102 protein-coding genes, 1 tRNA gene and 3 pseudogenes (2 of these 106 cut by a window edge) are annotated in these 111,780 nt (G+C 71.9%); 44 read left to right on the top strand and 62 right to left on the bottom strand.

The genetic code is table 11. The features are described from left to right. The 3 genes in view from ACIA8N_RS20650 to ACIA8N_RS20660 are tightly spaced (at most 47 nt apart) and all read right to left on the bottom strand, a layout consistent with a single transcriptional unit that may run on beyond the window. A protein-coding gene (locus ACIA8N_RS20650) for an SseB family protein (RefSeq protein ID WP_365787786.1) crosses the window boundary here: on the bottom strand, positions 1-462 show its 5' portion. Its footprint begins 270 nt before the window's first position; the window shows 462 of its 732 coding nt (coding positions 1-462); the start codon lies at positions 460-462; its stop codon lies beyond the left edge, outside the window. A 47-nt stretch (positions 463-509) separates the two neighbouring features. Further along, the gene (gene mycP / locus ACIA8N_RS20655) at positions 510-1,676 is read right to left on the bottom strand and encodes a type VII secretion-associated serine protease mycosin (RefSeq protein WP_365787784.1); all 1,167 of its coding nucleotides are present in this window, start codon (positions 1,674-1,676) and stop codon (positions 510-512) included. Further along, positions 1,673-2,953 carry a hypothetical protein gene (locus tag ACIA8N_RS20660; RefSeq protein ID WP_365787782.1) on the bottom strand — a complete coding sequence of 427 codons (1,281 nt, stop codon included), beginning with the start codon at positions 2,951-2,953 and terminating at the stop codon, positions 1,673-1,675. The genes mycP and ACIA8N_RS20660 overlap by 4 nt, the downstream gene beginning before the upstream one ends. Positions 2,954-3,063: 110 nt before the next feature. Here ACIA8N_RS20660 and ACIA8N_RS20665 point away from each other — a divergent pair, with 110 nt between their 5' ends. Beyond that, positions 3,064-4,266 carry an amino acid deaminase/aldolase gene (locus tag ACIA8N_RS20665; protein WP_365787780.1) on the top strand — a complete coding sequence of 401 codons (1,203 nt, stop codon included), beginning with the start codon at positions 3,064-3,066 and terminating at the stop codon, positions 4,264-4,266. 10 nt (positions 4,267-4,276) lie between these two features. On the opposite strand, the gene ACIA8N_RS20670 is transcribed toward ACIA8N_RS20665, so the two are convergent. From ACIA8N_RS20670 to ACIA8N_RS20685, 4 genes are all read right to left on the bottom strand, one after another. Then, positions 4,277-5,524, bottom strand: coding sequence for a haloacid dehalogenase-like hydrolase (locus ACIA8N_RS20670; protein WP_365787778.1), 1,248 nt, complete (start codon positions 5,522-5,524; stop codon positions 4,277-4,279). 85 nt (positions 5,525-5,609) lie between these two features. Then, a complete protein-coding gene (locus ACIA8N_RS20675) occupies positions 5,610-6,395 on the bottom strand; it encodes a 3-oxoacyl-ACP reductase (RefSeq protein WP_365787776.1) in 786 nt (261 codons plus the stop codon). A 5-nt stretch (positions 6,396-6,400) separates the two neighbouring features. Continuing rightward, positions 6,401-7,756, bottom strand: a complete 1,356-nt coding sequence (locus tag ACIA8N_RS20680; protein WP_399416741.1) for an aldehyde dehydrogenase family protein — start codon at positions 7,754-7,756, stop codon at positions 6,401-6,403. A gap of 17 nt (positions 7,757-7,773) precedes the next feature. Further along, complete coding sequence (locus ACIA8N_RS20685; protein WP_365786544.1) at positions 7,774-9,138, bottom strand: glutamine synthetase family protein; 1,365 nt, start codon at positions 9,136-9,138, stop codon at positions 7,774-7,776. An 89-nt stretch (positions 9,139-9,227) separates the two neighbouring features. Between ACIA8N_RS20685 and ACIA8N_RS20690 the strand changes: the two genes are divergently transcribed. The 3 genes from ACIA8N_RS20690 to ACIA8N_RS20700 all read left to right on the top strand — a co-directional run bounded on the left by ACIA8N_RS20690 (position 9,228) and on the right by ACIA8N_RS20700 (position 12,261). Then, positions 9,228-9,956, top strand: a complete 729-nt coding sequence (locus ACIA8N_RS20690; RefSeq protein WP_365786542.1) for an FCD domain-containing protein — start codon at positions 9,228-9,230, stop codon at positions 9,954-9,956. Positions 9,957-10,074: 118 nt separating this feature from the next. Continuing rightward, positions 10,075-11,520, top strand: coding sequence for an ethanolamine permease (gene eat / locus ACIA8N_RS20695; protein ID WP_365786540.1), 1,446 nt, complete (start codon positions 10,075-10,077; stop codon positions 11,518-11,520). Between the two features lie 48 nt (positions 11,521-11,568). Beyond that, complete coding sequence (locus ACIA8N_RS20700; RefSeq protein ID WP_365786538.1) at positions 11,569-12,261, top strand: gamma-glutamyl-gamma-aminobutyrate hydrolase family protein; 693 nt, start codon at positions 11,569-11,571, stop codon at positions 12,259-12,261. A 15-nt stretch (positions 12,262-12,276) separates the two neighbouring features. Here ACIA8N_RS20700 and ACIA8N_RS20705 read toward each other — a convergent pair. Then, positions 12,277-13,361 (bottom strand): annotated as a pseudogene (locus ACIA8N_RS20705) (C45 family autoproteolytic acyltransferase/hydolase). Then, complete coding sequence (locus ACIA8N_RS20710) at positions 13,358-14,812, bottom strand: cytosine permease (RefSeq protein ID WP_365786536.1); 1,455 nt, start codon at positions 14,810-14,812, stop codon at positions 13,358-13,360. Before ACIA8N_RS20710 ends, ACIA8N_RS20705 begins: the two are co-directional and overlap by 4 nt. Before the next feature lie 69 nt (positions 14,813-14,881). Here ACIA8N_RS20710 and ACIA8N_RS20715 point away from each other — a divergent pair. Beyond that, positions 14,882-15,499: pseudogene (locus ACIA8N_RS20715) on the top strand (TetR/AcrR family transcriptional regulator); the annotation flags it as partial. 205 nt (positions 15,500-15,704) lie between these two features. Further along, positions 15,705-17,333: an amidohydrolase gene (locus tag ACIA8N_RS20720; protein WP_365786534.1), complete on the top strand. Its 1,629-nt coding sequence runs from the start codon at positions 15,705-15,707 to the stop codon at positions 17,331-17,333. Between the two features lie 688 nt (positions 17,334-18,021). Here the strand turns inward: ACIA8N_RS20720 and ACIA8N_RS20725 are convergent. Then, positions 18,022-18,969 (bottom strand): LysR family transcriptional regulator, encoded by a 948-nt coding sequence (locus ACIA8N_RS20725; RefSeq protein ID WP_365786532.1) that lies wholly within the window; start codon positions 18,967-18,969, stop codon positions 18,022-18,024. Between the two features lie 70 nt (positions 18,970-19,039). On the opposite strand from ACIA8N_RS20725, the gene ACIA8N_RS20730 reads away from it, so the two are divergent. Next, positions 19,040-20,212, top strand: a complete 1,173-nt coding sequence (locus ACIA8N_RS20730; protein ID WP_365786530.1) for a TDT family transporter — start codon at positions 19,040-19,042, stop codon at positions 20,210-20,212. On the opposite strand, the gene ACIA8N_RS20735 is transcribed toward ACIA8N_RS20730, so the two are convergent. The 4 genes from ACIA8N_RS20735 to ACIA8N_RS20750 all read right to left on the bottom strand — a co-directional run bounded on the left by ACIA8N_RS20735 (position 20,139) and on the right by ACIA8N_RS20750 (position 24,495). Beyond that, complete coding sequence (locus tag ACIA8N_RS20735) at positions 20,139-20,855, bottom strand: helical backbone metal receptor (RefSeq protein ID WP_365786528.1); 717 nt, start codon at positions 20,853-20,855, stop codon at positions 20,139-20,141. The two genes, ACIA8N_RS20730 and ACIA8N_RS20735, sit on opposite strands and share 74 nt — an antisense overlap. Positions 20,856-20,885: 30 nt before the next feature. Next, positions 20,886-21,437 carry a cupin domain-containing protein gene (locus ACIA8N_RS20740; RefSeq protein ID WP_365786526.1) on the bottom strand — a complete coding sequence of 184 codons (552 nt, stop codon included), beginning with the start codon at positions 21,435-21,437 and terminating at the stop codon, positions 20,886-20,888. A 165-nt stretch (positions 21,438-21,602) separates the two neighbouring features. Then, positions 21,603-23,417 (bottom strand): ABC transporter permease/substrate binding protein, encoded by a 1,815-nt coding sequence (locus tag ACIA8N_RS20745; RefSeq protein WP_365786524.1) that lies wholly within the window; start codon positions 23,415-23,417, stop codon positions 21,603-21,605. Further along, complete coding sequence (locus ACIA8N_RS20750; RefSeq protein ID WP_365786522.1) at positions 23,410-24,495, bottom strand: glycine betaine/L-proline ABC transporter ATP-binding protein; 1,086 nt, start codon at positions 24,493-24,495, stop codon at positions 23,410-23,412. The genes ACIA8N_RS20745 and ACIA8N_RS20750 overlap by 8 nt, the downstream gene beginning before the upstream one ends. A gap of 277 nt (positions 24,496-24,772) precedes the next feature. Between ACIA8N_RS20750 and ACIA8N_RS20755 the strand changes: the two genes are divergently transcribed. Together ACIA8N_RS20755 and ACIA8N_RS20760 are read left to right on the top strand one after the other, a co-directional pair. Beyond that, on the top strand, positions 24,773-25,678 hold the full coding sequence (locus ACIA8N_RS20755) for a 5'-3' exonuclease (protein WP_365786554.1): 906 nt from the start codon (positions 24,773-24,775) through the stop codon (positions 25,676-25,678). Positions 25,679-25,759: 81 nt separating this feature from the next. Beyond that, positions 25,760-26,596, top strand: a complete 837-nt coding sequence (locus ACIA8N_RS20760; protein ID WP_365786520.1) for a siderophore-interacting protein — start codon at positions 25,760-25,762, stop codon at positions 26,594-26,596. 174 nt (positions 26,597-26,770) lie between these two features. On the opposite strand, the gene ACIA8N_RS20765 is transcribed toward ACIA8N_RS20760, so the two are convergent. Then, positions 26,771-27,364: a MerR family transcriptional regulator gene (locus ACIA8N_RS20765; protein WP_399416742.1), complete on the bottom strand. Its 594-nt coding sequence runs from the start codon at positions 27,362-27,364 to the stop codon at positions 26,771-26,773. A 153-nt stretch (positions 27,365-27,517) separates the two neighbouring features. Between ACIA8N_RS20765 and ACIA8N_RS20770 the strand changes: the two genes are divergently transcribed. The 3 genes and pseudogenes from ACIA8N_RS20770 to ACIA8N_RS20780 all read left to right on the top strand — a co-directional run bounded on the left by ACIA8N_RS20770 (position 27,518) and on the right by ACIA8N_RS20780 (position 29,864). Continuing rightward, positions 27,518-28,474 (top strand): hypothetical protein, encoded by a 957-nt coding sequence (locus ACIA8N_RS20770; RefSeq protein WP_399416743.1) that lies wholly within the window; start codon positions 27,518-27,520, stop codon positions 28,472-28,474. Continuing rightward, a complete protein-coding gene (locus ACIA8N_RS20775) occupies positions 28,474-28,926 on the top strand; it encodes an ABA4-like family protein (RefSeq protein WP_365786516.1) in 453 nt (150 codons plus the stop codon). Before ACIA8N_RS20770 ends, ACIA8N_RS20775 begins: the two co-directional genes overlap by 1 nt. Before the next feature lie 4 nt (positions 28,927-28,930). After that, positions 28,931-29,864 (top strand): annotated as a pseudogene (locus ACIA8N_RS20780) (ADP-ribosylglycohydrolase family protein). Positions 29,865-29,908: 44 nt separating this feature from the next. On the opposite strand, the gene ACIA8N_RS20785 reads toward ACIA8N_RS20780, so the two are convergent. The 13 genes from ACIA8N_RS20785 to ACIA8N_RS20845 all read right to left on the bottom strand — a co-directional run bounded on the left by ACIA8N_RS20785 (position 29,909) and on the right by ACIA8N_RS20845 (position 43,767). Then, a complete protein-coding gene (locus ACIA8N_RS20785) occupies positions 29,909-31,318 on the bottom strand; it encodes a cytochrome P450 (protein ID WP_399416745.1) in 1,410 nt (469 codons plus the stop codon). Between the two features lie 236 nt (positions 31,319-31,554). Continuing rightward, positions 31,555-34,383: a DEAD/DEAH box helicase gene (locus ACIA8N_RS20790; RefSeq protein ID WP_365786514.1), complete on the bottom strand. Its 2,829-nt coding sequence runs from the start codon at positions 34,381-34,383 to the stop codon at positions 31,555-31,557. Positions 34,384-34,427: 44 nt separating this feature from the next. Beyond that, positions 34,428-35,420 carry a diacylglycerol kinase gene (locus ACIA8N_RS20795; RefSeq protein ID WP_365786512.1) on the bottom strand — a complete coding sequence of 331 codons (993 nt, stop codon included), beginning with the start codon at positions 35,418-35,420 and terminating at the stop codon, positions 34,428-34,430. A gap of 41 nt (positions 35,421-35,461) precedes the next feature. Further along, positions 35,462-36,364, bottom strand: coding sequence for a twin-arginine translocase subunit TatC (gene tatC, locus ACIA8N_RS20800; protein ID WP_365786548.1), 903 nt, complete (start codon positions 36,362-36,364; stop codon positions 35,462-35,464). A 105-nt stretch (positions 36,365-36,469) separates the two neighbouring features. Next, positions 36,470-36,772: a Sec-independent protein translocase subunit TatA gene (tatA, locus tag ACIA8N_RS20805; RefSeq protein ID WP_030220367.1), complete on the bottom strand. Its 303-nt coding sequence runs from the start codon at positions 36,770-36,772 to the stop codon at positions 36,470-36,472. 185 nt (positions 36,773-36,957) lie between these two features. After that, complete coding sequence (locus ACIA8N_RS20810) at positions 36,958-37,155, bottom strand: hypothetical protein (RefSeq protein ID WP_030220370.1); 198 nt, start codon at positions 37,153-37,155, stop codon at positions 36,958-36,960. Between the two features lie 31 nt (positions 37,156-37,186). Then, positions 37,187-37,450: a hypothetical protein gene (locus ACIA8N_RS20815; protein ID WP_365786510.1), complete on the bottom strand. Its 264-nt coding sequence runs from the start codon at positions 37,448-37,450 to the stop codon at positions 37,187-37,189. 57 nt (positions 37,451-37,507) lie between these two features. Then, the gene (locus ACIA8N_RS20820) at positions 37,508-38,461 is read right to left on the bottom strand and encodes a YafY family protein (protein WP_030551664.1); all 954 of its coding nucleotides are present in this window, start codon (positions 38,459-38,461) and stop codon (positions 37,508-37,510) included. 16 nt (positions 38,462-38,477) lie between these two features. Beyond that, a complete protein-coding gene (locus ACIA8N_RS20825; RefSeq protein ID WP_359214516.1) occupies positions 38,478-39,434 on the bottom strand; it encodes a WYL domain-containing protein in 957 nt (318 codons plus the stop codon). Positions 39,435-39,576: 142 nt separating this feature from the next. Next, positions 39,577-39,957 (bottom strand): FKBP-type peptidyl-prolyl cis-trans isomerase, encoded by a 381-nt coding sequence (locus ACIA8N_RS20830; protein WP_365786507.1) that lies wholly within the window; start codon positions 39,955-39,957, stop codon positions 39,577-39,579. 43 nt (positions 39,958-40,000) lie between these two features. Then, on the bottom strand, positions 40,001-40,939 hold the full coding sequence (locus tag ACIA8N_RS20835) for an FKBP-type peptidyl-prolyl cis-trans isomerase (RefSeq protein WP_365786505.1): 939 nt from the start codon (positions 40,937-40,939) through the stop codon (positions 40,001-40,003). Between the two features lie 116 nt (positions 40,940-41,055). Further along, complete coding sequence (pafA, locus tag ACIA8N_RS20840) at positions 41,056-42,417, bottom strand: Pup--protein ligase (protein ID WP_359214521.1); 1,362 nt, start codon at positions 42,415-42,417, stop codon at positions 41,056-41,058. A 69-nt stretch (positions 42,418-42,486) separates the two neighbouring features. Next, a complete protein-coding gene (locus tag ACIA8N_RS20845; protein WP_365786501.1) occupies positions 42,487-43,767 on the bottom strand; it encodes an MFS transporter in 1,281 nt (426 codons plus the stop codon). Between the two features lie 121 nt (positions 43,768-43,888). On the opposite strand from ACIA8N_RS20845, the gene ACIA8N_RS20850 reads away from it, so the two are divergent. Then, positions 43,889-44,908 carry a LacI family DNA-binding transcriptional regulator gene (locus ACIA8N_RS20850; protein WP_365786499.1) on the top strand — a complete coding sequence of 340 codons (1,020 nt, stop codon included), beginning with the start codon at positions 43,889-43,891 and terminating at the stop codon, positions 44,906-44,908. Positions 44,909-44,975: 67 nt separating this feature from the next. Here ACIA8N_RS20850 and prcA read toward each other — a convergent pair whose 3' ends face one another. The 5 genes from prcA to arc form a co-directional block, all read right to left on the bottom strand. Continuing rightward, complete coding sequence (gene prcA, locus ACIA8N_RS20855) at positions 44,976-45,728, bottom strand: proteasome subunit alpha (protein ID WP_365786497.1); 753 nt, start codon at positions 45,726-45,728, stop codon at positions 44,976-44,978. Between the two features lie 46 nt (positions 45,729-45,774). Further along, positions 45,775-46,614: a proteasome subunit beta gene (gene prcB, locus ACIA8N_RS20860; protein ID WP_030220395.1), complete on the bottom strand. Its 840-nt coding sequence runs from the start codon at positions 46,612-46,614 to the stop codon at positions 45,775-45,777. Between the two features lie 162 nt (positions 46,615-46,776). Beyond that, complete coding sequence (locus tag ACIA8N_RS20865; protein WP_030213091.1) at positions 46,777-46,989, bottom strand: ubiquitin-like protein Pup; 213 nt, start codon at positions 46,987-46,989, stop codon at positions 46,777-46,779. Between the two features lie 160 nt (positions 46,990-47,149). Next, entirely contained in the window at positions 47,150-48,661 is a 1,512-nt protein-coding gene (gene dop / locus ACIA8N_RS20870; protein WP_365786494.1) for a depupylase/deamidase Dop, read from the bottom strand. A 181-nt stretch (positions 48,662-48,842) separates the two neighbouring features. Further along, on the bottom strand, positions 48,843-50,609 hold the full coding sequence (gene arc / locus ACIA8N_RS20875; RefSeq protein WP_365786492.1) for a proteasome ATPase: 1,767 nt from the start codon (positions 50,607-50,609) through the stop codon (positions 48,843-48,845). Between the two features lie 253 nt (positions 50,610-50,862). Between arc and ACIA8N_RS20880 the strand changes: the two genes are divergently transcribed. After that, positions 50,863-51,174 (top strand): ferredoxin, encoded by a 312-nt coding sequence (locus ACIA8N_RS20880; RefSeq protein ID WP_365786490.1) that lies wholly within the window; start codon positions 50,863-50,865, stop codon positions 51,172-51,174. A 24-nt stretch (positions 51,175-51,198) separates the two neighbouring features. On the opposite strand, the gene ACIA8N_RS20885 is transcribed toward ACIA8N_RS20880, so the two are convergent. The 3 genes from ACIA8N_RS20885 to ACIA8N_RS20895 form a co-directional block, all read right to left on the bottom strand. After that, on the bottom strand, positions 51,199-51,777 hold the full coding sequence (locus ACIA8N_RS20885) for a hypothetical protein (protein WP_365786488.1): 579 nt from the start codon (positions 51,775-51,777) through the stop codon (positions 51,199-51,201). Positions 51,778-51,952: 175 nt separating this feature from the next. Further along, entirely contained in the window at positions 51,953-52,840 is an 888-nt protein-coding gene (locus ACIA8N_RS20890; protein ID WP_015032448.1) for a tRNA (adenine-N1)-methyltransferase, read from the bottom strand. A gap of 18 nt (positions 52,841-52,858) precedes the next feature. Further along, positions 52,859-53,992: a site-2 protease family protein gene (locus ACIA8N_RS20895; protein WP_365786546.1), complete on the bottom strand. Its 1,134-nt coding sequence runs from the start codon at positions 53,990-53,992 to the stop codon at positions 52,859-52,861. A gap of 181 nt (positions 53,993-54,173) precedes the next feature. On the opposite strand from ACIA8N_RS20895, the gene ACIA8N_RS20900 reads away from it, so the two are divergent. Continuing rightward, complete coding sequence (locus ACIA8N_RS20900; protein WP_365786485.1) at positions 54,174-55,076, top strand: PD-(D/E)XK nuclease family protein; 903 nt, start codon at positions 54,174-54,176, stop codon at positions 55,074-55,076. Between the two features lie 43 nt (positions 55,077-55,119). Next, complete coding sequence (locus tag ACIA8N_RS20905) at positions 55,120-55,794, top strand: response regulator transcription factor (protein ID WP_030220416.1); 675 nt, start codon at positions 55,120-55,122, stop codon at positions 55,792-55,794. Positions 55,795-55,895: 101 nt separating this feature from the next. On the opposite strand, the gene ACIA8N_RS20910 is transcribed toward ACIA8N_RS20905, so the two are convergent. The 4 genes from ACIA8N_RS20910 to metH form a co-directional block, all read right to left on the bottom strand. Beyond that, complete coding sequence (locus tag ACIA8N_RS20910; protein WP_365786482.1) at positions 55,896-57,476, bottom strand: ABC transporter substrate-binding protein; 1,581 nt, start codon at positions 57,474-57,476, stop codon at positions 55,896-55,898. Positions 57,477-57,562: 86 nt separating this feature from the next. Continuing rightward, positions 57,563-59,152: an ABC transporter substrate-binding protein gene (locus ACIA8N_RS20915; RefSeq protein ID WP_365786480.1), complete on the bottom strand. Its 1,590-nt coding sequence runs from the start codon at positions 59,150-59,152 to the stop codon at positions 57,563-57,565. A 474-nt stretch (positions 59,153-59,626) separates the two neighbouring features. After that, a complete protein-coding gene (locus ACIA8N_RS20920) occupies positions 59,627-60,325 on the bottom strand; it encodes an HAD family phosphatase (protein ID WP_365786478.1) in 699 nt (232 codons plus the stop codon). A 128-nt stretch (positions 60,326-60,453) separates the two neighbouring features. Continuing rightward, the gene (gene metH, locus ACIA8N_RS20925; protein ID WP_365787674.1) at positions 60,454-63,966 is read right to left on the bottom strand and encodes a methionine synthase; all 3,513 of its coding nucleotides are present in this window, start codon (positions 63,964-63,966) and stop codon (positions 60,454-60,456) included. Positions 63,967-64,209: 243 nt separating this feature from the next. Here metH and ACIA8N_RS20930 point away from each other — a divergent pair, with 243 nt between their 5' ends. The 5 genes from ACIA8N_RS20930 to ACIA8N_RS20950 all read left to right on the top strand — a co-directional run bounded on the left by ACIA8N_RS20930 (position 64,210) and on the right by ACIA8N_RS20950 (position 70,452). After that, positions 64,210-64,974, top strand: coding sequence for an IclR family transcriptional regulator (locus ACIA8N_RS20930; RefSeq protein WP_030218268.1), 765 nt, complete (start codon positions 64,210-64,212; stop codon positions 64,972-64,974). 255 nt (positions 64,975-65,229) lie between these two features. Beyond that, complete coding sequence (locus ACIA8N_RS20935) at positions 65,230-65,988, top strand: MIP/aquaporin family protein (RefSeq protein ID WP_365787677.1); 759 nt, start codon at positions 65,230-65,232, stop codon at positions 65,986-65,988. A gap of 35 nt (positions 65,989-66,023) precedes the next feature. After that, on the top strand, positions 66,024-67,556 hold the full coding sequence (gene glpK / locus ACIA8N_RS20940) for a glycerol kinase GlpK (protein WP_365787679.1): 1,533 nt from the start codon (positions 66,024-66,026) through the stop codon (positions 67,554-67,556). A gap of 5 nt (positions 67,557-67,561) precedes the next feature. Beyond that, complete coding sequence (locus ACIA8N_RS20945) at positions 67,562-69,166, top strand: glycerol-3-phosphate dehydrogenase/oxidase (RefSeq protein WP_030551634.1); 1,605 nt, start codon at positions 67,562-67,564, stop codon at positions 69,164-69,166. A 188-nt stretch (positions 69,167-69,354) separates the two neighbouring features. Continuing rightward, complete coding sequence (locus tag ACIA8N_RS20950) at positions 69,355-70,452, top strand: PAC2 family protein (protein WP_365787682.1); 1,098 nt, start codon at positions 69,355-69,357, stop codon at positions 70,450-70,452. Between the two features lie 140 nt (positions 70,453-70,592). Here ACIA8N_RS20950 and mshC read toward each other — a convergent pair whose 3' ends face one another. The 4 genes from mshC to ACIA8N_RS20970 all read right to left on the bottom strand — a co-directional run bounded on the left by mshC (position 70,593) and on the right by ACIA8N_RS20970 (position 74,120). After that, positions 70,593-71,822, bottom strand: a complete 1,230-nt coding sequence (mshC, locus tag ACIA8N_RS20955; protein ID WP_365787684.1) for a cysteine--1-D-myo-inosityl 2-amino-2-deoxy-alpha-D-glucopyranoside ligase — start codon at positions 71,820-71,822, stop codon at positions 70,593-70,595. A gap of 149 nt (positions 71,823-71,971) precedes the next feature. Continuing rightward, the gene (locus ACIA8N_RS20960) at positions 71,972-72,775 is read right to left on the bottom strand and encodes an SCO1664 family protein (protein WP_365787686.1); all 804 of its coding nucleotides are present in this window, start codon (positions 72,773-72,775) and stop codon (positions 71,972-71,974) included. Continuing rightward, complete coding sequence (locus tag ACIA8N_RS20965) at positions 72,772-73,362, bottom strand: DUF3090 domain-containing protein (protein ID WP_365787688.1); 591 nt, start codon at positions 73,360-73,362, stop codon at positions 72,772-72,774. The genes ACIA8N_RS20960 and ACIA8N_RS20965 overlap by 4 nt, the downstream gene beginning before the upstream one ends. Before the next feature lie 68 nt (positions 73,363-73,430). Beyond that, entirely contained in the window at positions 73,431-74,120 is a 690-nt protein-coding gene (locus ACIA8N_RS20970; protein ID WP_365787690.1) for a histidine phosphatase family protein, read from the bottom strand. Between the two features lie 95 nt (positions 74,121-74,215). Between ACIA8N_RS20970 and ACIA8N_RS20975 the strand changes: the two genes are divergently transcribed. Then, positions 74,216-75,208: a magnesium and cobalt transport protein CorA gene (locus ACIA8N_RS20975; RefSeq protein ID WP_365787692.1), complete on the top strand. Its 993-nt coding sequence runs from the start codon at positions 74,216-74,218 to the stop codon at positions 75,206-75,208. A gap of 53 nt (positions 75,209-75,261) precedes the next feature. Here ACIA8N_RS20975 and ACIA8N_RS20980 read toward each other — a convergent pair whose 3' ends face one another. Next, complete coding sequence (locus ACIA8N_RS20980; protein ID WP_365787694.1) at positions 75,262-76,047, bottom strand: ferritin-like domain-containing protein; 786 nt, start codon at positions 76,045-76,047, stop codon at positions 75,262-75,264. A 255-nt stretch (positions 76,048-76,302) separates the two neighbouring features. Next, positions 76,303-77,352 carry an LLM class F420-dependent oxidoreductase gene (locus ACIA8N_RS20985; protein ID WP_365787700.1) on the bottom strand — a complete coding sequence of 350 codons (1,050 nt, stop codon included), beginning with the start codon at positions 77,350-77,352 and terminating at the stop codon, positions 76,303-76,305. 130 nt (positions 77,353-77,482) lie between these two features. Here ACIA8N_RS20985 and ACIA8N_RS20990 point away from each other — a divergent pair, with 130 nt between their 5' ends. Together ACIA8N_RS20990 and ACIA8N_RS20995 are read left to right on the top strand one after the other, a co-directional pair. Continuing rightward, the gene (locus ACIA8N_RS20990; RefSeq protein WP_365787696.1) at positions 77,483-78,460 is read left to right on the top strand and encodes an aldo/keto reductase; all 978 of its coding nucleotides are present in this window, start codon (positions 77,483-77,485) and stop codon (positions 78,458-78,460) included. After that, positions 78,457-80,667 carry a helix-hairpin-helix domain-containing protein gene (locus ACIA8N_RS20995; RefSeq protein WP_365787698.1) on the top strand — a complete coding sequence of 737 codons (2,211 nt, stop codon included), beginning with the start codon at positions 78,457-78,459 and terminating at the stop codon, positions 80,665-80,667. Before ACIA8N_RS20990 ends, ACIA8N_RS20995 begins: the two co-directional genes overlap by 4 nt. 176 nt (positions 80,668-80,843) lie before the next feature. Here the strand turns inward: ACIA8N_RS20995 and ACIA8N_RS21000 are convergent, their stop codons facing one another. Continuing rightward, positions 80,844-81,512 carry a hypothetical protein gene (locus ACIA8N_RS21000; RefSeq protein ID WP_365787740.1) on the bottom strand — a complete coding sequence of 223 codons (669 nt, stop codon included), beginning with the start codon at positions 81,510-81,512 and terminating at the stop codon, positions 80,844-80,846. A gap of 47 nt (positions 81,513-81,559) precedes the next feature. Here ACIA8N_RS21000 and ACIA8N_RS21005 point away from each other — a divergent pair, with 47 nt between their 5' ends. Continuing rightward, complete coding sequence (locus ACIA8N_RS21005; protein ID WP_030218240.1) at positions 81,560-81,748, top strand: DUF5703 family protein; 189 nt, start codon at positions 81,560-81,562, stop codon at positions 81,746-81,748. A gap of 63 nt (positions 81,749-81,811) precedes the next feature. Here the strand turns inward: ACIA8N_RS21005 and ACIA8N_RS21010 are convergent, their stop codons facing one another. The 3 genes from ACIA8N_RS21010 to ACIA8N_RS21020 all read right to left on the bottom strand — a co-directional run bounded on the left by ACIA8N_RS21010 (position 81,812) and on the right by ACIA8N_RS21020 (position 84,486). Continuing rightward, a complete protein-coding gene (locus ACIA8N_RS21010; RefSeq protein WP_365787742.1) occupies positions 81,812-82,660 on the bottom strand; it encodes a chaplin in 849 nt (282 codons plus the stop codon). Positions 82,661-82,799: 139 nt separating this feature from the next. Beyond that, the gene (chpH, locus tag ACIA8N_RS21015; RefSeq protein WP_030218232.1) at positions 82,800-83,033 is read right to left on the bottom strand and encodes a chaplin ChpH; all 234 of its coding nucleotides are present in this window, start codon (positions 83,031-83,033) and stop codon (positions 82,800-82,802) included. A 127-nt stretch (positions 83,034-83,160) separates the two neighbouring features. After that, entirely contained in the window at positions 83,161-84,486 is a 1,326-nt protein-coding gene (locus ACIA8N_RS21020; RefSeq protein WP_365787744.1) for a M20/M25/M40 family metallo-hydrolase, read from the bottom strand. A gap of 207 nt (positions 84,487-84,693) precedes the next feature. Here ACIA8N_RS21020 and ACIA8N_RS21025 point away from each other — a divergent pair. Both ACIA8N_RS21025 and ACIA8N_RS21030 read left to right on the top strand, forming a co-directional pair. Continuing rightward, positions 84,694-84,781: transfer RNA gene (locus tag ACIA8N_RS21025), tRNA-Leu, on the top strand. A 52-nt stretch (positions 84,782-84,833) separates the two neighbouring features. Further along, positions 84,834-85,760, top strand: coding sequence for a pseudouridine synthase (locus ACIA8N_RS21030; RefSeq protein ID WP_365787746.1), 927 nt, complete (start codon positions 84,834-84,836; stop codon positions 85,758-85,760). Here the strand turns inward: ACIA8N_RS21030 and ACIA8N_RS21035 are convergent. The 4 genes from ACIA8N_RS21035 to ACIA8N_RS21050 form a co-directional block, all read right to left on the bottom strand. After that, the gene (locus ACIA8N_RS21035) at positions 85,744-86,373 is read right to left on the bottom strand and encodes an MBL fold metallo-hydrolase (RefSeq protein ID WP_365787748.1); all 630 of its coding nucleotides are present in this window, start codon (positions 86,371-86,373) and stop codon (positions 85,744-85,746) included. The two genes, ACIA8N_RS21030 and ACIA8N_RS21035, sit on opposite strands and share 17 nt — an antisense overlap. Then, positions 86,373-87,458 (bottom strand): S-(hydroxymethyl)mycothiol dehydrogenase, encoded by a 1,086-nt coding sequence (locus ACIA8N_RS21040; RefSeq protein ID WP_365787750.1) that lies wholly within the window; start codon positions 87,456-87,458, stop codon positions 86,373-86,375. The genes ACIA8N_RS21035 and ACIA8N_RS21040 overlap by 1 nt, the downstream gene beginning before the upstream one ends. 122 nt (positions 87,459-87,580) lie before the next feature. Next, positions 87,581-89,038: an amino acid permease gene (locus ACIA8N_RS21045; protein ID WP_365787752.1), complete on the bottom strand. Its 1,458-nt coding sequence runs from the start codon at positions 89,036-89,038 to the stop codon at positions 87,581-87,583. A gap of 197 nt (positions 89,039-89,235) precedes the next feature. Then, complete coding sequence (locus ACIA8N_RS21050) at positions 89,236-89,937, bottom strand: FadR/GntR family transcriptional regulator (protein ID WP_030551601.1); 702 nt, start codon at positions 89,935-89,937, stop codon at positions 89,236-89,238. A 147-nt stretch (positions 89,938-90,084) separates the two neighbouring features. Between ACIA8N_RS21050 and ACIA8N_RS21055 the strand changes: the two genes are divergently transcribed. The 3 genes from ACIA8N_RS21055 to ACIA8N_RS21065 are packed head-to-tail and all read left to right on the top strand — an operon-like array spanning position 90,085 to position 92,507. Then, on the top strand, positions 90,085-90,603 hold the full coding sequence (locus ACIA8N_RS21055) for a gluconokinase (protein ID WP_365787754.1): 519 nt from the start codon (positions 90,085-90,087) through the stop codon (positions 90,601-90,603). 15 nt (positions 90,604-90,618) lie between these two features. Beyond that, positions 90,619-92,016, top strand: coding sequence for a gluconate:H+ symporter (locus ACIA8N_RS21060; protein WP_365787756.1), 1,398 nt, complete (start codon positions 90,619-90,621; stop codon positions 92,014-92,016). 53 nt (positions 92,017-92,069) lie between these two features. Then, on the top strand, positions 92,070-92,507 hold the full coding sequence (locus ACIA8N_RS21065) for an ASCH domain-containing protein (protein ID WP_365787758.1): 438 nt from the start codon (positions 92,070-92,072) through the stop codon (positions 92,505-92,507). A gap of 58 nt (positions 92,508-92,565) precedes the next feature. Here the strand turns inward: ACIA8N_RS21065 and ACIA8N_RS21070 are convergent, their stop codons facing one another. Beyond that, positions 92,566-94,221, bottom strand: a complete 1,656-nt coding sequence (locus tag ACIA8N_RS21070) for an FAD-binding dehydrogenase (RefSeq protein ID WP_365787760.1) — start codon at positions 94,219-94,221, stop codon at positions 92,566-92,568. A gap of 93 nt (positions 94,222-94,314) precedes the next feature. On the opposite strand from ACIA8N_RS21070, the gene ACIA8N_RS21075 reads away from it, so the two are divergent. The 7 genes from ACIA8N_RS21075 to ACIA8N_RS21105 all read left to right on the top strand — a co-directional run bounded on the left by ACIA8N_RS21075 (position 94,315) and on the right by ACIA8N_RS21105 (position 98,438). Next, positions 94,315-94,971, top strand: a complete 657-nt coding sequence (locus ACIA8N_RS21075; RefSeq protein WP_365787762.1) for a TetR family transcriptional regulator — start codon at positions 94,315-94,317, stop codon at positions 94,969-94,971. Then, entirely contained in the window at positions 94,968-95,732 is a 765-nt protein-coding gene (locus ACIA8N_RS21080; RefSeq protein WP_365787764.1) for a glucose 1-dehydrogenase, read from the top strand. Before ACIA8N_RS21075 ends, ACIA8N_RS21080 begins: the two co-directional genes overlap by 4 nt. Before the next feature lie 35 nt (positions 95,733-95,767). Next, a complete protein-coding gene (locus ACIA8N_RS21085) occupies positions 95,768-96,295 on the top strand; it encodes an NUDIX domain-containing protein (protein WP_365787766.1) in 528 nt (175 codons plus the stop codon). Between the two features lie 19 nt (positions 96,296-96,314). Then, positions 96,315-96,710, top strand: coding sequence for a DUF202 domain-containing protein (locus ACIA8N_RS21090; protein ID WP_365787768.1), 396 nt, complete (start codon positions 96,315-96,317; stop codon positions 96,708-96,710). Beyond that, positions 96,707-97,015: a DUF202 domain-containing protein gene (locus tag ACIA8N_RS21095; RefSeq protein WP_365787770.1), complete on the top strand. Its 309-nt coding sequence runs from the start codon at positions 96,707-96,709 to the stop codon at positions 97,013-97,015. The genes ACIA8N_RS21090 and ACIA8N_RS21095 overlap by 4 nt, the downstream gene beginning before the upstream one ends. 95 nt (positions 97,016-97,110) lie before the next feature. Continuing rightward, the gene (locus tag ACIA8N_RS21100; protein WP_365787772.1) at positions 97,111-97,407 is read left to right on the top strand and encodes a hypothetical protein; all 297 of its coding nucleotides are present in this window, start codon (positions 97,111-97,113) and stop codon (positions 97,405-97,407) included. A gap of 77 nt (positions 97,408-97,484) precedes the next feature. Beyond that, positions 97,485-98,438 (top strand): MBL fold metallo-hydrolase, encoded by a 954-nt coding sequence (locus tag ACIA8N_RS21105; protein WP_365787774.1) that lies wholly within the window; start codon positions 97,485-97,487, stop codon positions 98,436-98,438. A 224-nt stretch (positions 98,439-98,662) separates the two neighbouring features. Here the strand turns inward: ACIA8N_RS21105 and ACIA8N_RS21110 are convergent, their stop codons facing one another. Beyond that, complete coding sequence (locus ACIA8N_RS21110) at positions 98,663-99,952, bottom strand: enolase C-terminal domain-like protein (RefSeq protein ID WP_365783518.1); 1,290 nt, start codon at positions 99,950-99,952, stop codon at positions 98,663-98,665. Positions 99,953-100,085: 133 nt separating this feature from the next. On the opposite strand from ACIA8N_RS21110, the gene ACIA8N_RS21115 reads away from it, so the two are divergent. Together ACIA8N_RS21115 and ACIA8N_RS21120 are read left to right on the top strand one after the other, a co-directional pair. After that, positions 100,086-101,108, top strand: a complete 1,023-nt coding sequence (locus ACIA8N_RS21115) for a phosphotransferase family protein (RefSeq protein WP_365783520.1) — start codon at positions 100,086-100,088, stop codon at positions 101,106-101,108. 6 nt (positions 101,109-101,114) lie between these two features. Then, a complete protein-coding gene (locus tag ACIA8N_RS21120) occupies positions 101,115-102,329 on the top strand; it encodes an acyl-CoA dehydrogenase family protein (protein ID WP_365783522.1) in 1,215 nt (404 codons plus the stop codon). Between the two features lie 60 nt (positions 102,330-102,389). On the opposite strand, the gene ACIA8N_RS21125 is transcribed toward ACIA8N_RS21120, so the two are convergent. Both ACIA8N_RS21125 and ACIA8N_RS21130 read right to left on the bottom strand, forming a co-directional pair. Beyond that, positions 102,390-102,983 carry a TetR/AcrR family transcriptional regulator gene (locus ACIA8N_RS21125; protein WP_030551576.1) on the bottom strand — a complete coding sequence of 198 codons (594 nt, stop codon included), beginning with the start codon at positions 102,981-102,983 and terminating at the stop codon, positions 102,390-102,392. Between the two features lie 83 nt (positions 102,984-103,066). Continuing rightward, positions 103,067-103,843 carry an SDR family oxidoreductase gene (locus ACIA8N_RS21130; RefSeq protein WP_365783523.1) on the bottom strand — a complete coding sequence of 259 codons (777 nt, stop codon included), beginning with the start codon at positions 103,841-103,843 and terminating at the stop codon, positions 103,067-103,069. 139 nt (positions 103,844-103,982) lie between these two features. Between ACIA8N_RS21130 and ACIA8N_RS21135 the strand changes: the two genes are divergently transcribed. The 4 genes from ACIA8N_RS21135 to ACIA8N_RS21150 all read left to right on the top strand — a co-directional run bounded on the left by ACIA8N_RS21135 (position 103,983) and on the right by ACIA8N_RS21150 (position 108,825). After that, positions 103,983-105,224, top strand: a complete 1,242-nt coding sequence (locus ACIA8N_RS21135) for a DUF1343 domain-containing protein (protein WP_365783525.1) — start codon at positions 103,983-103,985, stop codon at positions 105,222-105,224. 120 nt (positions 105,225-105,344) lie between these two features. Beyond that, positions 105,345-106,679: an erythromycin esterase family protein gene (locus tag ACIA8N_RS21140; RefSeq protein WP_365783527.1), complete on the top strand. Its 1,335-nt coding sequence runs from the start codon at positions 105,345-105,347 to the stop codon at positions 106,677-106,679. A gap of 127 nt (positions 106,680-106,806) precedes the next feature. Beyond that, positions 106,807-108,048, top strand: coding sequence for a serine-threonine protein kinase (locus ACIA8N_RS21145; RefSeq protein WP_365783680.1), 1,242 nt, complete (start codon positions 106,807-106,809; stop codon positions 108,046-108,048). A gap of 162 nt (positions 108,049-108,210) precedes the next feature. Further along, on the top strand, positions 108,211-108,825 hold the full coding sequence (locus tag ACIA8N_RS21150) for a hypothetical protein (RefSeq protein WP_365783529.1): 615 nt from the start codon (positions 108,211-108,213) through the stop codon (positions 108,823-108,825). Positions 108,826-108,837: 12 nt separating this feature from the next. On the opposite strand, the gene soxR is transcribed toward ACIA8N_RS21150, so the two are convergent. Next, positions 108,838-109,317 carry a redox-sensitive transcriptional activator SoxR gene (gene soxR, locus ACIA8N_RS21155; RefSeq protein WP_365783531.1) on the bottom strand — a complete coding sequence of 160 codons (480 nt, stop codon included), beginning with the start codon at positions 109,315-109,317 and terminating at the stop codon, positions 108,838-108,840. A gap of 123 nt (positions 109,318-109,440) precedes the next feature. On the opposite strand from soxR, the gene ACIA8N_RS21160 reads away from it, so the two are divergent. Continuing rightward, entirely contained in the window at positions 109,441-109,902 is a 462-nt protein-coding gene (locus ACIA8N_RS21160; RefSeq protein ID WP_365783533.1) for a MaoC family dehydratase, read from the top strand. On the opposite strand, the gene ACIA8N_RS21165 is transcribed toward ACIA8N_RS21160, so the two are convergent. The 3 genes from ACIA8N_RS21165 to ACIA8N_RS21175 all read right to left on the bottom strand — a co-directional run. Further along, a complete protein-coding gene (locus tag ACIA8N_RS21165; protein WP_365783535.1) occupies positions 109,893-110,519 on the bottom strand; it encodes a TetR/AcrR family transcriptional regulator in 627 nt (208 codons plus the stop codon). The two genes, ACIA8N_RS21160 and ACIA8N_RS21165, sit on opposite strands and share 10 nt — an antisense overlap. 73 nt (positions 110,520-110,592) lie before the next feature. Next, entirely contained in the window at positions 110,593-110,880 is a 288-nt protein-coding gene (locus ACIA8N_RS21170; RefSeq protein WP_030551560.1) for a YiaA/YiaB family inner membrane protein, read from the bottom strand. Between the two features lie 109 nt (positions 110,881-110,989). Next, a protein-coding gene (locus ACIA8N_RS21175; protein WP_365783537.1) for an acyl-CoA dehydrogenase family protein crosses the window boundary here: on the bottom strand, positions 110,990-111,780 show its 3' portion. 367 nt of this gene lie beyond the right edge of the window; the window shows 791 of its 1,158 coding nt (coding positions 368-1,158); its start codon lies off the right edge, out of view; it ends in the stop codon at positions 110,990-110,992.

A 111,780-nucleotide genomic window follows, 5' to 3' on the forward strand; every position in this document is an offset into this window, starting at 1 on the left:
CGGGTCGGCGCTGGTCCGGCCCTCGGCGAGGGCGAGCAGGGCCGGGCCGGTCAGCTGGTACGGCACGGGGCCGGCGAGGTCCAGGACCACCGTGTCCGCCTTCTCGTGCGCGGCAGCCTGGAGCGCCTGGTGGAGCGGGACCGCCACGGGCCGGGCCTCGGGGTCCCAGAGGGCGAGCGAGGCGATCGAGGTGAAGGCGGGCAGGGCGCGCCGGTCCCCGGCCGTGAGGGTGGGGACCGCCATGTCGCTGGTCTTCTCGCGGCGCAGGCCGTTCTCGTCGGTCTCGACCTCGCCGAGGACGGCGACCACGGGGACGAGGAGCCGGGCCTCCCGCAGCGCGTCGAGGACCGGGCCGTGGGCGGTTCTGTCCTCCGCCCAGGCCGCGAGGGCCGCGGCGAGCCGCGGGTCGGCGGTGCCGTCGTCGTCGGAGAAACCGGGGTCCGGGATGTTCTTGAGCGCCACGCACCGAGCCTAACGGGCGTGACCGGACGCTCTGCCCGCCGGGGCGGCTACGGGTTCCGCCGGGTCCGTCGCAGGGCGACGGCGGTGAGGAGCAGCAGGGCGCCGAGCCCGCCGGCGAGCGGGGCGAGCAGCCCGACGGGACGGCTCTCCTCGGGGGCGGGGAGCGGTCCGGGGCCGAAGTACCGGCCCTTGTAGCCGGAGCTGGTGTTCTTCGGGTCGCCGCCCTTGAGCTTGGCGCCCGCCTCGATCGCGGCGGCCGGGTCGACCGTCCCGTACCCCTTGGCGTCGCTGCGGCCGCCCTTGGGGCGGTTGCGGGCGGTTTCGATGAGCAGCCGCTTGACCTGGGCGGGGGTGAGGTCGGGGTGCGCGGCGCGGACGAGGGCGACGGCCCCGGAGGCGAACGCGGCGGCGGCGCTGGTGCCCCAGCCCTCGTAGTAGCGGCGGTCGGGGTCGGCGATGGCGATGTCGACCCCGGGGGCGCTGACGGTGGCGTACCAGCGGCGGGTGGAGAAGGAGGCGTGGGTGCCGTAGCGGTCGACGGCGGTGACGGCGATGACCCCGGGGTAGGCGGCGGGGTACGAGATGTGGTCGCCCTTCTCGCCGCCGTTGCCGGCGGAGGCGACGACGGAGACGCCCTTCGCGAGGGCGTACTGGACGGCGGCGTCCTCGCCCGCGTCGGGGTGGGCGGACTTGGAGTCGTCGCCCAGGGAGAGGTTGATGACGTCGGCGCCGTGGTCGGCGGCCCAGCGGATGCCTTCCGCGAGGGCGGCGCCGCGGGACTTGCGGGCTTTGTCGCGGGCCTTGTCGGTGCCTTCGAGGATGACCCGTACGGGCAGGATCTTCGCTTCGGGGGCGATGCCGAGGACGCCGTCCCGGCCGTCGTGTCCGTGACCGTGTCCGGCGATGATCCCGGCCATGGCGGTGCCGTGCCGGGCCCAGGCGCGGTCGCCCTCGGCCGCGCCGAAGCCGATGAGGTCGCGTCCCGTGAGGACCGAGCCTTCGAGGTCCGGGTGCCCGGCGTCGACGCCGGTGTCGAGGACGGCGACCGTGACGCCCTCGCCCTTGGTGGTGCGCCAGGCCTCGGTGGTGTGGAGCGCTTCGAGGCCCCACTGGCGGGCGCGGATGGTGTCGGCGTGGGCGGGTGTCGTGGTGGCGGGCAGGACGGAGAAGGCGGTGGCGAGGAGGACCGCCGCGGGGGTACGGAGGCGGGTCACCGGGCGCTCTTCTCCTTCGCCGCCGCGGCGGCGATCGTGCGCAGCAGCCGTTCGATGCGCACCGTGATGCCCTTGGCCTCGTGGCCGAGGCCGGACTGCGCGGCGGCGTCGGTACGGCCCCGGGCCATGGTCCGGTCGGCGGGCTGCGGTTCTTCGACGGCCCGGCCGTCCGCGAAGCCGGAGACGGCGGTGACGACGACGGGGAGATCGGCGGGGGCGTTCAGCCACCAGCTGGCGCGCTGGTCGGCGCCGAACCGGGCGGCGACGGTGCCGGGGCCGGCGAGGGCGGGGGGTACGTCCTGGCCGAGGCGGGTGGTGAGGCCGCCCTGGCCGAGGGTGCGCTGGGCGGTGACGTCGGCGCGGGTGAAGACGAGGCCGACGGTGATGACGCTGCTGGCGGTGGCGTCGGTGTAGGTGGCGCGCAGGACGCGCTCGCAGCCGAGCGGGCGGAGGGCGGCGAGCAGGCCCTTGGCGAGGACGGCGGGCGAGCAGGCGGCGTCCGGGGCGACGACGATCCGGGTCCAGGTGCGTGCGGCCGCGCCGGGGCCCGCCTCTGGGCCCGCGAGGGTGCGGGGGAAGAGGGTGTCGACGGGGGCGTTGTGCCAGAGCTCCATCGCCTCGGTGTAACCGGCGGGTTCGGGGCGCTCCCCGGGCTCGGCGGCGGCCAGCCACACCCCGGCGAGGGCGCCGCCGATGAGCCCGACGCCTAGGACGGCGCAGACGGCGGCGGCGATGTTCCGCCCGGTGCGCCGCTCGCGTACGGGCCGGAGCCGCGTGGTGGTCTCGACGGGCGCCTCGGGCGGGAGGGCGCCGGGAGCGGCGGCGCCGTAGGCGTAGGTGTGGCCGTAGGGCGGGACGGGGGGCCGGACGTGGGGAGGGGCGGCGGGAGCCGGGGCAGCCGCCGGCCGAGGGGGTGTGCTGTGCCCGGGGCGCGGCGGATGAGCAGCCGAGGGAGGAGCGGGCGCCGGGATGGCGGGAGCCGGGGCGGCCGCCGGACGCGGCAGCGGCGCGGGCGCCGAGGTGGACGGTCCCGACGCCGGACGCGGCGTGCCCGTTGGGTTCGTGTCTTCTGTCGACGACGCCTGGCGTGGCGCACCCGTGGGCGCCGAGGGCACCGCACCGGTGGTGGTGCGCGGCGAGACCGGTGCCGTCTCCGTCGGGCGGATCGCCCGGAGGCGGGCGGTGGTCTCCACCGCCGGCGGCTCGGGGGTGGCGGCGGGCGGGAGGAGGGCGTCGGTGATGCGCGAGGCCGTGCCGGGGCGCTGCTCGCCGGTCATCCCCGTTCCCCCCGCTCGTGTCGACAATGGCCGTCACTCTACGGGCTGTTCCCCCTGGCACGGGAACCCAGGGGCTACCCACCCGTAAACCCGTCTGGCAAGCTCGGGCCATGACTCCCCGTGCCTCCGACCGGGCCCGTTACGACCGGGCCACCGCTCATCTCGACGCGCCCGTGGCGATCGTCGATCTCGAGGCCTTCGACGCCAACGCGGCGGACCTGGTGCGCCGGGCGGGCGGCAAGCCCGTCCGGGTGGCGAGCAAGTCCGTGCGGTGCCGGGCGCTCCTGGAGCGGGTGCTCGCACGGGAGGGCTTCGTGGGGATCATGTCGTTCACGCTCGACGAGTCGCTGTGGCTGGCCCGTGCCGGGTTCGACGACGTCCTGCTCGCCTATCCCTCGGCGGACCGCAGCGGGTTCGGGGAGCTGGCGCGGGATCCGAAGCTCGCCGCCGCGGTGACCGTGATGGTCGACGACGTGGCGCAGCTGGATCTGATCGACGCGTCCCGCGCGGGCGGGACGGAGGAGGTCCGGGTCTGTCTGGAGCTGGACACGTCGCTGCGGCTGATCGGGGGCCGGATACGGGTCGGAGCGCTGCGCTCTCCGCTGCGCGAGCCCGCCCAGCTGGCCGAGCTGGCCCGCTCGGTGGTGCGTCGCCCCGGTTTCCGGCTGGTCGGGATCATGGCGTACGAGGGGCATGTCGCGGGGGTAGGGGACGCGGTCGCGGGCCGGCCGCTGCGCTCGCGGGCGATCCGGCTGATGCAGGCGGCGGCCCGCAGGGAGCTGGCGGAGCGCAGGGCGGCCGTGGTGCGTGCCGTACGGGCGGTGGCGCCGGACCTGGAGTTCGTGAACGGCGGCGGTACCGGCAGCGTGCAGCACACGGCCGCCGAGGACGCGGTGACGGAGATCGCCGCGGGCTCGGGGCTCTTCGTGCCGCGCCTCTTCGACAACTACACCTCGTTCACCGGGCGGCCCGCCGCCCTGTTCGCGCAGCCGGTCGTCCGTCGTCCCGGCGTCGGGGTGGTGACCGTGCTCGGGGGCGGCTATCCGGCGTCCGGGGCGCCCGGCCGGGACCGGCTGCCCGTGCCGTACCTGCCGGAGGGCCTGCGGTACGACCCGCAGGAGGGCCCCGGCGAGGTGCAGACCCCGCTGCTCGGCTCGCCGGCCGACGATCTGCGGATCGGCGACAAGGTGTGGTTCCGGCACGCGAAGGCCGGCGAGCTGTGCGAGCGGTTCGAGAGCCTTCGGCTGGTCGAGGGCGACCGCATCACGGCGACCGTGCCGACGTACCGGGGCGAGGGCCGGACCTTCCTCTAGCAGACACCCCCTAGTGGACGGAGTCCGTCTGGTCCGGGATCACGCTGCCGTCGGACCGCCGGACCGGCTCCGCCGTGCCGTCGGCCGCCGTGTAGCCGGTGGTGGCGCACGGGTAGGGGGCCGTCTTCGGCTTCTTCGGCTCGATGAACATGGGGTTGACGATCCAGCGGCCGTCGCCGTTCTCGTACGCCCGGCACATGAGTTCGTTCTTGTTGCGGTTGAGCACGAGGCGCAGGCCGGTGGCGTCCCGCAGGAAGGAGACGTCGGTGTCGGAGTCCCCGGCGGCGAGGACGTGGCGCCGGGAGGCGGGCTGTACGCGTTCGGCGGCGGGGCCGTGGACGCCGAGGATCTCCTGGTTGATCCAGCAGCGCTTGCCGTCGATGTAGGTGATCATCCGGTCCTCGCCGTCCCGGACGGTGCCGCAGCCCTTGAGGTGGGCGGTGAGGCGGCCGTGCTCGGTGGTGTTGCGGATGCCGATCGCGCGGGAGGGGTGGACGCCGACGCCCTTCGCCCAGACGTCGACGACGGGTTCGGGCGAGGCGGAGACGATCCAGACGTCGAAGCCGGCGTCCTGGAGGGTGCGGATCAGGTCGCGCTGCTGCGGGTAGTGACGGATCCAGCCGGTGACCTCGGACGTGCCGACGCGCTGGACGGCGCCCTGGGGGGCGGCCAGGTTCTCGGCGCGGGCGGCCGCGGCGAAGGACTCGACCTGGCGGGTGGTCCAGCCGCGCAGGAGCTGGGCGAGCCAGGCGTACTGGGGTTCCATCCTGCGGTGGTCGAACCCGGTGAACGCCGCCGCGCCGCCGGTGGTGGCGCCCGTGCCGTAGACGGAGAGGATCTCGTCGGCGCAGCGGGTGTCGGTGGCCGTGGGGAGCCTGCGCACGCCGGAGGGGCAGGCGTGGCCGAGGGCGGCGGCGGCCCCGGGGGTGAGGTGGCGGCTGGTGGTGGACCAGTCGCCGTCGCGGGGCGGGCGTATGCGGTCGTTGCGGAGGAGCCAGTAGAAGGTGGCGTCGCCGACGTCGTTCTTGATGACGGTGTTGTCCCAGTCGAAGACGGCGACGGGCTTCTTCCCCTTGTCGTGGCAGTGGTCGGCGATCAGGGCGTCGAGCCGGGCCTTGTTGTCGCCGTGCCAGCCTTCGGAGACCTTCAGGGCCGGGCAGGCGCGGGGTTCCGCCTGGGCCGGGACCGTGGCGACGAGGCCCGTCGCGGCGAGGGCGAGCGCGGCGGCGGCCGCGGACGTACGGAGTCGGCGGTTCATGGTCACTCTCCAGGTCGGTACGCGGAACAGCCGGGCGCCTTGCGACGCCCGGCTGCCGGGGGTGTGGGAGGAGGAGCGGGAGGGGTTAGAGCGGCGTCACGTACGCGCCCGCGATGCCGCCGTCGACCACGAAGTCGCTGGCGTTGACGAAGGAGGAGTCGTCGCTCGCGAGGAACGCGACGGCGGCGGCGATCTCCTCGGCCTCGGCGAAGCGGCCGACGGGGATGTGGACGAGGCGGCGGGCGGCCCGCTCGGGGTCCTTGGCGAACAGCTCCTGGAGGAGCGGGGTGTTGACCGGCCCGGGGCAGAGGGCGTTGACGCGGATGCCCTCGCGGGCGAACTGGACGCCCAGTTCGCGGGACATGGCGAGGACGCCGCCCTTGGACGCGGTGTACGAGATCTGGCTGGTGGCCGCGCCCATCAGGGCGACGAAGGAGGCGGTGTTGATGATGGAGCCCCTGCCCTGGCGGCGCATGTAGGGCAGCGCTGCCTTGCAGCAGAGGTAGACGGAAGTCAGGTTGACGTCCTGGACGCGCTTCCAGGCTTCGAGTCCGGTCTCCAGGATGGAGTCGTCGTCCGGGGGCGAGATGCCGGCGTTGTTGAAGGCGATGTCGACGGAGCCGTAGGTCTCGAAGGCGGTGCGGAACAGTGCCTCGACCTCCTCCGGGTCGGTGACGTCGACCTTCACGAAAGTGCCGCCGACCTCCTCCGCCGCGGCCTTTCCGGCCTCCTCGTCGATGTCGCCGCAGACGACGTTCGCACCCTCGGAGGCGAGACGGCGGGCGGTGGCGAGGCCGATGCCGCTGCCGGCTCCGGTGATGACGGCGGTACGGCCGACCAGGCGGCGGCAGATGATCTCTTCGGTGCTCATGCGGGTCAGGCCTCCGTGCTGATGAAGACGTTCTTGGTTTCGGTGAAGGCGGTCAGGGCGTCGGGGCCGAGTTCGCGGCCGAGGCCGGACTGCTGGTAGCCGCCGAACGGGGTCGCGTAGCGGACGCTGGAGTGGGAGTTGACCGAGAGGTTGCCGGCCCGGACGGCGCGGGAGGCGCGCAGGGCGCGGCCGACGTCCCGGGTCCAGATCGAGCCGGAGAGGCCGTACTCGGTGGCGTTGGCGAGGCGGATCGCGTCGGCCTCGTCCTCGAAGGGGAGGACGACGGCGACGGGTCCGAAGATCTCCTCGACGGCGCAGGGGGCGTCCTCGGGAACGTCGGTGAGGACGGTCGGCGGGAACCAGAAGCCGGGGCCTTCGGGCGCCTTGCCCCGGATGCCGGTGAGGTCGTCGGTGACGTAGGAGCGGACGCGGTCGAGCTGGGCGCGGGAGATGAGCGGACCCATCTGGGTGCGCTCGTCGGAGGGGTCGCCGACGACGATCTCCTCGATCGCGGGGGTGAGGAGCTCCAGGAAGCGGTCGTACGCGCTCCGCTGGACGAGGATGCGGGTACGGGCGCAGCAGTCCTGCCCGCTGTTGTCGAGGAAGGCCATCGGGGCGGCGGCGGCCGCCGCTTCCAGGTCGGCGTCGGCGAAGACGATGTTGGGGCTCTTGCCGCCGAGTTCGAGGGTGACCCGCTTCACCTGTCCGGCGCACTTCGCCATGATCGACTTGCCGACCCTGGTGGAGCCGGTGAAGACGATCTTGGCGATGCCGGGGTGTTCGACGAGGGCGTTGCCGGCGACCGGTCCCGTGCCGGGGAGGACCTGGAAGAGGCCTTCGGGCAGACCGGCTTCGAGGGCGAGCTCGGCGAGGCGGAGCGCGGTGAGCGGGGTGGTCTCGGCCGGCTTGAGGATGACGGCGTTGCCCGCCGCGAGGGCGGGTGCGGTGGCCCAGGCGGCGATCGGCATGGGGAAGTTCCAGGGCGCGATGACGCCGACGACCCCGAGCGGTTCGAGGATCGTGATGTCGAGTCCCCCGGCGACGGGAATCTGGCGCCCGTTGAGGCGCTCCACTCCCCCGGCGGCGAAGTCGAGCAGGTCACGGACGTTGCCCGCCTCCCAGCGGGCGTTGCCGATGGTGTGGCCGGCCTCGGTGACCTCCAGGCGGGCGAGCTCCTCGACGTGCCCGTCGACGACGGAGGCGAAGCGGCGGAGCAGCCGGGCCCGGTCGGCGGGTGCCGCGGCCGCCCAGCCTCGCTGGGCGGCCGCGGCCCGTGCGACGGCGGCGTCGACGTCGGCGGGGGTGGCGGCGGGGACGGTGGCGACCGGCTCCTCGGTCGCCGGGTTCAGTACCTGTAGCACCGCGTTCCTCTCTCTTGTCACAGGCGTTCGAAGGAACGACGCAGTTCCCAGTCGGTCACCGCGGCGTCGAAGGCGTCGAGTTCGACGCGGGCCATGTTGCGGTAGTGGGCGACGACCTCGGGGCCGAAGGCGGCCTTGGCGATCTCGCTGGTCTCCCAGAGTTCGGCGGCCTCGCGCAGGGTGGTGGGCACGTGCGCGTACTCGGCGGTGTAGGCGTTGCCGGTGCAGGGCGGGGGGAGTTCGAGGCGCTGCTCGATGCCGTGGAGTCCCGCGGCGACCAGGCCGGCGACGGCCAGGTACGGGTTGACGTCGCCGCCGGGGAGACGGTTCTCGAAGCGGGTGGAGCGGCCGTGGCCGACGACCCGGAGCGAACAGGTGCGGTTGTCGTGGCCCCAGGCGACGGCGGTGGGGGCGAAGGAGCCGGGCTGGAACCGCTTGTAGGAGTTGATGTTGGGGGCGTAGAGGAGGGAGAAGTCGCGGAGGGCGGCGAGCTGTCCGGCGAGGAAGTGCCGCATCGTCGCGGACATTCCGTGCTCCTCGTCGCCCGCCATCACGTTCGTCCCCTCCCGGTCCTGGAGGGAGAGGTGGATGTGGCAGGAGTTGCCCTCGCGCTCGTTGTACTTCGCCATGAAGGTGAGCGAGTAGCCCTCCTGGGCGGCGATCTCCTTGGCGCCCGTCTTGTAGACGGCGTGCCGGTCGCAGGTGACGAGGGCCTCGTCGTACTTGAAGGCGATCTCGTGCTGGCCGGGGTTGCACTCGCCCTTGGCGGACTCGACGGTGAGTCCGGCGCCGGTCATCTCGTTGCGGATGCGGCGCAGGAGGGGTTCGATGCGTCCGGTGCCGAGGACGGAGTAGTCGATGTTGTACTGGTTGACGGGGGTGAGGTCGCGGTAGTTCGCGTCCCAGGCCTGCTCGTAGCTGTCCCTGAAGACGATGAACTCGAGTTCGGTGCCGACGTGGGCGGTGAAGCCGTGCTCCGCGAGGCGCTCCAGCTGGCGGCGGAGGATCTGCCGGGGCGCGGCGACGACGGGGGTGCCGTCGCCCCAGGCGAGGTCCGCGGTCACCATGGCGGTGGCCTCGTTCCAGGGGAGGCGGCGGAGGGTGGTGAGGTCGGGGTGCATGGCGAAGTCGCCGTAGCCGCGGTCCCAGGAGGACATCTCGTAGCCGTCGACGGTGTTCATCTCGGTGTCGACGGCCAGAAGATAGTTGCAGCCCTCGGTGCCGTGGCCGAGTACCTCGTCCAGGAAGAACGGGGCGGCGAACCGCTTGCCCTGGAGCCGTCCCTGCATGTCGGGGAAGGCCAGGACTACGGTGTCGATCTCGCCGCTCGCGACGAGGGCTCGGAGCTCCTCGACGGCGAGCGGGGGTGTGCGGTCTGCCACGGGATTGCTCCTCCTTCGGCCTGCCGGAAGTCATAAGGTATTGCGGAAGACCATTACTTGGGAAGTGTTGGAGAAGGGGAAACGCGAACGTGGCCAGTACGAGTGAATCGGCGGACCGGCTGACGCCCGTGCTGCGGCCGGTGCGGGCGGGCAACGGCTTCGAGGAGGCCCTGGAGCAGATCCTCCAGGTGGTGCGGCTCGGTCTCGTGCCCGGCGGGGAGCGTCTGCCCGCCGAGCGGGAGCTGGCCGACCGGATGGGGATCAGCCGGGTGACCCTGCGCGAGGTCCTGAAGGTCCTCCAGGAGCAGGGACTCGTGGAGAGCCGGCGCGGCCGGTACGGCGGAACGTTCGTCCTGCCCCGGCCCCAGACCGCCGACGAGGACGAGCTGCGCCGCCGGATCGCCTCGGTCGACATGGAGGACACCCTGCGCTTCCGGGAGGTGCTGGAAGTGGGGGCCGCCGGTCTCTGCGCGGCCCACGGGCTCGACGCGGCGGGCGTCGAGCGGCTGCGGAGCGCCGTCGCGGCGACCCATGACGCCCCGCTGGCCGACTACCGCCGCCAGGACACCCTGCTGCACCTCACGCTCGCCGAGCTGTCCGGCTCGCCGACACTGACGGCCCAGTACGCGGCGGTCCGGGCCACGGTGAACGACCTCCTGGACTGCATCCCCCTGCTCGTACGCAACCTGGAGCACTCCCAGCACCAGCACACCGCCCTGGTGGAGGCGGTGCTCGACGGGGACGCGGACGCGGCCCGCGAGGTGATGCGGGAGCACTGCGCGGGCACGGCGGCGCTGCTGCGGGGGTTCCTGACGTGAGCGCGCCCGGCGGTCCCCCGTAACCCGAAAGTAACGCAGGGGGGTTGCGCTCCCCCGTCAGCCACCGCAAAGGTATGGCTCCAATCCATTGGGCCCGTTGCGGGGAGCTGACGCTGCCATGACGCTCGAAGACACCACCGGGGACACCACCCCGCCGAAGGACGACTATCTGGAGCGGCGCGCGCTGCGCCGCGGCAGCGCCGGCTGGCTGCTGCTCACCGGGCTCGGCGTCGCCTACGTCGTCTCCGGGGACTTCTCCGGCTGGAACATCGGCCTCTCGAAGGGCGGCTTCGGCGGCCTCGCCATCGCCACGGTCCTGATGGGCGCGATGTACGCCTGTCTGGTCTTCGCGCTCGCCGAGCTCTCCGCCATCCTGCCCACGGCGGGCGGCGGCTACGGCTTCGCCCGCCGGGCGCTCGGCACGTGGGGCGGTTTCCTCACCGGCACCGCGATCCTGATCGAGTACATCCTCGCGCCCGCCGCCATCTCGATCTTCATCGGCGACTACGTCGAGTCCCTGGGTCTCTTCGGGCTGGAGTCCGGCTGGCCGGTCTACCTCGTCTGCTTCGCGCTCTTCATCGGCATTCACCTGTGGGGCGTGGGCGAGGCACTGCGCTTCAGCCTGATCGTGACGGCCATCGCCGTCGCCGCCCTCGTCGTCTTCGCGCTCGGAGCCCTCACCGACTTCCACGTCGACGGACTGAACGACATCCCGGTCGACGGCGAGGCCTTCGGATCCAACTCCTGGCTGCCGTTCGGCCTGCTCGGGATCTGGGCCGCGTTCCCCTTCGGCATGTGGTTCTTCCTCGGCGTGGAGGGAGTGCCGCTCGCCGCCGAGGAGGCCAAGGACCCGGTGCGGTCGATGCCGAAGGCGCTCGCCATCTCCATGGGCATCCTGGTGCTGCTCGCCGTCATGACCTTCCTCGCCGCGACCGGGGCGCGCGGTTCGGCCGCCGTCCAGGAGGCGGGCAACCCCCTCGTCGTGGCGCTCCAGGGCGACGGCGACCCGACGGCGCTCAGCCGCTTCGTGAACTACGCGGGCCTCGCCGGTCTCGTCGCCTCCTTCTTCTCCCTCATCTACGCCGGATCCCGTCAGCTCTTCGCCCTCTCCCGGGCCGGCTACCTGCCGCGCTTCCTCTCCCTCACCAGCCGCCGCAAGTCGCCGTACCTGGGTCTGCTCATCCCGGGCGCGATCGGCTTCGCGCTCGCGGCCGGGACGGGGGACGGGGCCCGGATGCTGAACATCGCCGTGTTCGGCGCCACCATCTCGTACGCCCTGATGGCGCTCTCCCACATCGTGCTGCGGCGCCGCGAGCCGGGGCTCCACCGGCCGTACCGCACCCCCGGCGGGATCGTGACCTCCTCCGTGGCCTTCGTCCTGGCCCTTTCCGCCCTGGTCGCGACCTTCCTGGTGGACCGGACGGCGGCGTTCATGGCGCTGGGGGTGTACGCGATCGCCCTCGCCTACTTCGCGTTCTACAGTCGGCATCATCTGGTGGCCTCCGCGCCCGAGGAGGAGTTCGCGGCGCTCGCCGCGGCCGAGGCCGAACTCGAGCGCGGCTGATCCGACGCGACCGATCCACCGATGCTCCGCACCTCTGGAGGATGTTCCGTGACCAAGCCGCTCATCGGCGTGACCACCTACCTCGACCAGGCCCGGTGGGGGGTGTGGGACATGCGGGCCGCACTGCTGCCCGCCCCCTATCCCCGGCTCGTCCAGGAGAGCGGAGGGCTCGCGATGATGCTGCCGCCGGACGGGCCGGAGGCCGCCGCCGCGGTCGTGGCCCGGCTCGACGGGCTCGTCGTCGCGGGCGGGGCGGACGTCGAGCCCGTACGGTACGGGGCCGAGCCCGACCCCCGTACCGGCCCGCCGGCCCGGGAGCGGGACGCCTGGGAGCTCGCCCTGATCGGCGCCGCACTCGCCTCCGGTACCCCGCTGCTCGGCATCTGCCGGGGCATGCAGCTCCTCAACGTGGCGCTCGGCGGAACCCTCGTCCAGCACCTGGACGGACACGTGGAGGCGGTCGGGGTGATCGGCCGGCACGCCGTGAAGCCGGTCCCGGGAAGCCGGTACGCCTCCCTGGTGCCCGAACTCACCGAGGTCCCGACCTACCACCACCAGGCCGTGGACCGGCTCGGCGCGGGACTCGCCGCCTCGGCCCACGCGGAGGACGGCACGGTGGAGGCGGTGGAGCTGGCCGCCCCGGCCTGGGCCCTCGGCGTGCAGTGGCACCCGGAGATGGGCGAGGACCTGCGGGTGATGCGGGGGCTCGTGGAGGCGGCGAAGGCGGCGCGCCAGGGGTGAAGGCGGTGCGCCGGGTCAGCCCTCGGGGGCCGTGAGCGGTGCCCAGGTCTCCGGGCCCGCCGTACAGGGTCCGCCGTCGTGCACCATGAGGCGCCGCTCGGCCGGATCGACCGCGACCGTGGCCAGGGTCGCCCAGCGGCTGCCCGGTACCCCTTCGGCGGGGGCGTGGCAGCAGACCTCGGCACCGTCCTCCCGGTGGGCGGCGAGCAGGCTCACGAGCGCGTCGGGGCCGAGCGGGCCGGTGTGCCCGAGGACCCGTTCCGTGAGCAGCCGGTGGCGGTCGTACGTCTCCGGGTCCCGCCGGCCGCGCAGCTCGCCGCCGGTGAGGGCGGGGGCGAGGAAGTGGTTCGTACGGACCAGCCAGCCGCGGTCGTCCGGTTCGACCACGGCCGAGCCGGCCGGGGTGAGCTCCACGGAGGCGGCCCGGTCGGCGGTCACCACGGTGAGAACGGTGGAGGCCGAGACGGGAGCTCCCGTCAGCATCCCGATCGCCTCCGCGAACGACCCCGCCGCGCCGAGGACCTGACGGGCCACCAGGTGGACGGGCACCCCTCCCGCCGCGTCCTCCGGTGGCCGAGGATGTTGAAGAGCACGCCGACACCGGCCTCGTTGACGCCGATCTTCGCGAGGACGCCGTGCTCGGTGATCCCGGCGAAGCCGTGGACGTCCCCGGTGACGGTCTGGAGGTGCCAGGCGTCGGCGAGTTCGTCGTGCCAGTCCCAGCACTGACCGCCGGTGGTCCGGGCGTCGCAGCCACGCACGAGCGTGGAGCACTCCCCCGTGCGGGGCGCACCGGCCTCGGCGAGGATCTCGGTGCGAGCGTTGAGCGCGGCGACCGTCCAGAACGGCAGTCCGGCGCCCTCGGCGACCCCTTCCATCTCCTCGACGAGTTCCGGCGCCCAGGCGCGGGTCGCGTCCACGCAGCGGAGGGCGAGTGCGGGCACGTCGAGCGTCCGGGCGTTCGCGGCGGCGACGGTCGTGAAGAGCTCCTCGTACACCCGCCACGCGCGCGTGACACCGGCGCGGGCCTGCCTGCCCCGGTCCTCGCCGCGCCGCCGGGGCGTGGTGCCGGTGATCCGGAGGCTCGTACGGCTGTTCACGCGCCCGCCCGGGCGGCGCGCAGGGTGCGGTCGTTCCGCATGAGGAGGGCGTAGAGGACGGCGGAGACGATCACGCCGACGGGGAGGGAGAGGTCGACGCCGTCGAGGGCGGCGGCGATCGGGCCCGTGTAGAGGGTGTTGACGCAGAGGGCGGCCGCGGTGACGCCCGCGACGAGGGCGAGGGCACCGGCCGGGTTGACGCCCGCGGTGTACCAGAAGGGGCTGCCGGGGGTCTCGTCCGAGAGTGCGGGGCCGTCGTAGCGGCCCCGGCGCAGCAGGACGTCGGTGGCGTACACGGCCATCAGGGGACCGACCAGGACCACGATCACCTGGAGGGCGTTGCTGACGGTGTCGAGGAAGTGGGAGACGAGCAGTCCGTAGAGGGTGAGGGCGACGGCGACGGCTCCGTCGAAGAGGACGCTGACGGAGCGGCGGATGCGGAAGCCGACGGCCTGGAGCGCGAGTCCGGCGCTGTAGGCGGTCAGGGCGTTGATGGAGATCGTGCCGAGGACCAGGGCGAGCAGGAAGACCGGGACGAACCAGCCGGGCAGGATCTCCTGCAGCGCGGTCTGCGGGTCGGTCATGTCGACGGCGGTGGCCGCGAACGCGCCGAGGGAGCAGACGACGACGCTGGGCAGGAAGGCGCCCAGGGCGGTCCAGCCGATGATCGCCTTCCTGGAGGCCGTACGGGGCAGGTAGCGGGAGAAGTCGGCGCTCGTGGTGTACGAGAGCGGGCCCGAGGCGATCATCGTGGTGCCCGCGAGCAGGAGGGCCCAGAGCTCGACTCCGGTGAGCGGTGCCTCGGGGGCGTACGAGAAGTCGGCGTGCCGCAGGACGGCGAACGCGACGACCGTGAACGCGCCGGCGAGGGCCAGGGTAATCGGCAGGTACAGCTTGATGATCAGGGCGTGGCCGTAGACGCTGATGGCCAGCGTGAGGGCGGCGATGACCATGATGACGGCGACCTTGACGGGGGTGTTCGCCGTGATGCCGGCCTTCTCGACGAGCGCGAAGGCGGCGGTCGCCGCTGCGGCCAGGTTGAGGGCGAAGTAGCAGACGGAGACGAGCCAGCCGCCGATCGCGTTGTTCGCGCGGTTGCCGAGGACCCCGTACACGGCCCGGGTGATCACCTCGCTGGGCGCTCCCGCGGCCGGTCCGGAGGTGGCGAGGAGGCCGGGGAGCAGCCAGAAGAGGTTGCCGATGACGGTCACGGCGAGGGCCTGCCAGAGGCTCAGGCCCATCAGGACGAGGGCGCCGCCGATGACGAGGCTGAGGTAGTTGACGTTGGCCGCGGCCCAGACGGAGAACAGCTCACGGGGGTGTCCGTGGCGTTCGGCGTCGGGGATGTGGTCGATGCCGTGGGCCTCGATGCGGGTCGGCCGGTCGGCGGCCTGTGCGACGGCTCTGCCGCCCGGGGAGCCGGGATGCGGGTCGGGGATCGTGGAAGCCATGCGGCCCTCCGGATGCGTGTCGTGCCCACCTGCTTGCTTATTGGTCGCACACTCAATAGCATCCCCGGTATGTCGTCAAGCGTCCAGCGCAAGCGAGTTCGGAAAACCCCGGAAGCCCGGCGGGCGGAGATCGTGGAGACCGCGGCACGGGTCGCCCTGACCGAGGGGCTCGAGTGCGTCACCCTGCGGCGGATCGCCGAGGAGCTCGCCGTACGCCCCGGCCTGATCAGCCACTACTTCCCCTCGGCGGAGGACCTGGTGGGCGAGGCCTTCAGCGTGGCCGCCACCGGCGAACTCGACGCCCTGCTGCCCGCCGACCGCCCGCACGGCAGCCCCACGCAGTACCTCGCGCGCTACTTCACCCTTTCCGCGGGCGAGGCCTACGACGACATCAGCCGCCTCTGGATCAACGCCCGGCACCTCAGCCGCTACCGGCCCGTCCTGCGCGAGCGGGTCGCCGAACAGGAACGCGCCAACGACGACCGCCTGGAGCAGCTCATCCGCCAGGGCGTCGAGCGGGGCGAGTTCCGCACCGACGACCCGCGCGCCGCCGCCATCCAGATCCTGGTGGTGCTCGACGGCCTCGGCGCCCACGCCAACACCGACCGGAGCAACCGCCCGGCGGCCGTGGCCCGCATGGCCCTCACGACGGCGGAACGCGAACTCGGCCTGCGCCACGGGGCGCTCGACGACGTACCGGCACCGGCGGAGCCCGCGGACGTACCGGAACCGGAGCCCGCGGACGTACCGGCGGCGCCCGGACCCATCGACGTACCGGCGCCGGAATCCGCCGAGGCGGCGACGCCCGGACGCATCGAAGGACCGGCGTCGCCTGCCGACCCCTCCTGAAGCCACCGCCCCCTCCCCCGCCCGCCCCCTTCCTGGAGCCACCGTGCGCACCCGACTCGTCCTGCTCTCCGCCCGTCTGCTCGACCCCGGCACGGGGGCGTTCCTGCCCGAGACCGCGCTCGCCGTCTCCGACGACGGCCGGATCGGCGCCCTCGGCGACGACCGGGAGATCCGTGCGCTCGCCGGACCCGGCACCACCGTCGTCGACCTGAAGGGGGCCGTGGTCACGCCCGGTCTCGTCGACGGGCACGTGCACCCGGTGACCGGCGCCGAACTGACCCACGGCCTCGACCTCTCGTACTGCGCCGACCTCGACGACGTACGGGAGGCCCTCGCCCGTGAGGCACGGACCCTGGACCGGGGCGCCTGGCTCTTCGGCTGGGGTCTCGACCCGAACGTCTTCGGCGACCGGCCCGTCGGCATCGCGCCCTTCGACACCGTGCTCGACGGCGTACCGGCGTTCCTCCTGCTCTTCGACGCCCACTCGGCGCTCGCCAGCAGGCGCGCGCTCGAACTCGCAGGAGTGGACGGACCCCGCACCTTCGCCCAGGCCTCCGCCGAGGTCGTCTGTGACGCCGACGGGCGCCCGACCGGGCTGCTCCAGGAGGACGCCGCCTGCGAGCTGGTCGAGCGGGTCGCGCCACGACCCACGCGCGAGGAGAGCCGGGAACGGCTCGCGGCCGCGCTGCGGGCCATGGCGGCGACCGGACTCACCGGCGGCCACGCCATGGACGCCAACGGCGACAGCCTCGCGCTGTACGAGGAGCTGGACGCGGCCGGCGAGCTGCCGCTGCGGCTCCGGGTGGCACCCTGGTGCCAGCCCGGCACCGACGCGGCCGGCGTACGGGCCCTGATCGCGCGGCAGGGCACGGGCGGAGCCCTCTGGCGGGTCGCCGGGGTGAAGCTCTTCATGGACGGGACCATCGACAACGGCACCGCGTGGCTGGAACGCCCCGACTGCCACGGCGAGTCCACGCACGCGTTCTGGCCTGACCCCGAGGCGTACACCCGCATCGTCGGGGAGCTGCACCGGGCGGGGGTCCCGACGGCGACGCACGCCATCGGGGACGCGGCCGTCCGGCACGTCCTCGACTCCGTCGAGAAGGCGCGGGCCACCGGCGGGACCGAAGTTCGGCACCGGGTCGAGCACATCGAGACCGTGCCGGACGACACCCTGCGGCGCTTCGCCGACCTGGGCGTCCTCGCCTCCATGCAGCCCACGCACTGCTGCGACTTCACCCGCGCCGACCACACCGACAACTGGTCACGCCGGCTCGGCGAGGAGCGCGCCTCGCGCGCGTGGCGCTGCCGGGACCTGGTGGACGCCGGCGCCACCGTGCTCCTCGGCTCCGACTGGCCGATCGCGCCGTTCCCGCCACTCGGCGTGATGGCCGGGGCCGCGCACCGGCGCCCGAGCCGCGACCTCGGCCAGGCGCCGCACCTGCCGGAGCAGGCGCTCACGGCCCTGGAGGCGCTGCGGGGCATGACGACGGCACCGGCGTACGCGGCGGGCGAGGAGCACGAGGCGGGGCGGCTCGCACTGGGCTACCGCGCCGACCTGACGGCCCTGGCGGCGGACCCGCTGACGACCCCGCCGACGGAACTGCCGGACGTACCGGTCCGCCTGACGACGGTGGACGGCCGGGTGACGTACCGGGCGTCGGACGTCTGAGAGAGGCGGTCGCCGGGGGGGGAGGGCCGGTGAGCGAGCCCCGTCCGCCGCCGCCGGCCGCCGGGCGCACGCACGGCGCCAGCGGCGGGCGCGCACCGGCCACACGCCGCCTGGGTGCGTCCGCGCCATCGGCGGGCGCCGCCGGTCCGCGCCCGTCCGCGTGCCGTGGGCACGCACCCCGCGCCGCCGGTCCATGCGCGCCGCCCCGCCACCGGTTCAAGCGCGCCGCCCCGCACCACCGGTGGGTGCACCCCCCGCCCCGGTTCCGGTGCGCCCCACGCCCGGCGGCTTGTGGTGCGCCCCCGCCCGCCGGTTCCGGTGCGCCGCACGCCCGCCGGTTTGTGGGCAGGCGTTCCGCACGGCGGAACGGGTGGGCACAAACCGACCACCGGCCCGCACACAGGTGCGGCCCTCAGGGTCACCGGGCCCGGCAGCGGAGGCGCCCGCAGGGGCGCCGTCCGTTGTGCCCACCCGTCCCGCCCAGCGGGACGATTGCCCACAACGGCAGGGCGAGGCCCCCAGCCCCCGGCAGGGTTTCGGGAAGGGGCGGGGCGGGGGTCTACGGCATGGCCGGCATCAGGGCCTGACCGGTCTCCGCGGAGCCGGCCGGGATCTTCCGGACCAGGCCGGGATCCGCCGGACCAGGCCGTGATCCGCCGGACCAGGCCGGGATCCGCCGGACCAGGCCTCACCCCCGCGTCAGCGAGAGCAGATCGCGGGCCGGTCCCGTCGGCCGATGTCCCGTGGGCCAGACCGCGCGGAGGTCCCGGCGGAGGAGGACCCCCTCCACAGGGATGGCCACCAGGCGGCGCGAGCCCAGCTCCTCCGCGACGGCGAGCTCGCTGAGGACGGCCGGCCCCGCCCCGCTGACGGCCGCCGCCTTCACCGCCGTCGTGGAGGCGAGTTCGAGCAGCGGCTGCGCGAGGCCGCCGTGGCCGGCGAGCGCCGCGTCCAGGACCTGCCGGGTACCGGAGCCGCGTTCCCGCAGGACCAGCGGCGTCGCGGCCAGCTCCGCCGGGTCGAGCGGGCCACGCCGCCTGGCCCATGGGTGCGAGGGCGCGGCGACGATCGCGAGCCGGTCGTGGGCGACGACGACCCCGTCCAGGCCGTCGGGCACGGCGAGCCCCTCCACGAAGCCGATGTCCGCCTCGTTGGCGAGGAGCCGTTCCGCGACCACCGCCGAGTTGCCCGCCTGGAGGGACACGGCCGTGTCGGGGCGCTCGGCGCGCAGCGCGATGAGCCAGCCGGGCAGCAGGTACTCGGCGATCGTCATGGACGCGGCCACCCGCAGCCGTGAGTCCCGCCGCCCCCGCAGGGCCTGCGCGCCCGCGTCGAAGGCCTCGGCCGCCTCCACGATCCGCCGCGCCCAGTCCGTGACGAGGGCGCCGGCGTCGGTGAGCCGTGAGCCGCGCGGCGAGCGGTCGACCAGGGCCACGCCGAGCTGCCGTTCCATGGAGCGGATGCGGCTGCTGGCGGCCGGCTGGGTGATGCCGATCTCGCGGGCGGCGGCGCCGAGGCTCCCGTACCGGGCGACGGCGAGGAGCAGTTCGAGCGCGCCGAGGTCCGGGACCCGGTGGTGGAGCCGGCCCCTGACTTCGGCCCCGTACGTCTCGTCGTCCCGCGCTTCCCTGCTCATAAACCCAGCTTATGACGTCATAGCCGCAAGATCCCTGGTGGGGACCGGTGAACCGGGAGACGGTGGAGACATGGCAAGCCACGCACCTCTCCTTCCGGCCCTCCGCGCCACCACCCCCGGCGCCCGGCCGACCGCCTCACCGGCCCGTTCCGTCCGTCACCTCGGACCGAACTGGTACGCCTCCGTCATGGGTACGGCCATCGTGGCCAACGCCGGCGCCGGCCTCCCGCTGGACGTCCCCGGCCTCCGCACGTTCTGCGCGGCGGTCTGGGCCCTGTCGCTCGCGATGCTGATCGCCCTGGTCGCCGCCCGCGCGGCGCACTGGCTGCACCACCGCGACCAGGCACGCGCCCACCTCATGGACCCCGCCATGGCGCCGTTCTACGGCTGTCTCTCCATGGCACTGCTCGCGGTCGGCGGCGGGGCGATGATCGTGGGACGGGACTGGATCGGGCTCCCGGCGGCCGTGGCACTCGACGCCGTCCTGTTCACCGCCGGCACGGTCGTCGGCCTGGTGGCGGCGGTGGCCGTCCCGTACCTCATGGTGGTCCACCACCGGATCGAGAGCGCGTCCCCGGTGTGGCTGCTGCCGGTCGTGGCGCCCATGGTGTCCGCCGCGCTCGGCCCCTTGCTCGTCCCCCACCTGCCCGCCGGTCAGGCGCAGGAGACGCTGCTGATCGCCTGCTGGGCGATGTTCGGCGTCAGCCTGCTCGCGACGCTGGTCATGCTGCCGCTGGTGTTCGGGCGGCTGGTGACCGGCGGTCCGCTGCCCCTCGCGCTCACCCCCACCCTCTTCCTCGTCCTCGGCCCGCTCGGCCAGTCGACGACCGCCGCGAACACGTTCGCCGACGTGGCGCCGGGCGTCCTGCCCGCCCCGTACGCGCACGGCTTCGCCGCCTTCGCCGTTCTCTACGGTGTCCCCGTCATGGGCTTCGCGCTGCTGTGGCTGGCGCTCGCCGGGGCGATGGTGCTGCGGGCCCGCCGGCGGGGCATGGGCTTCGCGATGACCTTCTGGGCCTTCACCTTCCCGGTCGGGACCTGTGTCACCGGCGCCGAGGGGCTCGCCCGGCACACCGATCTCGCCGCGTTCCGGTGGCTCGCGATCGGCCTGTACGTGTTCCTCGTCGCGGCCTGGCTGGTGGCCGGATCCCGCACCCTGCGGGGCATGTTCAGCGGCGCGCTGCTCGCAGGGCCCGCGCCAGTGCCCGCGGCGCCTCGGTCAGGGACGGCCCGTACCAGGTGAGCAGGCGCCCGTCGACGAGCGCGGCTGCGGCCCCGGGGAACGCCTCGGGGCCGTCGTCCCGTGTGAAGCGGTACGGCTCGTCTGGCAGGACGACGAGGTCGGGCGCGGCGGCCCTGAGTTCGTCGAGCGGGAGGCGCGGATAGCGCTCCGGATGGTCCGCGTACAGGTTGCGCACCCCGAGGCGGGCGAGCAGGTCACCGGCGAAGGTGTCGTGGCCGAGGACCATCCAGGGGCGGCGCCAGATCGGCACGACGGCCGTGTACGTCCCCGCCGGGGTCAGGTCGCCCCACGCCGTCTCGGCCTCGTCGAGCCAGCGCGGCCGCCGGGGTGCGCCGCAGGCGGCGAGGACCCGTTCCAGCTCCCGGAAAGCCTGGTCGAGGGTGCGGATCTCGGTGACGAGGACGTCGAGTCCCGCGGCCCGGAGCGCGGCGATGTCGGGGGCCCGGTTCTCCTCCTCGTTCGCGAGGACGAGGTCGGGGCGGAGGGCCGTGATCGCGGGGACGTCCGGGTTCTTGGTGCCGCCGACGCGTACGACGTCGAGGTCGGCGGGGTGTGTGCACCAGTCGGTGGCGCCGACGAGGACACCAGGCGCCGTGACGGCGACGGTCTCGGTCAGGGAGGGCACGAGGGAGACGACCCTCATCGCAGTGGGGTCCTCATCGCAGTGGGGTTCTCATTCCACCTCGGCCTCGACGTGCTCGGCGACGGCGACGACGAGGAGGCGGGTGCCCGCCTCGGTGGCACGCCAGCGGTGGCGGACCCCGCCGGAGAGGTAGAGGGTGTCACCGCGACCCAGCCGGTACGCGCGCCCCTCGGCCTCGACCTCGGCGGCGCCGTCGGCGACGTACAGCAGCTCGTCGTTGCGGTGCTGGAACTCCCGGCCCGCGTCCTGCTCGCCGGTGAACTCCAGGGCGTGCAGCTGGTGGCGGCCCCTGACGAGCGCCCGGACGCCCGCCGGCAGGACCGGGGAGTGCTCGTCCGACCGTACGACGTCGACGGTACGGGAGGCCTCGGCTGCGGCCAGGAGTTCGCCGACCGTGGTCTCCAGGGCCTCGGCGAGGAGCTCCAGGGAGCGGCGGCTCGGGCGGGCCCGGTCGTTCTCGACCTGGCTGAGGAAGGGCACGGAGAGGCCGCTGCGGGACGAGACGACGGCAAGGGTGAGCTGCAGCGCTCGGCGTCGCCTCTTGACGGCCGCGCCCACGCGGGGTGCTTCCTTCTCGTCCATGTCGGCTCCCTCCCTGGTGCGTCGTGCGTACCCCCGTACCGGGCGGTTACCTGCACCTTACGCAGCTTTGGGGTGGGGTTTCGCGTCGTGACGAAAAGGGGTGGCCGCCGAACACGTTCGGCGACCACCCCTTTCCGGACAGGAGTCGACTCTCCCGCACCGGCGCTACTGCGGAGCGAGCTTCTCCGCCAGGCCGGGATTGCGGTCCAGCCAGTCGCGGACGGCCTGCTGCTCCTTGCCCTTGCCCGTCTCCTGGATGACGGCCTCCAGGTCCGTGAGCTGCTTCTCGGTCAGCTCGAAGTCCTTCAGCCAGGCTCCGACCTCGGGGTTCTCCCCGGAGAATCCCTTACGGGCGAGCGTGTGGACACCGTCGCCCTTGCCCCAGGACCCCTTGAAGTCGTCGAGCTTCTTCAGGTCGTGGGCGGCGTAGGCCCAGTGCGGGGACCAGAGGGTGACGACGACCGGTTCCTTGCGCTCGTACGCGCGCTTCAGCTCGGCGAGCATGCCGGGCGTGGAGCCGTCGACGACCTCGTACTCGCCCTCCAGGCCGTACTCCTTGAGGACCTTGTCCTTGAGGATGCCCATCATTCCGGCGCTGGGCTCGATGCCGACGATCCGGCCCTTGAACTGTCCCGCCTTGCCCTTGAGGTCGGCGAGGGAGTCGACGCCCTTCACGTACGAGGGGACGGAGAGCTCCAGGGAGGTGGGGCCGTACCAGGAGCCGAGGTCCTCCAGCTTGTTCTTGTACTTCTCCCAGTACTGGGCGTGCGTGACGGGGAGCCAGGCGTCGGTCTGGAAGTCGAGCTGGCCGCCGGCCAGGCCGGTGTAGAGCGCGCCGGCCTCCAGCTGCTTGGTCTCGACCTCGTAGCCCCGGCGCTCGAGGAGCTCCTTCCAGAGGTACGTGGAGGCGATGCCCTCGTCCCAGGGGATGTAGCCGATGCTGATCTTCTTGCCCTGACCGCCGCTCTTCCCGGAGGCGGCGGCGGAGGTCGCGCCGCCGGAGCCGCCGAGGAAGCCCGTGCCGCCGGCGACGAGCGCGAGGACGACGACGCCGACGAGCGCGGTGACGGGCTGCGGGCGGTGGGCCCAGAGCTTCGCCCCGGACCGCTTGGCGCTCAGCGCCGCGCGGGCCTTGGCGGCGGCGCGGCGGCCCAGCGGGGAGACCTGGCGGCCGAGGGCGCCGGTCATCCGGTCCAGGTACATGGCGAGGACGACGATGGACACGCCCGCCTCGAAGCCGAGGCCGATGTCGACGTTGCCGATGGCGCGGTAGACGGCTCCGCCGAGTCCGCCGCCGCCGACCATGCCGGCGATGACGACCATGGAGAGGCCCAGCATGATGACCTGGTTGACGCCGGCCATGATCGTGGGCAGGGCGAGCGGGAGCTGCACGCGGAGCAGCGTGTTCCGGGGGGTGGTGCCGAAGGCCTCGGCCGCCTCCACGAGTTCGCCGTCGACCTGCCGGATGCCCAGCTCGGTCATGCGGACGCCCGGGGGCAGCGCGAAGATGATGGTGGCGATGATGCCGGGGACCACGCCGACGCCGAAGAAGATGATGCCGGGGATGAGGTAGACCATCGCCGGCATGGTCTGCATGAAGTCGAGGACCGGCCGCAGGACGGCGCTGACGGTCTTCGAGCGGGCCGCCCAGATGCCGAGCGGTACGGCGATCACGAGGGTCACCAGGGTGGCGACGAGGACGAGCGACAGGGTCGCCATGGCCTCGTCCCAGAGCTGGACGGAGTCGACGAGCGCGAATCCGGCGAAGGCGAGGACACCGGCGGCCAGACCGCGCAGCCACCAGGCGACGACGGCCAGGATGCCCGCGAAGAGCAGCGGCTGGGGCGCGGAGAGGACGGCGTCGACGCCGTCGTAGAGACCGGTGACGCCGGTGCTGACGGCGTCGAAGAGCCAGGAGAACTGGGCCTGGAGCCAGTCGACGGAGCTGTCGACCCACTCGCCGAGGGGAAGCTTAGGCATGAGCGGTCACCTCCCGGCCGGCGAGCCCGCCCGGGGTGGGGCCTCCCGTGGCGGCAAGGCCGCCCAGGGCGGCGAGAAGCCGTTCCTGCGGTACGACTCCGAGGACGGAGCCGTCGGTGTCCTCGACGGTCACGGGGTGCGGGGCCAGGGCGGCCACGGCGCACAGGTCGGCGACGAGCGTGTCGGGTCCGACGGCCTGGCACGCGCAGTCCGCGGGGCAGTCGGCCGGGACGGCGCCGTCGGTCATGACGGCGGCGGCGGTGAGCACCCGGGAGCGGTCGACGTCCTGGATGAAGGAGGCGACGTAGTCGTCGGCGGGCCTGACGAGGATGTCCTCGGCGGTACCGAGCTGCACGATCCGGCCGTCGCGCATGACGGCGATCCGGTCGCCGAGGCGCATGGCCTCGTTGAGGTCGTGGGTGATGAAGACGATCGTCTTCTTCAGCCGCTGCTGGAGGACGAGGAGCTGGTCCTGCATGTCGCGGCGGATCAGCGGGTCGAGCGCGCTGAAGGACTCGTCCATGAGGAGCAGGTCGGCGTCGGTGGCGAGGGCGCGGGCGAGGCCGACGCGCTGCTGCATGCCACCGGACAGCTCGTCGGGCCAGGACTTCTCCCAGCCGGCGAGGCCGCACAGTTCGAGGGCCTCGGTGGCGCGGGTCTCGCGCTCGGCGCGCGGGACGCCCTGCACCTCCAGGCCGTAGGCGGCGTTCTCCAGAACGTTCCGGTGCGGGAAGAGCGCGAAGTGCTGGAAGACCATGCTGATCTTCGTGGCGCGGACGGTGCGCAGCTCGCGGGGGGAGAGCGCGGTCAGGTCGCGGCCGTCGAAGAGGACCCGGCCCGCGGTCGGTTCGAGCAGGCCGTTGAGCATGCGCAGAAGGGTGGACTTGCCGGAACCCGAGAGCCCCATCACGACGAAGATCTGACCGGGTTCGACCGTGAAACCGGCGTCCACGACGGCTGCTGTCGTCCCCTCGGCGCGCAGCTCCTCGCGGTCGGCGCCGTCGGCGAGCCTGCGGACGGCTTCGTCGGGTCGTCTGCCGAACACCTTGTACAGGTGATCGGCCTGGAGCCTGGACACATATACCTCACGGGTAGCAATGAAGAACGGCCCCACCACCCCCGCGCGGCCGGGCCGTGGAGCGGGCGGGATCGGCCCGCGGGCCCGTCGCGTACGGGATTCCTTTTCGTTGAATCCCGTACCGGGTTCCGCTCCGGGCTCGCGCATGCCCGGCTTCGCAGGGTGCAAACGCAAAGGTGACGGGGGTCACCCACGGGGAGGGGCCGGCCGAGGCGCCTGTCGCTCGGAGGGCGCTGTCGGTGGGGTGCGGCATGATCGGGGGGTGACTCGACGCTTGATGCTCCTCGACACCGCCAGCCTGTACTTCCGCGCGTACTTCGGCGTGCCGGACTCCGTCCGGGCGCCCGACGGCTCCCCGGTGAACGCCGTGCGCGGGTTGCTCGACTTCATCACCCGGCTCGTGCAGGACCACCGCCCGGACGACCTGGTGGCCTGCTGGGACGACGACTGGCGGCCGCAGTGGCGGGTGGACCTGATCCCCTCGTACAAGGCGCACCGGGTCGCCGTCGAGACGGAGACCGGCCCGGACGAGGAGGAGATCCCGGACACCCTGTCCCCCCAGGTTCCGGTGATCGAGGAGGTCCTCGCGGCGCTGGGCATCGCCCGCGTCGGGGCCGCGGGGTACGAGGCCGACGACGTGATCGGGACGCTGGCGGGCCGCGCCGCGGGGCCGGTGGACATCGTCACGGGCGACCGCGACCTGTTCCAGCTGGTGGACGACGCGCGAGGCGTGCGCGTGCTGTACCCGCGCAAGGGTGTCGGCGACTGCGATCTGGTGGACGCGGAGCTCATCCGCGGGAAGTACGGCGTGCGCCCCGACCAGTACGCGGACTTCGCCGCCCTCCGCGGCGACGCCAGCGACGGGCTGCCCGGCGTGAAGGGCATCGGCGAGAAGACCGCGGCGCAGCTGATCACGGAGTACGGGGACCTTGCGGGCGTGCGGGCGGCCGCGGAGGACCGGACGTCGAAGCTGACCCCGGCCAAGCGCCGCGGGATCGTGGAGGCGGCCGCGTACCTGGACGTCGCGCCGACGGTGGTGCGGGTCGCCGGGGACGTACCGCTGCCGGAGTTCGACGCGGCCCTGCCGACGGCCCCCCGCGACCCGGAGGCGCTGGACTCGCTGGTGAAGCGCTGGGGGCTCGGCGGGGCGGTCGGGCGCCTGCTGCCCGTCCTGGCGCGCTGACGAAGGGAAACTATTGGGTCGACCTCGCTCCGGGATGCTAGCTTAGGCATACCTAAGTACGTCGAGTCAGGAGAGCCCCTAGTGGCAGAGCAGCCGGCCCGCAAGGCACCGAAGGCCACCGAAGCACGTGTGGTGCGCACCGAGCGGATCACCCCGCACATGGTGCGGATCGTCCTCGGCGGCCCCGGACTCGACGCCTTCGAGGTCGGCGCTTACACCGATCACTACGTGAAGCTGCTGTTCGCCCCGGAAGGGGTCGCCTACCCGGAGCCGTTCGACATGGATCGGATCCGGGAGGAGTTCCCCCGGGACCAGTGGCCGACGACGCGGACGTACACGGTACGGGCGTGGGACCCGGTCCACCGCGAGCTGACCGTCGACTTCGTGGTCCACGGCGACGAGGGCCTCGCCGGCCCGTGGGCGGCCCGCGCCACGGAAGGCGAGACCGTGCGCTTCCTGGGCCCCGGCGGCGGTTACACGCCGGATCCGGCGGCGGACTGGCACCTGCTCGCCGGCGACGAGAGCGCGCTGCCTGCCATCGCGGTGGCCCTGGAGGCACTGCCCGCCGGAGCGAAGGTGCACGCCTTCGTGGAGATCCCCGACGCGGGCGAGGAGCAGAAGTTCGCGACGGCCGACGGCGTCGACGTCACCTGGCTGCACCGGGGAGACCGCCCGACGGGCGAGGCCCTCGTGGAGGCCGTACGCGCCCTGGAGTTCCCCGAGGGCGACGTGCACGCCTTCGTCCACGGCGAGGCGGGCTTCGTGAAGGACCTCCGCCGCCACCTGCGGCTCGACCGCGGGGTGCCGCGCGAGCGCCTGTCGATCTCGGGCTACTGGCGCCAGGGGAAGTCGGACGAGGCGTGGCGCGCGATCAAGCGTGAGTGGAACGACCAGGTGGAGCGCGAACAGGAGAAGTGAGCCGCGGAGGCTCGACGGGAGCACCGAGCCCGAGCGCGTGAGCCGCTGAGCCGCTGAGCTTCACCCACCGATACAGGACGACCGAGGCCCGGGGACCCCAGGAGGGGCCCCGGGCCCGCGTGCTTCCCCCCTCCCCCTCCCCCTCCCACCTCCCCCCTTCCCACTTGGCCCGGACTACGTCGCGCCCCCGAAGACACGGTCCGAGGCGTCCGTCTGGGCCAGGCGCCGCAGGGCCGAGAAGATCGCGTCGCCCATGACCGTGCCGACGACGACGCTCTCGACGAGCTCCTCACGCGCCACGTTCTGCGCCACGTACTCCAAATCCGCCCGCGCCACCCGCTCCGCCGCGTCCGCGTAGGTGTCCAGGGCCTCGGTGAACGCCCCGTGGCCGACCTCTTCGAGGGCTTCGAGGGCCACCGCCAGGGCCTCCGCGGCCGCGCTCTCCGGATGTACGCGCCAGCCCCGCGCGGCGATCAGCGCGCCGACCCGCTCCCGCGCCTCCGCGATCCCGGCACCCGGCTCGCGGTCGTAGCGCGGCACCATCCGGTCGGCGACCGTGCCCAGCACCTTGTGCACCGGGCGCTCCGAGTCGTCGATCGCGAGGATCACCTCCCGGATCGACGCGACCGACAGGCCGCCCACGTCGAGGAGCGCCCGGATCAGGCGGAGGCGCTGCACATGCGTCTCTCCGTACGAAGCCTGGTTCGGGCTCGTCAACTCCCCCGCCGGCAGCAGCCCTTCCCGTACGTAGAACTTGATCGTCGGCACGGACACCCCTGCCCTGCGACTCAACTCTCCAATGCGCACAGCGCGTTCACCTTCCCGGCCTTGCTGCGGCCTTGCCGACCGACACCCCCATCATAGATAGTGGCGCTATCAGATAGCGGCAAGTGCCACTATCCATCTTCCAGGGGGATCCCCATGCCCGGACCGAACCTGAAACCACTCACCCGGCTCCACCGACCGCTGGTGTGGTTCGCCGCCTCCATGGGCGGCCTCGCCCTGGTGTCCGCGGTCGGACTGGCCGTCGACGACCGCGTCCTGGTCGGCGTGCCGATCTGGAGCAAGCCGTTCAAGTTCTCGGTCTCGTTGCTCGCCTACGCGCTCTCGCTCGCCTGGATGCTCACGCTGCTGCCGACGGGCCGTCGGGTCGCCTGGTGGGCCGGAACGGTGGTCGCCGCCACCGGCTCGGCCGAGATGGTGCTGATCACCCTCCAGGTGATCCGGGGCAAGCAGAGCCACTTCAACCAGGCGACCCCCTTCGACAACGCCGTCTTCCAGATCATGGGCGGCACCATCGTCGTCCTGTGGCTCGGCGCCCTGACCATCGCGATCCTGCTGCTGCGCGCCCGGATCCTCGACAGGACCATGGCGTGGGCCGTCCGGCTGTCCTCGCTGATCGCCCTGGCCGGCGCGGCCCTGGGTTTCCTGATGGTGCGCCCGACCTCTGAGCAGCTCGCCCAGGACGACGCGCCGGTCGTAGGCGCACACGCCGTCGGCGTACCGGACGGCGGCCCGTCCCTGCCTCTGACCGGCTGGGCCGAAACCGGCGGCGACCTGCGCATACCGCACTTCTTCGGCATGCACGCCCTCCAGGTGCTCCCGCTGCTTGTCCTCGTACTGGCCGCCCTCGCACCTCGCTTCGCCCGGCTCGCGGACGAGCGCGTACGGCTCCGGCTCACCCTGACGGCCTCGGCCGCCTACACGGCGACGTTCGCCCTGCTGACCTGGCAGGCGCTACGGGGCCAGGCTCTGTTCGCACCGGACGGGGCGACGCTGGCGGGGGCGGGGGCGATCGTACTGCTCGGCGGCGCGGCGACCGCGCTGTCCCTGAGGCAGGCCTCCCCCTCCCCCACCCGTCCCGAGGAGGTCGTGTGATGACGGGCTTCCTCTTCGAGCTGACGTTCTTCCTGGCAGCCCCGGCCTGGCTGCTCATGATCTTCGCGCCGTCCCGGCGGCTCACGGTACGTCTCGCGACCTCACCCCTGACGGTCCTGCCGATCCTGGCCGTCTGGGCGGTCCTTGCCGCCCCTGTCCTGCCCGAGTTGTGGACGGCCGTCAGCAGCCCCGACATCGACGCCTTCCGGGAGCTTGCGGCGCTCGCGAACGGAGCCGGGGCGGTCTGGGCGCAGATCATCGCCTGGGACCTGCTGCTCGGTCAGTGGATGTACCGGGAGGGCCGGCGCCTCTCCGTCCCACCCCTCCTGATGGCCCCGATCCTCCTCCTGACGATCCTCCTCTCCCCCGTCGGCCTGCCCTTGTTCCTGGCGGTCCGCTCGGTATGGACCCGCCGGTCAGGATCTCGCCGGCAGGAACCCGCTCTGCCCTGACCGCATGCGAGACATCGAGCGATCCATCGGCGCCGTCCTCGGATCCGCCGCGGGCGACGCCCTGGGTGCTCCCTTCGAGTTCGGGCTTGGAGGTGTCTTCCGGGAACACTTCCCCGACGGTGTCGGGGAGTTGTGCGGGGGAGGCGGCTGGGAGCCGGGCGAAGCCACGGACGACACCCAGATGGCGGTCCTCGTCGGGGAGTCCCTCCTCGACAGGGGCGGCCTCGATCTGCCTGATCTCTTCGACCGGTTCCGCCGCTGGGCGGCGGCCCGACCCGAAGGACATCGGCCTGCAGACCGAGCAGGTCCTGCTCGGTGGAGAACCGTGGGACCGCGCCGCCGCACGGCACTTCCAGGTCAGCCCGCGGGCCGCGGGAAACGGCTCGCTGATGCGGGCCTCGACCTCCGCCGTCCGCTTCGCGGGCCGGGGACGGACCGCGACGATGGATGCCGCCCGGCGGATCAGCGCCCTGACCCATGGCGACGGCGCGGCCGGCGAGGGCACGGCGATCCTCCACGGCCTGGTCCGCGTAGCCCTCCTCGGCGAGGACCCGATCGCCGCGGTCCCCGCCACGCTCGCCGAGGTCGAACCGGCGCACCAGGAGCGGTGGGCGGCGGTCCTGGCAGCCGGCTGGCACCCGGACGACGCCACCGAGTTCAACGGCGCGGTCTGGTCCTGTCTCGGTTCGGCCGTGTGGGCGCTGCGTACGACGGGCTCCTTCGAGGAGGCCCTCGTCGCGGCGGTCGATCTGGGCGGCGACCCCGACACCGTGGCGGCCGTGACCGGCACGCTGGCGGGCGCCGTCCACGGTGCCTCGGCGATCCCCGGCCGCTGGACGTCCACCCTGCACGTACCGCTGCCCGGCTCCGGCGCCCGTGTCCTGCACGCCGACGACCTCCGGGACCTGGCGACGGCCCTGGCCGCGGGGCCGCCCTGATACGACCCTCCGTCACCCGCCCTCCGTTGTCCGCCCCTTCCGCGTCAGGCCCCGCGGCGGCTCCGTGTGTGGACCGTGGCCAGGACGTCGCGGTCCGGCTGGAGGGTGAGGCTGGGGACGGGGCGGATGCCGTCGGTGGTCAGGTTCAGGTCGTAGCGGCGGGCGAGGACCGCGAGGACCAGGACGGACTCGACGAGGGCGAAGCGCGTGCCGAGGCAGACGCGGGGGCCGCCACCGAAGGGGAACCAGGCGTATTCGGGTATCTGCTCGGCCGGTTCGCCGTCCTCGGTGGTGAGCCAGCGCTCGGGGCGGAAGGCCTCCGCGTCGCCGTACCAGCGGGGGTCACGGTGGGTGGCCCACTGGCTGGTCCAGACGCGGGTGCCGGCGGGGACCGGCCTGCCGCCCAGGGTGGCGCCTTCCTTGGCCAGGCCGGTGATCAGCCAGATCGTCGGGTAGAGACGCAGGGTCTCCTTGATGACGGCCTGGGTGTAGGTGAGGGAGGCGTAGTCGTCGAAGCCGGGTTCGTGGTCGGCGAGGACCCGGTCGAGTTCCGCGGTGAGGGTGTCGCGGACCCGGGGGTTGTGGGAAAGCAGGTACCAGGCCCAGACGAGGGTGGAACTGGTGGTCTCGTGGCCTCCGATGTAGAGGGTGACGGTCTCGTCACGGATCTCCTGGTCCGAGAGGGGCGCACCGGTCTCGTCGCGGGCGGCGAGGAGGCGGCTCAGGAGGTCGGGGCGCTCGGTGTCGCCGTCGCGGTGGCGGGAGACGACACGGGAGACCTCCGCGTCGATGACGGCGGTGGCGCGCTTGATGCGGGCGCGTCCAGGGGTCGGTACCCAGTCGGGCAGCACCGCTCCGATGCCGCTGAACTCGGCGCCGATCTCCTTCTGCGCGATGTCCATCGCCTGCCCGATGGCCTCGGCGTCCGCTGCGGTGTCGACGCCGAAGATGGTGCGCACGGCGATGAGTTGGGTGAGGGCGGCCATCTCCTTCTTGATGTCGACCTGCTGTCCGTCGGCCCATCGGTCGGCGAGGGCGACGGCGCACTCGGTCATGGTCGTCGCGTAGGAGCGGACCTGCTTGGGGCGCACGGAGGGCTGCACCAGGGAACGCTTGCGTCGCCAGTCGGCCCCGCGGGAGACGATGACGCCGTTGCCGAGGAGGGTGCGGAAGGCGATCCCGAGGTCGGGTTGGTCGAAGGTGCGCTCGACCTCGGTGAGGAGTTCGCCGACGGTGTCGGGGTGGGCGACGAAGAGGGACGGTTTGCGGCCGAAGCGCCAGCGGACGAAGTCGCCCCGATCGCGAAGCTGTTCGAAGAAGCCGAGGGGGTCCTTGCCGAACGCGGGCAGGTTGCCGAGGAGGGGTGCTCCTCGGGGGCCTTCCGCGATGCCCGGTGACGGCGGTGCCGTCTCGTCGCGCGCCTCGGCGTGCGGATGACCGGCTTGCGTGGTCACGCGAGTCCCCTCCCCAACTGGCCTGCCGTGCTTGTGAGTCCATGCAAGCGGAAGGGGTGCGCACACGCCACCCCTGTGGACGACGGCCTGTGGACAACCACGTGCGGGCGGCCCTCTGCGGCGCGTGACCACCTTCACGCACCGACCTCGGCGGCGACGGGCGCCGACGTCCGGGAAACAGCGAGTGCCCGTGGCGTGATCGCCACGGGCACTCGCTGTCGATGAGAGGGAAGCCGTCAGCCCACCGAGCTGTAGGCCACGACACCCCTCAGCAGTGCGTCCACCGCCTTGCGGGCGTTCTTGGAGACGGTGCTGTTCTCCTTGGGGGCCGCCGCCGCGATCTGGCCGAGGACGTCGATGACCTGCTTGCACCAGCGGACGAAGTCACCTGCGGGCATCTCGGCCTCGCGCAGCACCTCGTCGAGGCTCTTGTCGGAGGCCCACTGGTGGGCGGCCCAGGCGAAGCCGAGGTCGGGCTCGCGCTGGCCGACCCCCTCCGCCTGGTTGATCTTGAATTCCTCTTCGAGCGCGTCCAGGCGCCCCCAGATCCTGACCATCTCGCCGAGCGCCGCCTTGGCGTTGCCGGCGGGCAGCTTGGGCGCGACGGCGTCGTCGGACTGGCGCGCCTCGAACACCAACGCGGAGACGCACGCGGCCAGTTCGGCCGGAGTGAGCCCTTCCCAGACACCGTCCCTGAGGCATTCGCTGGCGAGCAGGTCGAGTTCGCCGTAGAGCCGGGCGAGCCGCTTGCCGTTCTCGGTGACCTCGCCGCCCCGGAGGTAGTCGAGTTCGGTGAGGAGCGCGACGATCCGGTCGAAGGTGCGGGCGATGGTGTTGGTGCGGCCCTCGATGCGCCGCTCCAGCTGCTGGGTGTCGCGCTGGAGGCGGTGGTAGCGCTCGGCCCAGCGGGCGTGGTCCTCGCGCTCGTCGCAGCCGTGGCAGGGGTGGGCGCGGATCTCGGTGCGCAGCCGGGCGATCTCGCGGTCGTCGGCGGCGGCGGCGCGCTGCTTGTGGTGGCGCTCGGGGTTGATGTGTCCGGCCTTGCTGCGCAGCGCGGAGGCGAGGTCGCGGCGGGACTGGGGGGAGCGCGGGTTGAAGGACTTGGGGATCCGCATGCGCTCCAGGGCCTCGACGGGGACCGGGAAGTCGATGGAGGCGAGCCTCTTGACCTGCCGTTCCGCGGTGAGGACGAGGGGGCGCGGGCCGTCGTGGTGCTCGAAGCCGCGGTGGCCGTTGGTGCGGCCGGCCGGGATACCGGGGTCGAGGACGAGGGCGAGTCCGGCGAACTTGCCGGTCGGGACGTGGATGACGTCGCCGGGCTTGAGCTTCTCCAGGGACCCGGCGGCCTGTGCGCGCCGCTGGGCGGCGCCCTGCTTGGCCAGTTCCGTCTCGCGGTCCTTGAGGTCGCGGCGGAGCCGCGCGTACTCCTCGAAGTCGCCGAGGTGGCAGGTCATGCCCTCGCGGTAGCCGTCGAGCCCCTCCTCGTTCTTCTGCACCTGCCGGGAGATGCCGACGACCGAGCGGTCGGCCTGGAACTGGGCGAAGGAGGTTTCGAGGAGCTCGCGGGAGCGGTGCCTGCCGAACTGGTCGACGAGGTTGACCGCCATGTTGTACGAGGGCTTGAAGCTGGAGCGCAGGGGGTACGTGCGCGTGCCGGCGAGTCCGGCGAGGTGCTCCGGGTCGAGGCCGCGCTGCCAGAGGACGACGGCGTGGCCTTCGACGTCGATGCCACGGCGTCCGGCCCGGCCGGTGAGCTGGGTGTACTCACCGGGGGTGATGTCGGCGTGCTGCTCGCCGTTCCACTTGACGAGCTTTTCCAGGATGACGGTGCGCGCGGGCATGTTGATGCCGAGGGCGAGGGTCTCGGTGGCGAAGACGGCCTTCACGAGGCCGCGGACGAAGAGCTCCTCGACGACCTCCTTGAAGGTCGGGAGCATGCCGGCGTGGTGGGCGGCGATGCCCCGCTCCAGGGCTTCGAGCCACTCGTAGTAGCCGAGGACGTGGAGGTCCTCGGTGGGGATGGAGGCGGTGCGCGCCTCGACGATCTCGCGGACGCGGAGGCGTCCCTCGTCGTCGTTGAGCCGGAGTCCGGCGTACAGGCACTGCTGTACGGCGGCCTCGCAGGCGGCCCGGCTGAAGATGAAGGTGATGGCGGGCAGGAGGCCTTCGGCGTCGAGGCGCTCGATGACCTCGGGGCGTCCGGGGGTCCAGATGCGGGAGCGCTGGCGGCGCTCGCGCTCGCGGTCCGCCTCGCGGATCATCTTGCCGCGTCGTCGGTCGCGCGGGTTGTACGTGCGGGTGTTCTCGGTGCGGGCCAGGCGGAGGAGGTCGGGGTTGACCTCGCGCCGGGAGGCGCCGCGGCCGCCGTGGTCGGTCTCCTCCTCGAAGAGGTCGTACATCCGGCGTCCGGCGAGGACGTGCTGCCAGAGGGGGACGGGCCGGCTCTCGGAGACGATGACCTCGGTGTCGCCGCGGACGGTGTCGAGCCAGTCGCCGAACTCCTCGGCGTTGGACACGGTCGCGGAGAGCGAGACGAGGGTGACGGACTCGGGGAGGTGGATGATCACTTCCTCCCAGACGGCGCCGCGGAAGCGGTCGGAGAGGTAGTGGACCTCGTCCATGACCACGTGCCCGAGGCCGGAGAGGGCCTGGGATCCCGCGTACAGCATGTTGCGGAGGACTTCGGTGGTCATGACGACGATCGGCGCATCGCCGTTGACGCTGTTGTCGCCGGTGAGCAGGCCGACCTTGTCGGGCCCGTACCGCTTCACGAGGTCGGCGTACTTCTGGTTCGACAGCGCCTTGATGGGCGTCGTGTAGAAGCACTTGCGGCCCTGGGTGAGGGCGAGGTGGACGGCGAACTCGCCGACGATGGTCTTGCCGGAGCCCGTGGGCGCGGCGACGAGCACCCCCTTGCCTGCTTCGAGGGCCTTGCACGCCTCGATCTGGAAGGGGTCCAGATCGAAGTCGTACATCTCGCGGAAGGGGGCCAGCGCGGTGGCCTGATCGGCGTTGCGGGCGCGGGCGGCCGCGTACGCCTCGGCTGGTGTGAGGTCCTCTGTCATCTTGTTCTCGAGCCTACCCGCCACCTGTGACAGTGACGCGATCTTTATCGAGGGGATGTGCCGGGGCCCGGTCCGGGTGCGAGGACGCGGAGCGCGCGGGGCACGCATTCCACGGTGAGGGGCAGCGGGCCGAGGGGCTCGCCGTCGGCGTAGCCGGTGGTGTCGGGGGCGTCGAGGGTGAGGGAGCGGACCCGGTACGTGGTGACCGCGGGGTGGCTGAGGTGGGTGCCCTTGTAGACGCGGGGGAAGACCTTGAGCAGGGTGCGTCGGTCGCAGTCGCCGACGACGGTGACGTCGAGGAGTCCGTCGTCGGTGCGGGCGTCGGCGCAGATGCGCATGCCGCCGCCGTAGGAGCTGCCGTTGCCGACGGCGACGAGGGTGGCGTCGGTCTCCAGGACGCGGCCGTCGTCGAAGGTGAGGCGGTAGGGGACGGGCCGGAAGCGGGCGAGCTCGGCGAGGATCGCGAGGTCGTACTTGAAGCGTCCGGCGGGGACGCGCATGCGGTTGCCCCGGTCGTTGACGCGGGAGTCGAAGCCGGAGGCGAGGACGGTGCCGTACCAGCGGGTGGGGGCACCGGTGCCGTGACCCGCGGCCCCCGTCATGCCACCCGCGGCGCCGGTGATGTCCCCCGCGGTGGCGCCGCCGACGCGCCCGAGGTCGATGCTCCGGCCGCCGCCGGCGCCGAGGATCCCGGCGGTGACGCGGGCCGCGCCGCCGGGGTCGCGGACGGGCAGGCCGAGGGTGCGGGCGAAGTCGTTGCCGGTGCCCGCGGCGATGATCCCGAGAGGGGTGGAGGTGCCGGCGACGGCCTGGAGCGCGAGGGAGACCATGCCGTCGCCGCCGACGGCGACGAGGGCGCCGGTGCCCGTGGCGACGGCCTCGCGGGCGCGCCGCAGCGCGTCGGCGGCGTCGTGTCCCAGGACCGTACGGACGGCGAAGCCCGCGTCCCTGAGGGCGCGGGCTGCGGGCCGGGCGGCGCGGGCGCCGCGACCGCGGCCCGCGGTGGGGTTGACGAAGAGGGTGATGTCGCTGGTCATTGGGGGTCCCCCCGGACGGAGTCTGGGGGGACCCTACAAGATCAGGTGATGTCGTCGTAACCGTTGACCCGGTGGGCGACGGTTCCGCCGGTCTCTCCTGTGGCCTGCTCGGGCAGGGCGCGGGAGGCGGCGACCGTCTCGACGGAGCCGACGGTCTCGGGGGTGAGGTCGAGCGCGGAGGCCTCGTCGTCGTCGAGTTCGGCGTCGGGGTTGTTGCGCCTGCGTCGCCGGTCGTTGAGGAGCGAGAAGCCGACGGCCCCGAAGTACAGGACGGTGATGGGTCCTGCGAGTGCGACCATGCCGACGGGGTCGGTCGTCGGCGTGATGACGGCGCCGAAGACGAAGACGCCCATGATCACCCCGCGCCACCAGCCGGCCATGCGGCGGCCGGTGAGGACCCCGGTGAGGTTGAGCATCACCAGGACGAGCGGCAGCTCGAAGGCGATGCCGAAGACGAGCACCATGCGCAGGGTGAAGTCGAGGACGTCGCCGAGCGAGAGGATGTTCGCGGAGCCGGTGGGCGTGAGGCTGATGAGCACCTTCACGCTGATGGGGAGGATGAGGTACGCGAGGTAGGCGCCGGCGGTGAAGAGCGGCACGGCCGCACCGACGAAGGCGTACGTGTACTTCTTCTCGCTCTTGTGCAGTCCGGGCGCGACGAAGGCCCACAGCTGGTAGAGCCAGACGGGGCTCGCGACGACGAGGCCGGCCGTCAGGGACAGCTGGATCGTCGTGCTGAACGGAGCCATCAGCGTGTTGAAGGAGACGATCGCGCAGTTTCCGCCGTCACTGGTGACGCCCGGTGCGCAGGTGGGCACCGATTGGGTCAGGAACTGCATCAGCTCCTCGCTGTACACGAGGGCCACGATCGTCACCGCGGCGACGGCGAGGAGACCTTTCGCCAGTCGGTTGCGGAGTTCACGCAGGTGCTCCACGAGGGGCATCCGGCCCTCGGGATCCTTCTCCTGCTTGCGGGCAGACTTGGGCAACCCACGTCCTCATCTCGTGCGGCAGGCCGCCGCCCGGTGCGGCGGCCGCGGCGGACCGGGTCAGCGCTTGGTGGTGTCCGAGGGCTCGGTCACGGGACGCGAGCTGGTCACGTCTCCGGGAGCGGCCTGGATGGTGCGCGGGGCGGGCTGGTCCTGGGCGGTGGCTCCCGTGCCGGTTCCGGCCTGCGGAGGGTCGGCGGGGGCGGTCTGCTGGTCGTCCGACTTCATCGCCTTGGCCTCGCTCTTGAGGATGCGGGCCGACTTGCCGAGCGAGCGCGCCATGTCCGGAAGCTTCTTGGCGCCGAACAGCAGGATGATGACGACGAGAATGAGAATGATCTCGGTGGGGCCGAGCCTACCCATAGCTGTATACCTTCTTCACCGAGGCGACATGGAGTGCGTGCCCGGCGGGTCGGACAGACGTCCGGCCACCGCGCTGTCTGCGATCGTAACCCGCAGGAGTAAACGCAGGGCAATGCCCGTGCATACTCCCGATTGCGTCCCGCGTGAGCGGCCAGGGGCCGTTTCACGCAGCGTACGGCACGGACTCAGCGCAGGGTCTCGCCTGTTCGGGCCAGACCGACGGCGGCCGTCTCGAGTTCTTCGGCGGCCTGGGTGATCCGCTCTGTGGTGCGGGCCACTTGACGGCCGAGGCGCTGGACCTCCAGGAAGACCTTGACGGCGAGGACGCCGAGGACGGCGATGCCGAGGAAGCCGAGGGCGATGGCGAGCATGGGCCAGAACATGTGCCGAGCCTAGACGTTGGGCGGTGGGCGCTCAGCCGGTGGTGTGGAGGCGGAGGGTCCGGACGCCGCCGCCGGTGAGCAGTTCGACGATGCGCTCGCCCGCGGGCTTGCGGACGGAACTGCCGCACTCGGGGCAGGTGAAGGAGTAGAAGGTGGTGCGGCGGCTCGCCCCGATGGCGAGGCGCAGGGCGCTCGCGGAGAGTTCGAAACGGGAGCGGCAGTCGGGGCAGGCGGCCTTGAAGAGGACCGGAGCCAGCGTCGCCGTAAAACCGTGCATCAAGGACTTTTCCCTCATCTCTCGACTCCCGCCTCTGCGGCTACGTCCGTAACAGCGCCCCCCGCGCCGAGAACGTCACTCGCCGCCGTACGCGGCGAGCGCGGCGGCGGCGGCCGTCCTGGCGTTGTCGGCGAGCTCCTGCGGCACGACGATCCGCCCGTCGCTGCCGAGCCGCAGCGCCAGCCGGCGCAGCGAGGCCGGGTCCGGCGTCCGCAGGCTGATCCGCAGTCCCCCGTCGGGGAGCTCGTCGGCCCGGTCGTGCGGGTAGTACTCGGCGACCCAGCGCCCGCCGGGGCCGACCTCGACCACGACCTCCGGGTCGTCGGCGGAGGGCTGGACCAGTCCCTCGGAGAGGTCGCGCAGCTCCAGCTCGGGCGGCGCCGCCTGCTCGTCGAGGATGCGGATCTCGGCCACGCGGTCGAGCCGGAAGGTGCGGCGCGCCTCGGAGAGGCGGCACCAGGCCTCCATGTAGGTGTGGCCGACGGCGAACAGCCGGATCGGGTCGACCTCGCGCTCGGTGAGCTCGTCGCGCGCCGGCGAGTAGTACCGCACCCACAGGCGGCGGCGCTCCGAGATCGCCCGGTCGACCTCGGCGAAGACCCCGCCCTCGGACTCGAAGGTCACGGAGAGCCGGGAGCTGGCGCCCGCGGCCTCGCCGGCCGCGGCCTCCAGCTTGGCGGTGGCGCGCAGCAGCGCCTCCCGGTCGCTCTCCCGGAGCCCCGGCAGGGTGGCGACGGCGCGGGCGGCGACCAGGAGGGCCGTCGCCTCGTCGGCGGCGAGCCGCAGCGGCTCGGCGACGTCGTCCGGGTTGTGCCACCAGATCCGGTCGCCGTCGGTGTCGATGTCGAGGAGGTCGCCGCCGCGGAAACTGGTCCCGCACATGGGCAGCACGTCGAGGTCGGAGATCAGCTCGTCCTCGGTGATCCCGAAGGCACGCGCGACATCGGCGACGTGCGCGCCGGGGCGCTCCCGGAGATAGGTGACGAGCGAGAGCATCCGCCTCGTCTGGTCGATCGCGTTGGCAGCCATGCGGTACGTCTTCCCCTCAGCCCTTGGCCACGGCGCGCAGCCGGTCCACCACGTCGGCCCGCAGATCGGCCGGTTCCAGTACGACGACATCGGGACCGAACTCGACGAGCCAGGCGTCGAGCCCGTGCCCGTACGGGATCTCCAGCTCGTCCCAGCCGTCGGTGCCCTCGTGCACGGACTGGGCGCGGGCCCGCAGCGGGTAGCCGCAGCCGGTGCGCAGCCGGATCCGGGCCGAGCGGGTGGCGGTCTCCCCCGCCCAGCTCTCCACGGTCTCCCGGACGGTGACGACGTCGGGCACGGGCGCGGTGAAGGCGCCGGCCCGGGAGCGGACCTTGCCGGTGATCCGGGAGAGCCGGAAGACGCGCTCGGCGCCCCGGTCCCGGTCCCAGCCGGCCAGGTACCAGTGACCGCGCCAGCATTCGAGGGTCCAGGGCTCGACCTGGCGGGTCTCGGGGCGGGCGGCGTTGGCCTTGCGGTAGTCGAAGGCGACGGTCCGGCGGTCGCGGCAGGCCAGCATGAGCGGCTCGAAGGCCGCCTCGTGGACCGGGATGCGCGGTTCCAGGGCGCTGGGCTGGATGTCGTACGAGTCCTCCGCCTCCGGCATGCCGGCGGCGCGGAGCTTCTGGAGCGCCCCACTGGCGGCCCCGGCGAGGCGGGCCTGCTGCCAGACCTTCGCGGCGAGGCCGAGCGCGGCGGCCTCCTCGGCGTCGAGGGTGATGGGCGGCAGCCGGTTGGAGTCGCGCCGGGCGAGGTAGCCGGTCTCGCCCTCCAGGTTCTCGACGGTCTCGATGACGAGGCCGAGCTCGCGCAGGTCGTCCTTGTCGCGCTCGAACATGCGGTTGAAGGCCTCGTCGCCGCTCGCTTCGAGGTAGGCCTCGATGGAGCCGCGGAGCTCACGCTTGCTCAGCGGTCGGCGGGTCCCGAGCAGGCACAGCGCGAGATTCATCAGCCGCTCGGACTTGGCAATCGCCATCGACGCCCTGCACCTCTTCAGCCGTATCGACTTCTCGGACGTCCGACCGTACCGCCCCGGGGTGTCGGCGCCAAAGCCGAGGGCCCCCGCCACGGATGGCGGGGGCCCTCGAAGTGACCGGAACCGGTCACGGGTGCTCGGGTCAGCGCTTCTTCACGGCCACGAGGTCGCAGACGAAGATCAGCGTCTCACCCGGGGCGATCTTGTCGCCGGCGCCGCGGTCGCCGTAGGCGAGGTGCGCGGGGATGATCAGCTCGCGGCGGCCGCCGACCTTCATGCCCTGGATGCCCTTGTCCCAGCCCTGGATGACCTGACCGGCGCCGAGGTTGAAGCCGAGCGCGCTGCCGCGGTTCCAGGAGGCGTCGAACTCCTCGCCGGTGGAGAAGGCCACACCCACGTAGTGGACCTGGACGGCGTCACCGGCCTCGGCGAGCTCGCCGTCGCCCTCCCAGATGTCCCTGATCGCCAGGTCGGCCGGCGGCTCGCCACCCGGGAAGTCGATCTCGGGCTTCTCGATGCTCACTGAACTGCTCCTCATGCTGATGAACTGCGTGATCGGGACAGTCTTACATCTTCGTCAGGATGTCCACGGCGAACACCAGCGTGGAGCCCTTCGGAATGCCCTGCTTCTCCTCGTTGCCGAACGCCTCGGACGGCGGGGCGACGATGAGGACGCGGCTGCCGACCTTCTTGCCGACGAGACCGTCCTTCAGGCCCTTCAGCGTGAGCTGCGCGAGCGGGAAGTTCGCGGGCTTGCCGGTGGTGTACGTCGAGTCGAAGACCTTGCCGTCCTTCCACAGGGCGGCGACGTAGTTCACGACGACCGTGTCGGTGGCCTTCACGGCCTCGCCCGTGGACTCGAGCACGTAGTTCGAGACGAGCTTGGACGGCGGGTCGGTCTTCGGGACGGTCAGCGTGGGCGCCTTGCCGTCCGTGTTCGTCCCGACCTTCGGCAGGTCCTTGTTGTCCTGGGCGACCGGGGTGCCGGTGGCGGACTTCGGGATGGTGACCGACTTCAGGATGTCCACGACGAAGACGAGGGTGGCGTTGGGCTTGATGTCGCCCTGGCCCTGCGCGCCGTAACCGAGCTCCGGCGGGATGCCGATCTCGACGCGGCTGCCGACCTTCTGGCCTTCGAGGCCCTGGTCCCAGCCCTTGATGACCTGACCGGCGCCCAGCGTGAGGTCGAACGGCTGGCCGCGGTCGAAGCTGTTGTCGAAGGGTGTGGTGGAGTCCCAGGCCTGACCCAGGTAGTTCACCTGGAGCGCGTCGCCCTTCTTCGTCACCGCGCCCTTGCCCTCGCTGATGACGTTGACCTTCAGTTCCTTGGGCGGGGCGCCCTCGCCCTTGGCGAGGGTCGGCTTCTCCCCGAACTTCTGGCCCGCGGTGATGGCGGGCAGTCCGTTCGTCGTCGAGGCGGAATCGGAGCCCTTGTCGTCGCTGCCGCACGCCGCTGTCGAGAGCAGCAGCAGCGGGACGACGAGAAGGCCGGCAAGTCGGCGCACGTGTTCCTCAGATCTCAGACGGCACAGTGGTTAATGCCGACACTCTAGGGGACCCTCCTGTCACGTCGAGGGCCCCGCACGCCAAACGTGCGGGGCCCACGGCCGGTATGACCTGCTTACATTCCGGCGATCAGCTTTTCGACCCTGTCGTCGACGGAGCGGAACGGGTCCTTGCACAACACCGTGCGCTGTGCCTGGTCGTTCAGCTTGAGGTGGACCCAGTCGACGGTGAAGTCCCGCCGCTGCTCCTGGGCGCGGCGGATGAAGTCGCCGCGGAGCCGGGCCCGAGTGGTCTGCGGGGGCACGGACTTGCCCTCGAAGATCTTCAGGTCGTTGCAGATCCGGGCCGCCTGGCCGTTCTTCTGCAGCAGGTAGTAGAGACCACGGCGACGGTGGATGTCGTGGTACGCGAGGTCTATCTGCGCGACCCTCGGGTTCGACATGGTCATGTTGTGCTTGGCCCGGTAGCGCTCGATGAGCCGGTGCTTCATGACCCAGTCGATCTCGGTCTCGATCCGGTCGAGCCGCTCGCTCTCGATCGCGTCGAGCGTGCGGCCCCACAGCTCCAGGACCTGGGCGACCGTGCCGGTCCTGATCCCGCGGCGGTCGACGAAGTCGACGGCCTTCTCGTAGTACTCGCGCTGGACCTCGAGCGCGGAGGCCTCCCGGCCGCTGGCGAGCCGGACCTTGCGCTGGCCGGTGATGTCGTGACTGACCTCGCGGATGGCCCGGATGGGGTTCTCCAGGGTCAGGTCGCGCATCACCGTGCCCGCCTCGATCATGCGGAGCACCAGGTCGGTGGCGCCGACCTTGAGCAGCATGGTCGTCTCGGACATGTTCGAGTCGCCGACGATGACGTGGAGCCTGCGATAGCGCTCGGCGTCGGCGTGCGGCTCGTCCCGGGTGTTGATGATGGGCCGCGAGCGGGTGGTCGCGGAGCTGACGCCCTCCCAGATGTGCTCGGCACGCTGGGAGACGCAGAACACCGCGCCCCTGGGGGTCTGGAGGACCTTTCCCGCGCCGCAGATCAGCTGCCGGGTGACGAGGAACGGAATGAGGATGTCCGCGAGCCGGGAGAACTCTCCGTGCCGGGCGACGAGATAGTTCTCGTGGCACCCGTACGAGTTTCCGGCCGAGTCGGTGTTGTTCTTGAAGAGGTAGACGTCGCCCGCGATTCCCTCCTCGTGCAGGCGGCGTTCGGCGTCGACGAGAAGGCCTTCGAGAATGCGCTCACCGGCCTTGTCGTGGGTGACCAGTTCGGTCACGTCGTCGCATTCCGGTGTGGCGTATTCCGGATGCGAACCCACGTCCAGGTACAGGCGGGCGCCGTTCCGCAGGAAGACATTGCTGCTGCGGCCCCATGACACGACACGGCGGAAGAGGTAGCGCGCCACTTCGTCAGGAGACAGTCGGCGCTGTCCCCTGAACGTGCACGTGACGCCGTACTCGTTCTCCAGCCCGAAAATGCGGCGGTCCATGTCTGAACATTACGCCTGACGGCCGGTGCTGAAACCGGGTTGGACGTTCCCGTTTCGATCATTTTCCGATCAGTGCGTGTTCTTTTCGCTGTGTACGGCCGTGGGCACGCCCGTACCGACGGCGTGTCGCGCGTCGGCCGCAGGCGTGTCGGAGCCCGTCGGCGCGTCGAGGACACGGCCGGTGGCGAGCAGGACGAGGAAGGCCACCAGGCCGCCCACCCCGGCGACGGCGAACCCGGTCGCCGTCCCCGCGAGTTCGACGGCGGGTCCCGCCGCGGCGGAGCCGAGGGCCGAGCCGACGCCGAAGGTGGTGACGAGCCAGGAGAAGGCCTCGGTCACCGTGCCGCGTGGCGCGTGCCGGTCCACCACGATGAACGCGCAGGCGAGGGCGGGCGCCAGGAACACGCCGGCGAGCACCGAGAGCCCGGTCATGGCGACGGGGCCGGGCGTGAGCGCGAGCGGCAGGTAGCAGACGGCGAGGAGCAGGACGAGGACGCGCAGCCGCCGCTCGGGCGCTCCGGCCCACTGCCGGGCGCCGTAGACGACACCGCCGAGGAGCGCGCCGAGCCCGACGGCGGCCATCAGCCAGCCGTAGACGGCCGGGCTGCCCCGGTCGTCGGCGTACGCGACGGCGGCGACGGTGATGGAGCCGAGCGCGAGGCCGACGAAGAAGAAGGACCCGAGCAGGGCGAGCAGCCCGGGAGAGCGCAGGGCGCCCAGCCAGTGCGCCTCCCGGGACGCCGAGCGCCAGGTGCGGGAGGGCTCGGAGAGGACGACGGCGAGGGCGCCGAGGACCCCGAGGAGGTTGATGACGAGGAGGGCGGCGGCGGGCGACCAGAGGGAGACGAGGAGGGTCAGCAGCAGCGGGCCGACGGTGAACATGACCTCCTGCGCTACGGCGTCGAGCGCGTACGCCCGGTGGACCCGGTCCTCGCGGCCCAGGACGCTCGGCCACAGGGCGCGGAGGCCGCCCTCCAGGGGCGGGGTGAAGAGGCCGGCGAGGACGACGGCGACGTAGGCGAGTGCGAGGTGCCCGATGCCGGTGAGGGCGAGGAGGGCCATGCCGAGGGCGGAGAGGACCGCGGCGGGGAGCTGGACGCGCGGCTGGCCCTTGAGGTCGACGGCGCGGCCGAGGAGGGGCTGGCCGACGGCGGTGGCGACGCCGTAGGCGGCGATGAGACCGCCGGCGAGGGTGTAGCTGCCGCCCTGGTCGCGGACGAAGAGGGTGAGCGCGATGGGGCCGGTGCCGTTGGGCAGACGCCCGACGAGGGTTCCGGCCAACAGGCGGGCGGCGTGCGGTGCCCGGAGTATGTCGAGATAGCCGCCGTGTGCCGGTGCCTCGGTGGCCATGTGGTCTCCCCTCCCCCGGATCCTGCCGAGGTTTTACGTATAACGTGAGACGTCATACGTACCATGACGGCTGTACGCGGGTCCACCCCGCGCCCCAGGAACCGTCGACGCGGAGGCTTGTGTGCACACCCCGGAACCGATCGGCGGCGCCCGCCCCACTAGCCGGGACGTGGCGCGTGTCGCAGGGGTCTCCCAGGCCACCGTCTCCCTGGTCCTAGGCGACAAATGGCGCGGCCGGGTGTCGGAACGCACCGCGGAGGCCGTACGGGAGACCGCCCGGAGTCTCGGCTACCGGCCCAACCTCGCCGCGCGCAATCTCCGACTCGGTCGCACCAGGACCGCGCTCCTCGTCGTCCCGGCCCTCACCAACGAGTTCTTCGCGCACGTCCACACGGGCGCCGCCGCCGCAGCGGCGGCGCACGGATTCGGCGTCGTCCTCTATCCCTCCCCCGACGGCCTGGGGCCCGCACGCGACCCCTTCGCCTCCGCGCAGGCCGCCCTGGACGGAGTGATCGCCTCCTCGATGGCGACCGACGCCCTGGAGGCCTTCCGGGGCAGCGACCTCCCGCTCGTCATGCTCGACAGCGATCCGGCCGACGCCGGCGCGGCCGCCCATGTGAACCTCGACGTCGCCGACGGGATGCGCCGGGTGACCGAGCACCTGCTCGGTCTCGGCCACCGCGGCTTCCTTCACCTGGCGTCCGCCGCTCCGTCCTGGACCTTCGACGTGCGGGCCGCGACGCTCGCCCACGCCCTGCGCGGCACTGACGTGCGCACCGTGCGGTCGCCGCTGAACGTCCTGGCCGCGGTGGATGTCGCGGAACGCGCCCTCGCCGCCGCCGGCCCCCGTCCCACGGCGGTGATCTGCGACGACGACATCCTCGCGGTCGGCGTCTGCAAGGCCGCCCGCCGGCTCGGGCTGCGGATTCCCGAGGACCTGTCGGTCACCGGCTTCGACGACATGGCCCTGGCGACCGTGGTCGAACCGGAGCTCACCACCGTGCGGCTGCCGGCCGAGGAGTTCGGCCGGCGGGGCATGGAGGCCCTCCTCGCCGTTCTCGCGGGCGAACGGCCGCCCTCCCGCACTCTGCCGGTCGCCCTGGTCCCCCGGGGCTCCTCGGGGCCCGCACCGGCCTCCTGAGGGCGGGAACGCCGGAGGGGCCCCGGTCCGCTCGCGCGTGGACCGGGGCCCCTCCGGGCACCGTCGGCTACTCCTCCGGAGCCTCGTCCGAGGGCTCGTCCGTCTTCGTCACCGCCGCGTTGTCCGCCTGCATGAGGCGGGACAGCTGCCGGCCGACGATCCGCTTGAACTTGCGCTGCTGCGGGCGCGTACGGTCCAGGACCGCCACCTCCAGGCGCTCCGCGGGGATCTCCCGCTCGGTGCCGTTGGTGTCCCGCGACAGCGCCTGCACGGCCAGCTTCAGGGCCTCGGCGAGCGACATGCCGTCCCGGTGCCGCTGGTCGAGGAAGGAGCCGATCTGCTCCGCGTTCCCGCCGACCGCGACCGAGCCGTGCTCGTCCACGATCGAGCCGTCGTGCGGCAGCCGGTAGATCTGGTCGCCCTCCGGCTCGGTGCCGACCTCGGCGACGACCAGCTCCACCTCGTACGGCTTCTCCCCCGCGCTGGAGAAGATCGTGCCGAGCGTCTGGGCGTAGACGTTGGCCAGGCCGCGCGCGGTGACGTCGCCCCGGTCGTAGGTGTAGCCCCGCAGGTCGGCGTAGCGCACGCCTCCGATGCGGAGGTTCTCGTACTCGTTGTACTTGCCGGCGGCGGCGAAGCCGATCCGGTCGTAGATCTCGCTGAACTTGTGCAGTGCGCGCGACGGGTTCTCGCCGACGAAGACGATCCCGTCGGTGTACTGGAGGACGACGAGGCTGCGTCCCCGGGCGATGCCCTTGCGGGCGTACTCCGCCCGGTCGGCCATGGCCTGCTGGGGTGAGACGTAGAACGGAGTGGACACCGGCGGTCCGTCCCTTTCTTCTGGGCTTCTACAGAGCGACGAGTGGTCAGAGCAGGGCGGCGCGCGGCCCGTCGGGCTGCTCGAGGCGCCGCTCGGTGACCGACCGGGCGAGGCCGGAGGACTCGTCCTCGCTGAGCCTGCGGAAACCCTCCTCGGTGATGACGGTGACGATCGGGAAGATCCGGCGGGCCATGTCAGGGCCGCCGGTCGCCGAGTCGTCGTCCGCCGCGTCGTACAGCGCCTGCACGACCAGGGTCGTGGCCTGCTGCTCGGTGAGGTCGGCACGGTAGAGCTTCTTCATCGACCCGCGCGCGAAGATCGAGCCGGAGCCGGTGGCGGCGAAGCCGTGCTCCTCGGAGCGGCCGCCGGTCACGTCGTAGGAGAAGATCCGGCCCTTCTCCTTGCCCTCGTCCCAGCCCGCGAAGAGCGGTACGACGGCGAGCCCCTGCATGGCCATGCCGAGGTTGCCGCGGATCATGGTGGAGAGACGGTTCGCCTTGCCTTCGAGGGAGAGCGTCGCGCCCTCCACCTTCTCGAAGTGCTCCAGCTCCAGTTGGAAGAGCTTGACCATCTCCACGGCGAGTCCGGCGGTGCCGGCGATGCCGACGGCGGAGAACTCGTCGGCCGGGAAGACCTTCTCGATGTCCCGCTGCGCGATCATGTTGCCCATGGTGGCCCGCCGGTCACCGGCGAGGACGACCCCGCCGGGGAAGGTGGCCGCCACGATGGTGGTGCCGTGCGGGGCCTCGACGACCCCCTCCGGCAGCTTCCGTCCGCCGGGAAGCATCTCCGGCGAGTGCGCCGCCAGGAAGTCGAGGAACGAGGACGAGCCCGGCGTCAGGAAGGCCGCCGGCAGACGCCCGGTGCTACGAGGGTTGGCTTCCACGCGATTCCTTCCGGGTGGGAGAGTCGGCCAGCCGGGGGAAGCGCCGGCCGATCTTGGATGCTGTGCACGGACCTTACCCGTGCCACCGCTTGTCATCCGTCCCCGGAGCCACGGCTTTGTTCCGGGCTCCGGGGACGGAGGACGATCAGGTGCGCGAGGCGGCTACTCGCCGCCCTTCTGGACGAAGGACCGCACGAAGTCCTCGGCGTTCTCCTCGAGTACGTCGTCGATCTCGTCCAGGACGGAGTCCACGTCCTCGCTCAGCTTCTCCTGGCGCTCCTGGAGGTCGGAGCTCGCCTCCGTGGTGGTCTCCTCGACCTCCTCCGTGGAACGCGTCGCCTTCTGCTGTCCGCCGCCGGTGTCCTTGGTCGCCATATCCCTCACCCCGCTCGAAATCGGCCCGCTCGGTTGAGTCCGTACAAGATCAGACCCTATCGGTCGGGTCTGATTTCGGCCCCGCAGTTTCCACAACGCCCGGGCACTGTTTTCATGATTCCCAGTGCCGGGGCATTTCAGGCCCGTGCCGGGCCCCCGATCAGCCGCCGGAGAGCACGCGCACCAGCTCCTCGGCCGTGCGGCAGCGGTCCAGGAGCGCCTTGACGTGCTCCTTCGTGCCCCGCAGCGGCTCCAGGGTCGGTACGCGCTGGAGCGAGTCCCGGCCCGGCAGGTCGAAGATCACCGAGTCCCAGGAGGCCGCGGCGACGTCGTCGGCGTACTGCTCCAGGCAGCGGCCGCGGAAGTAGGCCCTGGTGTCCTCGGGGGGCGCCGTCTCGGCCCGCTCCACCTCGGACTCGTCCAGGAGCCGCTTCATGCGCCCACGGGCCGCCAGACGGTTGTACAGGCCCTTCTCGGGGCGCACGTCCGCGTACTGGAGGTCCACGAGATGCAGCCGCGGCGCGTCCCAGTCCAGGTCGTCGCGCCGCCGGTAGCCCTCCATGAGCTCCCGCTTGGCGATCCAGTCGAGCTCGCCGGCCAGGCTCATGGGGTCGTTCTCGAGCCGGTTGAGGGTGTCCTCCCAGCGGATCAGGACGTCCTTGGTCTGCTCGTCCGCGTCCGAGCCGTACCGCTCCTCCACGTACTTCCTTGCCAGCTCGAAGTACTCCATCTGAAGTTGCACGGCCGTGAGTGTCCGGCCGCTGCGGAGCGTGACGAGGTACTGGAGCGTCGGGTCGTGGGACACCTGATGGAGGGTGCGCACGGGCTGGTCGACGGCGAGGTCGACGGTGATGAACCCGTCTTCGATCATCGAGAGGACCAGCGCGGTGGTGCCGAGCTTGAGATAGGTCGAGATCTCGGAGAGGTTCGCGTCGCCGATGATCACGTGCAGCCGGCGGTACCGCTCGGCGTCGGCGTGCGGCTCGTCCCTGGTGTTGATGATGGGGCGCTTGAGGGTGGTCTCCAGACCGACCTCGACCTCGAAGTAGTCGGCGCGCTGACTGATCTGGAAGCCGTCCGCGCGTCCGTCCTGCCCGATGCCGACCCGGCCCGCGCCGGTCACGACCTGGCGGGAGACGAAGAAGGGCGTGAGGTGGCGCACGATGTCCGAGAAGGGGGTCTCCCGCTTCATCAGGTAGTTCTCGTGCGTGCCGTAGGAGGCGCCCTTGTTGTCGGTGTTGTTCTTGTAGAGGTGGATGGGCTGCGCCCCGGGGAGCTGGGCGGCCCGCTCTGCGGCCTCCGCCATGATCCGCTCGCCGGCCTTGTCCCAGAGGACGGCGTCGCGCGGGTTGGTGACCTCGGGCGAGCTGTACTCGGGGTGGGCGTGGTCCACGTAGAGGCGGGCGCCGTTGGTGAGGATGACGTTGGCGAGGCCGATGTCCTCGTCGGTGAGCTGGCTGGAGTCGGCGGCCTCGCGGGCGAGGTCGAAGCCGCGGGCGTCCCGCAGCGGGTTCTCCTCCTCGAAGTCCCAGCGGGCGCGGCGCGCCCGGTGCATCGCCGCCGCGTAGGCGTTGACGATCTGGGACGAGGTGAGCATGGCATTGGCGTTCGGATGTCCCGGGACGGAGATCCCGTACTCCGTCTCGATGCCCATTACTCGCCGTACGGTCATGCGGCCCTCCTTGCCCGGCGGCGCTCACTGTGCGCGACTCGGCGGTACCGATGAGCCTAGAGCGGCTCCGCGCTGGTGGGGAGATCTGTTGCGTATTTCCCTGTGATGCCGGGGGAAATGCTGGATGGAATGCGTCGGCTGCGGATACCCGGTTTCCGGGCATCCGCAGCCGGGGGGCGTTTTACAGGTACTGACCGGTATTGGCCACCGTGTCGATGGAGCGTCCGGTGTCCGCGCCCTGCTTTCCGGTGACGAGCGTGCGGATGAACACGATCCGCTCGCCCTTCTTTCCGGAGATCCGGGCCCAGTCGTCGGGGTTGGTGGTGTTGGGCAGGTCCTCGTTCTCCTTGAACTCGTCCACGCAGGCCTGGAGGAGGTGGGAGACGCGGATACCCTTCTGGTTGTGGTCGAGGAAGGCCTTGATGGCCATCTTCTTGGCCCGGTCGACGATGTTCTGGATCATCGCGCCGGAGTTGAAGTCCTTGAAGTAGAGGACTTCCTTGTCGCCGTTGGCGTACGTGACTTCGAGGAAGCGGTTCTCCTCGGATTCGGCGTACATCTGCTCGACGACCGACTGGATCATTCCGTGGGCGGCGGCGGCCTTGGATCCGCTGTGCTCCGAGATGTCGTCGGTGTGCAGCGGCAGGGTGGCCGTGAGGTACTTCGCGAAGATGTCCTTCGCGGCCTCCGCGTCCGGACGCTCGATCTTGATCTTCACGTCGAGACGGCCGGGGCGCAGGATCGCGGGGTCGATCATGTCCTCGCGGTTGGAGGCGCCGATGACGATGACGTTCTCCAGGCCCTCCACACCGTCGATCTCGGCGAGCAGCTGCGGGACGATGGTGTTCTCCACGTCCGAGCTGACACCGGAGCCGCGGGTGCGGAAGAGGGATTCCATCTCGTCGAAGAAGACGATGACGGGGGTGCCCTCACTCGCCTTCTCCCGGGCACGCTGGAAGACGAGGCGGATGTGCCGCTCGGTCTCGCCGACGTACTTGTTGAGGAGCTCGGGACCCTTGATGTTGAGGAAGTAGGACTTCCCCGCGGGCTGGCCGGTGACCTCGGCGACCTTCTTGGCCAGGGAGTTGGCCACGGCCTTCGCGATCAGCGTCTTGCCGCAGCCGGGCGGGCCGTAGAGCAGGATGCCCTTGGGCGGCCGCAGTTCGTGCTCCTTGAAGAGGTCGGGGTAGAGGTACGGGAGCTCGACCGCGTCGCGGATCAGCTCGATCTGGTTGCCCAGACCGCCGATCTTCTCGTAGTCGACGTCCGGGACCTCTTCGAGGACGAGCTCCTCGACCTCGCTCTTCGGGACCACCTCGTAGACGTAGCCGGACCTGGAATCGAGCAGCAGGGCGTCGCCGGCGCGGATGGTGACGTCCATCAGAGGCTCGGCGAGCCTCACCACCCGCTCCTCGTCGGTGTGCCCGACCACCAGGGCGCGCTCGCCGTCCTCGAGGATCTCCTTGAGGGTGACGATGTCCCCGGCGCGCTCGTACTCCATGGCCTCGACCACGTTGAGCGCTTCGTTGAGCATGACTTCCTGGCCGCGCTTGAGCTCGTCGAGCTCGATGCTCGGGCTGACGTTCACCCGGAGCTTGCGGCCCCCGGTGAAGATGTCGCACGTGCCGTCCTCGTTCGCCTGCAGGAAGACACCGAAGCCGGCCGGCGGCTGTGCGAGCCGGTCGACCTCTTCTTTGAGGGCCACGATCTGGTCGCGGGCCTCACGGAGCGTGTTCGCGAGTCGTTCGTTCTGCGCGGACACGCCGGCCAGGTTGGTCTGCAGCTCGACGATCCGCTCTTCGAGAATCCTCGTGTGTCGCGGAGAGTCGGCGAGCTTGCGGCGCAGGACGGCGATTTCCTGCTCGAGATAGGCAACCTGTCCGGCGGGGTCCTCAGACCCTCGCCCGGGCCGGATGCCGCGGTTGATGTCGTCGTCGTGGGCTGCCACGGTCCTCACCTCCTCCAGGGGGAGCTGGACGCTTCCTGACCCTACCTGCGTGGGTGATGATTGAAACCCCTAGATCAAAAAGACTCCGGGGTGTGTCCGATCTTCACCCTTGCGCTTCCCCTCTTGCCAGAGGGAATACCCACCCTTCACCGCTTGAAAGCGGGCGGTTGTATCGTCGTCGTGGGCCAACACCCTTCGGAGGGGGCCCGACTTACCGGCGAGAAGCAGAACGAGAAGCAGGAGCGGCGAGAATATGACCGTGCAGCACGAGGCCCCGTCCACGGGCGCCGAAGAGGCGCTGGAGGTCTGGATCGACCAGGACCTGTGCACCGGGGACGGGATCTGCGTGCAGTACGCCCCCGAGGTCTTCGAGCTGGACATCGACGGGCTCGCTTATGTGAAGAGCGGCGACGACGAGCTGCTCCAGGACGCCGGCGCGACGACGCCGGTGCCGCTGACACTGCTCCAGGACGTCGTGGACTCCGCGAAGGAGTGCCCGGGCGACTGCATCCATGTCCGCCGGGTCGCGGACCGGGTCGAGGTGTACGGCCCCGACGCGGAGTAGGCCCCGCCCGGCAGGGCCCGGGAGTCAGACGCCGCGCGCGTCGGCCTGCCCGGCGCGCACGAAGGCGCCGCCCCGCCAGCGCCAGCTGACCTGCTCCTTCTCGTCGGGGCAGCAGCGGGGCACGTCGAGGGACGAGTAGCCGAGCAGGGTGGCGAGGACCGCTCCGTCGCGTACGGCGAGCGCGGTGACGTTCTTGTGCTCTCCGGGTTCGACGAGGGTGGCCACCACGCGCGCGGGTGCTCCCGTCCCCTTGCCGCGGGTGAGGACGTAGACGCCGCTCGGCGGGGTCCCGGAGCCGGCTTCGCAGTGCACGACCGCAACAGTCTCGGGGTTTCCGTCCCCGTCGAGATCTCCGGACGCCCGCTTGGCGACCGTGCTGGGACCTCCCGCGCAGTCCACGGGGTAGTCCGCTCCGGCTGCCTCGGGGGCGGCCGCGGGACGGGGGGCGGTGGCGGGGGCCGCGCTCGCTCCGGCGGGGCCGGGCTGGAGAAGGCCCGCGAGGGCGACGACCGCGGCGGTCGCCGTGGCGGTGGCCAGCCAGTGGGCCGGCCGGGCGCGGGTGTGTGCGAGATCCGCGAGGTCCGGGGCGGCGGAGGGCTGCACGCGAGACGTCTCCTGTGGGTGGCGCGGTGGTTTCGGGCATCGTGCCACACGTCACAGGGAGACGGAACAGGCGGGGTCGGCCGGGGCGGTGGCCCCCGGAACATGAGGGCGCCGCCGCCGGGTTCCCTCCCGTGGGCGGGGAACTCGGCGGCGGCGCACCGTGGGTGTCGGGACGTCAGCCCTTGTTGGGGCCTTCGTAGTCCTCGCCGTACGCGCCCTTGGCGGGGCGGCGGCGGCGCATCGGCGGCTCGACACCGTCGGCGAGGCGACGGGCGGTGACGAGGAAGCCGGTGTGGCCGATCATGCGGTGATCGGGACGGACGGCGAGGCCCTCGACGTGCCAGTTGCGGATCATGGACTCCCAGGGCTGCGGCTCGGCGTAGCAGCCGAACTCGCGGATGGACTCCACGGTGCGCGCGAGCTGGGTGGTGGTGGCCACGTAGCAGCAGAGGATGCCGCCGGGGACGAGGGCCTTGGAGACGGCCTCCAGGCACTCCCAGGGGGCGAGCATGTCCAGGATGACGCGGTCGACGTCGGTGTCGGACAGGTTGTCCTGGAGGTCGCCGACGGTGAGCTGCCACGCGGGGTGGGGGCCGCCGAAGTAGCGCTCGACGTTGCCCTTGGCGATCTCGGCGAAGTCCTCGCGGCGCTCGTAGGAGTGCAGCATGCCGCTGTCTCCGATGGCGCGCAGGAGGAAGCTGCTCAGCGATCCCGAGCCCACTCCGGCTTCCACGACGCGTGCGCCGGGGAAGATGTCGGCGAAGGCCAGGATCTGCCCCGCGTCCTTGGGGTAGACCACGGCGGCGCCGCGGGGCATGGACAGGACGTAGTCGGGGAGCAGGGGGCGCAGCGCGAGGTAGGCGACGTTTCCGGTGGTGCGGACAACGCTGCCCTCGGGGGCGCCGATCAGTTCGTCGTGCGGGAAAGAACCCTTGTGGGTGTGGAAGTTCTTTCCCTCTTCGAGCGTGAACGTGTAGTGACGGCCCTTGGGGTCGGTCAGCTGAACCTGGTCCCCGACCTTGAAGGGCCCGCGTCGGCGGGCGGCACCGGTCGGTTCGGACATGCGAACAGAGTACCGGGATTACGAAGAGGGTCGTGCCATGGCCTTGACGAAGGCGCGTTCCACGTCGGTGGTGGCGAGGACGCCGTAGATCTCGCCCGTCTCCTCGACGACCAGGTACTCGGTGGCCGGGCTGGCGCGGAGGTGGTCGAGGAGGGGCTGTCCCGTGAGTTCGGCGGGGACGCGCATGCCGTCGGTGAGGTCCTGGGCGAGGGTGCTGACGGCGACCCAGGGGCGGCGGTGCTGGGGTACGGCGGCGATGGCGGCCTCGCGGACGATGCCGGTGGGGTCGCCGTTGCCGTCGACGACGACGAGCGCGCGGGCGCCGGCCTCGTTGGCCCGGCGGAGGGCCTCGGAGAGCGGCGTGGTGGGTTCGACGGGGATGGCGCGGCGGGTGAGGCTGCGGGCGCGGAGTTCGGGGAGGTGCTCGCGCAGCCGGGCCATGCGGAGGCTGTTGCCCGCGCCGGTCCAGATGATGGCGGCGAGGATGGCGGCGAGCAGGGCGTCGGTGACGGTGTCGAGGCCGCTGATGTCGTCGGTGGAGTTGCCGAGCAGGCCGGTGCGGGTGAGCAGGGGCAGGCCGACGAGGACGAGGACGGCGAGGAAGCGGCCGACCCAGGCGGCGGCGATGGTGCCGGCCATGGGCTTGCCGGTGATCTTCCAGACGACGGCGCGGAGCATGCGGCCGCCGTCGAGCGGGAGGCCGGGGAGCAGGTTGAAGATCGCGACGATGAGGTTGGAGATCATCAGGCCGGCGAGGAGGACGCCGGGGACGGTGCCGGGCTCGACGGCGTACATGGAGAGATAGAACACGCCGGCGAGGACGAGGGAGAGGAGGGGGCCGACGAAGGCGAGGACGAATTCGCGGCCGGGGGTCTCGGTCTCCTTCTCGATCTCCGAGACGCCGCCGAAGAACTGGAGCTGGATGCGGCGCACCGGGAGCTTGAAGCGGAGCGCGGCGATGGTGTGGGCCAGTTCGTGGACGAGCACGGAGGCGTAGAACGCGACGGCGAAGAAGAGGGAGACGAGGTAGCGGGCGGCGCCGAGTTCGGGCAGGACGCGTTCGATCTGGTCGCCGAAGACCCAGGTGATGAGGGCGGCGACCAGGAACCAGCTGGGGGCGACGTAGACGGGCACACCGAAGGGGCGGCCCATGAGGATCCCGCCGCCGGGCTCCTCGGTCCGCTGCGGCTTGGGCTCGTCCTGGTTCACGGGTTCCTCTCGTCGCGGGGTGTGACCCACGTCGGTTGCGTCACAACTCGATCATGCAGTGCGACGGGGTCCCGGGTCGATGGTATTCCGCCCGTTGTCGGTGGCGGGTCGTAGGGTCTTCGTCATGAGTACGAGCGAGCAGGTGCCGGCGGAGCCCCGGGCGCCCATGTCGTTGTCGCCGTCGCGGGCGAGCGATTTCATGCAGTGTCCGCTGCTGTACCGGTTCCGGGTGATCGACCGGCTGCCGGAGAAGCCGAGTGCGGCGGCGACGCGGGGCACGCTGGTGCACGCGGTGCTCGAGCGGCTCTTCGACGACCCGGCGGTGGAGCGGACGGCTCCGCGGGCGCGGGCGATGGTTCCCGGGCAGTGGGACCGGCTCCTGGAGTCGAAGCCGGAGCTGGGCGAGCTGTTCGCGGAGGATCCGGAGGGTGAGCGGCTCGCGGGCTGGCTGGGTGAGGCGGAGCGGCTGGTCGAGCGGTGGTTCACGCTGGAGGACCCGACGCGTCTTGAGCCGGCCGAGCGTGAGCTGTTCGTGGAGACGGAGCTGGACTCGGGGCTTCGGCTGCGCGGGGTGATCGACCGGATCGACGTGACGCCTTCGGGTGACGTGCGGATCGTCGACTACAAGACGGGCAAGGCGCCGCGGCCGGAGTACCGCGACGGCGCGCTGTTCCAGATGACGTTCTACGCCCTGGTGGTGTGGCGGCTGCGGCAGGTGATCCCGCGGCGGTTGCAGCTGGTCTATCTCGGCAGCGGGGAGGTGCTGACGTACGACCCGGTGGAGGCGGATCTGCTGCGGGTGGAGCGGAAGCTGCTCGCGCTGTGGGACGCGATCCGGCTGGCGACGGAGTCGGGTGACTGGCGGCCGCGTCCGACGAAGCTGTGCGGCTGGTGCGACCACCAGGCGGTGTGCCCCGAGTTCGGTGGGACTCCCCCGGTCTATCCGCTGAAGATCGTCGCCGCGCGCCCGCCGGAGTCGGGCGAATCGGGGCAGGGCAGAATGGACCCGGCCCCGTCGGCACCGTAGTGCCGGCGTTCCTCGTGAGCCCAGGTCCCGTGAAGGAGCCCTTGTGACGATCCGCGTCCTCTTGGTCGACGATCAGCCGCTGTTGCGCACCGGCTTCCGGATGATTCTGGAGGCGGAGGGTGACATCGCGGTGGTGGGTGAGGCCGGGGACGGTCTCCAGGCGCAGGACCAGGTGCGGGCGCTGCAGCCGGACGTGGTGCTGATGGACATCCGGATGCCGCGGATGGACGGGGTGGAGGCGACCCGGCAGATCACCGGTCCCGGCCGGGACGGTCCGGCGAAGGTGCTGGTGCTGACGACCTTCGACCTCGACGAGTACGTGGTGGAGGCGCTGCGGGCCGGGGCGAGCGGTTTCCTCCTGAAGGACGCCCCGGCGAACGAGCTGGTGCAGGCGATCCGGGTGGTGGCGGCGGGTGAGGCGATGCTGGCCCCTTCGATCACGCGCCGGCTGCTCGACAAGTACTCGGCGCATCTGCCGACGGGCGAGGAGCGGATGCCGGACGCGCTGAACAGTCTGACGGACCGTGAGGTGGAGGTCCTGAAGCTGGTGGCGCGGGGCCTGTCGAACGCGGAGATCGCGGCGGACCTGTTCGTCAGCGAGACGACGGTGAAGACGCATGTGGGTCATGTGCTGACGAAGCTGGGCCTGCGGGACCGGGTGCAGGCCGCGGTGTACGCGTACGAGAGCGGTCTGGTGCGGCCGGGCGCCGGACAGTAGCCGGTCCGCCGGGAACGGCGACGACAGAGGGGCCCGGTGCGCGGTGCGCGCCGGGCCCCTCTGTCGTGGCTCGTGCCGTGTCGTGTGCCGCCGTGGGGCGGTCAGCCCTTGCGGATCTCCCAGAAGCGGAAGACGGTCGAGGCGTCGAGGGTCCATTCGAGGCCGGTGACGTCGTCGCGGGCGACGGCGTACTGCTTGCCCTGCCAGAGCGGCAGCATGGGGATCTCCTCGGCGACGAGGTCCTGGAGCTTCCCGTACTCGTCGGCGGTGGCGGCGCGGTCGGCGACGGCGGCCGTCTTCGGGAGGAGGCTGCCGGTGATGGTGGCGTTGTCGTAGTGGTTGCCGACGACGTTGCCCTCGCCGAAGAAGGGGGCGGTGAAGTTGTCGGCGTCGGGGTAGTCGGGGACCCAGCCCTTGACGTAGACGCCGTACTTGCCGGCCGCGATGTCCTTCTCGTACTGGTCGTACGCGACGGACTTGACGTCGGCGTCGAAGAGACCGCTCGCGTTGAGCTGGCCGGCGATGGCCTTGAGCTCCTGGTCGGTGGCGGGGCCGTAGCGGCTGGGGGTGGACCAGAGGGTGAGCTTCACCTTGTCGGTGATGCCGGCCGCGCGCAGGGCCTTCTTCGCCTTCGCCTTGTCGGGGGTGCCGTAGGTGTCGAAGAAGGCGGTGTTGTGTCCGGCGATGCCGGCCGGGACGATCGAGTAGAGCGGCGTGGCCGTCGACTTGTAGACGCCTTCGACGAGGGCCTCGCGGTCGACGAGGTGGGCGATGGCCTTGCGTACGCCGAGCTTGCCGGCGACCGGGTCCTTCATGTTGAAGACCAGGTGCTGGACCTCGGCGCTGCTGCCCTGGGTGACCTCGATGCCCCGGTCGCCGGTCGTGGCGGAGTTCTCGAGGGCGGCGATGTCGTCGGCGGAGAGGCCTCGGTAGGCCACGTCTATCTGACCGTCGGTGAGGGCCTTGGAGAGGGCGGAGCGGTCGCCGCGGAAGAGCTTGAGGGTGACGGCGTCGTTCTTGTGCCGTGCGGTGCCCTGGTAGCCGGAGTTGGCGGAGAAGGTGGCCTCGGTGTCGCTGAGGGAGTCCAGCTTGTAGGGGCCCGAGCCGGTGGCCTTGCCGTCGGTGCGGAGCGCGTCGGCCGGGTACTCGCGGTGGTCGACGATGGAGCCGGCGCCGGAGGCGATCTTGCTGGGGAAGGTGGCGTCCGGGACCTTGAGGCGGAAGACGACGGTCCGCTCGTCCGGGGTCTCGATCTTCTCGATGGTGGAGAGCAGCGGCGCGGGGCCGGCCGGATCGGCGATCTTGAGGGCCCGGTCGAAGGAGTACTTGACGTCCTCCGAGGTGAGCTTGTTGCCGTTGGAGAAGGTGAGGCCGTCGCGCAGGGTGCAGGTGTACACGGTGCTGCCCGCGGAGAAGCCGCACCTGTCGGCGGCCTCGGGCTCGGGCTCGGAGCCGCCCTTGGGGAAGGCGAGCAGGGACTGGAAGACGTTGTTGAACAGCAGCCAGGAGCCGGGGTCGTAGCCGGCCGCCGGGTCGGTGGCGAGGATCTCGTCGGACATGCCGACGCGTACGCCGTTGCCGGAGCCTCCGGCTCCGCCCTGTTCGGTGCCGCAGCCGCTGAGGAGGGCGGCGGCCAGGCCGGCGGCGAGCGGGGCCGTCAGCCACTTGTTGTGCGTCTTCACAGAACGTGCCTCGTGATCTCTTGTCAGGCCGGCCGCGCGCGGTACGCGGCCGGTGTAACCGATCCTGTCGACGGGGTCATGCGGTGTTATGCGGTGCCGCGCCCCAGTTCCCAGAGCAGGAGGTCGGAGGACGTGTTGAGGGCGTTCTCGACTCCGTTGAGCTCGGTTCGCGCGGCGACGTACTGCTTGCCCTGCCACAGCGGCAGGACGGGCACGTCCTCGGCGACGATCTTCTGGATCTGGTTGAAGACGGGGCTCGCGGCGGTGCGGTCGGCCTGGCGGCGCGAGCGCGGGATGAGCTGGTCGCGGACGACCTTGTTCACGTACGGGGTGTTGAGGAAGTTGTCGCTGTCCAGGAACGGCGCGATGTAGTTGTCCGGGTCCGGGTAGTCCGGGAACCAGCCGAGGCCGTAGACGGCGTAGTCGCCGCGCTTCTGGGCGGTGCGGAACGTGGACCACTCGGCGCCCCGGACGGTGGTGTCGAAGAGCCCGGTGGCGTCGAGCTGCTTCTTGAGCGCGTCGAACTCCTGGGCGGTCTCGGCGCCGTAGTGGTCGGTGGTGTAGTTCAGGGTCACCTTGACCGGGGTCTCGACGCCCGCGTCCTTGAGGAGCTTGGCGGCGCGGGCGCGGTCGGGCTCGCCGTACTCGTCGAAGAACGGGGTGGCGTGGCCGGTGATGCTGGAGGGGATCAGCGAGTACAGGGGCTCGGCGGTGGGGCCGTAGACCGAGTTGACGAGGGCGCCGCGGTCGACGACGGCGGCCATGGCCTGGCGGACGGCCTTCTCCTCGACGGCGGGGGCCTTGGTGTTGAAGCCGAGGTAGCGGATCTCCAGGCCCGGGACCTCGATCATCTCGATGCCCTCCTTGGGCTTCTCGGTGAGGTTCCTGACCTGCTGCTGCGACAGGGAGCGGGCCATCATGTCGATGTCGTCGCTCTCCAGGGCCTGGCCCATGGTGCTCGCGTCGGCGTAGGGGCGCAGCACGACCTTGTCGTTGCGCAGGGTGATGTCGCCCTTGTAGGCCGGGTTCTTGGTGAAGACGAAGCGGGTGGCCTTCTCGCCCTCGCGCTCGACCTTCATGGTGTACGGGCCGGAGCCGTCGACGTCGAAGCCGTCGCGGAGCTTGTCGGCGGCGTACTTGTCCTTGCTGAGGATGCCGGCGACCGGGGTGGAGAGCTTGTACGGGAAGGTGGCGTCGGGGGTCTTCAGGTGGAAGACCACCTCGTCGGCGCCCTTGGTCTCGACGGTGTCGACGTTCGAGAGGAGGGCGGCCGTGCCGTTGTCCGACTTGATCTTCAGCACCCGGTCGACGGAGAACTTGACGTCCTCGGCGGTGATCGGGGTGCCGTCGGCGAAGGTGAGGCCGGAGCGGAGCTTGCAGCGGTAGCTCTCGCTGGCCTTGTCGGAGAACCCGCAGCTCTGGGCGGCCTCGGGGACGGGCTCGCCGCCGCCGTGGGGCACGTGCATCAGGGTCTGGACGGTCTGGCGCAGGATGTTCCACGCGCCGGTGTCGTACGCGAAGGCGGGGTCGAACGGGGCGGGGGCGTCCGCGGTGGCGATGAACTGGTCCGTGGTGCCGACGACGATCGCTCCGTCCTCCTCGGCTCCGCCGCAGGCGGCGAGCAGGGGGACGAGCAGTCCGGCCGCGGCCGGGAGCACCAGGGTCTTGCGGTTCATCAGGGACGATCTCCTCATCCGGCACTGGGATACAGCGGTCAGTGGAACTCCGCCGCCGGCCGCCCGGTCGGGGCGGGAGCGATCGGGCCGGGTGTTGCGATCGGTCCTGTGTTCGCGGCTGTTCACGGCGACTTGGGTGTGCGCCGGTGCACGCGGTTATGCGGCGAAGTACTCGCGAAAGATTAGTGGGCGGCGCCCCTATTGCCTGACCACGGGTGCCCGTGGGGGTAATCGCACAGTGATCATGAATGCGGGGGGCTCGATAGTCATGCGATGGATGATGCGGACGGTGCAGATCTAATCGGGACACATGGGGACGCCGAAACCCCACCTTTTCGGTCACGGGGTACAGGCAGGGCCACCCACCGTCAGGCACTCTGGGTGACCAAGGTCACGCAGCGGCCTTTTCGGCGAATGGCCTCGATGCTTTCCGTACGGCGAAAGCGCATTACGCGGGGAAAGCTCAGGGAAACCTCAGATCCCGGTGATCAATGTGCGGAGAAAGGGCACGTCGACCTCTTCGAGGGAACGCACGACGACCCGGCCGGGAGAGGCCGCGATCGGGGCGACGGAGGGCACCGCGACGACCCGGCAGCCGGCCGCCTCCGCGGCTGCCACACCGGTCGCCGTGTCCTCGACGACGGCGCACAGCGCCGGGTCGGCCCCGACCCCGCGGGCGGCGGTCAGATAGGGCTCGGGGTGCGGCTTGGTCCGGGCGACCTCGTCGCCGGCGACGGTGAGGGTGAAGCGGTCACGGCCGAGCGAGTCGAGGACCCGGTCGATGATCCGCCGGTGCGAAGCGGAGACCAGGGCGGTGGGGATGGAGTGCCGGGCGAGTTCGGCGAGGAGCCGCTCGGCTCCGGGCATCAGCGGCACGCCCCGGTCGATGCGCCGCTCGAACTTCTCGTTGAGCAGGACGGTCAGTTCGGCGAGGGTGATGTCGGCGCCGGTGGACTCGATGAGATAGCCCGCGCTGCGGGTCATCGGGCCGCCGACGACGACGTCCCGCCAGGCCTCGTCCAGCCGGTGCCCGAGGTCGGCGAAGACCTCCACCTCCGCGTCCCACCAGAAGCCCTCCGTGTCGACGAGGGTCCCGTCCATGTCGAGGAAGACCGCCTGCAGGGCGGAGCTTCCGTTCGTACGGAACAGGGACGCGGGGACCGTACTGGTCATCCGGACACCTCCATGGAGGGACGAGAAGGCCGGCCCTCCTCCCCGGTACGGGGAGGAGGGCCGGCCTGCACTGGACCGACAAGTGTACGTCCCGATCATCGCGGACGCGGGGATTTACCCCTGGACGGTCACCTGGCGTTGAAGTACTTCGCCTCGGGGTGATGGATCACGATGGCGTCGGTGGACTGCTCGGGGTGGAGCTGGAACTCCTCCGACAGGTGCACACCGATGCGCTCCGGGCCCAGCAGCTCCGCGATCTTCGCGCGGTCCTCCAGGTCGGGGCAGGCGCCGTAGCCGAGGGAGAAGCGCGCACCGCGGTACTTGAGGTCGAACATGTCCTGGACGTGGGCCGGGTCCTCGCCCCCGAAGCCCAGCTCGGCGCGGACCCGGGCGTGCCAGTACTCGGCGAGGGCCTCGGCGAGCTGCACGGAGAGGCCGTGCAGCTCCAGGTAGTCGCGGTAGGAGTCGGACTCGAAGAGCTTGGCCGTGGCCTCGCCGATCTTGGAGCCGACGGTGACGACCTGGAGGCCGACGACGTCGGTCTCGCCGGACTCCTCCGGGCGGAAGAAGTCCGCGAGGCAGAGGCGGCGGCCGCGGCGCTGGCGCGGGAAGGTGAAGCGGGTCCGCTCGTTGCCGGCATCGTCCAGGATGATCAGGTCGTCGCCCTTGGAGACGCAGGGGAAGTAGCCGTGGACGACGGCCGCCTCCAGGAGGTTCTCCGTGTGGAGCTTGTCCAGCCAGCCGCGCAGCCGCGGCCGGCCCTCGGTCTCGACGAGCTCCTCGTACGTGGGTCCGTCGCCGGTCCGGTTCTGCTTGAGGCCCCACTGGCCCTTGAAGAGGGCGCCCTCGTCGAGCCAGGACGCGTAGTCCTTCAGCGGGATGCCCTTGACGACCCGGGTGCCCCAGAACGGCGGAGTGGGCACCGGGTTGTCGGTGGCGACGTCGGAGCGCCCGCCGGGCTCCGGCTCGGCGACCTGGAGGGCGGCGGTGTCCTGCTTCGCGACCCGGCGCTGCTTGAGCTCGGGGAGTACGGCTCCGGGGACGCCGCGCTTGACGGAGACGAGGGCGTCCATGAGGCGCAGGCCCTCGAAGGCGTCGCGGGCGTAGCGGACCTCGCCCTGGTAGATCTCGTACAGGTCCTGTTCGACGTACGCCCTGGTGAGGGCGGCGCCGCCGAGGATCACGGGGTACTTGGCGGCCAGCTCGCGCTGGTTCAGCTCCTCCAGGTTCTCCTTCATGATCACGGTGGACTTCACGAGGAGACCGGACATGCCGATGACGTCGGCCCGGTGCTCTTCGGCGGCTTCGAGGATCGCGGAGACCGGCTGCTTGATGCCGATGTTGACGACGTTGTAGCCGTTGTTGGAGAGGATGATGTCGACGAGGTTCTTGCCGATGTCGTGGACGTCGCCGCGGACGGTGGCGAGGACGATCGTGCCCTTGCCGTCCGCGTCCGACTTCTCCATGTGCGGTTCGAGGTAGGCGACGGCCGTCTTCATGACCTCGGCGGACTGGAGCACGAACGGCAGCTGCATCTGGCCGGAGCCGAACAGCTCGCCCACGGTCTTCATGCCGTCGAGCAGGATCTCGTTGACGATCTCCAGGGCGGGCCGGAGCGTCAGGGCCTCGTCGAGGTCTGCCTCCAGGCCGTTCTTCTCGCCGTCGACGATCCGGCGCTTCAGCCGCTCGTCCAGCGGCAGCGCGAGGAGTTCCTCGGTCTTGCCGGCCTTCATCGACTTGGTGTTGACGCCCTCGAAGAGGGCCATCAGCTTCTGCAGCGGGTCGTAGCCCTCGGAGCGCCGGTCGTAGATGAGGTCGAGGGCGGTGGTGACCTGCTCGTCGTCGAAGCGGGCGATGGGCAGGATCTTCGAGGCGTGGACGATCGCCGAGTCCAGGCCCGCCTTCACGCACTCGTCGAGGAAGACGGAGTTGAGGAGGATGCGGGCGGCCGGGTTCAGACCGAAGGAGATGTTGGACAGGCCCAGCGTGGTCTGGACGTCCGGTCGGCGGCGCTTCAGCTCGCGGATCGCGTCGATCGTGGCGATGCCGTCCTTCCGCGACTCCTCCTGACCGGTGCAGATGGTGAAGGTCAGGGTGTCGATGAGGATGTCGGACTCGTGGATGCCCCAGTTGCCGGTGAGGTCCTCGATGAGCCGCTCGGCGATGGCGACCTTGTGCTCGGCGGTGCGGGCCTGGCCCTCCTCGTCGATGGTGAGCGCGATGAGCGCGGCGCCGTGCTCCTGGGCCAGCCGGGTGACCTTGGCGAAGCGGGACTCGGGGCCGTCGCCGTCCTCGTAGTTGACCGAGTTGATGACGGCCCGGCCGCCGAGCTTCTCCAGGCCGGCCCGCAGGACGTCCACCTCGGTGGAGTCCAGGACGATGGGCAGCGTGGAGGCGGTCGCGAAGCGGCCTGCGAGCTCCTCCATGTCGGCGACGCCGTCGCGGCCCACGTAGTCGACGCACAGGTCGAGCATGTGCGCGCCCTCGCGGATCTGGTCGCGGGCCATCTCGACGCAGTCGTCCCAGCGGCCTTCGAGCATGGCCTCGCGGAACTTCTTCGAACCGTTGGCGTTCGTGCGCTCGCCGATCGCCATGTACGCGGTGTCCTGCCGGAACGGCACGGTCTGGTAGAGCGAGGCGGCGCCGGGCTCCGGGCGCGGGTCGCGGGCGCCGGGGGTGAGGCCCTGGACGCGCTCGACGACCTGGCGCAGGTGCTCGGGGGTGGAGCCGCAGCAGCCGCCGACCAGCGAGAGGCCGTAGTCGCGGACGAAGTTCTCCTGCGCGTCGGCCATCTCGGGCGCCGTGAGCGGGAAGTAGGCGCCGTCCTTGGTCAGGATGGGCAGGCCGGCGTTCGGCATGCACATGAGCGGCGTACGGGAGTGGCGGGCGAGGTAGCGCAGGTGCTCGCTCATCTCGGCCGGGCCGGTGGAGCAGTTCAGGCCGATCAGGTCGATGCCGAGGGGCTCCAGGGCGGTCAGCGCCGCGCCGATCTCGGAGCCGAGCAGCATGACGCCCGTGGTCTCGAAGGCGAGCGAACAGATCAGGGGTACGTCGAGCCCCACGGCTTCCATCGCGCGGCGGGCGCCGATGAGGCTCGCCTTGGTCTGCAGCAGGTCCTGGGTGGTCTCGACGATCAGGGCGTCGGCGCCGCCGGCGAGCAGGCCCTCGGCGTTCTGCTGGTAGCCGTCGCGCAGGACGCCGTATCCGATGTGGCCGAGCGACGGCAGCTTGGTGCCGGGGCCGATCGAGCCGAGCACCCAGCGCTGGCGGCCGTCCCGGGCGCCGAACTCGTCGGCGACCTCGCGGGCGATCCGGGCGCCGGCCTCGGACAGCTCGAAGATCCGGTCGGCGATGTCGTACTCGCCCGCCGCCGAATGGTTGGAGCCGAAGGTATTGGTCTCGACGCAGTCGACGCCGGCCTCGAAGTACTCCCGGTGCACCGAGCGGACGATGTCCGGCCGGGTGACGTTCAGGATCTCGTTGCATCCTTCGAGGTTCTGGAAGTCCTCGAGCGTGGGGTCCTGCGCCTGGAGCATGGTGCCCATGGCGCCGTCGGCGACGACGACTCGGCTCGCCAGCGCCTCGCGGAGGGCTGCGGCGCGGTTCCTGCTGTCGGCGGAAGGGGTCGGCAACGAGGCCATGGATGAGCTCCCAGGGGTGCGACGGCTGTCGGCTTTGCACCTTCGGAGGAGGGTGCACGGGGCCAGCGTAACCGCGCTCGCCCTGGGGTGGACACGGCGTCCCACAGGCCGGACGGCATCCTGTGTGCGGGGACTCCCGGTCCGGCCCGTTCTTGCCCGACACTGTCAGGTGTGACACAAGGTCGACATCGACCGATAGTGTTCAGCATTGTCGAACAACGTGAGAGGGAGAAGGGCCGGGCGATGGCGAAGAACATCCAGTCGCTTGAACGAGCGGCGGCCATGCTGCGACTGCTCGCCGGTGGCGAGCGCCGGCTCGGCCTGTCGGACATCGCGTCCTCGCTCGGGCTCGCCAAGGGCACCGCCCACGGCATTCTGCGCACCCTCCAGGCGGAGGGCTTCGTGGAGCAGGAGGCGACCTCGGGCCGCTACCAGCTCGGCGCGGAGCTGCTGCGGCTCGGCAACAGCTATCTGGACGTGCACGAGCTGCGCGCCCGGGCCCTGGTCTGGACGGACGACCTCGCCCGGTCCAGCGGCGAGAGCGTGCACCTGGGGGTGCTGCACCTCCAGGGCGTGCTGATCGTCCACCACGTCTTCCGGCCCGACGACAGCCGGCAGGTGCTGGAAGTGGGGGCCATGCAACCGCTGCACTCCACGGCCCTCGGCAAGGTCCTCTCGGCGTACGACCCGGTGGCGCACAGCGAAGTGGTGGAGGTCGAGCGGGAGGCGTTCACGCCCCGTACGACGACGGAGCTGACGGACTTCGAGTCGCTGCTCGACCTGACGCGGGCCCGGGGCTGGGCAGCGGACGTGGAGGAGACCTGGGACGGCGTGGCCTCGGTGGCGGCGCCCATCCACGACCGGCGCCGGATGCCGGTGGGCGCGGTGGCGGTCACGGGCGCGGTGGAGCGGCTCTGCCCGAACGGCGAGCTGCGTCCGGAGCTGGTGGCGGCGGTGCGTGACTGCGCCCGTGCGGTGTCCCGGGACCTCGGGGCCCGGCGCTTCTGAGCCCTGGGGCCGACACGCCTGAACCCGCCGGTAACGATCGCGTTATCGGCGGGTTTTTCGTATCCGGAACCCTTGACGCGCTGTTCACCTGGGGGCAAAACTTCCGTGCATCGGTCGGCATTGCCGAACACTTGACGGCAATAGACGCTAGAGTGTGGCAGTGCCAAGGGCCGGTAACGCCCTCACACGAGGGTGCGGACCACCGGAGGGACCCGGGGTTCGCCTTCCCCTGGACGAAGGACAAAGGAGTCGCGGGTGTCCAGCTCCGACATCTTCCTCGGCGAGACCATCGGTACCGCCGTTCTCATTCTGCTCGGCGGCGGTGTGTGTGCCGCCGTCACGCTCAAGGGCTCCAAGGCCCGCAACGCGGGCTGGCTCGCGATCACCTTCGGGTGGGGCTTCGCCGTCATGACGGCCGTCTACATGACGGCTTCCCTCTCGGGCGCCCATCTGAACCCCGCCGTCACGGTCGGAATCGCGATCAAGGACGGGACGTGGAACGACGTCCCCGTCTACATCGCGGGCCAGATGCTCGGCGCGATGATCGGTGCGGCACTGGTCTGGGTGGCCTACTACGGCCAGTTCCAGGCCCACCTCACCGACCCCGAGGCCGCCGCGAAGACGCCGATCGAGGGCCCCGGCCCGGTGCTCGGCGTCTTCTCCACCGGCCCCGAGATCCGGAACACCTGGCAGAACCTGGCCACCGAGATCATCGGCACCGTCGTGCTCGTCCTGGCCGTGCTCACCCAGGGCCTCAACGACAGCGGCAAGGGCCTCGGCGTCATAGGCGCCCTGATCACCGCGTTCGTGGTCGTCTCCATCGGCCTCTCGCTCGGTGGCCCGACCGGCTACGCGATCAACCCGGCCCGTGACCTCGGCCCGCGCATCGTGCACGCCCTGCTGCCGCTGCCGAACAAGGGCGGCTCCGACTGGAGCTACGCCTGGATCCCGGTCGCGGGACCGCTGATCGGTGGCGCCATCGCCGCGGGTATCTACAACATCGCGTTCGCCTGAGCCGTCCTTCTCCCAGACTTCCCTTGGAGCACACCGTGACCGACGCACACACCTCCGGCCCGTTCATCGCGGCCATCGACCAGGGCACCACGTCGTCCCGCTGCATCGTCTTCGACAAGGACGGCCGGATCGTCTCGGTCGACCAGAAGGAGCACGAGCAGATCTTCCCGAAGCCGGGCTGGGTCGAGCACGACGCCGCCGAGATCTGGACCAACGTCCAGGAGGTCGTGGCCGGCGCCCTGGCGAAGGGCGGCATCGCCGCCTCGGACGTCAAGGCCATCGGCATCACCAACCAGCGCGAGACCACGCTGCTGTGGGACAAGAACACCGGTGAGCCCGTCCACAACGCCCTCGTCTGGCAGGACACCCGCACCGACGCGCTCTGCAAGGAGCTCGGCCGCAACGTCGGCCAGGACCGCTTCCGCCGCGAGACCGGCCTGCCGCTGGCCAGCTACTTCGCGGGACCGAAGATCCGCTGGATGCTCGACAACGTCGAGGGCCTGCGCGAGCGCGCCGAGGCCGGCGACATCCTCTTCGGCACCATGGACTCCTGGGTCATCTGGAACCTCACCGGCGGCACCGACGGCGGCGTGCACGTCACCGACGTCACCAACGCCTCGCGCACCATGCTGATGAACCTGCACACCCTGGCCTGGGACGAGAAGATCGCCGAGTCCATGGGCGTCCCGCTGAACGTCCTCCCGGAGATCAGGTCCTCCGCCGAGGTCTACGGCCACGTCAAGGACGGCGTCCTCGCCGGTGTCCCGGTCGCCTCGGCGCTCGGTGACCAGCAGGCCGCCCTGTTCGGCCAGACCTGCTTCGCCGAGGGCGAGGCGAAGTCGACGTACGGCACCGGCACCTTCATGCTGATGAACACCGGCGACAAGATCATCAACTCCTACAGCGGCCTGCTGACCACGGTCGGCTACCAGATCGGCGACGAGAAGCCGGTCTACGCCCTGGAGGGCTCGATCGCCGTCACCGGTTCGCTGGTGCAGTGGATGCGCGACCAGATGGGTCTGATCAAGTCCGCCGCCGAGATCGAGACCCTCGCGTCCTCGGTCGAGGACAACGGCGGCGCCTACTTCGTGCCGGCCTTCTCCGGCCTCTTCGCCCCCTACTGGCGCTCCGACGCCCGCGGTGTCATCGCCGGTCTCACCCGGTACGTCACCAAGGCGCACATCGCCCGCGCCGTCCTGGAGGCCACCGCCTGGCAGACCCGCGAGATCACCGACGCCATGACCAAGGACTCCGGCGTCGAGCTGACCGCGCTGAAGGTCGACGGCGGCATGACCTCCAACAACCTGCTGATGCAGACCCTCTCGGACTTCCTGGACGCGCCCGTCGTACGTCCGATGGTCGCCGAGACCACCTGCCTCGGTGCCGCCTACGCCGCCGGCCTGGCCGTCGGCTTCTGGCCGGACACCGACGCGCTGCGCGCCAACTGGCGCCGCGCCGCGGAATGGACCCCTCGCATGGACGCCGACAGGCGTGACCGCGAGTACAAGAGCTGGCTCAAGGCCGTCGAACGCTCCATGGGCTGGCTCGACGACGCATCCGAGGAGTAAGACACATGACCACCCTGCAGAGCGTCCCCGCCCTCGGGACGCACCCGGCTTCCGGCTCCCTCCCGAGCCGCGCCGAGACCCGGGACCGGCTTTCCAAGGCGACGTACGACCTCCTGGTGATCGGCGGCGGCATCCTGGGCATCTCCACCGCCTGGCACGCCGCGCAGTCGGGCCTGCGGGTGGCCCTGGTGGACGCCGGCGACTTCGCCGGCGCCACCTCCTCCGCCTCCTCGAAGCTCCTCCACGGCGGTCTCCGCTACCTGCAGACCGGCGCGGTCAAGCTGGTGGCGGAGAACCACTTCGAGCGGCGTGCGGTCTCCCGTCAGGTGGCACCGCACCTCGCCAACCCCCTCACCTTCTACCTGCCCGTCTACAAGGGCGGCCCGCACGGCGCCGCCAAACTGGGTGCCGGTGTCTTCGCGTACTCCGCCCTCTCGGCCTTCGGCGACGGCGTCGGGCACCTGCTCTCCCCCGCCAAGGCCGCGCAGGACGTGCCGGAACTGCGCACGGACAACCTCAAGGCCGTGGCCGTCTACGGCGACGACCAGATGAACGACGCCCGCATGGCCCTGATGACGGTCCGCGCCGCGGTCGACGCCGGAGCCACCGTCCTCAACCACGCCGAGGTCACCGGGCTCCGCTTCACCCGCGGCCGGGTCACCGGCGCCGAGCTCAAGGACCGCACCAGCGGCGACGAGTTCGGCGTCACCGCCCGACTCGTGCTCAACGCCACCGGCCCGTGGGTCGACCACCTGCGCAAGATGGAGGACCCCAACGCGGCCCCCTCCATCCGCCTCTCCAAGGGCGCGCACCTGGTCCTCAAGCGGACCTCGCCGTGGAAGGCCGCCCTGGCCACCCCGATCGACAAGTACCGCATCACCTTCGCCCTCCCCTGGGAGGACATGCTCCTGCTCGGCACGACCGACGAGGAGTACGAGGGCGACCCCGGCCAGGTCGAGGTCACCGAGAAGGACACCGCCCAGATCCTGGACGAGGCCGCCTTCTCCATCCGTGACCAGCAGCTGTCGCGCGACCTGATCACGTACTCCTTCGCCGGTCTCCGGGTGCTTCCCGGCGGTCCCGGCGACACCTCCAAGGCCAAGCGCGAGACGGTCGTCACCGAGGGCCGCGGCGGCATGCTGTCGGTGGCCGGCGGCAAGTGGACGACCTTCCGCCACATCGGCCGTACGGTGATGAGGAAGCTGGAGCAGCTCCCCGGCCATCCGCTGGGCGAGGACTACGAGTCGGTTTCGACGCTGCCGAAGCGGCTTCCGCTGCCCGGCATCGCCAACCCGAACGCGGTCGCGCACCGGCTGCTCGTCGACGGTCCCGCGCCGGGCCCGCGGATGGCCGCCGACACGGCCAAGCACCTGGCGACGCACTACGGTTCGCTCGCCTTCGACATCGCCCGCATGGCGAACGAGAACCCGGAGCTCGCCCGCCGCGTCCACCCGGACGCGCCGGAGATCTGGGCGCAGGTCGCCTACGCCCGCGACCACGAGTGGGCCGAGACCGCGGACGACGTGCTGCGCCGCCGTACGACGCTGACCATCCGCGGTCTCGCGACGGACGAGGTCCGCGCCGGCGTCGAGTCGATGCTCGGGAAGTAACTTCCTTCGGGTCAGGGGCGGTTCCTCGTGGAGGAACCGCCCCTCTCGCGTGCCGTGTGCGGAGGCGGGTTCCTGGGTAGTCGATCAAGGCCGCACGGGTTTTCGGGGGTGTCCGGGGGCTGCGGACGGACCTCCGGGAAGCCTTAAGGTTGGTCCGTACGACAGGAACTTCGAAAAGGAGGCGCTGGGTGATCGAGCTCGAGGGGGTACCCGAGCTGATCGACCCGGTCATGGTGGCCGCGTTCGAAGGCTGGAACGACGCCGGCGACGCCGCCTCCACCGCGGTCGCCCATCTGGACCGGGAATGGAAGGGCGAGGTGTTCGCGGCGCTCGACGCCGAGGACTACTACGACTTCCAGGTCAACCGGCCCACGGTTTTCCTGGACAACGGCGTACGGAAGATCACCTGGCCGACGACCCGGCTCTCCGTGGTCAGGGTCGGCGGCGACAAGCCCCGCGACCTGGTGCTCGTACGCGGGATCGAGCCGTCGATGCGCTGGCGCTCCTTCTGCAACGAGATCCTCGCCTTCGCCCACGAGCTGGGTGTGGAGATGGTCGTCATCCTGGGCGCGCTGCTCGGGGACACCCCGCACACCCGGCCGGTGCCGGTCAGCGGAGTGACGTCCGACCCGGACCTCGCGCGCACGATGGACCTGGAGGAGACCCGGTACGAGGGCCCCACAGGCATCGTCGGCATCCTCCAGGAGGCGTGCACGCACGCGGGCGTGCCCGCGGTGAGCCTGTGGGCGGCGGTGCCGCACTACGTGTCGCAGCCGCCGAACCCGAAGGCGACGCTGGCGCTCCTCAACCGCCTGGAGGACCTGATCGGTCTGCGCATCCCGCTGGGCGAGCTGCCCGAGGACGCGCGGGCCTGGCAGCTGGGCGTGGACCAGCTGGCCGCCGAGGACAGCGAGGTGGCCGAGTACGTGCAGACCCTCGAGGAGGCCCGGGACACGGCCGAGCTGCCGGAGGCCTCGGGCGAGGCCATCGCCCGTGAGTTCGAGCGGTATCTGCGGCGGCGCGAGCCGGGTTCGGGCCCCGGTCCGGGTCCGGGCCTGGCGACGGAGGGCGGCGACACGGCGTTCCTGCGGGACCCCGGCAGCGGCCGGACGAGGCCGCCGAAGCCTGAGCAGCCGGGCCCGGAGGCAGTGCCGGGCGGGGAGACGGCGCCCGAGGCGCCCGAGGCGGGTCCTGCGAAGGAGGCCCCGCGCGACGCCGACGGTGGCGACGGGCCCGAGGGGCCCGAGCCGCCCGGTGAGGGCGCGGGCGACGACGCCGAGGAGTGACCGGTACGGGAGGGGCGGCGCGGCCGCCCCTCCCGTACGGCTTTCCGGGCCCGTTCGGCCGTGCCGCGACGAAACCGCCCCCGGACCTCTGAGAGGTCCGGGGGCGGTCGTGTGAACGGGTGCCGGGTGAGGGATCCGGGCTACAGGGCGACGCCGAGGAGGGCGTCGACCGCGCGGGAGACGAGTCCGGGGGCGGAGTCGTCGGTGCCGCCCTCGGCCTCCTGGAGCGCGGCCCAGCGGTCGACGGCCACCAGTGCGGCGGGGGCGTCGAGGTCGTCGGAGAGCGCCTCGCGGAGCTCCTCGACGAGCGCGTCGGCGGACGGTCCGTCGGGCCGGGACACGGCGGCCCGCCAGCGGCCGAGGCGCTCCACGGCGTCCTGGAGGACCTGGTCGGTCCACTCCCAGTCGGCGCGGTAGTGGTGGGAGAGGAGTGCGAGCCGGATGGCGGCCGGGTCGACGCCGTCGCGGCGGAGCCGTGAGACGAAGACCAGGTTGCCGCGGGACTTGGACATCTTCTCGCCGTCGAGGGCGACCATGCCGGCGTGGACGTACGCCTTGGCCATCGGGAACTCGCCGGTGAGGGCCTGGGCGTGGGAGGCGCCCATCTCGTGGTGCGGGAAGATCAGGTCGGATCCGCCGCCCTGCACGTCGAAGCCCATGCCGAGGTGGTCGAGGGCTATGGCGACGCACTCGATGTGCCAGCCGGGGCGGCCCGCGCCGAGGCTGGCGCCGTCCCAGCTCGGCTCGCCCTCGCGGGCGGCCATCCAGAGCATCGGGTCGAGCGGGTTCTTCTTGCCCGGGCGCTCGGGGTCGCCGCCGCGCTCGGCGGAGAGGTGACGCATCAGCTCGTTGGTGTAGTTCGAGACCTGCCCGAAGTGCGGGTCGGCGTCGACGGAGAAGTAGATGTCGCCGTCGAGCTCGTAGGCCGCCCCGGAGTCCCGGAGCCGTTCGACGAGCGGGACGATGCCGGGTATGGCCTCAACGGCGCCGATGTAGTGCTGCGGGGGCAGCATCCGCAGGGCGGTCATGTCCTCGCGGAAGAGTGCGGTCTCGCGCTCGGCGAGGCCGACCCAGTCGATGCCGTCGCGGATCGCGCGCTCCAGGAGCGGGTCGTCCACGTCCGTGACGTTCTGGACGTAGTGCACCTGCCGCTTGGTGTCGAGCCACACGCGCTGAACGAGGTCGAACGCGTTGTAGGTCGCCGCGTGACCCATATGGGTCGCGTCGTACGGCGTGATGCCGCAGACGTAGATACGGGCGACGGGGCCGGGGGCGAGGGTGACTCGTCCGCCGGTCGCGGTGTCGTGGATCCGGAGGTCGCGGCCCTTGCCGGGAAGGGCGGGGACCTCAGAAGCGGGCCAGGCATGCATGACCCGAGCGTAACCGGACAGCTGTTCCGGATACGAACCGGAGGGGGATCTTGACCGATTAGGCGCTCTTGCGGGTCGGAGGCTCGGATGCATACCCCCCTGGGGTGAAGAGCCCCGGGACCAGCGTGGCTGAAACCTTTCGCTCCGGCTCAGACCGGGGGCCAGGGAATGGCCGGCCACCGCCCGGAGGGCTCCGGGTGCCGCCCGGTGGCCCGCAGCGCCTCCACGCGCGCGCGTACCGCCGCCACCTCCGCGTGGGTCAGCAGATCCGCGAGCCGGGCCGCGAGGGCCGCTCCCGGCGCCAGGGAGCGGTCGAGCGCGTCGAGCACCCCGGCCGCCTCGGCGGGCAGCTCCTCGCCCGCCCAGCCCCACAGGAGCGTGCGCAGCTTGTCCTCGACGTGGAAGGTGACCCCGTGGTCGATGCCGTAGAGCCGTCCGTCGGGCGCGGGCAGCAGGTGCCCGCCCTTCCGGTCGCCGTTGTTGATGACCGCGTCCAGGACGGCGAGCCGGCGCAGTTCGGGGGTGTCCGCGTGGACGAGGAGCGCGGTGCGCTCCTCGTCGAGCTGGGCGGGCCCGACGGCCTTCCAGCCCGCGCCCGCCTCGGCGTCCTCGGTGAGGGCGAGCAGGCGTGCCTCCGGGTCGGCCTCGATCCACAGCTGGACCATGCCCTCGCCGTACGGGCCGTCGCGGAGCACGGTCGGCGGGATCAGGCCCCAGCCGGTCGCCTCGGAGATCTCGTAGGCCGCGACCTCGCGCTGGGCGAGGGTGCCGTCGGGGAAGTCCCACAGCGGCCGCTCCCCCGCGACCGGCTTGTAGACGCAGGCCGCCTCCCGGCCGTCGTACGCGACGGAGCAGTAGAGCACGGCGTTGGAGGCCTCGCGGACCTGGCCGCGCACGGTCAGCTCACCGCGGGCGAGCAGCTCGGCGTCGGGCGTCGTGAGGCTGCTGCTCATGCTCCGCGGCGGTATCCGTTCTGGCGGGGGCAGACGTGGCCCTCGGGGTCGAGCGGCAGGCTGCACAGCGGGCACGGCGGCCGGCCGGCGTTGACGACGTCGAGGGCTCTCTTGCAGAAGGCGCGCGCCTGCGCGCCGCTGAGGCGGACCCGGAGCATCGGCGGGCCGTTCTCCTCGTCCTGGAGCAGCCGCTCCTCGGCCTCGGCGAGGTCCTCCTCGGAGTCCACGTCGAGTTCGACGAGCGCCTGCGCCTCGACGATCATGCGCTGCTCCTCGCCGTCCCAGGCGAGTGCCATGGTGCCGACCCGGAACTCCTCCTCGACGGGTACGTCGAGGGGGGCGGTGTCGGACACCTCGGCGGGGGCGACCGCGGGGACCGGCGCGTTGCCCCCGGTGCGGCGCACGACCTCGTCGAGCAGTTCGTCCATGCGCTCGGCGAGGGCGGCGACCTGTGTCTTCTCCAGGGCGACGCTGGTGACCCGGCCGCCGGCGGACGCCTGGAGGAAGAACGTACGGCGCCCAGGCAGTCCGACCGTACCGGCCACGAAACGCTCCGGTGGGTCGTAGAGGAACACCTGACGGGACACGTTTCCCGGCTCCCTTGCGTCTCGACAGTCGTACTACAGCGGCGCGTCCACCCTACTGCGCGAGGGGATCACGGTGCGCCCGCACCACCACCGACCTCAGCCGTCCCGCTGCTGTCGGGGTGGTCACGGGGGCCGAATCCGGTGAAGTCCCCCGTGTCGCCGAGGCGGAGGAGGAAGGGCCGCAGGCGCGTGTAGCGGATGACGGTGACCGAGCAGGGGTCCACGTGGATGCGCTGGAAGAGGTCGAGATGGAGGCCGAGGGCGTCCGCCACGACCGACTTGACGATGTCTCCGTGCGAGCACATGACGTAGCAGGCGTCCTCGCCGTACTCGGCCTCGACGCGTGCGTTCCAGTCGTGGACGGCGTCGACCGCGCGGGCCTGCATGGCGCGCATGGACTCGCCGCCGGGGAAGGCGGCGGCGGAGGCGTGCGCCTGGACGACCTGCATGAGCGGCTCGTCGCTCAGTTCGGCCAGCTTGCGGCCGGACCAGTCGCCGTAGTCGCACTCGTTGATCCGGTCCTCGATGTGGAGTGGGAGGTCCGGGCGAGCGGCCAGGAGGGGCCGCAGGGTCTCCCGGCAGCGCTGGAGGGGGCTGGAGACGACGGCGGCGAGCGGGACGTCCGCGAGGCGCCCGGGCAGCGCGGCGGCCTGGGCGGCCCCCCGCTCGTCGAGGGCGACCCCGGGCGTGCGCCCGGCGAGGACCCCGGAGGTGTTGGCGGTGGAGCGTCCGTGCCGGACGAGGATCAGCGTGGCCATGACGGCCAGCGTAGGCGGTGTCCCCCGCGAACCGGAGAGAGGTGAAGAGGGCCCGGGCGGACGCACGCGTGCGTGGCGGGGCCGTTCGGGGGAGAATGCGGCGCGTGATCGTGGACTCTGCCATCTATCGGGACGGGCGCCGCACGGACGGGCCCGCCGACCTCTCGGACGCGCTCGACGAGGCGCGGGCCGCCGGGGACGCCTTCCTCTGGGTCGGGCTGCACGAGCCGTCGGAGGCGGAGTTCGACCATGTCGCCTCCGAGTTCCAGCTGCACCCGCTGGCGGTCGAGGACGCCCTGAAGGCCCACCAGCGGCCCAAGCTGGAGGTCTACGACGACTCGCTGTTCACGGTCCTGAAGCCGATCATCTACGAGCCGGAGAGCGACCGGGTCTCCTCGGGCGAACTGATGCTGTTCATGGGCGACTCGTTCGTGGTGACGGTCAGGCACGGCGAGGGGGCGCCGCTCGCGCAGGTGCGCAGGCGTCTCGAGGCCGACCCCGAGGTGCTGAAGCACGGGCCGACGGCGGTGCTGTACGCGGTGAGCGACGCGATCGTGGACCACTACCTGGAGGTGGCGGGCGAGCTCCAGGTGGACCTGGAGGAGCTGGAGGCGGACGTCTTCTCCCCCTCCGGCGGCAATCCGGCGAACACCGCGGAGCGGATCTACACGGCGAAGCGGCAGGTCCTGGAGTTCCGGCGGGCCAGCGGTCCGCTCGCGGGACCGCTGGCCCGGCTCACGGCCGGTTCTGTGCCGTTCGTGAACAAGCAGTCGCACCCGTTCTTCCGGGACGTCAACGACCATCTGCTGCGCTCCAACGAGCAGGTGGAGGGCCTCGACCGGCTCCTGTCCGACGTGCTGTCGGCCCATCTCGCGCAGATGGGGGTGCGGCAGAACGACGACATGCGGAAGATCTCGGCGTGGGCGGCCATGGCGGCGGTGCCCACGATGGTCGCGGGGATCTACGGCATGAACTTCGACCACATGCCGGAGCTGCGCTGGGTGGGCTCGTACCCGGTGGTGCTCATCGCGATGACGGGCATCGTCCTGGGGCTGTACCGGCTGTTCAAACGGCGCGGCTGGATGTGAGGACCGGCCCCGCGTTCCGGGCGGGGCCGGTGTTCACCAGGCGTGGCGGGGGCTCAGAAGGCGGGGGCCGGGGTGGCGGGCCCGCCGAGGGCGTCGAGCCGCTCGGGCATCCGCAGGTCGACCATCCTGTGCCAGCCGGCCGCGCGCTCGTACGCGTACATGCCGTGGATCCCGGCGGCGAGCGCGAGCGCCTTGGGCCGGGGCCAGCGCAGGATCCTGCCCATGTGGCCCATCACCGCGAGGCTGACGTCGCGGTAGACCTGGATCTCGACGAGGGCCGACTCGCGCAGGGTCCGCTGGATGAGCCGGCCGTGGCCCGCGCGGGCGAGGCGGAGAAGCTCCTCGTGGCAGTAGGCGAGGTGGTTGGCCTCGTCGTTGTCGATCATGTGGATGGCCTTGCCGAGTTCGGGGTGGTCCCCGAAGTACGTCACGAGCATGTCCATCTGGTCGGCGGCACGCTGCTCGGTGACCCGGCTGTGGGCGAGGTAGACGACGACGTCCTGCTCGGTCAGCAGCTCGTGCCGGCGCAGCTTGTCGTGCGCGAGACCGATGCCGCGCTGTTCGAGGAGCATCGTGTAGTCGGTGTCGGGCGGTACGGGGACGGGTTCGAGGCCGCGCTTCTTCATCAGCGCGTTGAAGATCCGGCCGTGCTTGTCCTCGTCGGCGCCGTGCCGGGTGATCTTGGGCGTGAGGTCCCGCATGCCGGGCGCGACGAGAGCCGCGATCCTGGCGTTCTCCCAGCCGCCCTGGGTCTCTCCGCTCGCCGCGATGGAACAGAAGAGCTGGAAGGACTCGTCGTTGTCGATGATTTCCTGGAACAGGCTCCTGGCCGTGAGCATCGCCGCCACCTCCGTGCGCGTGTCCGCACTCCGTACGCCCCCGGGACCACGAGTCAAGTGCGGTCCGGGGCGGCGGGCAACAGGAGGGCCCTGCGACTCGGCCGAAAGAGTGAGCCGCGGGGGCGTAACCGCGGGCCGTGCGGAGCCGTTGTGCTGCATGACGGCCGTGGCGGGGAAGACCCCCCGAGCCCCCACCACGGCCGCAGACTTCAATTCCGGTTCACCCGCGTCACGCGGGTGAACACCCCTCCCGCGTCACGCGAGGCCCGCACGCTCCATGGCCTCCACGCCCGCCCGCAGGGCCGCCACCCGCTCGTCCAGGGTGAAGCCGGCCGGGGCGAGGGTGAGGGTGGTGACCCCGGCCTCGGCGTAGGCCGTCATCCGTTCCGCGATCCGCTCGACGGAGCCCAGCAGGGTCGTCTGGTCGATCAGGCTGTGGGGCACGGCGGCCGCGGCGCCGGTCTTGTCGCCGGCCAGGTACTTGTCCTGGATCTCGGCGGCCTCCTTCTCGTAGCCCATGCGCTGCGCGAGCTGGTTGTAGAAGTTCTGCTTGCGGCTGCCCATGCCGCCGACGTAGAGCGCGGTGTACGGCCGGAACACGTCGGCGAGGGCGCCGACGTCATCGCCGAGGGCGAGCGGAACGGTGGGACAGACGTCGAAGCCGTCCATCGTCAGGCCGGCCTTCTCACGGCCGGCGCGCAGCGGCCTGAGCGCGGTCTCCTCCAGGTGGGCGGCGGAGGGGAAGATCAGCAGGGCGCCGTCGGCGATCTCGCCGGTCTGCTCCAGGTTCTTGGGACCGATGGCGGCGATGTAGAGCGGGATGTGCTCGCGCTCCGGGTGGACGGTGAGCTTGATGGGCTTGCCGGGGCCACCGGGCAGCGGCAGGGTCCAGTGCTCGCCCTCGTGGGTGAGGCGCTCGCGCGACATGGCCTTGCGGACGATCTCGACGTACTCGCGGGTCCGGGCGAGCGGCTTGTCGAACTTCACGCCGTACCAGCCCTCGGAGACCTGGGGCCCCGAGACGCCGAGTCCGAGCCGGAAACGGCCGCCGGTGAGCGAGTCGAGGGTGGCCGCGGTCATCGCCGTCATGGCGGGCTGCCGGGCGGGGATCTGCATGATCGCGGAGCCGACGTCGATCCGCTCGGTCTTCGCCGCGACCCAGGCGAGGACGGTGGGGGCGTCGGAGCCGTAGGCCTCGGCGGCCCAGCAGACGTCGTAGCCGAGGCGGTCCGCCTCCTGGGCGACGGCGAGGTTGTCGCCGTCCATACCGGCGCCCCAGTAGCCGAGGTTGATGCCGAGCCGCATGTCCACGCACCCCTTACCCATCGGTAACGTCCTTGTGGCCCGGACTCTAGCGCGCGCTCGGGCGATCCGTCAGGACGCGGTTGTCCACAGGCTCTCTCCGCGTGGTGCCCTGGCCAGTAATCTCGCGCCCATGGAGCAGAGGCATCTCGGACGTACCGGCCTGCGTGTGTCGCGCATCGGACTCGGCACCCTCACCTGGGGCCGGGACACCGACGAGCACGACGCCGCCGAGCAGTTGAAGACGTTCTGGGACGCGGGCGGCACGCTCGTGGACACCGCCGATGTGTACGGCGGGGGCGAGGCGGAGTATCTGCTCGGGCGTCTCATGGAGCGGCTCGTCCCCCGGCAGGACCTCGTCCTGTCGACCAAGGCGGGCAGCGTGCCGGACCCCGACCGGCGGACGGACGGCTCGCGCGGGCACCTCCTCGCCGCGCTCGACGCCTCCCTCGCCCGGCTCGGCACCGACCACGTCGACCTGTGGCAGCTGCACGCCTACGATCCGCACACCCCCCTGGAGGAGTCCCTCCAGGCACTCGACATAGCCGTACGCAGCGGGCGGGCGCGGTACGCGGGCGTGGCGAACTTCTGCGGCTGGCAGCTCGCCAAGGCGGGCACCTGGCAGCTCGGCGGGGACAGGACCCGGCTCGCGGGTGCGCAGCTGGAGTACTCGCTGCTCCAGCGGGGCGTGGAGCGCGAGGTGCTGCCGGCCGCCCAGGACCTCGGAATGGGCCTGCTGCCCTCCTCGCCGCTGGGGCGGGGGGTCCTGACGGGCAAGTACCGCAGCGGTACCCCGTCGGACTCACGGGCCGCGTCGGAGACGATGGCGCCGTTCGTGGAGCCGTACCTCGACGAGCCGGCGAGCCGGATCGTGGACGCGGTCGCGACGGCGGCCGACGGCCTCGCGACGACCCCCCTGCACGTGGCGCTCGCCTGGGTCCGCGACCGGCCGGGGGTGACCGCGCCGATCGTCGGCGCGCGCACGGCACGGCAGCTCACGGCCGCGTTGTCGGTGGAGACCCTTAGTCTTCCTGACGAGATCTGTCGGGCGCTGGACGATGTGTCGGCGCCCGTGCACCGCTATCCGGATCACGACTGGAGCACCTTGTGACCGAGCCTTCCGGGGAGACCGCGCCCGAGGCCGTGGAACCCGCCGAGGACCTGGAGGACGGAGCCGCCGGGGCCGCCGCCCCGGAGCCCGACGCGCCAGAGGAGCCGGCCATGGCCGAGGAGCCGGGTTCCGCCGAGGAGCCGGGTTCCGCCGAGGAGCCCGCCACCGCCGCCGAGGAGCCGCAGGCCGACGCGGAGAAGCCGCAGACCGAGGCCGAGAAGCCCGCCGACGGGCCCGAGGTGAGCGACGCGCAGGCCGAACTCGCCGCGCAGCGCGAGCTGCGGGCCAGGATCGAGGCGCGGAAGGCCGAGAAGGAGGGGCCCCTGGCGAGCGGCGCCAAGCTGAGCGGCACGGCGGCCGACCTGCTCGCGGCCGTACGGGCCGTGGAGGGCGGCGCCGCCTCCGGCACCGCGTTCTACGAGGCGCCGGAGCCCGCGCCCCGGCGCCCCGCGCCCGAGGCGGCCCCTGCCGTGACCGCACGGCCCGCCGCGCCGGTGCGGGCGGCCGCACCCGCGCCCGGCACCACGGCCGCCGTGCGGGAGGTCCTGGCCAAGGGCGGCGCCCCCGAGGCACTGGCCGGGCAGGTCGCCGCCGTGCTCGGCGAGGGCGCGGCCGCGGCCCTGCTCGACGACCCGTGGCAGCTGCTCGCGGTGCCCGGAGTGCGCCCGGAGCAGGCCGACGGTTTCGCGCGGGCCCTGCTCGGCCCGGCGTGCGGCCCGGACGATCCGCGCCGGACGGTCGCCCTCACCGTCTGGCTCCTGGAGCGGGCCGCGCTCCAGGGACACACGGCGCTGGAGATCCAGGCCGTGCGCGCCGGACTCACCGCGCACGCGGTGCCCGATCCGGAGGCCGCGGTCGACGACGCGGTCTCGGCGGGCGCCGTCCTCGTCTTCCAGGAGGAGACGGCGGAGGAAGTACCCGAAGGGGAGGAAGAAGGACCGGAGCCCGCGACGGCCGCCGCCGAGGAGCCGGCCGCGCCCGTGCTGCTCGGCCTCGAGCGGTACGCACTGGCGGAGGAGAGCCTCGCGGACGCCCTGTCCCGGCTGGTCAGGACGGTGACGGCGGCGGAGTGGGACGGCTCCGAGCTGGAGCGGGCCGCCGGTGCGCACGGTCTCGTGCTGCACACGGGCGGCGAGGCGTCCCGCGCCGAGCCGGTGGCGCTCGCCGCGGCGGCCCGCGCCCGTGGCCTGCGCACCCTGGTCGCCGTCCACGCGGACGGCGGGCGGCGCGCGTCGGCGGCCGACGGGGTGGACGTGGTCACGGTCGCCGGCCTGCTCTCCGGAGCCGCCGGTCCCGGCCGCGACGAGGAGGGCGCCCTCGCCCTCGACCTCCTCGTGGTGCTCGACGCGCCGCAGCTCGACGTGGAGACGGCCGCGACGCTCGTGGAATCGCTGCCCGACGGTTGCCGTCTGGTGCTGAGCGGCGACCCGGAGGTGCTCGGCGCGCCGGGTGCCGGCCAGGTCTTCGGGGACCTGCTCGCGGCCCGGGTGTGCCCGCGGATCGCCTCGCGCCTGCCCGACCCGGGGCCGCTCGGCGAGCTGGTCTCCGGCATCGGCGCCGGGGAGCTGAACCAGGTCAAGGCTCCCGGCAAGGAGATCGTGATCGTCCCGGTGCGGGACGCCGGCGAGGCGGTGCACCGTACGGTCCAGCTGGTGGCGGACTCGGTGCCGCGGGCCATCGGGGTGCCGCCCGAGCAGACGCAGGTCGTGACGGTCGGCCACGGCGGCTCGGCCGGTACGCGCGCGCTGAACGCCGCCCTGAAGCAGCGGCTCAACCCCGGCCCCGGCCGGTTCGGCGGCTACGACGTCGGGGACCGGGTGGCGTACGCGCCGGCGCCGGGCCGGACGGTGACGGGCACGGTGCTCTCGGCGGACGCCGAGGGGCTGCGGCTGCGGTGCGCGGACGCAGAGCTCCTCGTGCCGAAGGAGCGGGTGGAGTCCGCGCTGCGGCACGGCTGGGCGCTCACCGCGCACCAGGCGGCCGGGGCGCGCTGGCCCGCGGTGGTCGTGGTGCTGCCGGGGGACGCCGCCGGCGGCCTGAGCAGGCCGTGGGTGTACACGGCCTTCGGCCGCGCGGAGCGCCATCTGTCGGTCGTGCACGGCGCGGACCAGGCGCTGGCCCGCGCGGTGGCCGAGGGGACGGCTCCGGAGCGCACGACGCGGCTGCGGCCGCTCCTTGAGGGGCTCCTCGCCACGCCCGAGGAGTAGCCCCGGCCGGGGCGGAGACGGGGGGGGGGGGGGGGGCCCCCCCGGGGGGGGGGGGCCCCCCCCCCCCCCCCCCCCCCCGCCCGGGGGCCCCCCCCCCGGCCGCGCGGGGGGGGGGGGGGGGGGGGGGGGGGGCGCCCCCCCGGGGGGGGGCCCCCCCCCCCCCCCCCGTCTCCCCCTCAGGAGTCGGAGCCGCCGGCCCCTACCTCCTGGTGATCGTCGGCGTCCTCGGCATCCTCGTCGAAGACGGAGCTGACGTCGAAGCGGCAGATGATCCGCTCCGGGTCGGCGTGCTCGAAGGGGGCGGTGAGCCACTCCCCCGGTTCCGGAAGCTCCTCGGCGGCGGTTACCCAGAGCGTGGAGTCGCCCTCCTCCAGGCCGAACTCCTTGTGCCGGGAGGCGATCTCGTCCGGTTCGTACTCGCCGAAGAGCACCCCGAGGGCGGCGAGCGGCGAGACGCCGGCCCTGGCGGCCGGCCCGGTGGTGTCGGGCTCGCCGTCGATCTCGGCGAGTCGGCGTGCCTGGGCGAGCAGTCGTTGCGGTTCGGCCACGGCGTAGTCGCGGCGGATCAGGACGCTGAGGGCGTGTGGTTCGTCAGGTCCGGCGTACGGCGGCAGGGCGCCGTCGGCTCCGGGGATCTCGAAGGGAGTGACCTCGTCGTAGCGGTCGTAGAGGAGTTCGTCGTACGCCTCGGCCGCCGTGGCGAGGGCGTTGAAGGCTTCGTAGACGGCCGTGTCGTCGTCCCCCGAGCGGCGTTCGACCGCCGCGAGGTGACGGTCCAGTGCGGCTTTGACCGCCTCGGCGGCGGCACGTACCTCGGCAGCGGTGGGCTGCGCAGCATCAGACATGGGACAGACGCTATCCGTACCGGGCCGGTGCCCGCACAATAGATGCGATGCCGGAATACGAATTTGTCGACGTGTACGTGCCGCGCGGTGTCTCCCGCAAGGAGGCGACGCGGCTGCTGACCGACCATGCCGAGTACGGACACTGGGAGTTGGACCGTCTGAGCCTGCACCGGGACGGGAGCCGCAGAGTGCGGCTGAGGCGGCGGATCATCCGCCAGCTCCGGCCGACCTGGTAGCCGGACCGACGACGAGAAGGGGCCCCGCGGTGTGCGGGGCCCCTGTGCGTGGTGCGGGACGGACTAGGCGGCGTTGCGGGCGCGCCGGTAGATCAGCGACCCGGCGAGCAGCAGCCCTGCACCGGCCGGGATGATCACGCCGAGCGGGCCGGAGCCGGTCTCGGCGAGCTCCTCCACGGCACGGGGCGGAGTGACACCGTGCTCACCGGGGGTGTTCGGCCCACCGTGACCGCCGTCGTCGCCGGGACCGCCGGGCGTACCGGGGTTGCCGGGAGTACCGGGTGTGCCGGGTGTGCCGGGGTTACCGGGAGTGCCCGGGTTCCCAGGGTTACCGGGGTTGCCGGGGTTACCGGGGTTCCCAGGGTTGCCGGGGTTACCCGGGTTCCCAGGGTTGCCGGGGTTACCCGGGTTGCCGGGGTTCCCAGGGTTACCCGGGTTTCCGGGGTTACCCGGATTGCCGGGGTTGCCCGGCTCCTCCTCCCCGTATCCGGTGTCCCCGCCGTTCGCGCAGTCGTTGCCCCCGGCGGCGTTGCCCAGGCCGATGCCCGTGACGCTGTTGCCGCACGCGTTGACCGGAACGTCGACCGGCACCTCGACGGTGTTGCCGGAGGCCACTCCCGGGGAGTTGCCGGTGTGCCCGCCGGCGACCGAGTCGCCGCCTGGCCTGGAGGTGTTGGCACAGGAGTTGCCCATCGCCGGATTCAGCAGTCCGACGACGTTGACGGTGTTCCCGCAGGCGTTCACCGGTACGTGCACCGGGACCTGGACGGAGTTTCCGGACGCGACGCCCGGGGAGTTCGTGGCCGTACCGTTCGCACCGGAATCGGCGTGCGCGAAACCGCCGCCGACGGCGGCGAAGACGCCTCCGGCTGCCGCGACGGTGATGAGACCTTTGCGCGTGACCTGTCGCATAGCTTGTTTCCTGCCTGCTCGGCTTCGAAAGAGTGCCACCGGGCGGAACACCCGGGGCGGAAATGGCCACCGGCCCCGGAGTGCATGGCACGCACTCCGGGGCCGGACCGGCTCACACCCTCACGGGCGAGGCACAACGTCAGGCGTTGACGCAGGTGTTGCCGAAGGCGGGGTTCAGCAGGCCGATCACGGAGACCGTGTTGCCGCACAGGTTCACGGGGACGTGAACCGGCACCTGGACGACGTTGCCCGAGAGGACACCGGGGGAACCGATGGCGGCACCCTGGGCACCCGCGTCGGCAACGGCCATTCCCGCACCCGCGAGAACGAGACCGCCAGTGGCAGCCGCAGCAGCGACGACCTTCTTGATCATTATTCCTCCTAGTTGGAAACGCGGTCCCAGCCGCGGACCGCACACCTGTAACGAGGGGGAATGGAGGGGGCTACGAGCCCCCGGGTTCATTCACTCTTTCCGGTCACACGCAAACGCACGCCCGAATTCAGGAGGCGTCGATGAAGCGGTCCAGGACCCTGGCACCGAACTTCAGACCGTCCACCGGCACCCGCTCGTCCACGCCGTGGAACATGCCGGCGAAGTCGAGCTCCGGCGGCAGCTGGAGCGGCGCGAAGCCGAAGCAGCGGATGCCGAGGTCGTCGAAGGACTTCGCGTCGGTGCCGCCGGAGAGCATGTACGGCACGGCGCGGGCGATCGGGTCCTCGGCGCGCAGCGCCAGCTGCATGGCGTCCACGAGGGCGCCGTCGAAGCTGGTCTCCAGGGCCTTGTCGCCGTGCACGTCCTCGCGCTTCACGTGCGGGCCGAGGATCCGGTCGAGGTCGGCGAGGAACTCCTGCTCGTAGCCGGGCAGGAACCGTCCGTCGACGTGGGCGGTTGCCTGGCCGGGGATCACGTTCACCTTGTAGCCGGCGCCGAGCATGGTCGGGGCGGCCGAGTTGCGCAGGGTGGCGCCGACCATCTTGGCGATGCCGCCGAGCTTGGCGAGGGTGCCGTCCATGTCCTCGGGGTCGAGGGGGGTGCCCAGCGCGTCCGAGAGCTCGTCCAGGAAGGAGCGCACGGTCTTGGTGACCCTCACCGGCCACTGGTGGCGGCCGAGGCGGCCCACCGCCTCGCAGAGCTCCGTGATGGCGTTGTCGTCGTTGGTCATCGAGCCGTGTCCCGCCGTGCCCTCGACGGTGAGGCGCATCCAGTGCATGCCCTTCTGTGCCGTCTCGACCAGGTAGAGGCGCAGGTTCTCGTTGACGGTGAAGGAGAAGCCGCCGACCTCGCCGATGGCCTCGGTGACGCCGTCGAAGAGGCCGCGGTGCTTGTCGACCAGGTGCCGGGCGCCGTAGGTGCCGCCGGCCTCCTCGTCGGCGAGGAAGGCGAGGACGATGTCGCGCGGGGGCTTGCGGCCGCTGCGCATCCGGTCGCGCACGACCGCGAGGGTCATCGCGTCCATGTCCTTCATGTCGACGGCGCCGCGGCCCCAGACACAGCCGTCGGCGATCTCCCCGGAGAAGGGGTGGTGCGTCCAGTCCTCCGCGTTGGCCGGGACGACGTCGGTGTGGCCGTGGATGAGCAGGGCCGGCCGTGACGGGTCCTCGCCCTCGATGCGGGCGACGGTGGAGGCCCGCCCCTGGTGCGACTCGATGATCTTCGGCTCGAGCCCCACCTCCGCGAGCTTCTCGGCGATGTACTCGGCCGCCGCCCGCTCGCCAGGCCCGGAGTGGTCGCCGTAGTTGCTGGTGTCGATGCGGATGAGCTCGCTGCAGAGGTCCACGACCTCGCTCTCGGCGCTGACACTTCGGCCCGTGTTCGACTCGCTCACGCTGCTTCCTCCCACTACGTGCCCCACGTGATTGCTTCGGTGCTCGCCCCATCCTCCCGCGTCGCCCCCTCCCCGCCCAAGGGCGGCCCTCGGCCGACATGCGCCCGTCACATGTCGGGGGCCACCGGGGTGGTGATCGACCACCCTGAATGTTTGCTATGGTTTTCCTCGTCGGAAGGGCCCAGCGGCCGGGAAGACAGACACCTTGTCCGGGTGGCGGAATGGCAGACGCGCTAGCTTGAGGTGCTAGTGCCCTTTATCGGGCGTGGGGGTTCAAGTCCCCCCTCGGACACCAGCGAAAGACCCCACATCACGTGGGGTCTTTCTTGTTACGGCGGTAGGACCCGGTGCGACGCAGATCCAAGGCCCCCCTCTCGCCCCTCCCCCAGCGGGACGGGATCGATCCGGTGCGGGTGCGGTTGCCGGAGGATCCCGACGGGGTCTGGGGGACCGTACGGGATCATCTGCTCGACCGGTACGCGGGCGCCATCGGTGCGGCGCGGGTCGAGGACATGCTGGTGAGCGGCCGTTTCGTGGGGACGGACGGTCCCGTCGGCGGGGACGAGCCGTACGCCGTGGGGCGGTATCTCTGGTTCCACCGGGACTTTCCCGCCGAGACGCCGGTGCCGTTCCCGATCGGGGTGGTGCACAGGGACGAGCGGATCGTCGTCGCCGACAAGCCGCATTTCCTGTCGACCATGCCCCGGGGGCGGCACGTCACGGAGACCGCGACGGCCAGGCTGCGGCGGGACCTCGGCCTGCCGTCCCTCCAGCCCGCGCACCGGCTGGACCGGCTGACCGCGGGCCTTGTGCTGTTCGTCGTACGCGAGGAGGACCGGGGGGCGTACCAGACGCTGTTCCGGGACCGGGTCGTGCGCAAGGAGTACGAGGCGGTGGCACCGTACGTTCCGGCCGTCGGGCTGCCGGTGACCGTACGCAGCCGGATCGAGAAGGAGCGCGGGGTGATGGCCGCCCGGGAGGTGCCGGGCGAGCCGAACAGCGAGAGCCGGATCGCGCTCGTGGAGCGGCGGGGCAGGCTCGGGCGGTACCGGCTGGTGCCGGAGACCGGGCGGACGCATCAGCTGCGGGTGCACATGAACGCCCTGGGGCTGCCGATCCTGCACGATCCGATCTATCCGGTGGTCCGTGCGGACGGGCCGGAGGACTTCTCGCGTCCGCTGCAGTTGCTCGCACGGACGCTGGAGTTCACCGACCCGTTCACGGGGGTGGCGATGCGCTTCGAGAGCCGGTCGGCTCTCAGTGGCCTCGGTTGATCCATTCCTCCAGGTGAGGGGCCTCGGCGCCGATCGTCGTGGGGTCACCGTGGCCGGTGCGTACCACCGTCTCCGGGGGCAGCGTCAGCAGCTTCTCGCGGATCGAGTCCACGATCGTCGGGAAGTCCGAGAACGACCGGCCGGTGGCACCGGGGCCGCCCTGGAAGAGGGTGTCGCCGGTGAAGACCGTGCCGAGTTCCTTGGCGTACAGGGAGACCGCTCCGGGGGCGTGACCCGGGGTGTGGAGGACCGTGAGGTCGATTCCGGCGATGGTGAGGACCTGGCCGTCGGCGAGGTCGCCGTCGGGGCTGTGGTCGGGGTGGGTCCGCTTCCACAGCGGCTGGTCGGCGGGGTGGAGCAGGATGCGGGCGCCGGTGGCGGCCGCGAGGGCAGGGGCGGCGTCGATGTGGTCGTCGTGGGCGTGGGTGCAGACGATGGCGCGCAGGGCGCGGCCGTCGAGGGCGGTGAGGATCGCCTCGGCGTCGTGGGCGGCGTCGATGACGATGGCCTCGATGTCGTCGCCGACGATCCAGACGTTGTTGTCGACGTCCCAGGTGCCGCCGTCGAGGCTGAAGGTGCCGGAGGTGACGAGGTGGTCGATGCGGGCGGCCATCACAGCACCACGACCGAGCGCAGGACGTCGCCCTCGTGCATGCGGGCGAAGGCCTTCTCGACGTCGCCGAGGCCGATGGTCTCGGTGACGAAGGCGGCGAGGTCGATGCGGCCCTGCTGGTGCAGGTCGACGAGCATCGGGAAGTCGCGGGACGGCAGACAGTCGCCGTACCAGGAGGACTTGAGGGCGCCGCCGCGGCCGAAGACGTCCAGGAGGGGGAGTTCGAGCCGCATCTCGGGGGTGGGGACGCCGACGAGGACGACGGTGCCGGCGAGGTCGCGGGCGTAGAAGGCCTGCTTGTACGTCTCGGGGCGGCCGACGGCCTCGATGACGACGTCGGCGCCGAAGCCGCCGGTGAGTTCGCGGATCGCCTCGACGGCGTCGGTGGAACGGGAGTTGACGGTGTGGGTCGCGCCCATCGTCCGGGCGGTCTCCAGCTTCCGGTCGTCGATGTCGACGGCGATGATCTTCGCGGCCCCGGCGAGGCGGGAGCCGACGATCGCCGCGTCGCCGACGCCGCCGCAGCCGATGACGGCGACGGTGTCGCCGCGGCCGACGTTCCCGGTGTTGATCGCGGCGCCGATGCCGGCCATCACGCCGCAGCCGAGGAGGCCCGCGACCTCGGGGGCGACGGCGGGGTCGACCTTGGTGCACTGGCCTGCGGCGACGAGGGTCTTCTCGGCGAAGGCGCCGATGCCGAGGGCCGGGGAGAGCTCCGTACCGTCGAGCAGGGTCATCCGCTGCTTGGCGTTGTGGGTGTCGAAGCAGTACCAGGGGCGGCCCCGCTCGCAGGCGCGGCAGGTGCCGCAGACGGCGCGCCAGTTGAGGATCACGAAGTCGCCGGGGGTCACGTCGGTGACGCCCTCGCCGACCGACTCGACGATTCCGGCGGCCTCGTGGCCGAGCAGGAAGGGGAACTCGTCGTTGATGGCGCCCTGCTTGTAGTGGAGATCGGTGTGGCAGACGCCGCAGGCCTGGATCTTCACGACGGCCTCGCCGGGGCCGGGGTCGGGGATGACGATCGTCTCGACCCGTACCGGTTCGTTCCTGCCGGGGGCGATGACCCCCTGGACGTGCTGCGGCATCGCGAACTTCCCTTCCTCCGAACGGATCTTGTAAGGCTCCTGGGTACCACTATCTCCTGACAAAAGGCGAGACCCCCGCAGGCCGTGCCCGCGGGGGTCCCGTCCGATCCCGTGGGGGGAGGTCAGTTCCGCTGCGCCGCGGCGGTCGTACGGACCCGGCGGCGGACCAGGAACCAGCCGCCGACGAGGGCCGCCGCGATGAGCGGCAGACAGGCGACGGTGGTGCGGCCGACGCCGCCGTCCATCCACATGAGGACGAGGACGGAGCCGAGGAAGCCCAGGGTCACGATCTGGGTGTACGGGGCCCAGGGCAGGTTGTAGCCGGGGCGGGTGACCCTGCCCTCCTGGGCGCGGCGCCAGAAGAGCAGCGAGCAGACCATGATCATGGCCCAGGTGCCGATGATGCCGATGGAGGCGAAGTTCAGCACCAGCTCGAAGGCGTCGTCGGGCATGACGTAGTTAAGGCCGACGCCGAGGATGCCGAAGCCCGCGGTGAGCAGGATGCCGCCGTAGGGCACGCCGCCCTTGTTCATGACGCCGGTGAACTTGGGCGCGGAGCCGGCCAGCGACATGGAGCGCAGGATGCGGCCGGTGGAGTACAGGCCCGAGTTGAGGCTGGAGAGGGCGGCGGTGAGGACGACGAGGTTCATCACGCCGGCCGCGCCGGGGATGCCCAGCTTGTCGAAGACGGTGACGAAGGGGCTCTGGTCGCCGGAGTAGGCCGTGTACGGCAGCAGCAGGGCGAGGAGGATCACCGAGCCGACGTAGAAGAGGCCGACGCGCCACATGATCGAGTTGATCGCCTTCGGCATGATCTTCTCGGGGTTCTCGGTCTCGCCGGCGGCGACGCCGCACAGTTCGACGGAGGCGTAGGCGAAGACGACGCCCTGGATGAGCAGCAGCATCGGCATGACGCCGCTGGGGAAGATGCCGCCGTTGTCGGTGACCGTGGCGAGGCCCGGGGTGTGGCCGCCGATCTCGTGGGAGGTCACGACGAGGTAGATGCCGATGAGCATGAAGACGACGAGGGCGCCGACCTTGATGATCGCGAACCAGAACTCCATCTCGCCGAAGTACTTCACGGAGATGAGGTTGGCGGCGAGGACGACCGCGAGGGCGATCAGGGCGAGGATCCACTGCGGGACGTCGCTGAACATCGCCCAGAAGTGGGCGTAGGTGGCGGCCGCGGTGATGTCGGCGACGGCGGTGGTAGACCAGTTGAGGAAGTAGAGCCAGCCGGCCGTGTAGGCGCCCTTCTCGCCCATGAACTCACGGGCGTAGGAGACGAAGGCGCCGGAGGAGGGGCGGTAGAGCACCAGCTCGCCGAGGGCGCGCACCACGAGGAAGGCGAAGACGCCGCAGACGGCGTAGGCGATGAAGAGGGAGGGGCCCGCCTGGGACATCCGGCCGCCGGCGCCCAGGAAGAGGCCGGTGCCGATGGCGCCGCCGATGGCGATCATGTTGACGTGCCGGGACTTGAGGTCCTTGCGGTATCCGGCGTCGCCGGCGTCGACGTGGGGGGCGGCCGGGGTCGCCGGTACGGCGGACAGCGGCTCGGCCGCGGTGACGCGGTCACTCATGGAGTTGTTCGCCTTCGTGAGGGGGCTGTGCGGTACCCGGCCGTGCGCTGGTGGGGGTCTCCCGGCACGGCCAGCGGTCATCCTCACGGCAAGGAGCGCGAACTGACTGTGGCGCATGTCACTGAACGCCCATATTTGAGCTAGTTCAGAGCTTTACCCGCCCGTAGCATGCCCGTCGGCTCCCGGACACCTCCGGGCTACGGAGCGAGGACGTCCAGTTCCCGGAGGGCGCCGACGGCGATCTGGCGGGTCAGCTCCTCGGCGCGGGCCGCGTCCCGCTCGCGGACGGCCTCGGCGACCTGGACGTGGAGGGTGACGGCGGCCGGGTCGGGGTCCTCGAACATCACGTGGTGGTGGGTGCGGCCGGTGAGGACCTCGGCGACGACGTCGCCGAGGCGGGCGAACATCTCGTTCCCCGAGGCGTCGAGCACGACCCGGTGGAAGGCGACGTCGTGGACGAGGTACTCCTCCAGGCGCCGGCCGCGTGAGGTGGCGACCATGCCGAGGGCCTGCTCGGTGAGTTCGCGGCACTGCTCGGGGGTGGCGTTCAGGGCGGCGAGCCCGGCGGCGACGGGTTCGACGGCGGAGCGCAGCACGGTGAGCGAGCGGAGCTGGCGGGGGCGGTCGGCGCCGGCGAGGCGCCAGCGGATGACCTGGGGGTCGTAGACGTTCCAGCTCGCGGTGGGGAGCACGGTCACGCCGACGCGGCGCCGGGACTCGACGAGGTGCATGGACTCCAGGACGCGGACGACCTCGCGGACGACCGTGCGGGACACGTCGAAGCGCTGGGCCAGCTCGTCGGTGCGCAGCACGGTGCCCGGGGGGTACTCCCCCGCGGTGATCGCGAGGCCCAGGGTGGCCAGGACGTGTGAGTGGAGCCCCTGGGCCGGTGTCGTCATGGGGCCAAGCCTATGCGGGCCCGCCCCGGTGATCACTTCGGGAATTAAAAGTACTACTTTTACGTCACAGCCTCTTGAATACGTCGTACCCAATGGGTTTCATGGGCGCGACGGATCGATGTCGAAGAAGACAGCGAGGCACCACACATGAGCACCACCCCCCACCTTCCGGTCGTCGTCGTGATGGGCGTCGCCGGGACCGGCAAGACCACGATCGGCCCGCTGGTCGCCGAAGCGCTGAACCTCCCGTACGCGGAGGGCGACGACTTCCACCCGGCGGCGAACGTGGCCAAGATGTCGGCCGGCACCCCCCTCGACGACTCCGACCGGGAGCCGTGGCTCGACGCCATCGGGACGTGGGCGCACGACCGGGCCGGACTCGGCGGGGTGGTGAGCTGCTCCGCGCTGAAGCGGAGTTACCGGGACCGGCTGCGGGCCGCGGCCCCGGGCGTGGTCTTCCTCCATCTGACCGGCGACCGGGAGCTCATCGAGCAGCGCATGGGAGGCCGCAAGGGCCACTTCATGCCGACGGCGCTCCTCGACTCCCAGTTCGCCACCCTGCAGCCGCTGCAGGACGACGAGGCCGGCGTCGCCGTCGACGTCTCCGGCACCCCCGAAGAAATCGCCGCCCGCGCCGTCGTCGCACTGCGCCGGCTCACCCACTGACCCCGAGGACCCACCGTGACCAGTCTCAGCGTCGAGACCCTGGCAGCGGACGCCGTCGAACCGATCACCTCGGCCGGCAACGCCCAGCTGGGCATCGCCGTACTCGCCGGCATCGCCGTCATCGTCCTGCTCATCACCAAGTTCAAGCTGCACGCGTTCCTGGCGCTGACCATCGGGTCGCTCGCGCTCGGCGCGTTCGCCGGCGCTCCGCTCGCCGACACGATCAAGTCGTTCACCACCGGCCTGGGCGCCACCGTGGCCGGCGTGGGCGTGCTGATCGCGCTCGGCGCCATCCTCGGCAAGCTCCTCGCCGACTCCGGGGGCGCCGACCAGATCGTCGACACGATCCTGGCCAGGGCGAGCGGCCGGGCCATGCCCTGGGCGATGGTCCTGATCGCCTCCGTGATCGGGCTGCCGCTCTTCTTCGAGGTCGGCATCGTGCTACTGATCCCGGTCGTCCTGATGGTCGCCAAGCGCGGCAACTACTCCCTGATGCGGATCGGCATCCCGGCCCTCGCCGGACTCTCCGTGATGCACGGGCTCATCCCGCCGCACCCCGGCCCGCTCGTCGCGATCGACGCGGTCGGCGCCAACCTGGGCGTCACCCTCGCCCTGGGTCTGGTCGTCGCGATCCCGACGGTGATCATCGCCGGGCCGGTCTTCTCCCGGTACGCCGCCCGCTGGGTGGACATCCCGGCGCCCGAGCACATGATCCCGACGCGCCCTTCGGAGGACCTGGAGAAGCGTCCCGGCTTCGGCGTCACCGTCGCGACCGTGCTGCTGCCCGTCGTCCTGATGCTGGTCAAGGCGCTCGTGGACATCGTCGTCGACGACCCCGAGAACGGCGTGCAGAAGGTCACCGACGTCATCGGCTCGCCGCTGATCGCGCTGCTCGCGGCCGTCATAGTCGCCCTCTTCACGCTGGGCAGGGCGGCCGGCTTCTCCAAGGAGCGGCTTTCCTCGACCGTCGAGAAGTCCCTCGCCCCGATCGCGGGCGTGCTGCTGATCGTCGGCGCGGGCGGCGGCTTCAAGCAGACCCTGATCGACATCGGCGTCGGCCAGATGATCCTGGACTTCTCCGAGAACTGGTCCATCCCGGCCCTGCTGCTGGCCTGGCTGATCGCGGTCGCGATCCGGCTCGCCACGGGCTCGGCGACGGTGGCGACGATCTCGGCGGCGGGGCTCGTGGCTCCGCTGGCGGAGGGCATGTCGACCGGGGAGACGGCACTCCTCGTCCTCGCGATCGGTGCGGGTTCGCTCTTCTTCAGCCACGTCAACGACGCGGGGTTCTGGCTGGTGAAGGAGTACTTCGGGATGAGCGTCGGCCAGACGATCAAGACCTGGTCGGTGATGGAGACGATCATCTCGGTCGTCGGCATCGTGGTCGTCCTGCTGCTCTCGCTGGTGTTGTAGCCAGCTCCCGCGTACGGCTCCGAGGGCCGGTCGTGGCTGACAGACTGTCGGCCATGACCGGCCCTCACGCGCTCAAGCCCTTCCTCCTCGCCTTCCCGGGCCCCCTTCGCGACCGGCTCGTGGCCGCCGTCCTCTCCGGCGAGAAGACGGCCACGACCGGGCTCCTCGTGGAGTACGAGATCGAGAACGAGGAGCTGCCGGAGGCGGGCGAGCGCTCGGCGCTCATCGACTCGGACGGTCGCGAGGTCGCGGTCGTGGAGATCACGGAGGTCCGCGTGCTGCCCCTGGGCGAGGCGGACCTCCGGCTCGCCCTCGACGAGGGCGAGGGCTTCCTGTCGGTCGCACAGTGGCGGGACGCCCACGAACGCTTCTGGCACGGCGAGGAGATGCGGGAGGCGCTCGGGGACCCGGGGTTCGTGGTGGACGACGGGACGATGCTGGTGGTGGAGCGGTTCCGGGTGGTGGAGACGCTGTCCCCCGACGTCGGTTGACCGCCTTCGCCCGTGGCCACGGCCGACCGCCCTTGCCCGGGGCCCCGGGCGACCGCCGTCAGCCCACCGCCTTCGCCGCCGCCCGGCCCGCCGCGCGGCCCGAGAAGATGCAGCCGCCGAGGAAGGTGCCTTCGAGGGAGCGGTAGCCGTGAACGCCGCCGCCGCCGAAGCCGGCCGCCTCGCCCGCCGCGTACACGCCCGCCAGCGGTTCGCCGCCCTCCGTCAGGACGCGGGAGTCGAGGTCGGTCTCCAGGCCGCCGAGGGACTTGCGGGTGAGGATGTTGAGGCGTACGGCGATCAGCGGGCCCGCGGCGGGGTCGAGGATCCGGTGCGGGGAGGCCGTACGGATGAGCTTGTCGCCCAGGTACTTGCGGGCGCCGCGGATCGCCGTGATCTGGAGGTCCTTGGTGAAGGGGTTGGCGATCTCGCGGTCGCGGGCGGTGATCTCGCGGCGCAGGGCGGTCTCGTCGATCAGGTCCTCGCCGGTGATCCGGTTCATGCCGCGGACGAGGGCGGAGAGGTCGTTCTCGACGACGAAGTCGACTCCCTTGTCCATGAAGGCCTGGACGGGGCCCGGCACGTCGGCGCGGGCGCGGCCGAGGACGTCGCGGACCGACTTGCCGGTGAGGTCGGGGTTCTGTTCGGAGCCGGAGAGCGCGAACTCCTTGCCGATGATCCGCTTGTCGAGGACGAACCAGGTGTGGTCGTGGCCGGTCCGCATGATGTGTTCGAGGGTGCCCAGGGTGTCGAAGCCGGGGAAGAGCGGGACGGGCAGGCGCCTGCCGGTCGCGTCGAACCAGAGCGAGGACGGTCCGGGCAGGATGCGGATGCCGTGCCGGGCCCAGATGGGGTTCCAGTTCTCGATGCCCTCGGTGTAGTGCCACATCCGGTCGCGGTTGATGTGGCGGGCGCCGGCCTTCTCGGCGACGCCGAGCATCAGGCCGTCGACGTGGGCGGGCACGCCGGAGAGCATCCGGGCGGGCGGGGTGCCGAGGCGCTCGGGCCACTGCGCGCGGACGAGGTCGTGGTTGCCGCCGATGCCGCCGGAGGTGACGACCACGGCCTGGGCGCGCAGTTCGAAGCTGCCGGTGGGCGTGCGGGTGCTGGCGGTGCCGCGGGCGGCGGTGGAGGGTTCGAGGATCTCGCCGGTGACGGTGTCGACGGCTCCGGCGGTACGCCCGAGGGCGGTGACCCGGTGGCGGAAGCGGAGCTGGACGAGGCCGCGGGCGACGCCCTCGCGGACCTTGCGCTCGAAGGGGGCGACGAGGCCAGGGCCGGTACCCCAGGTGATGTGGAAGCGGGGTACGGAGTTGCCGTGGCCGTTGGCGTCGTAGCCGCCGCGCTCGGCCCAGCCGACTACGGGGAAGAAGCGCACCCCGCGCGCGTGGAGCCAGGAGCGCTTCTCGCCGGCGGCGAAGTCGACGTACGCCTCGGCCCACTTCCTGGGCCAGTGGTCCTCGGTCCGGTCGAAGCCGGCGGTGCCGTACCAGTCCTGGAGGGCGAGGGCGTGGCTGTCCTTGACGCGCATCCTGCGCTGCTCGGGCGAGTCGACGAGGAAGAGGCCGCCGAAGGACCAGTGGGCCTGGCCGCCCAGGGACTGTTCGGGCTCCTGGTCGAGGAGGATCACGGTGCGGCCGGCGTCGACCAGCTCGGCGGTGGCGACGAGGCCGGCGAGGCCGGCCCCGATCACGATGACATCAGCGTCGTAGGACATGGACCGCATCTTGGATACACGGATGTATCGAGTCAACCGTTTGGCTGCGCGGAGCCCCTCCCGTTTCTTAATGTCGGGCATTAATATGAAGACATGGCCAGGACATCGGGACCCGAGACCCGGGACAGACTGATCCGCGCGGCGGAGGAGCTCTTCGCCGCCCAGGGCGTGCACGGCGCCCAGCTGCGGGACGTCGTGACCCGCGCGGGCCAGGCCAATCCCTCCGCCGTGCAGTACCACTTCGGCTCGCGCGGCGGCCTGCTCGACGCGGTGATGGCCGGCCGGCAGGCCCGGACGGAGAGCGTGCTCGCCCCGCTGCTCGCGGCGGCCCCCGACGATCTGCGCGCCCTGATCGCGGCCCTCGTCACGGCGGAGGCGAGCGAGCTGCGCACCGACCGGGGCCGCCGCTGCCTGCGGATCTCCGCGCAGCTCAGCCACGAGAGCGGGGTGCGCACCCGCACTCCCCACCCCACGCTCGCCGGCACCGGCTACTGGCGTCTGATCGAGCGGATCGCGGACCGGCTGGCCGCCCACGGCCTGCCCGAGCCCCTGCTCCTCGAACGCCTCGACCTGGCGCTCACCCTGGTCGGCGCGGCGATGGCGGACCGGGCCAGGCAGTACCTCGACGGCGCCGAACCCCTCACCGGTGAGGCGCTCTTCCTCGCCGATCTGGTCGAGACCACCACCGCCCTGCTGCGTGCCGCACAGCCGGAACGGGCGACCCGACGACAACGCAAGGACCCCTCATGAACGACCTCACCGGCAAGACCGTCCTCATCACCGGCGGCGCCCGCGGCCTGGGCGCCGAGGCGGCCCGGCAGGCGGTCGCCGCCGGCGCGAACGTCGTCGTCACCGACGTCCTCGACGAGGACGGCAAGGCCACCGCCGACGCGCTCGGCGAACGGGCCCGCTTTTTCCACCACGACGTGACCTCCGAGGAGGAGTGGGCGGCGGCCGTCGCGTACGCGGTGACGGAGTTCGGCGGGCTGCACGGCCTGGTGAACAACGCGGGCATCTCCACCGGCGCCTTCCTGGAGACCGAGTCCGTCGAACACTTCCGCAAGGTCCTCGACATCAACCTGACCGGCGTCTTCATCGGCATGAAGGCCGCGATCCCGGCGATGCGGGAGGCGGGCGGCGGCTCGATCGTCAACATCTCCTCGGCCGCCGGCCTGATGGGCCTGGCCCTGACCGCGGGCTACGGCGCCTCCAAGTGGGGCGTGCGCGGTCTGACGAAGATCGGCGCGGTGGAGCTCGGCACGGCGGGGATCCGCGTCAACTCCGTCCACCCGGGCATGACGTACACCCCGATGACGGCCTCCGTCGGCATCGAGCGCGGCGAGGGCAAGTATCCGAACACGCCGATGGGCCGCGTCGGCGAGGCCGACGAGATCGCGGGCGCGGTCGTCTTCCTGCTGTCGGACGCGGCCTCGTACGTGACCGGCGCGGAGCTGGCGGTCGACGGCGGCTGGACCACCGGGCCGACGGTCAAGTACGTCATGGGGCAGTGAGCGTGGGTGTCGTACGCCGGTGATTTCATGGGGCCATGAACCCCGCCGAAGAGATCCTTGACATCGTCGACGAGAACGACGAGGTGATCGGTCGGGCCCCGCGCGGCGAGACCTACGCGGGGGGCCTGATCCACCGTTGCGCCTTCGTCCTGGTCAGGGACGCCGGAGGGCGCGTCTTCGTGCATCGCCGCACCCCGACGAAGCTGGTCTTCCCCTCGCTGTACGACATGTTCGTCGGCGGGGTCGTCGGGGCGGGCGAGAGTTACGACGAGGCGGCGCTGCGCGAGGCCGAGGAGGAGCTCGGCGTCTCGGGCCTGCCGCGGCCGACGCCGCTCTTCAGGTTCCTGTACCGCTCCCCCGAGGGCGTCGCCCGCTGGTGGTCCGCCGTCTACGAGGTCCGCTGCGAACTGCCGGTCCACCCGCAGGTCGAGGAGGTCGCCTGGCACGGTTTCCTCACCGACGAGGAGCTGGCCGGCCGGCTGGACGAGTGGGAGTGGGTGCCGGACGGGCTCGCCGCGTACGAACTGCTGCGGGCCGGGCGTGATCGGCAGGACATCGCCTAGAAGGCCCTAAGGTGCGCATGTGAGCGATTTCGTACAGAGTCTGCGGCTGTGGTTCGCGCCCCGGCGGATCAGGGACGAGGGCGAGACCCCCGACTACCGGTTCTCCCTGGCCAACGAGCGGACCTTCCTGGCCTGGATCCGGACCGCGCTCGCGCTCGTCGGCGGCGGGTTCGCCGTCGACCAGTTCCTGCCGGACCTGCGCTGGGGCGTGCGCGTCGGGCTCGCGCTCGCGCTGCTCGCGGCCGGCGTGCTGTGCGCCCTGCGCGCGGTGAACCACTGGGTGCGCTGCGAGCAAGCCATGCGGCGCGGCGAGGACCTGCCCGTCTCCCGCTTCCCGGCGGTGCTGAGCCTCGCGGTGGCCGTGGTGGCCCTCGCGATGGTGTTCGTCGTCGTCTTCGGCTGGGCCGGGCGGTGACCGAGGTCCGCGATCCGGGACTCCAGCCGGAGCGGACCCGGCTCGCGTGGCGTCGTACGACCCTGTCCTGCACGGTGGTGGCGGTACTCGCCGTCAAGGTGGCCGTCCATGACGACATCACGGCGGCCGGTCTGACCGGGCTCGCCCTGTCGGCTCTGGTGTGGGTGGCCTTCCTCGCCGTCGCCCACCGGCGCATCCGCGCCCTGGACGCGACCCGGCCGCACCCGCTCTCGTACCGGGGCGCCCTGCTCGCGGCGGTGTGCACGATCGCGCTCGCCGTCTGCGGTGCCGCGATGATCTGGTGACCGGGACCCGTACGGCGGAAGCGGCGAATCAGGACGAGACGGGCGTTCAGGGCTAGCCTGGGTGGCGTCAGCCGACCCCTCACAGAGGCGATGTCATGACCGTTCTCCACCACGAGCACCCCACGCACAGCCACGCCCACGGCCCTGACTGCGGCCATGCGGCGGTGACCCACGACGACCACGTCGACTACGCGCACGACGGGCATCTGCACCGCGAGCACTCCGGGCACTGGGACGAGTGCGAGAAGTCCGGCCACGTGCTGCACGACGGTCACGACCACCAGCACGGGCCGGAATGCGGGCACCAGGCGGTGTCGCACGGGAACCACGTCGACTACGTGCACGACGGACACCGGCACGCGGCCCACGACGGCCACTGGGACGACCACTGAGCCGTGTCGCCTTCCCCCGGAACCCGACCGGCTGACAGGCTGCGCCTGTCCGGCCGCTCTCCACCGGGGGAACTCCTTTGTCCGTCACCGATTCCTACGCGTCCGCCACCGATCCTTGCGCGTCCGCCACCGACCCCTATGTGGTCGAGCTCGCGCCCGGCGTCCACGCCTTCGTCCAGCCCGACGGCGGCTGGTGCCTGAACAACGCCGGCTTCCTCGGCGACGCCGGCGAGTCGCTGCTCGTCGACACCGCCGCCACCGAGCGGCGCGCCCGGCTGCTGCGGGACGCGGTCCTCGCCCAAGGCCTTCCGCTGCCCCGGACCGTCGTCTCCACCCACCACCACGGCGACCACACCTACGGCAACGGCGTGTTCCTGCCGGAGGCGCGGATCGTGGGGCACGAGAACTGCCGGAGCGAGCAGCTCGCGGCCGGGCACCAGCTCCATCTGCTGTGGCCGCGCACCGACTTCGGGAAGATCGACATCCGGCCGCCGTCCGTCACCTACCGGGAGCGGCTGACGCTGTACGTCGGGGACATCGAGGTGCGGGTGATCCACCCGGGCACCGCGCACACCACCGGCGACTCGATCGTGCACCTTCCCGAGCAGGGCGTGGTCTTCACCGGTGACCTGGTCTTCCAGGGCGGGACGCCGTTCCTGCCGATGGGTTCGCTCGCGGGGTCGCTGCGTGCCCTCGCCCTGCTGCGCTCGCTCGACGCGCCGACGGTGGTGCCGGGCCACGGGCGGGTGACCGACCCCTCGGCGTACGACGCGACGGAGCGCTATCTGCGGTGGGTGCGGGAGCTGGCGGCGGAGGGGTACGCGAAGGGGGCGACGCCGCTGGAGACGGCGCGGGCGGCGGAGCTCGGCGAGTTCGGCGCGTGGCGGGAGAGCGAGCGCCTGGTGGCGAACCTGCACCGGGCGTACGCGGAGCTGGCGGGGCTTCCGGAGGGGTCGCCGCTCGACGCGGTGACGGTCTTCGGCGACATGGCGGCGATGAACGGCGGGGTGCCGGTGGCCTGCCACGCGTAGCCCTTGGGCGGGCGGCGGGGGGGGTGCGGGGTTCTCGGAGGGTGCGGGGCCGCTGGTGGTGCTGGTTCGGGCACAGGGGGCGGAGGCGCCCGCGGAGGGCGCCGTCCCGTGTGCCCACCCGTCCCGCCCTGCGGGACGATTGCCCACACGGCGGGGGGCCGGGGGCGGGGCGGTTGCCCGCACGGCGGGGGGCGGGGCGGGGGGCGGTTGCCCGCGTGGCGGGGCTACCAGGTCGTGGGGGTCCAGTCCGGGGTCGCTCGTCGCATCGCCGCCCTGTCGTCGCGGTTCCTCATGGTGCCGTCGTCGTCGAGCCAGCGGCGGTGCAGGGCGGCGAGCGCGGCGCGGTCGAGGTCGACGCCGAGGCCGGGGGTGTCGGTGACGGCGAGCCGCCCGTCCCGGAAGACGGGCCGGGTGGTGACGACGTCCTCGGTCTGCCAGGGGTAATGGGTGTCGCAGGCGTGGTGGAGTTCGGGGAGGGTCGCGGCGACCTGGGTCATGGCGGCGAGGCTGATGCCCAGGTGGGTGTTGGAGTGCATGGAGAGCCCGACGCCGTACGTCCGGCAGAGCGCGGCGAGTTCGCGGGTGCGGTGCAGCCCGCCCCAGTAGTGGTGGTCGCAGAGCACGATGCGTACCGCGCCCTTCGCGAAGGCCTCGGGGACCTCCTCGAAGGTGGTCACGCACATGTTGGTGGCCAGCGGCACGTCGGTACGGGCAGCGATCTCGGCCATGGCGCCGGTGCCGCTCGCCGGGTCCTCCAGGTATTCGAGCACGTCGTCCAGTTCGCGGGCGACGGCCAGCGAGGTCTCCACGGACCAGGCGCCGTTGGGGTCGAGGCGCAGGGGGCGGCCGGGGAACGCCTCGGCGAGGGCGCGGACGGCGGCGGTCTCCTGCTCGGGCGGGAAGACGCCGCCCTTGAGCTTGAAGGAGCGGAAGCCGTACAGGCGGTCGAAGCGGCGGGCCTGGGCGACGATGCCGGCGGGGTCGAGGGCCGAGCCCCAGTCGTCCGTCGGGGTGTCGGTGCCGGGGTGGGCGGCCCAGCGGTAGAAGAGGTAGGCGCTGTATTCGACGGTGTCGCGGACCTTGCCGCCGAGCAGGGCGTGGACGGGCAGGCCGAGGGTCTTGCCGAGGGCGTCGAGGCAGGCGGTCTCGAAGGCGGAGACGACGGAGAGGCGGAGCTTGTCGGCGGTGCGGACGCCGCGCAGGCCGCCCGCGTCGACGCCCTCGTCGGCGGGAAGCGCGGGAGAGGCGGGACCGGCGGTGTCCGCGAGCGCGAAGAGGCCGTTCACGTCCGCGACCGAACGGCCGGGGAGCGCCTTGGCGAGGGGCCGGGCGATGTCAAGGTAGACGCCGTCCCCGTAGGTCTCCCCGAGGCCGCTGACTCCTCCCCTGGTGACGACTTCCACCACGAGCCGGGGGGTGGCGGGCTGGTGGACGCCCTGGACATTGAGGAGGGGCGGGTCGGAGATGAGGATCGGGGTGATCCGGACGTCGTCGACGATCAGCTTCGCATCCATGTCCGTGAACTCTATTCAGGAGGAGGACCGGCGGCCAGAGTGCGGCGCGCACTTTCCCGCCTCCCTCTGGACGACATACCGACTGGTCGGTCATCATGAACGCCGACCGAAGCCGACCCGGAGGTACGCACGTATGAGTTCCGCCCCGCCGCCAGGGCTCGACCCCGAGCAGCTGCGCCGCCACCTCGACCGCGAGCGCCCCGGCCTGGTGTCCGGCCCCCTCGAAGCCCGGTTGATCGAAGGCGGCCGGTCGAACCTGACGTACGTCGTGACCGACGGCACCGGCCGCTGGGTCGTCCGCCGGCCCCCGCTCGGCCACGTCCTCGCCACCGCCCACGACATGCGGCGCGAGCACCGTGTCATCAGCGCCCTGCACGGCACGGACGTGCCCGTCCCCGAGACGCTGCTGCTCTGCGAGGACGAGTCCGTCCTCGGAGCGCCCTTCTACGTCATGGAGTTCGTCGAGGGCACGCCGTACCGCTCGGCCGCCGAGCTCGCCCCGCTCGGCCCCGAACGCACCCGCGCCGCCGTCCTCGGCCTGGTCGACACCCTCGTCGACCTGCATGCCGTCGATCCGGAGGCCGTCGGGCTCGGCGACTTCGGGCGCCCCGAGGGCTTCCTCGACCGGCAGCTGCGGCGCTGGGGCAAGCAACTCGACGCCTCGCGCGGCCGTGACCTCGCCGGGATCGACGAGCTGCACGCCGCCCTCGGCCGCTCCCTGCCGGTATCGCCCGCGCCCACGGTGATCCACGGCGACTACCGGCTCGACAACGTCCTCGTCGACGGCGACGACCGCATCAGGGCCGTCCTCGACTGGGAGATGTCCACCCTCGGCGACCCGCTCACCGACCTCGGCCTGCTCGTCATGTACAGCACGCCGCTCGGCCTGCCGGACTCCCCCGTCTCCACCACCGCCACGGCCCCCGGGCACCCGAGCCCCGCCGAACTGGCCGAGCGCTACGCGGCCCGCTCGGGCCGCGACACCTCGGCCCTCGCCTGGTACACCGCCTTCGCCTGGTTCAAGCTCGCCGTGATCCTGGAGGGCATCCACTACCGCTGGACCCTCGGGCAGACAGTCGGCGCGGGCTTCGACCGCATCGGCGAACTCGTCCCCGTCTTCATCGAGCACGGCCTGACCACCCTTCAGGAAGGCTGACCCACCATGGACTTCGCATACGACGCGCGCACCGAGGAGCTGCGGACGAAGCTGCTCGCCTTCATGGACGAGCACGTCTACCCGGCCGAGCCCGTCGCCGAGGAGCAGCGCGCCCGGCTCGCCTCGCCCTGGGACACCCCGGCGGTCGTCGGGGAGCTGAAGGCCGAGGCCAAGCGGCAGGGCCTGTGGAACCTGTTCCTTCCCGACGCGGAGTACGGGGCGGGCCTCACCAACCTCCAGTACGCGCCGCTCGCCGAGATCACCGGCCGCAGCCCGCACCTGGCGCCGACCGCCCTCAACTGCGCGGCGCCGGACACCGGCAACATGGAGGTGCTCGCCCAGTTCGGGGACGAGGCGCAGAAGAAGCAGTGGCTGGAGCCGCTGCTCGCCGGTGAGATCCGCTCGGCGTTCGCGATGACCGAGCCCGAGGTCGCCTCCTCCGACGCGACCAACATCGAGACCCGGATCCGGCGGGACGGCGACTCGTACGTCGTCGACGGCCGCAAGTGGTACATCTCCGGGGCGATGAACCCCGACTGCAGGATCTTCATCGTGATGGGCAAGACCGACCCCGACGGGGCCGACATCCGCCGCCAGCAGTCGATGATCCTCGTGCCGCGCGACACCCCCGGCGTCGAGGTGCGGCGCGCCATGCAGGTCTACGGGTACGAGGACCACTCCCACGGCGGCCACGCCGAGGTGGTCTTCGACGGGGTCCGCGTCCCGGCGTCGAACCTGATCGGCGAGGAGGGCGGCGGCTTCGCCATCGCGCAGGCCCGGCTCGGCCCCGGCCGCATCCACCACTGCATGCGGCTCATCGGCATGGCCGAGCGGGCCGTCGAGCTGACCTGCCGCCGGGCGGTCTCCCGTACCGCCTTCGGCAAGACGCTCGCCCAGCAGGGCGTCGTGCAGAACTGGATCGCGGACGCCCGGGTGACGATCGAGCAGCTGCGGCTCCTCGTCCTCAAGACGGCCTGGCTCATGGACACCGTCGGCAACCGGGGCGCGCACACCGAGATCCAGGCCATCAAGATCGCGACCCCGCGCGCGGTCGTCGACATCATCGACAAGGCGGTGCAGGCGCACGGGGCGGGCGGGGTCTCGCAGGACTTCCCGCTGGCCGAGCTGTGGGCGTCGGCGCGGACGCTGAAGCTCGCGGACGGCCCGGACGAGGTGCACCAGCGGTCGCTGGCGCGGCGGGAGCTGAAGAAGTACCTGTAGCCGTACGACGGAAGGGGCCCGCGACCGGTCGGTCGTGGGCCCCTTCCGTGTGGGCGTCCGTCAGGGGCGCAGGGCCCGGAGCAGGAGGTCGGCGAGGTGTCCCGCGACCTGTTCGGGGGTGAGCGGGCCGTCCGGGCGGTACCAGGTGGAGAGGTGGTGCACCGAGCCGAAGTGGTAGTCGACGACCAGGTCGGCGGGGGTCGCGGAGGAGAACACCCCGGACCGCTGGCCCTCCTCGATCAGGGCGCGGAAGCGCTCGTGGTAGCGGCGCCGCTCGGACCTGACCTGCTTGTTCTTCTCCGGGCTGAGGTGGTGCATGGAGCGGAAGAAGATGGCCGCGTCGTCGAGGTTCTCGATGGTGGTGACGACGACGTCGGCCGCCGCGTCGCGCAGCCGGTCCTCGATGGGCGCGTCGGCGCCCGCGTAGGCGTCGAGCCGTTCCTGCTGGAGGCGCAGGACGCGGGCGTAGACCTCCTGGAGGAGGTCCTCCTTCGAGCCGAAGTAGTGGTAGAGCGCGCCCTTGGTGACCCCGGCGGCCTCGACGATCTCCTGCACGGAGGTGCGGTCGTAGCCCTGTTCCGCGAAGAGCCGGGTGGCGGCGGCGAGGAGCCTCTGGGGGACGGGTGCGCCGCTCCCGTCCGTCGTCCTGGCCATGCTCCGCCGCCTTCCTTGGTGGTCGTTCTCGGTCAGCGGAACGTGTTTCCGCCTGTAGATCTTCCCATCGATCGTGGCACCCGTTAACGGGTACCGGTCTCCCAGGCCTGCTGGACGTGGTTCATGGTGGTCAGCCAGCGCTCGGGGTCGGTGGCCCGGTTGCGGTAGTAGCCGGCGACCTCGGGGTGCGGGAGGACGAGGAAGCGGTCGGCGGCGATGGCGTCGATGAGGGCGTCGGCGACGTCCTCGGGCTCGATGGCGGTCGGCGCGAGGACGAGGTCGCCGGCCGTTCCGGCGGCGGTGAGCATGTCCGTACGGACGCCCTGCGGGCAGATGGCGTGGACCTTGAGGCCACGGTGCCGGTAGGTCAGGGAGAGCCACTCGGCGAAGGCGTACGCGCCGTGCTTGGAGACGCTGTACGGCGCCGCGCCGATCATGGTGAGCAGTCCGGCGGCGGAGACGGTGGAGACGAACCGGCCGCTGCCGCGCTCCAGCCACTCCGGCAGGAGGGCGCGGGCCGCGCGGACGTGGGCCATGACGTTGACGTCCCAGGCGGCGGCCCAGACGTCCTCGTCGGCGAAGGCGTCGCCGGGCGAGGAGAGTCCGGCGTTGGCGCACCAGACGTCGATGGTGCCGCCGAGCGCCTCGCGGGCCTCGTCGACGACGGCGGAGGCGTCGCCGGGGACGGCGAGGGCGCCGATCTCCTCGGCGACGGCCTTGGTGCGGACGGGGTCGAGGTCGTTCACGACGACCCTGGCCCCCTCCGCGGCGAACCTGCGGGCGAGGGCGGCGCCGATGCCGCCGCCCGCTCCGGTGACGACGACTCCGGCGCCCTGGAGTTCGTTCCTGTCCGCGCTCATGGACCCACCTCTCGGCTGTGACGACCCGGACAGACTAACCAGTCGGTATGGAGTGGGGGAAGACCCGCTCCGCACGCCTCGTTCCCCGGAGCGGCCAGGAGCGCTAGCGTGCGTGCCCATGTCACCCCGAGGAGGTTCCATGGGCCTGTCGCGACGGAGTCTGCTGGCCGCCGGCGGCGCGCTCGGGGCGGTGGCGGCCACGGCGCCCACCGCGTCGGCCGCCCCCGGTCACGGCCGGGTGCGCACCGGCTTCGAGCGGCTCGTGGCCGACGGGTACGCCCTGCTGGCCGGCGAGCGGGTCGGCATCGTCACCAATCCGACCGGGATCACCCGGGACGCCGGGCACGTCGTGGACGCGATGCACGCCGACGGGCGGGTGGACCTGGTCGCCGTCTTCGGCCCGGAGCACGGCTTCCGTGGCACCGCGCAGGCGGGCGGTTCCGAGGGCCGGTACGACGATCCGGCGACCGGACTGCCCGTGTACGACACGTACCTGAAGAGCGGGCAGCCGCTCGCGGACGTCTTCACCGCCTCCGGGGTCGACACGGTCGTCTTCGACATCCAGGACGTCGGCGCCCGCTTCTACACCTACATCTGGACGCTGTACGACTGCATGGTGGCCGCCGCGCTCGCCGGGAAGCGGTTCGTGGTCCTGGACCGACCGAACCCGGTGACCGGGCGGGCGGCGCTCGGCCCCGTACTGGACCGGGCGTTCGCCACCTTCGTCGGGCGCGAGCCGATCGCGCAGGCGCACGGCATGACCGTGGCCGAGCTGGCCCGCCTCTTCAACGGCGAGTTCCTGACCAGGCCGGTGGCCCTGGAGACGGTACGGATGACGGGCTGGCGGCGCGGCGAGTTCTTCGACGCGACCGGGCTGCCGTGGGTGCCGCCCAGCCCGAACATGCCGACGCCGGACACCGCGCTGGTCTACTCCGGCACCTGCCTCTTCGAGGGGACGAACCTGTCCGAGGGCCGGGGCACCACCCGCCCCTTCGAGCTCCTCGGCGCCGAGGGGATCGACCGGCGGTGGGCGGAGGCGGCGAACGCGCTCGCCCTGCCCGGGGTCCGTTTCCGTGAGGCGTACTTCGCGCCGACCTTCTCCAAGTTCCAGGGGAAGACGGTGGGCGGGGTGCAGCTGCACGTCCACGACCGCGAGTCCTTCGACCCGGTACGGACGGGGATCGGGCTCCTGGTCAGCGCCCGCAGCTCGTGGTCCGGCTTCGCGTGGCGGGCGGACCACTGGATCGACAAGCTGACCGGCTCGACCCGGGTGCGGACGCTGATCGACGCGGGCGCGGGCGTGGACGAGGTCGTGGGGGCGTGGCAGTCGGACCTGGCGGCGTTCCGTGCGGTACGGGAGGGGTATCTGCTGTACCGGTGAGGGCGGTCGCGCCCCGGTGCCGACCGGGGGTTGTCCCCCGGTCGGGAAGGGGTTGTCCCCCGGTCGAGAAGGGTGCGGGCGGGATGTCCCACGAGGTGTCCAGCCGACGAGGCTGGGCCCATGAACCTCTCCTTACGACGCCGTCTGCCCCTCGTCGGACTCCTGGTAGCCGCCTGCCTCGGCACCCTGGCACCCGCCGCGGGCGCGGCCGCGACCTCCACCGCCGGCGATCCCGCCCGCGAACTCGCCCGTACGGCACAGCCCCTGACCGATCTGCGCCCGCTCGACCGGATGATCGGCTCGGCCAAGGTCGTCGGCATCGGCGAGGCCACCCACAGCTCGGCCGAGTTCTTCACCGCCAAGCACCGGATCTTCGAACACCTCGTGGAGCGGCGGGGCTTCACCACCTTCGCCCTGGAGGCCAACTGGTCGACCGGGCTCCTCGTCGACGAGTGGGTCCGCACCGGCCGCGGCGACATCCGGGCCATCATGCGGGACGAGTTCCAGGAGTCGTACCGCCTCTGGAACACCGAGGAGTACCTCGACCTGTTCCGGTGGATGCGGCGGCACAACCAGCTCCACCCCGGCCACGAGGTCCGCTTCATGGGCAACGACCTCGGCTACGCGGGCCCGACCCTCTTCGACACGGTGACCTCGTACGTGGCCCGCACCCACCCGGCGCTTCTCCCCCGCTTCGAGGAGCTGTACCGGGCCTCGCGCCCCACCGGCGAGGTGGAGGCGTGGATGAAGGGGTACATGACCAGGCCGCAGGCCGAACGGCAGCGGATGGCCGGCGAGGTGAACACCGCCCTCGCTCTCCTGGAGCGGCAGACCCCGGGGAAGGACGCACGCGCGCGTGAGGCCGCCGCGTGGGCGGTCCAGCACGCGCGGGCCATCGCCCAGGTCGGCAGCGTGTACGCCCACGACATGACGACGGACGCGGGGGTCGCGGAGGCGATGCTCTACCGCGACCGGATCATGGCCGAGAACACCGTGTGGTGGCAGCGGCGGACCGGCGACCGGATCGTGCTCTCGGCGCACAACGGGCACGTCGGCTACGAGTCGATGAAGCCGGACCAGTACCCGCGCACCCAGGGCGCCTTCCTCCGGGACGCCCTCGGCCGGGACTACGTGACCGTCGGCGCCTCCTTCGGGCAGGGCTCGTTCAACGCCCACGACACCGAGGCCCCGGGCGAGCCGCTCCGGACCTTCACCGTCGGCACGCTCGGCGCCGACAGCAGCGCCCACACCCTGGACCGCGTCTCGCCGGACGCCTTCTACCTGGACATGCGGCGGGCGACGCCGGCGGCGCGCGACTGGCTCGGCACGCACCGGCCGAGCCGGCACATCGGGACCGTGTACCCCTGGCCGGGCGTCGTGGCCCCGGTCCGGCTCTCCACCGCGTACGACCTGCTGATCCACTTCCCCCGGATCACGGCGGCCCGGCTGCGCTGACACCCCGTCGGACGTCTGGACGGGGCCGTGCGCGGGCATGCTGGCCATGGAGCCGCCGCCCGCTCACGGGGCGCACTCGGCGCTGCGGCCCCCTCGACGCGGAGGGACGGGTCTGGTCGTGACCGGGATGAGTGTGGAGCCGTACCGGGAGATCACCTTCGACAAGCAGGGCGACGGGCCCCCGGGGCAGTCCGCGTCCCTCGCCGCACTGGCGAGGCAAGGGGTCACGGAGCTGGTGGTGTTCGCGCACGGGTGGAACAGCTCCCCCTCCGGCGCCACCCGTCTCTACTCCGACTTCTTCGCTCCCTTCCCGGGTCTGTTCGCGCCCGGGACCGAGGCCGGGTACGCGGGGGTGATCTGGCCGTCGATGATGTTCACCGGGGAGCCGGGCCCCGACTACCGGGCCCTCGTGACGGTCCTCCCGGAGAAGGAACCGGTCCTCGACCGGCTCACCGAACTCCTCGTGACGGCACCGGCGGACGAGAGGGCGTTCGCCGAGTTCGGGGCGCTGCTGCGGGAGCTGACGGACGTGTCCGGCGGGGGCGCCGCCGTCGCGGTGGAGGCGGTGCCGGAGTTCCTGCTCGCCGACCCGGTCGAGGTCTGCGCCCTGTTCACGGAGGCGCTGGAGGCCGAGGCGCGGGAGGCGGGGGCCGTACCGTCCGGGGACATACCGCCTGACGGGTTCGAGAGCGGCTTCGGGGAGGGACTCGGGCGGTACTGGAAGGGCGCCCGGGAGGCCCTGCGGCAGGCCACCTACTACGTGATGAAGAAGCGGGCCGGACGGGTCGGCGAGGCGGGCCTCGGGCCGCTGCTCGGCGAGGTCGCCAGGGCCGCCCCCGGCCTCCGCGTCCACCTCGTGGGCCACAGCATGGGCGCCCGGCTCGTCTCGTACGCGCTGAAGGGGCTGCCCCCGGGTGCCCGGCCCGTCGCCTCCGTGACGCTCCTCCAGGGCGCCTTCTCGCACTACGCGTTCGCCGCGCGGCTGCCGCACGACGCGCGGCGGTCCGGCTCGCTGCGGGACATGCAGCAGCGGATCCGGGGGCCCCTGGTGGCCTGCTACTCGCGGCACGACACGGCGCTCGGGGTGATGTACCCGCTGGCGTCCCGGCTCGCGCGCGACTCCGAGTCGCTCGGCGGCCTGCCCCGGCTGCCGGGCGCGGGCGATCCGCGCTGGGGTGCGATCGGGTACGACGGCGTCCAGGCGGTGCCGGGGACGGTGCGAAGGACCCTGGCGTCGGTCCTGGACGCGGGGGTGCCGGCGTCGGGCTGTGTGAACGTGGACACGGCGGAGGTGGTCCGCTCGCACAGCGACGTCCGCGCGCCGGAACTGGCCCGGGTGGTGGTGTCGGCGGCCCGGGCGGGGCGTTAGAACCCGTCTTTCGGACCAGGTCGGTCCCGGGCCTGGTCAGAGCCTCTTTCGGGGGCTCCGCCGCGCCGCTGACGGCTGCCATCCGAATTTCGATGGAACACGGCGGGGCGCTCGTTCGTCCCTCTGATACCGCGGAATGACCAGCGACGGAGGTGGCGGGAGATGGCCGGTTTCCGGAGTCTCGCGAGACAGGTGCGCGATCCGGGGTGCGACACGGCGCTGCGCAGGTACTCGCTGCGCAAGTGCTTGGAGCGGTTCGCGCCGTACGGGCACCGGGCGACGTGGGACCACCTGTGCCGCAGGCACAGGTTCGGACACGAGGACCGGGATCTCGACCCCGGGCGGCTGATCGCCGCGCTCGACGAGCTGGAGGAGGCGCGCGCCCTGTGGCTCGCGTACGAGGAGCGGTTCGCCGCCCGGCGGCGGCGTGAGAAGCAGGAGGGCCTGCGGGGACTGGGGGCGCTCGACGCCTGGCACCGGCGGATCTGGGGCGGCAACGGGGTGGTCCGGTGCGGCGATCCGGCGGTGCACCCGTCGGATCCCCTGCCGGAGGTGCTGCGGCGGCTGATCGCGGCCCTGGAGCGCGGCCCCGGCGAGGGGTGCCCGGTGTGCGCGGGGCCGCGGATCGAGTGGACCGGTCCCGGGGACGCGTACGAGCCCTTGCTCGGCCCGGTGTGCGGGGACTGCGGGGTCGGCGTCCCCCGCGCGGTGCTGACCTCGGGGGCGCTGGCCCGCGCCCGTGGGGCACGGAACCGGCCGCTGGCGCCGGCGGCCTGAGGGCCGGGGACCCTACGCCGGGTCCTCCGGGGCGGTCCGGCGTACCGGCAGCAGGCGGGAGCCCGCCATCCGTTCGCCGAAGACGTCGTCCGGGTTGGACAGGACGCAGTTCTGGAGGGACAGGCAGCCGCAGCCGATGCAGTCCGTCAGATGGTCCCGGAGCCGCCCGAGTTGCCGGATGCGTTCGTCGAGTTCGGTGCGCCAGGCGGCGGAGAGCTTGGCCCAGTCCTCGTTGGTGGGGGTGCGCTCCTCCGGGAGCTGGGCGAGGGCCTCGCGGATCGTGGCCAGCGGGATCCCGACCCGCTGCGCGGCGCGGACGAAGGCGACCCGGCGCAGGGTGTCGCGGCCGTAGCGGCGCTGGTTGCCGGTGGTGCGGCGGCTGCTGATGAGCCCCTTCGCCTCGTAGAAGTGGAGGGCGGAGACGGCGGCTCCGCTACGGGCGGAGAGCTGGCCGACGGTGAGCTCGTGGATCTTCTCTGGAATCTGCGGCACCCCGCGACCCTACTGGTCCGTTGACAGCGGCACCCTCACCCCCACATGCTGAGCAAGCGCTTAGATACCGACCGTTGGGTATGCGGTACCGGGACGGTACGCCGTACCAGAAGGGACAGGAACATGGCCGAGCCGAGGATCTTCACCTCTGCCGAGGAGCTGCGCGCGGGGGTCGGCGAGCAGCTGGGGTACAGCGACTGGCTGGAGGTCGACCAGAAGCGGATCGATCTCTTCGCCGAGGCGACCGGGGACCACCAGTGGATCCACGTGGACCCGGAGCGTGCGGCCTCCGGCCCGTTCGGAACGACCATCGCGCACGGCTATCTGACCCTGTCGCTGCTGCCGCTGTTCGTCCCGCAGGTCCTGGCGGTCGAGGGCATGAAGATGGGCGTCAACTACGGCACCGAGAAGGTGCGTTTCCCCGCGCCCGTGCCGGTCGGCTCGCGGCTGCGCGCCACGGCCGTCCTGACGAAGGTCGAGGAGGCCGGTGGCGGCGTGCAGGTGACGGCGGCGGTGACGGTGGAGCGCGAGGGCTCCGGGAAGCCCGTCTGTGTCGCCGAGTCGGTCTCCCGCTACTACTTCTGAGCCCCGACCATCCTGAGGACGAGGTCGGCGTAGAGCGCGCCGACCTCGTCCGGGGTGCGGCGGCCCTGGGTGTTGAACCAGCGCGAGACGTCGATGCAGAGGGAGAGCACGGCGACCGTGGTGCCCGACACGTCCGGCACCTCGAACTCGCCGGCCGCCACGCCCTCGTCGATGATGCGGCGCACCGTCGCGTCGGACTCGCGGCGCAGCTCCACGATCTCGGCGCGGTGCTCGGGACCGAGCGCGTCGAGCTCGTACTGGACGACCCGGGCCGTGGTGTGGCGCTCGGCGTGCCAGCGGACGAAGGAGCGCACGGCGTCGGCGAGGCGTTCGGCTGCCGGGCCGTCGCCGTCGGCCGCGGCCCTGAGGATCTCCAGGGCCTTGTCGTGGCCGATCCGGCTGATGCGGTGGAGCAGCTCTTCCTTGGTCTTGTAGTGGATGTAGAGCGCGGCCGGGCTCATGCCGGCGCGGCCGGCGATGTCCCGGGTGGTGGTGGCGTGGTAGCCCCGCTCGGCGAACGCCTCGACGGCGGCCACGAGCAGTCGCCGGGCCGCCTCGGGCGTGACCTCGCCCCAGGGCACGTCCTCGGCCCCGGGCGTCTCCTCCGCCGTGCTCATCCGACACTCCTTCTCGACCCCGTCAGGACGAACACCATACAACGAGGGTGAGCAAGCGCTTAGATCCGACCGCTCAGAGCTTCTGGAAGGGGTCGTGTTCGGCGAGGAGCTTCTCCAGCCGGGCCTGGTCGACGCGGCTGACGATCTGGCCCTCCTCCTGACGGTCGCGGACGACCTTGGCGAGCGTGAACGCCGAGGTCGTGAGGTAGAGGACCGCGACGGCGAGGAAGGCCCGCACCCAGGCGCTGGCCTCCAGCTGGAAGATCCCGATGGCCACGGCCGCGAGGGCGATGCCGAAGGAGAGGACGGCCTGCATGTAGTAGGCGGCGGTGTTCTGGTGCTTGACCGGTGTGTCGCTCATGTGGGACAGCATCGGACGGATGTGGCCGGTGCCACATCCGTCCGGGTACTCATCGCCGTACTCAGAAGGTACGGATCAGAAGCGGGAGACAGGGATCGGCAGCCGGGCGTCAGAAGGCCGAGATCCCCGTCAGCGCCCGCCCGATGATGAGCTTCTGGATCTGGCTGGTGCCCTCGTACAGGGTCATCACGCGCGCGTCGCGGACCAGCTTGCCGACCGGGTACTCGTCGATGTAGCCGTAGCCGCCGAAGACCTGGAGCGCGTTGTTCGCGGCGCGGACGGCGGCCTCGGAGGCGTACAGCTTCGCCTTGGAGGCGGCGGTGGCGAAGTCCTGGCCCCGGTCGATCAGGTCGGCGACCCGCCAGGTGAGCAGCCTGGCCGCGTCCACGTCGACGGCGATGTCGCTGATCAGTTCCTGCACCAGCTGGTAGGAGGCGATGGGCTTGCCGAACTGCTCGCGCTCCCCCGCGTACCGCACGGCGGCGTCGAGCGCGGCCTGGGCGATGCCGACGCAGCCCGCGGCGACCGACATGCGCCCCTTGGCGAGGGCGGACATGGCGACGGTGAAGCCCTTGCCCTCGGGGCCGAGCATCGCGCCGGCCGGGACGCGGACGTCCTCCAGGACCAGTTCGGCGGTGGCCTGGCCGCGCAGGCCGAGCTTGCCGTGGACGGGGCGGCGGGTGAGGCCGGGGGTGTCGGCGGGGACGAGGAAGGCGGAGACGCCCTTGTGTCCCGGGGCGTCTCCGGTGCGGGCGAAGAGCAGGACGACATCGGCCCAGGTGCCGTTGGTGATGAACATCTTGGTGCCGTTGATCACGTAGTCGCCGGCGCCGTCGTCCCGTACCGCCCGGGTGGCGAGGTTCCCCGCGTCGGAGCCGGTGCCGGGTTCGGTGAGGCCGA

It is taken from the genome of Streptomyces sp. NPDC051822 (assembly GCF_044452745.1).
Taxonomy (GTDB): domain Bacteria; phylum Actinomycetota; class Actinomycetes; order Streptomycetales; family Streptomycetaceae; genus Streptomyces.

Excerpts from the sequence above, each read along its gene's own strand:
- ACIA8N_RS21000 (WP_365787740.1), bottom strand. The coding sequence starts at position 81,512 with ATGTCTGATGCTGCGCAGCCCACCGCTGCCGAGGTACGTGCCGCCGCC.
- ACIA8N_RS20755 (WP_365786554.1), top strand. The coding sequence starts at position 24,773 with ATGCTCCTCGACACCGCCAGCCTGTACTTCCGCGCGTACTTCGGCGTG.
- ACIA8N_RS20730 (WP_365786530.1), top strand. The coding sequence starts at position 19,040 with ATGGCAAGCCACGCACCTCTCCTTCCGGCCCTCCGCGCCACCACCCCC.
- ACIA8N_RS21130 (WP_365783523.1), bottom strand. The coding sequence starts at position 103,843 with ATGAGCGCGGACAGGAACGAACTCCAGGGCGCCGGAGTCGTCGTCACC.
- ACIA8N_RS21165 (WP_365783535.1), bottom strand. The coding sequence starts at position 110,519 with ATGAGCACGGCGGAGGAGACGCCCGGGGCCGAGGACGTGCCCTGGGGC.
- ACIA8N_RS20920 (WP_365786478.1), bottom strand. The coding sequence starts at position 60,325 with ATGACCAGTACGGTCCCCGCGTCCCTGTTCCGTACGAACGGAAGCTCC.
- ACIA8N_RS20725 (WP_365786532.1), bottom strand. The coding sequence starts at position 18,969 with ATGAGCAGGGAAGCGCGGGACGACGAGACGTACGGGGCCGAAGTCAGG.
- ACIA8N_RS20975 (WP_365787692.1), top strand. The coding sequence starts at position 74,216 with ATGCGGCGCGTGATCGTGGACTCTGCCATCTATCGGGACGGGCGCCGC.
- ACIA8N_RS20710 (WP_365786536.1), bottom strand. The coding sequence starts at position 14,812 with ATGGCTTCCACGATCCCCGACCCGCATCCCGGCTCCCCGGGCGGCAGA.
- ACIA8N_RS20665 (WP_365787780.1), top strand. The coding sequence starts at position 3,064 with ATGACTCCCCGTGCCTCCGACCGGGCCCGTTACGACCGGGCCACCGCT.
- ACIA8N_RS21150 (WP_365783529.1), top strand. The coding sequence starts at position 108,211 with ATGGCCGGTTTCCGGAGTCTCGCGAGACAGGTGCGCGATCCGGGGTGC.
- ACIA8N_RS20980 (WP_365787694.1), bottom strand. The coding sequence starts at position 76,047 with ATGCTCACGGCCAGGAGCCTGTTCCAGGAAATCATCGACAACGACGAG.
- metH (WP_365787674.1), bottom strand. The coding sequence starts at position 63,966 with ATGGCCTCGTTGCCGACCCCTTCCGCCGACAGCAGGAACCGCGCCGCA.
- ACIA8N_RS21120 (WP_365783522.1), top strand. The coding sequence starts at position 101,115 with ATGGACTTCGCATACGACGCGCGCACCGAGGAGCTGCGGACGAAGCTG.
- ACIA8N_RS21170 (WP_030551560.1), bottom strand. The coding sequence starts at position 110,880 with ATGAGCGACACACCGGTCAAGCACCAGAACACCGCCGCCTACTACATG.
- mshC (WP_365787684.1), bottom strand. The coding sequence starts at position 71,822 with ATGCATGCCTGGCCCGCTTCTGAGGTCCCCGCCCTTCCCGGCAAGGGC.
- ACIA8N_RS20735 (WP_365786528.1), bottom strand. The coding sequence starts at position 20,855 with ATGAGGGTCGTCTCCCTCGTGCCCTCCCTGACCGAGACCGTCGCCGTC.
- dop (WP_365786494.1), bottom strand. The coding sequence starts at position 48,661 with ATGACCGTACGGCGAGTAATGGGCATCGAGACGGAGTACGGGATCTCC.
- ACIA8N_RS20790 (WP_365786514.1), bottom strand. The coding sequence starts at position 34,383 with ATGACAGAGGACCTCACACCAGCCGAGGCGTACGCGGCCGCCCGCGCC.
- ACIA8N_RS20900 (WP_365786485.1), top strand. The coding sequence starts at position 54,174 with ATGAGTACGAGCGAGCAGGTGCCGGCGGAGCCCCGGGCGCCCATGTCG.
- eat (WP_365786540.1), top strand. The coding sequence starts at position 10,075 with ATGACGCTCGAAGACACCACCGGGGACACCACCCCGCCGAAGGACGAC.
- chpH (WP_030218232.1), bottom strand. The coding sequence starts at position 83,033 with ATGATCAAGAAGGTCGTCGCTGCTGCGGCTGCCACTGGCGGTCTCGTT.
- ACIA8N_RS21115 (WP_365783520.1), top strand. The coding sequence starts at position 100,086 with ATGAGTTCCGCCCCGCCGCCAGGGCTCGACCCCGAGCAGCTGCGCCGC.
- ACIA8N_RS20985 (WP_365787700.1), bottom strand. The coding sequence starts at position 77,352 with ATGCGGCTCGGCATCAACCTCGGCTACTGGGGCGCCGGTATGGACGGC.
- ACIA8N_RS21075 (WP_365787762.1), top strand. The coding sequence starts at position 94,315 with ATGGCCAGGACATCGGGACCCGAGACCCGGGACAGACTGATCCGCGCG.
- ACIA8N_RS20660 (WP_365787782.1), bottom strand. The coding sequence starts at position 2,953 with ATGACCGGCGAGCAGCGCCCCGGCACGGCCTCGCGCATCACCGACGCC.
- ACIA8N_RS21160 (WP_365783533.1), top strand. The coding sequence starts at position 109,441 with ATGGCCGAGCCGAGGATCTTCACCTCTGCCGAGGAGCTGCGCGCGGGG.
- ACIA8N_RS21085 (WP_365787766.1), top strand. The coding sequence starts at position 95,768 with ATGAACCCCGCCGAAGAGATCCTTGACATCGTCGACGAGAACGACGAG.
- ACIA8N_RS20675 (WP_365787776.1), bottom strand. The coding sequence starts at position 6,395 with ATGAGCACCGAAGAGATCATCTGCCGCCGCCTGGTCGGCCGTACCGCC.
- ACIA8N_RS20775 (WP_365786516.1), top strand. The coding sequence starts at position 28,474 with ATGACGGGCTTCCTCTTCGAGCTGACGTTCTTCCTGGCAGCCCCGGCC.
- tatC (WP_365786548.1), bottom strand. The coding sequence starts at position 36,364 with ATGCCCCTCGTGGAGCACCTGCGTGAACTCCGCAACCGACTGGCGAAA.
- ACIA8N_RS20880 (WP_365786490.1), top strand. The coding sequence starts at position 50,863 with ATGACCGTGCAGCACGAGGCCCCGTCCACGGGCGCCGAAGAGGCGCTG.
- ACIA8N_RS20890 (WP_015032448.1), bottom strand. The coding sequence starts at position 52,840 with ATGTCCGAACCGACCGGTGCCGCCCGCCGACGCGGGCCCTTCAAGGTC.
- ACIA8N_RS20745 (WP_365786524.1), bottom strand. The coding sequence starts at position 23,417 with ATGCCTAAGCTTCCCCTCGGCGAGTGGGTCGACAGCTCCGTCGACTGG.
- ACIA8N_RS20930 (WP_030218268.1), top strand. The coding sequence starts at position 64,210 with ATGGCGAAGAACATCCAGTCGCTTGAACGAGCGGCGGCCATGCTGCGA.
- ACIA8N_RS20945 (WP_030551634.1), top strand. The coding sequence starts at position 67,562 with ATGACCACCCTGCAGAGCGTCCCCGCCCTCGGGACGCACCCGGCTTCC.
- tatA (WP_030220367.1), bottom strand. The coding sequence starts at position 36,772 with ATGGGTAGGCTCGGCCCCACCGAGATCATTCTCATTCTCGTCGTCATC.
- ACIA8N_RS21100 (WP_365787772.1), top strand. The coding sequence starts at position 97,111 with ATGACCGTTCTCCACCACGAGCACCCCACGCACAGCCACGCCCACGGC.
- ACIA8N_RS21125 (WP_030551576.1), bottom strand. The coding sequence starts at position 102,983 with ATGGCCAGGACGACGGACGGGAGCGGCGCACCCGTCCCCCAGAGGCTC.
- ACIA8N_RS21050 (WP_030551601.1), bottom strand. The coding sequence starts at position 89,937 with ATGACGACACCGGCCCAGGGGCTCCACTCACACGTCCTGGCCACCCTG.
- ACIA8N_RS21135 (WP_365783525.1), top strand. The coding sequence starts at position 103,983 with ATGGGCCTGTCGCGACGGAGTCTGCTGGCCGCCGGCGGCGCGCTCGGG.
- ACIA8N_RS20795 (WP_365786512.1), bottom strand. The coding sequence starts at position 35,420 with ATGACCAGCGACATCACCCTCTTCGTCAACCCCACCGCGGGCCGCGGT.
- ACIA8N_RS20670 (WP_365787778.1), bottom strand. The coding sequence starts at position 5,524 with ATGAACCGCCGACTCCGTACGTCCGCGGCCGCCGCCGCGCTCGCCCTC.
- ACIA8N_RS21005 (WP_030218240.1), top strand. The coding sequence starts at position 81,560 with ATGCCGGAATACGAATTTGTCGACGTGTACGTGCCGCGCGGTGTCTCC.
- ACIA8N_RS20970 (WP_365787690.1), bottom strand. The coding sequence starts at position 74,120 with ATGGCCACGCTGATCCTCGTCCGGCACGGACGCTCCACCGCCAACACC.
- pafA (WP_359214521.1), bottom strand. The coding sequence starts at position 42,417 with ATGGACCGCCGCATTTTCGGGCTGGAGAACGAGTACGGCGTCACGTGC.
- ACIA8N_RS20845 (WP_365786501.1), bottom strand. The coding sequence starts at position 43,767 with ATGGCCACCGAGGCACCGGCACACGGCGGCTATCTCGACATACTCCGG.
- ACIA8N_RS21040 (WP_365787750.1), bottom strand. The coding sequence starts at position 87,458 with ATGCCGCAGCACGTCCAGGGGGTCATCGCCCCCGGCAGGAACGAACCG.
- ACIA8N_RS21140 (WP_365783527.1), top strand. The coding sequence starts at position 105,345 with ATGAACCTCTCCTTACGACGCCGTCTGCCCCTCGTCGGACTCCTGGTA.
- ACIA8N_RS20740 (WP_365786526.1), bottom strand. The coding sequence starts at position 21,437 with ATGGACGAGAAGGAAGCACCCCGCGTGGGCGCGGCCGTCAAGAGGCGA.
- ACIA8N_RS21010 (WP_365787742.1), bottom strand. The coding sequence starts at position 82,660 with ATGCGACAGGTCACGCGCAAAGGTCTCATCACCGTCGCGGCAGCCGGA.
- ACIA8N_RS21145 (WP_365783680.1), top strand. The coding sequence starts at position 106,807 with ATGAGTGTGGAGCCGTACCGGGAGATCACCTTCGACAAGCAGGGCGAC.
- ACIA8N_RS20815 (WP_365786510.1), bottom strand. The coding sequence starts at position 37,450 with ATGAGGGAAAAGTCCTTGATGCACGGTTTTACGGCGACGCTGGCTCCG.
- ACIA8N_RS20770 (WP_399416743.1), top strand. The coding sequence starts at position 27,518 with ATGCCCGGACCGAACCTGAAACCACTCACCCGGCTCCACCGACCGCTG.
- ACIA8N_RS20990 (WP_365787696.1), top strand. The coding sequence starts at position 77,483 with ATGGAGCAGAGGCATCTCGGACGTACCGGCCTGCGTGTGTCGCGCATC.
- ACIA8N_RS20820 (WP_030551664.1), bottom strand. The coding sequence starts at position 38,461 with ATGGCTGCCAACGCGATCGACCAGACGAGGCGGATGCTCTCGCTCGTC.
- ACIA8N_RS20865 (WP_030213091.1), bottom strand. The coding sequence starts at position 46,989 with ATGGCGACCAAGGACACCGGCGGCGGACAGCAGAAGGCGACGCGTTCC.
- ACIA8N_RS21080 (WP_365787764.1), top strand. The coding sequence starts at position 94,968 with ATGAACGACCTCACCGGCAAGACCGTCCTCATCACCGGCGGCGCCCGC.
- ACIA8N_RS21070 (WP_365787760.1), bottom strand. The coding sequence starts at position 94,221 with ATGTCCTACGACGCTGATGTCATCGTGATCGGGGCCGGCCTCGCCGGC.
- ACIA8N_RS20825 (WP_359214516.1), bottom strand. The coding sequence starts at position 39,434 with ATGGCGATTGCCAAGTCCGAGCGGCTGATGAATCTCGCGCTGTGCCTG.
- ACIA8N_RS21110 (WP_365783518.1), bottom strand. The coding sequence starts at position 99,952 with ATGGATGCGAAGCTGATCGTCGACGACGTCCGGATCACCCCGATCCTC.
- ACIA8N_RS20960 (WP_365787686.1), bottom strand. The coding sequence starts at position 72,775 with ATGAGCAGCAGCCTCACGACGCCCGACGCCGAGCTGCTCGCCCGCGGT.
- ACIA8N_RS21065 (WP_365787758.1), top strand. The coding sequence starts at position 92,070 with ATGACCGGCCCTCACGCGCTCAAGCCCTTCCTCCTCGCCTTCCCGGGC.
- ACIA8N_RS20895 (WP_365786546.1), bottom strand. The coding sequence starts at position 53,992 with ATGGGCCGCCCCTTCGGTGTGCCCGTCTACGTCGCCCCCAGCTGGTTC.
- ACIA8N_RS21035 (WP_365787748.1), bottom strand. The coding sequence starts at position 86,373 with ATGGCCGCCCGCATCGACCACCTCGTCACCTCCGGCACCTTCAGCCTC.
- ACIA8N_RS20810 (WP_030220370.1), bottom strand. The coding sequence starts at position 37,155 with ATGTTCTGGCCCATGCTCGCCATCGCCCTCGGCTTCCTCGGCATCGCC.
- ACIA8N_RS21055 (WP_365787754.1), top strand. The coding sequence starts at position 90,085 with ATGAGCACCACCCCCCACCTTCCGGTCGTCGTCGTGATGGGCGTCGCC.
- ACIA8N_RS20915 (WP_365786480.1), bottom strand. The coding sequence starts at position 59,152 with ATGAACCGCAAGACCCTGGTGCTCCCGGCCGCGGCCGGACTGCTCGTC.
- ACIA8N_RS21045 (WP_365787752.1), bottom strand. The coding sequence starts at position 89,038 with ATGAGTGACCGCGTCACCGCGGCCGAGCCGCTGTCCGCCGTACCGGCG.